This is a genomic window from Holtiella tumoricola, assembly GCF_027857615.1.
GTDB lineage: Bacteria > Bacillota > Clostridia > Lachnospirales > Cellulosilyticaceae > Holtiella > Holtiella tumoricola.
Map to the genome: position 1 here is coordinate 57,672 of NZ_JAQIFT010000062.1, position 113,951 is coordinate 171,622.

At 34.2% G+C, this 113,951-nt stretch carries 108 protein-coding genes (1 of these 108 only partly in view); 27 read left to right on the top strand and 81 right to left on the bottom strand.

Annotated elements, in window-relative coordinates; translation table 11 throughout:
• The 5 genes from PBV87_RS18115 to PBV87_RS18135 form a co-directional block, all read left to right on the top strand.
• On the top strand, positions 1-976 hold the 3' portion of the coding sequence (locus PBV87_RS18115; protein ID WP_271013235.1) for an L-threonylcarbamoyladenylate synthase. 56 nt of this gene lie to the left of the window's left edge; 976 of the gene's 1,032 nt are visible here — the last part of the coding sequence; the start codon falls outside the window, past its left edge; its stop codon occupies positions 974-976.
• 84 nt (positions 977-1,060) lie between these two features.
• The gene (rpiB, locus tag PBV87_RS18120) at positions 1,061-1,489 is read left to right on the top strand and encodes a ribose 5-phosphate isomerase B (protein ID WP_053983146.1); all 429 of its coding nucleotides are present in this window, start codon (positions 1,061-1,063) and stop codon (positions 1,487-1,489) included.
• Positions 1,490-1,512: 23 nt separating this feature from the next.
• Positions 1,513-2,142, top strand: coding sequence for a uracil phosphoribosyltransferase (gene upp, locus PBV87_RS18125; RefSeq protein ID WP_053983145.1), 630 nt, complete (start codon positions 1,513-1,515; stop codon positions 2,140-2,142).
• Positions 2,143-2,205: 63 nt separating this feature from the next.
• A complete protein-coding gene (locus PBV87_RS18130; RefSeq protein WP_053983144.1) occupies positions 2,206-3,258 on the top strand; it encodes a glycosyltransferase family 4 protein in 1,053 nt (350 codons plus the stop codon).
• Between the two features lie 111 nt (positions 3,259-3,369).
• A complete protein-coding gene (locus PBV87_RS18135; protein ID WP_271013236.1) occupies positions 3,370-4,350 on the top strand; it encodes a zinc dependent phospholipase C family protein in 981 nt (326 codons plus the stop codon).
• Positions 4,351-4,446: 96 nt separating this feature from the next.
• Here the strand turns inward: PBV87_RS18135 and PBV87_RS18140 are convergent, their stop codons facing one another.
• From PBV87_RS18140 to PBV87_RS18150, 3 genes are all read right to left on the bottom strand, one after another.
• Positions 4,447-6,558 (bottom strand): sensor domain-containing diguanylate cyclase, encoded by a 2,112-nt coding sequence (locus PBV87_RS18140; protein WP_271013237.1) that lies wholly within the window; start codon positions 6,556-6,558, stop codon positions 4,447-4,449.
• Positions 6,559-6,697: 139 nt separating this feature from the next.
• Positions 6,698-8,182, bottom strand: coding sequence for a GTP pyrophosphokinase (locus PBV87_RS18145; RefSeq protein ID WP_271013238.1), 1,485 nt, complete (start codon positions 8,180-8,182; stop codon positions 6,698-6,700).
• 70 nt (positions 8,183-8,252) lie between these two features.
• Positions 8,253-9,104 (bottom strand): DegV family protein, encoded by an 852-nt coding sequence (locus PBV87_RS18150; RefSeq protein ID WP_271013239.1) that lies wholly within the window; start codon positions 9,102-9,104, stop codon positions 8,253-8,255.
• Between the two features lie 177 nt (positions 9,105-9,281).
• On the opposite strand from PBV87_RS18150, the gene PBV87_RS18155 reads away from it, so the two are divergent.
• Positions 9,282-11,312 (top strand): sensor histidine kinase, encoded by a 2,031-nt coding sequence (locus tag PBV87_RS18155; RefSeq protein ID WP_271013240.1) that lies wholly within the window; start codon positions 9,282-9,284, stop codon positions 11,310-11,312.
• Between the two features lie 40 nt (positions 11,313-11,352).
• On the opposite strand, the gene PBV87_RS18160 is transcribed toward PBV87_RS18155, so the two are convergent.
• Positions 11,353-11,616, bottom strand: coding sequence for an AbrB/MazE/SpoVT family DNA-binding domain-containing protein (locus PBV87_RS18160; protein ID WP_053983137.1), 264 nt, complete (start codon positions 11,614-11,616; stop codon positions 11,353-11,355).
• Positions 11,617-11,983: 367 nt separating this feature from the next.
• On the opposite strand from PBV87_RS18160, the gene PBV87_RS18165 reads away from it, so the two are divergent.
• The 4 genes from PBV87_RS18165 to PBV87_RS18180 all read left to right on the top strand — a co-directional run bounded on the left by PBV87_RS18165 (position 11,984) and on the right by PBV87_RS18180 (position 14,530).
• Positions 11,984-12,565 carry a nucleoside recognition domain-containing protein gene (locus tag PBV87_RS18165; protein ID WP_053983136.1) on the top strand — a complete coding sequence of 194 codons (582 nt, stop codon included), beginning with the start codon at positions 11,984-11,986 and terminating at the stop codon, positions 12,563-12,565.
• On the top strand, positions 12,565-13,095 hold the full coding sequence (locus PBV87_RS18170) for a spore maturation protein (protein WP_271013241.1): 531 nt from the start codon (positions 12,565-12,567) through the stop codon (positions 13,093-13,095). Before PBV87_RS18165 ends, PBV87_RS18170 begins: the two co-directional genes overlap by 1 nt.
• A gap of 68 nt (positions 13,096-13,163) precedes the next feature.
• The gene (locus PBV87_RS18175; protein WP_271013242.1) at positions 13,164-14,204 is read left to right on the top strand and encodes an MORN repeat-containing protein; all 1,041 of its coding nucleotides are present in this window, start codon (positions 13,164-13,166) and stop codon (positions 14,202-14,204) included.
• Between the two features lie 80 nt (positions 14,205-14,284).
• Positions 14,285-14,530: a phage holin family protein gene (locus PBV87_RS18180; protein WP_271013243.1), complete on the top strand. Its 246-nt coding sequence runs from the start codon at positions 14,285-14,287 to the stop codon at positions 14,528-14,530.
• A 52-nt stretch (positions 14,531-14,582) separates the two neighbouring features.
• Here the strand turns inward: PBV87_RS18180 and PBV87_RS18185 are convergent, their stop codons facing one another.
• The 6 genes from PBV87_RS18185 to PBV87_RS18210 form a co-directional block, all read right to left on the bottom strand.
• On the bottom strand, positions 14,583-15,629 hold the full coding sequence (locus PBV87_RS18185; RefSeq protein WP_053983132.1) for an LCP family protein: 1,047 nt from the start codon (positions 15,627-15,629) through the stop codon (positions 14,583-14,585).
• 154 nt (positions 15,630-15,783) lie between these two features.
• Positions 15,784-17,274 carry a CehA/McbA family metallohydrolase gene (locus PBV87_RS18190; protein ID WP_271013244.1) on the bottom strand — a complete coding sequence of 497 codons (1,491 nt, stop codon included), beginning with the start codon at positions 17,272-17,274 and terminating at the stop codon, positions 15,784-15,786.
• Positions 17,275-17,455: 181 nt separating this feature from the next.
• Complete coding sequence (locus tag PBV87_RS18195) at positions 17,456-18,799, bottom strand: rhamnulokinase (protein WP_271013245.1); 1,344 nt, start codon at positions 18,797-18,799, stop codon at positions 17,456-17,458.
• A gap of 9 nt (positions 18,800-18,808) precedes the next feature.
• Positions 18,809-20,605, bottom strand: a complete 1,797-nt coding sequence (locus tag PBV87_RS18200) for an L-fucose isomerase (RefSeq protein WP_271013246.1) — start codon at positions 20,603-20,605, stop codon at positions 18,809-18,811.
• Positions 20,606-20,690: 85 nt separating this feature from the next.
• The gene (locus PBV87_RS18205) at positions 20,691-21,365 is read right to left on the bottom strand and encodes a class II aldolase/adducin family protein (RefSeq protein ID WP_053983128.1); all 675 of its coding nucleotides are present in this window, start codon (positions 21,363-21,365) and stop codon (positions 20,691-20,693) included.
• Positions 21,366-21,721: 356 nt separating this feature from the next.
• The gene (locus PBV87_RS18210; RefSeq protein ID WP_271013247.1) at positions 21,722-22,339 is read right to left on the bottom strand and encodes an alpha/beta fold hydrolase; all 618 of its coding nucleotides are present in this window, start codon (positions 22,337-22,339) and stop codon (positions 21,722-21,724) included.
• 178 nt (positions 22,340-22,517) lie between these two features.
• Between PBV87_RS18210 and PBV87_RS18215 the strand changes: the two genes are divergently transcribed.
• On the top strand, positions 22,518-23,042 hold the full coding sequence (locus PBV87_RS18215; RefSeq protein WP_271013248.1) for a hypothetical protein: 525 nt from the start codon (positions 22,518-22,520) through the stop codon (positions 23,040-23,042).
• A 137-nt stretch (positions 23,043-23,179) separates the two neighbouring features.
• Here PBV87_RS18215 and PBV87_RS18220 read toward each other — a convergent pair whose 3' ends face one another.
• Positions 23,180-23,953: a DeoR/GlpR family DNA-binding transcription regulator gene (locus PBV87_RS18220; RefSeq protein ID WP_053983125.1), complete on the bottom strand. Its 774-nt coding sequence runs from the start codon at positions 23,951-23,953 to the stop codon at positions 23,180-23,182.
• Between the two features lie 334 nt (positions 23,954-24,287).
• Here PBV87_RS18220 and PBV87_RS18225 point away from each other — a divergent pair, with 334 nt between their 5' ends.
• Together PBV87_RS18225 and PBV87_RS18230 are read left to right on the top strand one after the other, a co-directional pair.
• A complete protein-coding gene (locus tag PBV87_RS18225) occupies positions 24,288-24,629 on the top strand; it encodes a hypothetical protein (protein ID WP_271013249.1) in 342 nt (113 codons plus the stop codon).
• 96 nt (positions 24,630-24,725) lie between these two features.
• A complete protein-coding gene (locus PBV87_RS18230; RefSeq protein ID WP_271013250.1) occupies positions 24,726-25,244 on the top strand; it encodes a GNAT family N-acetyltransferase in 519 nt (172 codons plus the stop codon).
• A 927-nt stretch (positions 25,245-26,171) separates the two neighbouring features.
• Here the strand turns inward: PBV87_RS18230 and PBV87_RS18235 are convergent.
• The 17 genes from PBV87_RS18235 to PBV87_RS18315 form a co-directional block, all read right to left on the bottom strand.
• Positions 26,172-26,687 carry a ferritin gene (locus tag PBV87_RS18235; RefSeq protein ID WP_271013251.1) on the bottom strand — a complete coding sequence of 172 codons (516 nt, stop codon included), beginning with the start codon at positions 26,685-26,687 and terminating at the stop codon, positions 26,172-26,174.
• Positions 26,688-26,826: 139 nt separating this feature from the next.
• Positions 26,827-27,618, bottom strand: coding sequence for a helix-turn-helix domain-containing protein (locus PBV87_RS18240; RefSeq protein WP_271013252.1), 792 nt, complete (start codon positions 27,616-27,618; stop codon positions 26,827-26,829).
• A 337-nt stretch (positions 27,619-27,955) separates the two neighbouring features.
• The gene (locus PBV87_RS18245; protein WP_271013253.1) at positions 27,956-28,399 is read right to left on the bottom strand and encodes a hypothetical protein; all 444 of its coding nucleotides are present in this window, start codon (positions 28,397-28,399) and stop codon (positions 27,956-27,958) included.
• Between the two features lie 154 nt (positions 28,400-28,553).
• Positions 28,554-28,922: a hypothetical protein gene (locus PBV87_RS18250; protein ID WP_271013254.1), complete on the bottom strand. Its 369-nt coding sequence runs from the start codon at positions 28,920-28,922 to the stop codon at positions 28,554-28,556.
• A 128-nt stretch (positions 28,923-29,050) separates the two neighbouring features.
• Entirely contained in the window at positions 29,051-32,173 is a 3,123-nt protein-coding gene (locus tag PBV87_RS18255; protein ID WP_271013255.1) for an alpha-mannosidase, read from the bottom strand.
• A gap of 21 nt (positions 32,174-32,194) precedes the next feature.
• Positions 32,195-33,184 (bottom strand): glycoside hydrolase family 130 protein, encoded by a 990-nt coding sequence (locus tag PBV87_RS18260; RefSeq protein WP_053983119.1) that lies wholly within the window; start codon positions 33,182-33,184, stop codon positions 32,195-32,197.
• Positions 33,185-33,212: 28 nt separating this feature from the next.
• Positions 33,213-34,229, bottom strand: coding sequence for a LacI family DNA-binding transcriptional regulator (locus tag PBV87_RS18265; RefSeq protein WP_271013256.1), 1,017 nt, complete (start codon positions 34,227-34,229; stop codon positions 33,213-33,215).
• Between the two features lie 93 nt (positions 34,230-34,322).
• Positions 34,323-36,875, bottom strand: coding sequence for a transglutaminase domain-containing protein (locus PBV87_RS18270; RefSeq protein ID WP_271013257.1), 2,553 nt, complete (start codon positions 36,873-36,875; stop codon positions 34,323-34,325).
• 10 nt (positions 36,876-36,885) lie between these two features.
• Positions 36,886-37,917 carry a carbohydrate-binding family 9-like protein gene (locus PBV87_RS18275; RefSeq protein ID WP_053983116.1) on the bottom strand — a complete coding sequence of 344 codons (1,032 nt, stop codon included), beginning with the start codon at positions 37,915-37,917 and terminating at the stop codon, positions 36,886-36,888.
• Positions 37,918-38,400: 483 nt separating this feature from the next.
• Positions 38,401-39,687 carry an alpha-L-fucosidase gene (locus tag PBV87_RS18280; protein WP_271013258.1) on the bottom strand — a complete coding sequence of 429 codons (1,287 nt, stop codon included), beginning with the start codon at positions 39,685-39,687 and terminating at the stop codon, positions 38,401-38,403.
• Positions 39,688-39,701: 14 nt separating this feature from the next.
• Positions 39,702-41,120: a leucyl aminopeptidase gene (locus PBV87_RS18285; protein ID WP_271013259.1), complete on the bottom strand. Its 1,419-nt coding sequence runs from the start codon at positions 41,118-41,120 to the stop codon at positions 39,702-39,704.
• A gap of 30 nt (positions 41,121-41,150) precedes the next feature.
• Positions 41,151-42,170, bottom strand: a complete 1,020-nt coding sequence (locus PBV87_RS18290; protein WP_271013260.1) for a glycoside hydrolase family 18 protein — start codon at positions 42,168-42,170, stop codon at positions 41,151-41,153.
• Positions 42,171-42,305: 135 nt separating this feature from the next.
• Positions 42,306-43,154: a YitT family protein gene (locus PBV87_RS18295; RefSeq protein WP_053983112.1), complete on the bottom strand. Its 849-nt coding sequence runs from the start codon at positions 43,152-43,154 to the stop codon at positions 42,306-42,308.
• Positions 43,155-43,236: 82 nt separating this feature from the next.
• A complete protein-coding gene (locus PBV87_RS18300) occupies positions 43,237-44,805 on the bottom strand; it encodes an extracellular solute-binding protein (RefSeq protein ID WP_198524849.1) in 1,569 nt (522 codons plus the stop codon).
• A 94-nt stretch (positions 44,806-44,899) separates the two neighbouring features.
• Positions 44,900-45,814, bottom strand: a complete 915-nt coding sequence (locus PBV87_RS18305) for a carbohydrate ABC transporter permease (RefSeq protein WP_053983110.1) — start codon at positions 45,812-45,814, stop codon at positions 44,900-44,902.
• A gap of 17 nt (positions 45,815-45,831) precedes the next feature.
• Entirely contained in the window at positions 45,832-46,782 is a 951-nt protein-coding gene (locus PBV87_RS18310; RefSeq protein WP_053983109.1) for an ABC transporter permease, read from the bottom strand.
• 561 nt (positions 46,783-47,343) lie between these two features.
• On the bottom strand, positions 47,344-48,444 hold the full coding sequence (locus PBV87_RS18315; RefSeq protein WP_271013261.1) for a YkvI family membrane protein: 1,101 nt from the start codon (positions 48,442-48,444) through the stop codon (positions 47,344-47,346).
• 150 nt (positions 48,445-48,594) lie between these two features.
• On the opposite strand from PBV87_RS18315, the gene PBV87_RS18320 reads away from it, so the two are divergent.
• The 4 genes from PBV87_RS18320 (at position 48,595) to PBV87_RS18335 (ending at position 51,123) form a co-directional block, all read left to right on the top strand.
• Positions 48,595-49,182: a hypothetical protein gene (locus PBV87_RS18320; protein WP_271013262.1), complete on the top strand. Its 588-nt coding sequence runs from the start codon at positions 48,595-48,597 to the stop codon at positions 49,180-49,182.
• A 156-nt stretch (positions 49,183-49,338) separates the two neighbouring features.
• Positions 49,339-49,668: a hypothetical protein gene (locus PBV87_RS18325; RefSeq protein ID WP_271013263.1), complete on the top strand. Its 330-nt coding sequence runs from the start codon at positions 49,339-49,341 to the stop codon at positions 49,666-49,668.
• 144 nt (positions 49,669-49,812) lie between these two features.
• Positions 49,813-50,244, top strand: coding sequence for a universal stress protein (locus PBV87_RS18330; RefSeq protein ID WP_053983105.1), 432 nt, complete (start codon positions 49,813-49,815; stop codon positions 50,242-50,244).
• 45 nt (positions 50,245-50,289) lie between these two features.
• Positions 50,290-51,123: a tRNA 2-thiocytidine biosynthesis TtcA family protein gene (locus PBV87_RS18335; protein WP_271013264.1), complete on the top strand. Its 834-nt coding sequence runs from the start codon at positions 50,290-50,292 to the stop codon at positions 51,121-51,123.
• Here PBV87_RS18335 and PBV87_RS18340 read toward each other — a convergent pair.
• The 7 genes from PBV87_RS18340 to PBV87_RS18370 all read right to left on the bottom strand — a co-directional run bounded on the left by PBV87_RS18340 (position 51,096) and on the right by PBV87_RS18370 (position 57,160).
• A complete protein-coding gene (locus tag PBV87_RS18340) occupies positions 51,096-51,659 on the bottom strand; it encodes a DUF5317 family protein (protein WP_271013265.1) in 564 nt (187 codons plus the stop codon). The genes PBV87_RS18335 and PBV87_RS18340 overlap by 28 nt on opposite strands.
• A 3-nt stretch (positions 51,660-51,662) precedes the next feature.
• Positions 51,663-52,961: an HD-GYP domain-containing protein gene (locus tag PBV87_RS18345; protein ID WP_271013266.1), complete on the bottom strand. Its 1,299-nt coding sequence runs from the start codon at positions 52,959-52,961 to the stop codon at positions 51,663-51,665.
• A 244-nt stretch (positions 52,962-53,205) separates the two neighbouring features.
• On the bottom strand, positions 53,206-53,817 hold the full coding sequence (locus PBV87_RS18350; protein ID WP_271013267.1) for a hypothetical protein: 612 nt from the start codon (positions 53,815-53,817) through the stop codon (positions 53,206-53,208).
• 196 nt (positions 53,818-54,013) lie between these two features.
• Entirely contained in the window at positions 54,014-55,045 is a 1,032-nt protein-coding gene (locus PBV87_RS18355) for a GNAT family N-acetyltransferase (protein WP_271013268.1), read from the bottom strand.
• Positions 55,046-55,379: 334 nt separating this feature from the next.
• Positions 55,380-56,477: an iron-containing alcohol dehydrogenase family protein gene (locus PBV87_RS18360; RefSeq protein ID WP_271013269.1), complete on the bottom strand. Its 1,098-nt coding sequence runs from the start codon at positions 56,475-56,477 to the stop codon at positions 55,380-55,382.
• A 20-nt stretch (positions 56,478-56,497) separates the two neighbouring features.
• Positions 56,498-56,866: a CoA-binding protein gene (locus tag PBV87_RS18365; RefSeq protein ID WP_053983098.1), complete on the bottom strand. Its 369-nt coding sequence runs from the start codon at positions 56,864-56,866 to the stop codon at positions 56,498-56,500.
• Between the two features lie 27 nt (positions 56,867-56,893).
• The gene (locus PBV87_RS18370; RefSeq protein WP_082238574.1) at positions 56,894-57,160 is read right to left on the bottom strand and encodes a DUF1294 domain-containing protein; all 267 of its coding nucleotides are present in this window, start codon (positions 57,158-57,160) and stop codon (positions 56,894-56,896) included.
• A gap of 170 nt (positions 57,161-57,330) precedes the next feature.
• On the opposite strand from PBV87_RS18370, the gene PBV87_RS18375 reads away from it, so the two are divergent.
• Positions 57,331-58,308: a DHH family phosphoesterase gene (locus tag PBV87_RS18375; protein WP_271013270.1), complete on the top strand. Its 978-nt coding sequence runs from the start codon at positions 57,331-57,333 to the stop codon at positions 58,306-58,308.
• 29 nt (positions 58,309-58,337) lie between these two features.
• On the opposite strand, the gene PBV87_RS18380 is transcribed toward PBV87_RS18375, so the two are convergent.
• From PBV87_RS18380 to PBV87_RS18390, 3 genes are read right to left on the bottom strand one after another with little or no spacing between them, the layout of a single operon-like run.
• Complete coding sequence (locus PBV87_RS18380; protein WP_271013271.1) at positions 58,338-59,324, bottom strand: aromatic acid exporter family protein; 987 nt, start codon at positions 59,322-59,324, stop codon at positions 58,338-58,340.
• Positions 59,325-59,345: 21 nt separating this feature from the next.
• Positions 59,346-59,867, bottom strand: a complete 522-nt coding sequence (locus tag PBV87_RS18385) for a chromate transporter (RefSeq protein WP_053983095.1) — start codon at positions 59,865-59,867, stop codon at positions 59,346-59,348.
• Position 59,868: 1 nt separating this feature from the next.
• Positions 59,869-60,408: a chromate transporter gene (locus PBV87_RS18390; protein WP_271013272.1), complete on the bottom strand. Its 540-nt coding sequence runs from the start codon at positions 60,406-60,408 to the stop codon at positions 59,869-59,871.
• Positions 60,409-60,641: 233 nt separating this feature from the next.
• Between PBV87_RS18390 and PBV87_RS18395 the strand changes: the two genes are divergently transcribed.
• The 3 genes from PBV87_RS18395 (at position 60,642) to PBV87_RS18405 (ending at position 62,950) form a co-directional block, all read left to right on the top strand.
• The gene (locus PBV87_RS18395; RefSeq protein ID WP_271013273.1) at positions 60,642-61,364 is read left to right on the top strand and encodes a TraX family protein; all 723 of its coding nucleotides are present in this window, start codon (positions 60,642-60,644) and stop codon (positions 61,362-61,364) included.
• Between the two features lie 81 nt (positions 61,365-61,445).
• On the top strand, positions 61,446-61,982 hold the full coding sequence (locus PBV87_RS18400; protein ID WP_271013274.1) for a 50S ribosomal protein L25: 537 nt from the start codon (positions 61,446-61,448) through the stop codon (positions 61,980-61,982).
• 200 nt (positions 61,983-62,182) lie between these two features.
• Positions 62,183-62,950, top strand: a complete 768-nt coding sequence (locus PBV87_RS18405) for a hypothetical protein (RefSeq protein ID WP_271013275.1) — start codon at positions 62,183-62,185, stop codon at positions 62,948-62,950.
• 67 nt (positions 62,951-63,017) lie between these two features.
• Here PBV87_RS18405 and PBV87_RS18410 read toward each other — a convergent pair whose 3' ends face one another.
• A complete protein-coding gene (locus PBV87_RS18410) occupies positions 63,018-64,262 on the bottom strand; it encodes an aminopeptidase P family protein (RefSeq protein WP_271013276.1) in 1,245 nt (414 codons plus the stop codon).
• A 1-nt stretch (position 64,263) separates the two neighbouring features.
• The gene (locus PBV87_RS18415; protein WP_271013277.1) at positions 64,264-64,896 is read right to left on the bottom strand and encodes a pentapeptide repeat-containing protein; all 633 of its coding nucleotides are present in this window, start codon (positions 64,894-64,896) and stop codon (positions 64,264-64,266) included.
• 142 nt (positions 64,897-65,038) lie between these two features.
• Between PBV87_RS18415 and PBV87_RS18420 the strand changes: the two genes are divergently transcribed.
• Positions 65,039-66,454: a DUF389 domain-containing protein gene (locus PBV87_RS18420; protein WP_271013278.1), complete on the top strand. Its 1,416-nt coding sequence runs from the start codon at positions 65,039-65,041 to the stop codon at positions 66,452-66,454.
• Between the two features lie 79 nt (positions 66,455-66,533).
• Here the strand turns inward: PBV87_RS18420 and PBV87_RS18425 are convergent, their stop codons facing one another.
• Positions 66,534-67,040 carry a hypothetical protein gene (locus PBV87_RS18425; protein WP_271013279.1) on the bottom strand — a complete coding sequence of 169 codons (507 nt, stop codon included), beginning with the start codon at positions 67,038-67,040 and terminating at the stop codon, positions 66,534-66,536.
• Between the two features lie 177 nt (positions 67,041-67,217).
• Here PBV87_RS18425 and PBV87_RS18430 point away from each other — a divergent pair, with 177 nt between their 5' ends.
• Genes PBV87_RS18430 through PBV87_RS18440 form a run of 3 tightly spaced genes read left to right on the top strand, consistent with a single transcriptional unit; the run spans position 67,218 to position 70,520 of the window.
• Positions 67,218-68,762, top strand: a complete 1,545-nt coding sequence (locus PBV87_RS18430; protein WP_271013280.1) for an ABC transporter substrate-binding protein — start codon at positions 67,218-67,220, stop codon at positions 68,760-68,762.
• A gap of 11 nt (positions 68,763-68,773) precedes the next feature.
• A complete protein-coding gene (locus PBV87_RS18435; RefSeq protein WP_271013281.1) occupies positions 68,774-69,721 on the top strand; it encodes an ABC transporter permease in 948 nt (315 codons plus the stop codon).
• Position 69,722: 1 nt separating this feature from the next.
• The gene (locus PBV87_RS18440; RefSeq protein ID WP_271013282.1) at positions 69,723-70,520 is read left to right on the top strand and encodes an ABC transporter permease; all 798 of its coding nucleotides are present in this window, start codon (positions 69,723-69,725) and stop codon (positions 70,518-70,520) included.
• A gap of 122 nt (positions 70,521-70,642) precedes the next feature.
• On the opposite strand, the gene PBV87_RS18445 is transcribed toward PBV87_RS18440, so the two are convergent.
• The 4 genes from PBV87_RS18445 to PBV87_RS18460 all read right to left on the bottom strand — a co-directional run bounded on the left by PBV87_RS18445 (position 70,643) and on the right by PBV87_RS18460 (position 74,984).
• Positions 70,643-71,368, bottom strand: coding sequence for an MBL fold metallo-hydrolase (locus tag PBV87_RS18445; RefSeq protein WP_271013283.1), 726 nt, complete (start codon positions 71,366-71,368; stop codon positions 70,643-70,645).
• 27 nt (positions 71,369-71,395) lie between these two features.
• The gene (locus tag PBV87_RS18450; RefSeq protein WP_271013284.1) at positions 71,396-73,801 is read right to left on the bottom strand and encodes an ATP-binding protein; all 2,406 of its coding nucleotides are present in this window, start codon (positions 73,799-73,801) and stop codon (positions 71,396-71,398) included.
• A 105-nt stretch (positions 73,802-73,906) separates the two neighbouring features.
• Positions 73,907-74,230, bottom strand: a complete 324-nt coding sequence (locus PBV87_RS18455; RefSeq protein ID WP_271013285.1) for a DUF1540 domain-containing protein — start codon at positions 74,228-74,230, stop codon at positions 73,907-73,909.
• A 100-nt stretch (positions 74,231-74,330) separates the two neighbouring features.
• Positions 74,331-74,984 (bottom strand): site-2 protease family protein, encoded by a 654-nt coding sequence (locus PBV87_RS18460; RefSeq protein ID WP_271013286.1) that lies wholly within the window; start codon positions 74,982-74,984, stop codon positions 74,331-74,333.
• A gap of 97 nt (positions 74,985-75,081) precedes the next feature.
• On the opposite strand from PBV87_RS18460, the gene PBV87_RS18465 reads away from it, so the two are divergent.
• Positions 75,082-75,591, top strand: a complete 510-nt coding sequence (locus tag PBV87_RS18465) for a flavin reductase family protein (RefSeq protein WP_053983080.1) — start codon at positions 75,082-75,084, stop codon at positions 75,589-75,591.
• A gap of 64 nt (positions 75,592-75,655) precedes the next feature.
• Here PBV87_RS18465 and PBV87_RS18470 read toward each other — a convergent pair whose 3' ends face one another.
• The 36 genes from PBV87_RS18470 to PBV87_RS18645 form a co-directional block, all read right to left on the bottom strand.
• Complete coding sequence (locus tag PBV87_RS18470; RefSeq protein WP_271013287.1) at positions 75,656-76,570, bottom strand: hypothetical protein; 915 nt, start codon at positions 76,568-76,570, stop codon at positions 75,656-75,658.
• Positions 76,563-77,054 carry an RNA polymerase sigma factor gene (locus tag PBV87_RS18475; RefSeq protein ID WP_271013288.1) on the bottom strand — a complete coding sequence of 164 codons (492 nt, stop codon included), beginning with the start codon at positions 77,052-77,054 and terminating at the stop codon, positions 76,563-76,565. The genes PBV87_RS18470 and PBV87_RS18475 overlap by 8 nt, the downstream gene beginning before the upstream one ends.
• A 131-nt stretch (positions 77,055-77,185) precedes the next feature.
• The gene (locus tag PBV87_RS18480) at positions 77,186-77,500 is read right to left on the bottom strand and encodes a hypothetical protein (protein WP_271013289.1); all 315 of its coding nucleotides are present in this window, start codon (positions 77,498-77,500) and stop codon (positions 77,186-77,188) included.
• Positions 77,493-79,043 (bottom strand): DUF4153 domain-containing protein, encoded by a 1,551-nt coding sequence (locus tag PBV87_RS18485; protein ID WP_271013290.1) that lies wholly within the window; start codon positions 79,041-79,043, stop codon positions 77,493-77,495. The genes PBV87_RS18480 and PBV87_RS18485 overlap by 8 nt, the downstream gene beginning before the upstream one ends.
• A gap of 19 nt (positions 79,044-79,062) precedes the next feature.
• Positions 79,063-79,287 (bottom strand): DUF3955 domain-containing protein, encoded by a 225-nt coding sequence (locus PBV87_RS18490; RefSeq protein WP_271013291.1) that lies wholly within the window; start codon positions 79,285-79,287, stop codon positions 79,063-79,065.
• A 5-nt stretch (positions 79,288-79,292) separates the two neighbouring features.
• Complete coding sequence (locus PBV87_RS18495; protein ID WP_053983075.1) at positions 79,293-79,505, bottom strand: helix-turn-helix domain-containing protein; 213 nt, start codon at positions 79,503-79,505, stop codon at positions 79,293-79,295.
• Positions 79,506-79,519: 14 nt separating this feature from the next.
• Positions 79,520-79,975, bottom strand: a complete 456-nt coding sequence (locus tag PBV87_RS18500; protein ID WP_271013292.1) for a DUF2975 domain-containing protein — start codon at positions 79,973-79,975, stop codon at positions 79,520-79,522.
• A gap of 154 nt (positions 79,976-80,129) precedes the next feature.
• Positions 80,130-81,818, bottom strand: coding sequence for a S8 family peptidase (locus PBV87_RS18505; protein ID WP_271013293.1), 1,689 nt, complete (start codon positions 81,816-81,818; stop codon positions 80,130-80,132).
• A 54-nt stretch (positions 81,819-81,872) separates the two neighbouring features.
• Complete coding sequence (locus tag PBV87_RS18510) at positions 81,873-83,561, bottom strand: S8 family peptidase (RefSeq protein WP_271013294.1); 1,689 nt, start codon at positions 83,559-83,561, stop codon at positions 81,873-81,875.
• A gap of 60 nt (positions 83,562-83,621) precedes the next feature.
• Positions 83,622-85,310, bottom strand: coding sequence for a S8 family peptidase (locus PBV87_RS18515; RefSeq protein WP_271013295.1), 1,689 nt, complete (start codon positions 85,308-85,310; stop codon positions 83,622-83,624).
• A gap of 121 nt (positions 85,311-85,431) precedes the next feature.
• Complete coding sequence (locus tag PBV87_RS18520; RefSeq protein ID WP_271013296.1) at positions 85,432-85,905, bottom strand: methylated-DNA--[protein]-cysteine S-methyltransferase; 474 nt, start codon at positions 85,903-85,905, stop codon at positions 85,432-85,434.
• Between the two features lie 23 nt (positions 85,906-85,928).
• Entirely contained in the window at positions 85,929-86,315 is a 387-nt protein-coding gene (locus tag PBV87_RS18525) for a hypothetical protein (protein ID WP_053983069.1), read from the bottom strand.
• 80 nt (positions 86,316-86,395) lie between these two features.
• Positions 86,396-86,905 carry a deoxycytidylate deaminase gene (locus PBV87_RS18530; protein ID WP_271013297.1) on the bottom strand — a complete coding sequence of 170 codons (510 nt, stop codon included), beginning with the start codon at positions 86,903-86,905 and terminating at the stop codon, positions 86,396-86,398.
• Positions 86,906-87,060: 155 nt separating this feature from the next.
• On the bottom strand, positions 87,061-88,686 hold the full coding sequence (locus PBV87_RS18535) for a M3 family oligoendopeptidase (RefSeq protein ID WP_271013298.1): 1,626 nt from the start codon (positions 88,684-88,686) through the stop codon (positions 87,061-87,063).
• A gap of 189 nt (positions 88,687-88,875) precedes the next feature.
• Positions 88,876-89,667, bottom strand: a complete 792-nt coding sequence (locus tag PBV87_RS18540; RefSeq protein WP_271013299.1) for a hypothetical protein — start codon at positions 89,665-89,667, stop codon at positions 88,876-88,878.
• Complete coding sequence (locus PBV87_RS18545; protein WP_271013300.1) at positions 89,664-90,233, bottom strand: RNA polymerase sigma factor; 570 nt, start codon at positions 90,231-90,233, stop codon at positions 89,664-89,666. Before PBV87_RS18545 ends, PBV87_RS18540 begins: the two co-directional genes overlap by 4 nt.
• Before the next feature lie 146 nt (positions 90,234-90,379).
• Positions 90,380-91,087, bottom strand: coding sequence for a sulfite exporter TauE/SafE family protein (locus tag PBV87_RS18550; protein WP_271013301.1), 708 nt, complete (start codon positions 91,085-91,087; stop codon positions 90,380-90,382).
• 138 nt (positions 91,088-91,225) lie between these two features.
• Positions 91,226-93,037, bottom strand: a complete 1,812-nt coding sequence (locus tag PBV87_RS18555) for a glycerophosphodiester phosphodiesterase (RefSeq protein WP_271013302.1) — start codon at positions 93,035-93,037, stop codon at positions 91,226-91,228.
• 184 nt (positions 93,038-93,221) lie between these two features.
• Positions 93,222-94,169, bottom strand: coding sequence for an LCP family protein (locus tag PBV87_RS18560; RefSeq protein ID WP_271013303.1), 948 nt, complete (start codon positions 94,167-94,169; stop codon positions 93,222-93,224).
• Positions 94,170-94,264: 95 nt separating this feature from the next.
• The gene (locus tag PBV87_RS18565; RefSeq protein ID WP_271013304.1) at positions 94,265-94,966 is read right to left on the bottom strand and encodes a response regulator transcription factor; all 702 of its coding nucleotides are present in this window, start codon (positions 94,964-94,966) and stop codon (positions 94,265-94,267) included.
• 1 nt (position 94,967) lies between these two features.
• On the bottom strand, positions 94,968-97,091 hold the full coding sequence (locus tag PBV87_RS18570) for a sensor histidine kinase (RefSeq protein ID WP_271013305.1): 2,124 nt from the start codon (positions 97,089-97,091) through the stop codon (positions 94,968-94,970).
• A 38-nt stretch (positions 97,092-97,129) separates the two neighbouring features.
• The gene (locus tag PBV87_RS18575; RefSeq protein WP_271013306.1) at positions 97,130-98,398 is read right to left on the bottom strand and encodes a glycosyltransferase; all 1,269 of its coding nucleotides are present in this window, start codon (positions 98,396-98,398) and stop codon (positions 97,130-97,132) included.
• 297 nt (positions 98,399-98,695) lie between these two features.
• Positions 98,696-99,448, bottom strand: a complete 753-nt coding sequence (gene nadE, locus PBV87_RS18580) for an NAD(+) synthase (RefSeq protein WP_271013307.1) — start codon at positions 99,446-99,448, stop codon at positions 98,696-98,698.
• 111 nt (positions 99,449-99,559) lie between these two features.
• Positions 99,560-100,111, bottom strand: coding sequence for a cysteine hydrolase family protein (locus tag PBV87_RS18585; RefSeq protein WP_271013308.1), 552 nt, complete (start codon positions 100,109-100,111; stop codon positions 99,560-99,562).
• A 100-nt stretch (positions 100,112-100,211) separates the two neighbouring features.
• The gene (locus tag PBV87_RS18590) at positions 100,212-100,865 is read right to left on the bottom strand and encodes a zf-HC2 domain-containing protein (RefSeq protein WP_271013309.1); all 654 of its coding nucleotides are present in this window, start codon (positions 100,863-100,865) and stop codon (positions 100,212-100,214) included.
• Positions 100,855-101,364 (bottom strand): RNA polymerase sigma factor, encoded by a 510-nt coding sequence (locus PBV87_RS18595; protein WP_053983059.1) that lies wholly within the window; start codon positions 101,362-101,364, stop codon positions 100,855-100,857. Before PBV87_RS18595 ends, PBV87_RS18590 begins: the two co-directional genes overlap by 11 nt.
• Positions 101,365-101,655: 291 nt before the next feature.
• A complete protein-coding gene (locus PBV87_RS18600) occupies positions 101,656-102,435 on the bottom strand; it encodes an ATP-binding protein (protein WP_271013310.1) in 780 nt (259 codons plus the stop codon).
• 577 nt (positions 102,436-103,012) lie between these two features.
• Positions 103,013-103,738 (bottom strand): LytR/AlgR family response regulator transcription factor, encoded by a 726-nt coding sequence (locus tag PBV87_RS18605; protein WP_271013311.1) that lies wholly within the window; start codon positions 103,736-103,738, stop codon positions 103,013-103,015.
• A gap of 237 nt (positions 103,739-103,975) precedes the next feature.
• Positions 103,976-104,326, bottom strand: coding sequence for a YjgN family protein (locus PBV87_RS18610; RefSeq protein WP_271013312.1), 351 nt, complete (start codon positions 104,324-104,326; stop codon positions 103,976-103,978).
• 151 nt (positions 104,327-104,477) lie between these two features.
• Positions 104,478-105,731 carry a UDP-N-acetylglucosamine 1-carboxyvinyltransferase gene (locus PBV87_RS18615; RefSeq protein ID WP_271013313.1) on the bottom strand — a complete coding sequence of 418 codons (1,254 nt, stop codon included), beginning with the start codon at positions 105,729-105,731 and terminating at the stop codon, positions 104,478-104,480.
• Positions 105,732-105,838: 107 nt separating this feature from the next.
• A complete protein-coding gene (locus tag PBV87_RS18620; protein WP_271013314.1) occupies positions 105,839-106,744 on the bottom strand; it encodes a two-component system regulatory protein YycI in 906 nt (301 codons plus the stop codon).
• Between the two features lie 135 nt (positions 106,745-106,879).
• Positions 106,880-108,262: a hypothetical protein gene (locus PBV87_RS18625; protein ID WP_271013315.1), complete on the bottom strand. Its 1,383-nt coding sequence runs from the start codon at positions 108,260-108,262 to the stop codon at positions 106,880-106,882.
• Between the two features lie 10 nt (positions 108,263-108,272).
• Positions 108,273-108,890: a hypothetical protein gene (locus tag PBV87_RS18630; RefSeq protein WP_271013316.1), complete on the bottom strand. Its 618-nt coding sequence runs from the start codon at positions 108,888-108,890 to the stop codon at positions 108,273-108,275.
• A 112-nt stretch (positions 108,891-109,002) separates the two neighbouring features.
• Positions 109,003-110,802, bottom strand: a complete 1,800-nt coding sequence (locus tag PBV87_RS18635; RefSeq protein ID WP_271013317.1) for an ATP-binding protein — start codon at positions 110,800-110,802, stop codon at positions 109,003-109,005.
• A 3-nt stretch (positions 110,803-110,805) separates the two neighbouring features.
• Complete coding sequence (locus PBV87_RS18640; RefSeq protein ID WP_053983050.1) at positions 110,806-111,498, bottom strand: response regulator; 693 nt, start codon at positions 111,496-111,498, stop codon at positions 110,806-110,808.
• Positions 111,499-111,595: 97 nt separating this feature from the next.
• Positions 111,596-112,405 carry a LysM peptidoglycan-binding domain-containing protein gene (locus PBV87_RS18645; RefSeq protein WP_271013318.1) on the bottom strand — a complete coding sequence of 270 codons (810 nt, stop codon included), beginning with the start codon at positions 112,403-112,405 and terminating at the stop codon, positions 111,596-111,598.
• A 744-nt stretch (positions 112,406-113,149) separates the two neighbouring features.
• Here PBV87_RS18645 and PBV87_RS18650 point away from each other — a divergent pair.
• On the top strand, positions 113,150-113,833 hold the full coding sequence (locus PBV87_RS18650; protein WP_271013319.1) for a transposase: 684 nt from the start codon (positions 113,150-113,152) through the stop codon (positions 113,831-113,833).
• Positions 113,834-113,951: the final 118 nt, after the last annotated feature.

Here is a 113,951-nt window from a genome sequence, read left to right on the forward strand (position 1 = left end):
AAAAAATGGAGGCCTTGTTGCAGTACCTACTGAGACCGTTTACGGTTTGGCTGCAAATGCTTTAGACGAGCATGCTGTATCTAATATTTATAAAGCTAAAGGACGTCCAAGTGATAATCCTCTTATCTTACATATTGCTGATTTAGAGATGCTTAAACCACTCGTCGCGCATATCCCTGACTCAGCTACACTTCTTATGAAGCATTTTTGGCCTGGTCCATTAACGCTTATTTTTGAGTCTTCTTCTTTAGTACCACTTAGTGTACGTGGCGGGTTATCTACTGTTGCTATTCGTTTTCCTTCTCATCCTACTATACAATCTTTAATCAAAATGACTGGTCTACCACTTGCTGCACCTAGTGCAAATCTTTCTGGTAAACCTAGTCCAACAAATGCAAAGCGTGTATTTGAAGATTTAAATGGTAAAATAGATGCGATTGTAGATGGAGGCTTATCAACTGTAGGGGTTGAATCTACTATTGTAGACTTAACAAGTGAAGTGCCTACTATCTTAAGACCTGGCGGCATTACAGAGGCTATGCTACATGAAGTTCTAGGAGATATTATTATGGATCCTGCTCTTCTAAGCGTTGAAAGTAATGTAAAACCTAAAGCTCCAGGTATGAAGTATACGCATTATTCACCTAATGCAGATGTTATCATCTATAAAGGTGAAGATGATAACGTTGTCCTTGCTATCAATGAACAATTAAGCGAAGACAACCTTCATAATATTTGTTCTGGTGTACTTTGTGATGATGAGACAAAGGCACTTTTTAATGCAGAGTATATCATTAGTTTAGGTAGTCGTAATCATCCTGATGATATTGCTATGAACCTCTTTGAAGCATTAAGAAGCTTTGATGACTTACATGTTCAAAAAGTTTATTCTTTAAGTTTCTCTACTGAAGGGGTAGGCAGTGCTATTATGAACAGACTTGAAAAATCTGCAGGACATCATATTAATTACGTATAATGCCCATATATATACATAAATGAATTCTTTCATTTATGTATATACTATAAAATAAAACACTTTTAAATTAGCGGAGGACTTTTTATGCTAGCAATTGCTTGTGACCATGGTGGTTATGGATTAAAACAAGAAATCTTAGGTTATTTAGACGCTCATAATATCGCTTACAAAGATTTTGGTTGCGATTCTACTGAGGCAGTTGATTATCCTGAGTATGGAAGACGTGCAGCTATGGCTGTAGCAAATGGAGAATGTGATAAAGGTATTATCATTTGTGGAACAGGTATTGGTATTTCTATTACTGCTAATAAAGTACCAGGTATTCGTTGTGCACTTTGTCATGATTGTTTCTCTGCTGCTGCAACACGCGAACACAATGATGCTAATATGCTTGCATTAGGTGCACGTGTTATTGGTGCAGGACATGCCCTTAAAGTAGTTGAGACTTTCTTAAATACACCATTTTCAAATGATGAGCGTCACATTAGACGTATTGAGCTAATCGAAAAATAATATAATCTTAGGAGGACTTATTTATGAGTAAAGTATTTATTATGGATCACCCATTAATTCAACACAAGGTATCACGTCTTAGATGCACAGATACAGGTTCAAAAGAATTCCGTGAACTTGTTCGTGAAATCTCACAACTTATGTGCTATGAAGCAACAAGAGAACTTCCTCTTGAAGATTATGAACTTGAAACACCAATCGGTACAGCAGTTGGTAAACGTATTGCTGGTAAAAACTTAAGTATTGTACCTATCCTTCGTGCTGGTCTTGGTATGGTTGATGGTATGCTTGATCTTGTTCCAACAGCAAAAGTTGGTCACATTGGTCTTTACCGTGACCCTGAAACATTACAACCTGTAGAATACTACTGCAAACTTCCACAAGATATTCAAGAAAGAGATCTTTTCGTACTTGATCCAATGCTTGCTACAGGTGGTTCTGCTGTTGCTGCTGTACAATTTATTAAAGACAAAGGTGCAAAAAATATCAACTTCCTTTGCCTAATCGCTGCTCCAGAAGGTCTTAAAACACTTCAAGATGCACATCCAGATGTAAATATCTATGTAGCTTGTCTTGATGAAAAACTTAATGACCATGGTTATATTGTTCCAGGGCTTGGCGATGCAGGAGACCGTTTATTTGGCACAAAATAAATAATGGAAGTTTTCTTGATAAGTGAGCTCAAGAGACTTACATAATTTAAGGAGATGAACAGCATGAATTTTGCTAGTCTATACATTATGGCTTTTGTGCTCTCTTTTCTCATCGCTTTTGCAACAACACCTATTGCGAAGAAGATTGCTTTCAAAGTAGGTGCTATTGCAAAACCGAGAAAACGTGATATGCATAGTAAGCCAATTCCTAGAATGGGTGGTATTGCTATTGTAGCTGGCTTTATGATTACATTATTAATATGTATTCAATTCATTACCGTATTAGATTGGAAACAACTTTTTGGTATTACTACCGGAGCACTTATTATATTCTTATTAGGTTTCTTTGATGATATTTATGAATTAGGTGCTAAGCTAAAATTCCTGATTCAAATTTTAGCAGCTACAATTGTTGCCTTATGTGGCGTTACAATACCATTTATATCTATACCATTTATCGAAGGATCTACCATGTTCCTAGATATGCTCTCTATTCCTATTACTGTTGTATGGATTGTTGGTATTACCAACGCCGTTAACTTCATTGATGGTTTAGACGGACTTGCTGCTGGTGTATCCTCTATTGCATCACTCTGCTTAATGGTTCTTTCTATCTATAGCGGTTATCCTATTGCTATTTTACTTACAACTATTTTAGCTGGGTCTTGTTTAGGATTTTTACCTTATAACTTTAATCCTGCTTCCATCTTTATGGGAGATACAGGTTCAACATTTTTAGGCTTTATTTTATCTGTTACTTCTATTCTTGGTCTACTTAAAAGTTATACCATCGTAACAATTGTTGTCGCTATTTTAGTATTAGGCTTACCTGTATTTGATACAGCCTTTGCAATCATTAGAAGACTACTTGCTGGTAAACCTATTACTGCACCAGATAGAGGTCATTTACATCATCGTTTAGTTGATAAAGGCTATAGTCAAAAACAAGCTGTTATTACACTCTATGCTATTAGTGGTGTATTCGGGCTTTCTGCAATAGCCTTAGCAAGTCATGATTATAAAATTATTATTGCAATATTTGTTCTCATGGGATTAATGCTTTATTTAAACATGAAAGTTATGGCTACCCATACAGATGAAGATAAGAAAGATTGACAAAAAGCACCACTAATTGTGGTGTTTTTTTTATATTAAAAAGGCTATCTCCCCGGTCCTTAAGGTGCTATAATTACCTTAATATTGCAATATTGAAGGAGTTTAAAAAGTATGCCAGATACGATTACCCATTACCTTTTTGGTTTAGATCAAGCTAAAAATTTATCAGATTCTCCTGTTTATAAAATTATAAAAGATAATAGAAACCTTTATTTCATAGGACTCCAAGGACCGGACCCTATGTATTATCATGCACCCCATAAAAAACAAAACTTTTTTAGCGTAGCTTCTCTTATGCATCAAAGTCATACAGGATACTTCTTATCTTCTTCTCTTTGCTTTGCAAAAAAACACGTTAATAGTCCTGAACTTTTTGAACCTTGTATGGCTTATATTTGTGGTCTACTCTGCCACTATGCTTTAGATGTGACTTGTCATCCTTACATTTTTTACTTAGGTGGCCGTTATAATAGTGAAGACCCTAATACGCTTAAATATCAAGGTATGCATAAACGTATAGAAGTCGCAATTGATTCCCTTCTCCTCCAAGAGAAATTCAATCGTAATGCAAAAAGCTTTAAGGTCCATAAGCATATTTTAAAAGACATCGAACTGCCTCCTATTATCTTAGATATGTACGAAGAACTTCTTTTCTCAATCTATGCTATCCCTAATGGCAGTCGTGTGATTAAAGATTCCTATCATGATTTTAGAAACTATTTTGCTTGGACTTATGACCGTCTTGGCCTCAAAAAAAATCTAGCTACAGCTGCTACACCTTTGCTTCCAAAGAGTATAGCTAGTTTAGCTAATACATTTTCTTATCATGATTGTGTAGATGAATTTACAGATTATTTGAATACTAAAAAAGCTGTATGGTTACATCCTGTGACTGGAAATGTTTATACTTTCAGTTTCTACGATTTACTTAGAAATGCACATAAGCTTGCTACTCATTTAATCGATGGTGCCTATGCTTTTATTCAATCTGAAATTACTTTAGAAGAACTAGAAGCATTACTTCCAAACGTCTCATACCTTACTGGATTACGTACTAGCGATAATCGTCCTATGCAATACTATAAATATTAATGAGGCTTATTAGCGCCAACGAATAAAGCCCCTATATAGCTAGAGATTTTAATCTAGTTATATAGGGGTCTTTTATATAAAAAGACTTGTATTATATTAAGCTTTTAAAGTTTCCTGATAACAAACTACTTGGTTTTTCCCTTGTTGTTTAGCTTGATATAATGCTTCATCTGCCCTTTTAATACCTTCATCTAAATTCATTTCACTTCCATCAAATTCATATACACCTAAGCTGGCACTAATTCTAAATGGTGGCTTGTTAGGTACTTTCTTCTTATAGTTATGAATCCCTTCACATATTTTATTAGCTCTTATAAGTGCCTCTTCTAATGTGGTCTGAGGTAAAAAGATAATGAACTCTTCTCCACCATAACGTCCTATCAAGTCTGTCTTTTTAATCTGCTCCTTGCTAATTGCTGCTACTCTGACTAATACCTTATCCCCTACAAGATGTCCGTATTCATCATTAATATGTTTGAAATAGTCAATATCTAGCATAATCACACAAAGCTTATCTTTTAAGTTTTTGACTTTCTTAAAAGCCCTTTCTGCTAGTTTAAATACTTCCCTTCTATTCCACACATCAGTAAGCCCATCAAAATTTGCTAAGTAGTTTACTTGCTTAAATAATTGCCCATTATAAATAGCTATTGCCGCATACGTTGCAAATAACTTTAAGGTGCTAATATCTCTTTCGTTATAAGCATTTTTATTACGGCTTTGTGCTGTCACAACACCAATTTTTTTATTTTCTACAGTTAGTGGGCAATATATAATCGATTGTGCTTTATATCCTATTCTTTCACCTATCAATCTATGATGCTTTACATACTTTGCACTTTCTTTATCAGTATCATTAATATGTACAATAACATCATGGGTAAGCGCATAGCCCCCTAAGCTTGTCTCATCATACATATAGACAGCCCCTAAATTATAATTATTGTTTTCTACCCTAAAGAACTCATAGTTTAAATTATTCTCTTCATCATCAATTAAAGCTAATCCAAAGGCATCTGCATCTACCAAGGTAGTTAATTCTCTATAAATACTTTCAAATGTTTCTTTAATATCTAAGTTAGATGTTAAGCGCTGACCTACCCTAAATACCCCTTCAATCTTATTATAGAGCTGTTCATATAGTGTTGCTTTAACTTGTAATGTTCTTATATTAAGTTGATTAAATGCTAAAGAACTATTTAAGTTAAAGAATTCCTTTTCATAATTTCTGCAAACGTTACTCGCTTCATAAGCTTCTTTATAATCTTCTTGTTCTGCATAGCACTTGCTTAATAGCTTATACCCCTTTATAAGTGCATAAGGTAATCCTAATGTCTTACCTATTTCAATGGCTCCTATTATGTATTCTTTAGCCTGCTCATATTTCTTGCGTTCATACAAAAACTCTGCATAGGAATAGTAGGTAGTAAATATCACATTATTATAGGCTTCTCCCTTACCATATACTAAAGCTTTTTTAAAATGTTCTTCACTGACATCATACTTCTGCATTCTCCAAGTGACAAGCCCTCTTAAATTTTCTGCTTCAATGTAATAATTACTAAATCCCCTTATATGTGCTATTTCTATAATCTTATCAGTATATTCATAGGCTTCTGCAAGTTCATTCTCATGTAGCTTAATTTGGCTCATGATACAATATAAACTTACTTTACTGTCTAAACTTAAATGATCTTCATATATACGTACACGCTTAACTAACTGAGCCGCTTCTTCATACTTTTCACAGCTTACGTAGGCGAAACCTGTATTCAGTAATATGGTATTGGTAAAAGTCTCCTCATCTAGTTCTTCTGCTATATCTAGTGACTTGATTCCGTTTTCTATGGCTAAATCAAACATGCTTAGCTCTACATAATTGGGTACAAGGGCATTATAGCTTTTGCTCATTCCCCTCTTATGTCCCATTTCAATAAATAAGTTATTAGCTTCTAGAAGCAAACGTACTGATTTTCTATAATCACTTTTGTCACAGTAATACCATCCTAAATAGTAAAGACATTCTGCCATTGGTATTTTATAATTTTGTCCCCTACATACCTCTAATGCTTGCTCTAAAATAGACCTTACATATTCCGGATCTTGCCTTAAGTTCTGGTATGCCAATTCAATAAAAAAATCTATGATTTTCGGATCATTTTTTAACCTTTGAAGTTGTAATTCTACTTCCTTTAGGCTCTTATTCATTTTCTCACCTTCTTCCTTTGTACAAAGTTATCCTACTATTTAGTATACTATTTCATTTCATAAAAATCTATAAAGGGGCTGTAACAAAACTACTAATTCTATAAATTAGTTATTCTATCACACCCCCTCTATTATTAAATTATAATTTATCAATGTACTTAACAATACTCTTATGAATATCAATATTAGAATCACTTTTTCTTACATCTTCAAGAAAATCTAATACCTTTGTAGCTTCCACATCAATATCTAATATAGATGATAAACGTAGTTCCAATAATTGCATGTAAATTTCTTTCTCATTAGTCCAATCATCGTATGTAAAGATATTACGGCTAATGGTATCTACAATATTACTAAGTAGACTAATAACTTGTTCAATCACATTATCATACAATAACTCAACTGTATTTACGCGTATGAATAAATCTGCAAAATGCTCTAGTAATTCATCCATAATCCATAGGGCTTCTTCTTTGCTAACCTTTTTTTCTAAACTTCTAAGATTGACACCACTATAGAATCTTGATTTATAAAATGCTACAAAGTTTTCTAAATCTCCTGCATTACATTCGGGCTCGACCTCAAATAAAATCCTAAAGAAAATATTCCATTGGAATTCATCATTAATAATGGTTCTTATAAAGTTCACCAATTTATAACTAAACGCATCTTCAACCTGACACTCTCGCTTAAATAAGATTTGAGATGTAAAATCTACTTCTTTGTTCTCTATCTCATTTAATCTAGAAAATACGCTAGTCATTGTTGTATTATAAAGAACTTCATCATCACTTAGTGCATCTCTAAATACATATTTTACAATAGTATCACAAGACTTTCTAAAGTCTACTAAAATCCCTATGCTTTCTTTAATCTTATGGGCAAATAAATCATATAATGCCTTAGATAAAAGTTGCTCAATTTGTATTTTTCTTCCTGATTTACTTTTTGATTGTCTTCTATCAAATTGATTAGAAATAAGTAGAAGTTGCTGATCGATCGTTGTTAAACTATTTTTAATAGAACTCATAATATCCTTATAGAAACGATCTGCAATAATATAGTTATAATTTTTATAAATAACTTTATGTTCAATTTCACTCCAGAATATATTTACTAATGATTTAATCTGTACCTCAAAGTTATAACATTTATCATCAAATATATATTTACCATCTATACGATACATTTTCATACCATTTTTTTGGCTTTTAGGCTGTTTGCTTGCCAGTTCTAAAAAGATATGCTTATTACTTTCTGGACTATAGAAGCCATGATATTCTTCTGAAGGAATTGTAAATTGCTTACGTAAAAGTTTATATATAACTGCTTCATCTCCAACGAAACGACACTCTAGACGAATACCTATTAAATCAGAAAGACGGTTAAACATTACCTCTGGTGTTTTATACTCTGTATAATAATCATAACGTAGCATTTTTTCTTTTAAGCTTTGTTTCGATTTTACACGTGAATTAATGTTAAGATACCCTTCATTATTATTCTCTAGCATTTCTTCAAAAAAATGTTCTAATTCACGACTTGCTATATCTAAATTTATTTTCATACCATCTAATTGGTTTAAGACTTCTTCAATGAAGCTAAACATTTCAAGTTCCATAAGTTCATTCCCTCCGCCTTTTGTTAGTATTAGTCTACTAGCTAAAATCTAATGGCTTATGACTAAGTTGTTAAATTTCATTAAAGAAACATATTCCTACACCGCTTAATCCTAGATGAGCGCTTAATACACTCCCAATACCTGTTTCTATAAACTCAACATCGCCAAGTCTTTCTCTTAATAATACTTTGATCTTTTCTAAGAGTTCCTTATCTTCTGCATGTACAAGACCTATTTTTTGATTAGTGTACTTGCCAATACGTTGCTCTACTACATCAACTAATTTATTTAGAAGTTTCTTCTCACCTCTAACTTTATCAAATACTTCTATAAATCCATCATTTACTTCTATGAGTGGCATAATATGAAGCATATTCCCAAGGACACCTTCAAATTTATTAATACGTCCACCTTTTACAATCCACTTTAAGTCTGACAGAGTAAAGATATGTTCTGCATGTTCACTCAAGAATTTTAAACGTTCTACAATTTCTTCGTATGTCTTACCCTCTTCTATCATTTTATTTGCTTCTATTACCATGAATCCTATACAGATAGAGCCTGATTTTGAATCAATAGCGGTAAACTTGCTCTTAGGATATCTTTGTTTTATCTCTTCCATTGCTAAATACACGGTTTGGTAGGTACCTGACATTTTAGATGAAAAACTTAAATAAATGACATCATCTTCATTTTGGCCATATTGCTCTAGTTGAGTAAAAATTTCTATAGGTGTAGGCTGAGAAGTTTGTGGCATAATGCCTTCTTTCATTGCTTTGTAAACTTCTTCAACTGCAATTTCTTTTTTGTCTAAGTACTCTTTATCTTGGATACGAATACGAAGAGGCAAGAAGTCCACATCTTGTCCCATCTTAAATTCTTTAGGCATGTCACATGTACTATCAACAAGTAACTTAATCATTACTGCACCTCTCTAATTCTTTTTAAACACTATATCACTATGATATAAAGATTCTATTAACCCTATACATGTACTTATATATGTAATATTGTAGAATATTTCACATTTTTATATTATAATAAGGACGGGCGTTCAATATAAAAATTTAATTATAACTTTTTAATAATAGGGGAGCTTATGAAAAAAATATTGTCTTTTAGTATGTCTAAAATTATTTATGCTTTTTGTATTTTTAATATTACATATCTATTTTTCTTCGTTGATTTAAAACAAGCCTATACTATGTATCTCGCTTGTGTTTTACTTTTAAGTTGTTTAATCGTTGCTACTAGCTTGTTTAGTTTAGATGCTCATAATTCAGCATTACTATGTACTATTGGTTGCATGAATGGAGGAAGCTTCTTATTCTTAACCCTTAATTTACTCTTATTAAACTTTCGATTCAGCTGGCCACTTACTGATGAAGTTTACACCGAATTCTTTAATTGCTTTATAATATTTATTATGCTCTTTTGCATAGCTACTATATTAGTGTTTAAATACTTTAATCATCCTCACAAACGCAAATTTATTTGCAATATTTATTTACTAGGAACACTTATAGTTTTTACAATACATCAAACAATTACACCTTTTAATATTACAAATAACTTATTTGCTTTACCTATTTTGTACTATATTATCTTATGTATTATCCTATGTTTTCTTATGCTTTGCATGGCATATCATATAGGAGATACTAAAAACCTCTTTGTACAAAAAGCAAATAGAAAGATATTCTTTTATCTTCTTACTTTAAGTATGCTTATTATCATTGGTTTTGTATTAAGTTTATATACAGGAATTAAATATGCCTACTTATACATGATTTATCAGCTTACATTAATGGTTGCGTTCTTTAAGTTGGTCTCTCAAGACTCTATTATTCAGTATTCAAAAGATCTTACACAAAAACTAGAGCTCTACAACGAAAGTACAACTTTAATGAATCATTATCTCCAGCATATGTCTGAGGAAAATGAATCTATTCAAAAACAGTTTCAATATGTAGATACTTTGTACTCACAAATGATGTTCTTCTACCCCAATGCTCTTTTTGTTATTGTAGATCATAATATTTATCACTCAAATGAACACGGACGCATACTCTTAAAGGCTTCTGATACGCAAGACATACTGTATACACCTTTCATGAACTATATAGCCATTGAAGACAGAGATTTGGTTGAACAAATCATACAAAGCCTTTATAAACATGCTCAAGAACATGCAACAATAGAAGTTAAGATGAATACTTCAACATCTGAGCAAGTAGATGTTGAACTTTATCTAACACTTTCTCATGCTAATGAACCACGTGCAATTATTGCTTCTGCTAAGGATATTTCCTACAAGAAACACCAAGATAAACTTCAACAAGATATTGCATTAGAAAAACTAAAACTAGAATTCTTCTGCACCATCTCTCATGAGCTAAAAACGCCAGTCAACATTATTTACAGTGCTACACAACTTCAAAATAATCTCATTACACAGGGTGAATATGATAAAATTTCTACCTACAATACAATGATTAATCAAAACTGTATGCGTCTATTACGTCTACTCAATAATTTCTTAGATATTAATCGTATTGAAAGTCATTTCTTCAACGTATCTAAACGCACCATTAACATTGTAGACCTAACAGAAAATATATTAGGTTCAACTTTATCCTATATGGAGCGTAAAAATATCTCTGCATTATTTGATACAGAGGAGGAAGAAATCTTTTGCACCATTGATACAGACCTTCTTGAACGTTCACTTTTAAATCTCTTATCAAATGCTATTAAGTATACACCTGAAGGTGGGCACATTGATGTCTTTATCACTGCAGAGAATAACCAGGCTTGTATTCATATTAAAGATACGGGAGTAGGTATTCCACCTGAGAGTCAAAAAGTCATATTTGAACGTTTTACCCGCATCGAAAATGGATTAATTCGAAAAGCCGAAGGGGCCGGCATCGGGCTCTCTCTAGTTAAGTCCTTTGTTGAATTAAATAATGGGATTATTGAAGTAAGTAGCGTAGTTAATGAAGGAACTGAATTTATCATACGCCTACCTATTGAAATAAACTTTGCACATCTTATGGATTCTAATTATATCCATACTTTACATAGTGAAAAAGTTGATATCGAATTCTCTGATGTCTATCTAAATTAATAACACAAAAAAGGAGGTTGTTTTCACAACCTCCTTTTATTTATTCTACTACTTGGATCCCCGCCATTTTTGCTAATTCATATATTGTGCTTTTTGCAACCTTTTTACCCTTGTAATCAATAAGGTCTTCCATTGACCCGTTGAAGATATCTGCTGGTTCATATTTTTTGAGGATAATTCTTTCATCATCTACAAAAATTTCTAATGAATCTTTTTCTTGGATATTAAGATTTCTTCTTAATTCGATTGGTAACACAACTCGTCCTAGCTCATCAACTTTTCTTACAATTCCTGTTGATTTCACTTAAATCCTCTCCCTTTATAACATATTTTCCTTAACCTAAGTACATTTTTCTAATTTATGTACTATTAAAGTACCATAATTAGCAATAAAAGTCAATTCCCGTTTTGTAAATTTTTATCGTTTTTTTTGATTTTTTTATCAATTTAATAATATAATATTTGTCGAATCCAATATTTGTACCTGTTTTGATGAATTTTTTTTATTTTTTTGTCGAATAATCTGTTTCACCTGCTTTTATGACCTTTTTTCATTTACCAATAATACATTTTTCTGCCAATAGCTTTTCTCTCTCTTGATGGCAAGTTTCTCTACTTACGTGCATATATATTAGGACAAGATATTTTATTAGAAGTTAGGAGAGAATGAAATGCTTAATTACTTATGGGGATTTATGGTTATCTTTTCTTTGCTTATGGCCCTCTTTGGCGGCAATATGCAAGCCCTTACAACTTCCATGTTAGAGTCTAGTCAATCTGCAGTAGAACTTTGCTTTAAAACCTGTGGTGCACTTGCTATGTGGATGGGTATTATGCGTATTGCAGAAAACGCTCATCTTATTGACGCTCTAGCCAAAAAGATGACACCTATATTGAATTTCCTTTTTCCTGATGTCCCTAAGGATCATCCCGCAAGGAAATACATTGCCACAAATATTATTGCTAATTTTTTAGGTCTAGGTTGGGCTGCTACACCTCCTGGTCTTAAGGCTATGGTAGAATTACAAAAGCTTAATAAAACACATCCTAAAACGGCTACACATGCTATGTGTATGTTCCTAATTGTAAACATCTCTACAATTCAACTTGTATCTATTAATATGGTTGCCTATAGAAGTGCATATGGCTCTGCCAATCCGACAGAAGTTATTGGACCTTCTATACTTGCTACTGCTGTTGCTTCTATTGTTGCAATTACTTTTGCAAAACTTATGTATAGGAGGAACGATTAATGAAAGCGTTTATGTACATATCTGATTTACTTATTCCTCTTGTTATGTGCTCTATTGTTATTTATGGTTTATTACATAAGGTAGATATCTTTCAATCTTTTATTGATGGTGCCAAAGAAGGCCTTTGTGTTGTTGTTTCTATTTTACCTACACTCGTTGCCTTAATGTTAGGTGTAGGCATGCTCAAAAGCTCTGGCGGTCTAGATGGTCTAGTACGCCTATTAAGTCCTTTAGTTGCTTCAACTAATTTCCCAAAAGAAGTCCTACCTATCGCGCTCATGCGTACCGTATCTTCTTCTGCTTCTACTGGCCTTATTCTGGATATTTTCCAAACTTACGGCCCCGATTCTTTCATTGGTCGTCTTGTTTCTATTATGTTTGGCTGTACTGAAACCATCTTTTATACCATGTCTGTATACTTTATGACTATCAAAGTTAAAAACACACGTTATACCGTTGTAGGTGGCTTGATTGCATCATTTGTTGGTATACTCTGTGCTTACTTTTTAACTTGTTATCTTTTCGGCTGATAAGCTGTTTTTTTCCTTTAAAAACTGATATAATAAAGCTATAAAATATACAAAGGAAGGATCCAAAAATGTTTGAAAAACTTAAATCATTATTTTCAAAACACGATGATGTATACGAAGACGAAGTCTTATACCATAAAAACGGAAATGTAATGTATGAAGGTGCGATGAAGGGTCCTATGTTTCATGGGATGGGTAAGCTTTATAACGAAGATGGAAAGCTAATCTACGAAGGGGAATTTAAAAATGGAGAACCTCATGGCCGTGGGAAAGCCTATTTAGATGACGAAGAAACCTATGAAGGAGACTTCTACAAAGGTGAACAAACTGGACAAGGGGTTTATCATTGGAGCGATGGTTCCTTCCATGAAGGTGCTTTTCTTAATGGTGTACGTGAAGGTAAAGGGACTTTCCATACTGCAGAAGGCCTAGTCTTCGAAGGTACTTTTATGAATAACAAAATCCAAGCTCATGGAATTTGCCGCTTTGCTAATGGTGATTGCTATGAAGGTGAATTTAGAGATGGTATTGCTACAGGTCGTGGCAAATTAACACTTAGTGAAATTGGTACATATGAAGGGGATGTAGAGGAAGGTATTCCTCATGGTAAAGGTACTTATACCTATTTAGATGGTTCGTCTTATCGCGGTGATGTTGTCCATGGCAAACTTACTGGTAAAGGGATGAGAACTTTCAATAATGGCCACAAGTATATTGGTCAATTCTTAGATGGTTATATGCATGGTGAAGGCACTTATGAAGATGAAACAGGTGCTAAATATCAAGGTATCTTTGAAGATGACTATATGGTTACATCAACACATGGTCAATTATATCTACCTAACATCGGTACTTATGAAGGGGACTTAGTAGATGGTGTAGCTACAGGTAAAGGTAAGGTCTCATTATTAAATGGAAGTATCTATATTGGTGATGTAGTAGATGGTCATATTACTGGTAAAGGTACTATGCGTTTTCCTAATGGACATAGCTATACCGGTGACTTTGTAGATGGTAGAATGCATGGCAAAGGCACTTATGAAGATGAAGAAGGTAGTAGATATGTAGGTCTTTTTGAAGACGATTATATGGTGGAACGTTTGGCCTAAATATCTATCACCATTTAGACAAATAGCACGTATACTATTATTGAATCATCGCTCTCATTGTTAGAGTAGGAGGTAAGTTTATGAACAATAATAGTAGATGGCGCAACTATGGTCTCTGGGTTTCTATTGCTGCAGTTATTCCTCTTCTTCTTTCTGCTTTTGGGATTAAAGTTGTCCCAAGCGAATATCAAGAAATTGTAAATGCTGTCTTAGCAATCTTAGTTACTGCTGGTATTATTAGCAACCCAACAACAACCAGTCGCTGGTTTACTGATGATCCTAACCAAACCTCTGATAAAACTACAGACAAGACTGATGAAAAATAGCAAATTATAAAAAGGGTAAGGCGACCACTTGGTATCACCTTACCCTTTTGCTTTATTCTTCGGTAGCAACAACCCCACTTTGTGCTATTGCTACATTATCATTAAAATGTGCTGCTACAAATTCATCTACTTCATCATAGTCTACCATGTAGTACCACTTTTCTTCTCTAATAAATTCACCAGGAAGTGTTTCAAAGTTCAACTTAGCTGTATTAAACTTATTAATATATCCTAAGTATGTAGGTATATCTTTTAAAGCAACATCTGTTTGCACATCTGAGTATAAGATATTAACCATTTGTGGTACTGCTTTTAAAATTTGTGGACTCATGACCTTTTTAGCAAAGGCTGTTAAGAAAATTTGTTGTGTTTCTATACGCCCTGTATCCCCTTCTGCATATTGCTCACTGTAGTCATTATTATGTCTCCATCTCACTAAACCCTCTGCTTGTTCTCCGTTTAGAGTTTGTAAGCCTGGTTCAAGATCTATATAAAGGCCTTGGCTATTATCTGTGTACTCCATACGTCTTGGTACATCAACAGTTACGCCACCTATACCATCTACAATCTTTCTAAATGCATCAATATTTACAACAACATAATGGTCTATTTTAATCCCTAAAATATCTTCTAGTGCATTTACAGTGAAATATCTAATATTCTCTATACCACCAAAAGAACTCATTTCTGTAATTTTACATGGATTTTGTATATATCTATCAAGTTCTTTTGCTTTCTCAATCTGATAATCCGTCCAAGTTACTTTTGTATCTCTTGGTACTGAAATCACTTCTGTCTTCCCTGTTTCACTATTAAAGTGTACGACAAAGATAACATCTGTCCTTGATTCATCTTTATCTACCCCAAATACTGCTACATTTAAATGTAATGCTTCCTGATCTGTATCTTCATTACGATTATATTGTGGGAGGTTTGGATCTAATTCATCTCTACTTGCAACTTTTATCTTACTAAAAGTATTTCCTACAGTGCAAGCTACAACGCCTCCTATAAGTACTACTGCGATAAAGCTTAGCAGCATCATTCTTAAAAAGAACTTGGTAAGCTGCTTCCTCTGAGTCTCACTTATCTTCTTCATTTCTGGCTATGCTCCTTTTGGCTTAGATACCTTTATTATTACCTAGCCTATTATATCATACTCTAAAAATTTTACAATTTAGTATTTTTGGTATATAAATAGGTCTCTAATTTCAGATAGCATTTTAACGCTTCCATATAAATTTATTATAAATTCATTGAGTATAAATAAAGATATTCCCTATCGCAACTGTAGCATTTTCCTCTATACTTTTAGCTTTAATATAAATATATCTACCTTTGACTGACTCAAAGTGAGTATAATGCTCTTTTCCATAATTTAAGATACGGCCTTTTTCCTTATGAATAGCTTCTCCATCCTGTTCTAATCTTATCTCATACTCATAACAATCCAGTAGCTTTGCAAGTGCCTCTTTATCTTCATAATGAATATAATTTTTACGATAGCCTATCCCTACTATATTTTTGATCTCTCCCAAATCCAATAGAAGCTCTCCCATTGGGCCTTCAGCTTCCCACCAAGTTTTAGTATCTAGATTAAGTACTTCCTTTGCTTGATGTGCTACTTTCTCTGAAGAGACTTCACATATACTCATTTTATCCATTGGTATACGAATACCCTTTTGCACCGGTTCCCATATCTTAGCCTTTCTTCCTGTCCATATAGGTGCTGTCCATATTTTCTCTCCTAGTTGGTTGACTACTCTTACAAAATAGTAATGTGCTGTTGTACTCGCCACTCCAAATTGCCATAGGTCATAGAAACTGTCTAATAACTTTTCAGCTACTACCTCTCCATTATCTGATATTAATTGTATACATTTAAAGGCTTCTCCTTCCTTTGGAGATCTATTTTCTACCTCTATCTTTATCTCATAATCTATGCATGACGGTTCTAACACACTCCCCATGACCTGACCATTCACTTCAAACTCTATTTGAAAACTCGGATTCTGTACAGCATAGAAACGTCGTTGTCTAAATGCTTCTAATAAATCCTTGGCTGTAAGTGCTTCTGCCAGCACAACTGTACGGTCATCAAATCCACTTAACCACTTACCACTGTGTGTATCTGAGTTGGCAAAAGGTGCAAATCGCCATCCTTTATCTAAAGCTATACTATATACTAACTCATGCAAATCATTATAAGCACTTGTTTCATTAGATACCTCTACACCTACAATTTGTAAATTTTCTTCTGGATTTAACACTTCAAAATCTTTATAGGCATTCCATATTTTATCTGTTGGCCAACTGGCTTCTTGAGGATGATTAAAAAAGGCTATGGCTTCTTCTTGTTTTTTGAGAAGCTCTCCAAAGTGCTCACCATTTGTTGGATAGCCACTTTCTACTATAAGCTCACTTACACCTAATAGATTAAGTTCTCCTCCATTAACTACAGCCACACCGTCTTCATCTATATACTCCTCACTATAACCCGATTCAACAGAAGCCAATGCTACAAACGTCTCATCCGTTGCTTCCTGCGCTGCCTTCAAAGTTGCTTCCCACTTTCTTTGGTCAATACGATCCGCATGGTCTGACACAGCTAAAAAATCTCCTCTTCTACTTTCCTTTGCCCATTTAAAAGCTTCTTTAGGTGTACCTTGCCCATCTGAAAAACCTGTGTGTGTATGTAAATCTCCATAGAAATGTTTATATTTCTTGCTTGTATGTGAACTCATATGCTCCTCCTAAATTAATCAATCTATAACAAAATGCATCTGTTCTCCTATAGTAGGATCTCAGATGCATTGTTTCTTTATCTCTATCGTTATATAAGGATATAATATCCACAATACACTTACCTTAAAACATAGCGCATATTACGAATCCTATTTATCCTTTTAATATCATGTAGACTCCCTAGCAGCTTCCTTGTTGTAAAAGTACATTTCCCATAGCTGACGCTTCTGTTGTACCTTTAATCACAGTTTTCCCTGTCATTTCACTTACAACTTGGCATAGGTGCTGATCTTTTGTCCCACCACCTACCATATGAATAGTGGTAATAGGTTCACCAATGAGTGCTTCGAACTGGATAACTGTCTCTTTATACAGCTTTCCTAATCCGTTATATACTGCTGTAGCAATATCACCGATTCTAGTAAGTTTTACACCATATACCTCTTCACATGCCTTAATAATTTCTTGTTCCATATTTATAGGTGCCATAAATCTTTCATCTGCAATATCAATAGCATAAGTATGGTTAGATTCTTTAGCCTCTGCAATAATATCAGGGAAATCTACAGGAAGTCCTCTATCATTTAAACACTTTTTAAGTTGTTGTAAAATCCAAAGACCATTAATATTTTTAAGTAATCTTATCTTGCCCTTTGCACTACCTTCATTGGTAAAACCAGCTTCTTGTGCTTCTTTTGTTAAATAAGGTGTACCTACTTCTAATCCCATTAGGCACCAAGTACCACATACTAAGTAAAGCTCATTTTCCTTCTCTATTTTCGCTCCTGCTACTGCAGAAGCTGTATCATGACTTGCTACTGCTATAACTGGAAGGCCCCCCAGCCCTGTTTCCTCTTGTATAGCTTGTGAAAGTGTACCAATCTTAGTACCTGGCATAACAAGTTCGTTCATCCATTCACGCTTAAAACCTAATTTATTAAAAATTTCTTCACTATAGGTTCTTGTGTGTGCATCTAGTAATCCACTTGTTGAAGCAACTGTTGCTTCATTATAAAGATTCCCTGTAAAGAAATAACCTAATAAATCTGGCATAAAAAGCCACTTATAGCCATGCTCTTTGATGACTTTGTTATACTTCTTGTCATAATACATTTGATAAATCGTATTGAAGTTCGCTTTTTGTATACCTGTTAAAGTATAAAGCATTTCCTCATCAATGAGGCCTTCTACTTCCTCAATGACTTTTCCCGTTCTACCATCTCTATAATGAATAGGCAAATTAATCATTTGTCCATCCTCATCAATCCATGCGCCATCTACCCCCCAGGTGTCAATTCCCATAGATTGAATATCTACATCAGTTCTTCTTGCTACCTTCTTAAGACCTTGTTTCATCTCATGGAAAAGCCTTGGAATGTCCCAGTACATCGTTCCACCTATAGTTACTGGATCATTAGGGAAACGGTGAACTTCTTCTAGTTCTACCGTCTCGCCCTTCTCAATTCCTAACATTAATCTTCCACTTGATGCACCTAAGTCAAAGGCAATATATGCTTTATTCATAAGGACCTCCTATGCGTTTTTGTAAAGTGGTCCGTAGTTGTTACAAGCTCTGAAGTCAGCACCTTCTTGATCTTTTGTACCAAATGCGCTCCATACTTTAGGTCTAAAGATTCTTTCTTCTGGTACATTGTGCATTGCTACTGGAATACGAAGCATAGAAGCAAGAGTAATAAGATCTCCCCCAATATGCCCATAGCTGATTGCGCCATGGTTAGCAGCCCATTCATTCATAACACTATATACATCTTTGAATGCACCTTCACCTGTTAAGTTTGGTACAAACCATGTAGTAGGCCATGTTTGATCTGTACGTTTATTAAGTGTATCATGTACATCACTTGGAAGCTCTACTGTGTAACCTTCTGCAATTTGAAGGATTGGTCCAAGACCTTTCACCATAGAGATACGACTCATTGTTACAGGCATACCACCTTCTGTAAGGAAGCATGATGAGTAACCGCCCCCTCTGAAGTATTCACGGTTTGCTGATGGCCATGTTGTGGCATCAAGGCAAGCTTTAACTTCTTCTTCTGTAATATCCCAGAATGGTTTCATAGCTGGTTCGCCAGCTGCATTTCTTTGTTTACCCGTTCCATCAAGTGTTGTAGAACCTGAGTTAATAAGATGGATAATACCATTTGCTGCAAGACCTTCTAACTTATGTCCTGTTACACGTTCTACAGCTTCAGGACTCCAGTATGTACGTACATCTGAGAAAATTTGAGATGTACCTGTAAGAAGATGACCAAATAACATTGGCACACCATTAAGTGCATCATTTTCTGTAGCTACAACAAAAGCTTCACGTGTACCATTCCAGTCAAATGATGAATTAAGGATAGCTTCTGTAAAGTCACCATTTGGTTTGTAATCTGTCCAATGACGTTGACCTTGGAAACCTGCTGCAATGGCATTGTGTCCATTTGCTTCTTCAACAAAACCTTTTTCTGCTAACTTCTCATTACCTACCATAAGGTCACGACAAATAAGTGTCATCTTCACAATGAATTCCCAATCTGCTTCTTTAGCTGCTTGGTCTTTGATAAGATGTGGTTTGTTAAGTTCTGCACCTTCTTTGCAATTAGCTTTTACCCAAGCAAGTGCTTTTTCATATTCATCTTTATCGTAGATTTCATTTTCAATACGTCTCATGATTTCAATCATATCTACGTATTCTGTTCTCATACCTAAGTAGTCACTAAAGAAGTGTGGATCTACAATAGAACCTGAGATACCCATTGATACACTACCAATTGATAAATAAGATTTGTTTCTCATTTGTGCTACAGCAAGACCTGCTTTTGCAAAAGTAATAAGTTTAGTTTCTACATCTGCTGGAATTGTTTGATCTCCTGAATCTTGAACATCTTTGCCATAGATTGAGAACACTGGAAGCCCTGCTTGTGCATGAGCTGCAGCTGCTGATGCAAGATATACAGCACCTGGTCTTTCTGTACCGTTGAATCCCCAGATTGCTTTCACACGGTGTGGGTTAAGATCAAGTGTTTCTGCACCATAGCACCAACATGGTGTAACTGTAATAGAAACTTCTACATTTTCTTTTTCAAATTTTGCTTCACATGCACTTGCTTCTGCTACACCGCCGATTGTAGTATCTGCAATGACACATTCAACTTTATCACCATTTGGATGACGAAGTGTGCCTTCAATAAGTGTAGCTACTGCTTTAGCCATGCTCATTGTTTGTTCTTCTAATGATTCTCTAACGCCTTCTCTTCTGCCATCAATAGTTGGTCTAATTCCGACTTTAGGAAGTGCACCTTTTAAACGATATGTATTTTCCATTTTCTTTCCCCCTTAATGTGTTTAATTAATCCTTCTCTCATTATGCGCTTGTTCTTTATACTCAATATTATTTCATTTCTATGTATTAAAGTTTTGGATGTCTACCTGGTAAATTCATCCCTCTTCTAAGTTCAACTAAACGATCTACCTCATTTTGTGGAAGTTCTTTAGCGCCTCCCATGCTTTCTGTTAAATAAAGAAGTTGTGCGTAGAACTCTAAACCTTCCATCTTGTGGTAAGCTGCTTCAATATCTACTCCCCATGCAAGTGCACCGTGATTTGCAAGAAGTACTGCATCATGTGTATCTAAGAATGGTTCAATAGCATCTGGTACTTCTACTGTAGAAGGCATACCATAACCTGCTAATGGTACATCACCAAGGAAGATTGTAGACTCTGGCATAATTTGCTTATCAAGTGGCTTACCACAAATTGCAAATGCAGTCGCATACATTGGATGCGCATGAACAACAGCATTAACATCTTTTCTAAGTTGGTAAATTCTAAGATGCATTTTCACTTCTGAAGATGGCTTATAAGGTGCTGTTGCTTCTAATACATTACCTTCTAAATCTACTTTACAAATCATCTCTGGTGTCATAAATCCTTTGCTTGTGCCTGTTGGTGTACAAAGAATTTCTGTATCACTAATCTTTACAGAGAAGTTACCATCATTAGATGCAACCATTCCTCTTCCGTAAACACGTTTTCCGATTTCACACATTTTCACTTTGATTTCATACTCTTGTAAGTTGTTCATCCCTTTGCTCCTTTATTAAATGTTTGATTTTTTATCTCATACACAAACATATTCTTTGTTTATGTGGTTTTATGTGGTTTTATCTATGATGTTATACTATCACCTAATTCTAAAACACGCAATATATTTTTCAGTATTTTTAACTTTTATTCATATTATTAATTAATTTATTTAGTCATTTTTAATCATTAAACCTAGTATTTACTTAGGTTTTCGTTAGTTATTTGTATATTTTACCACACAAACTCTATTTTACTGATATTTACTAATTTATTTACCAAGATGCTTTTTACTGATTTTATCTATAAACTAATAAAAGGAGTGGCTTCATCATCTAAGTGAAGTCACTCCTTTTATTAGTTATAAAAATGATTAAGTATTTCTGCTAATACTTGCGGCGTATCAGTATTCACTTCATGTTTTGCATCTTTTATAAATTGGAGCTGTGCCCCATTTATATACTCAGCTAATTCTCTTGCAGCCTTTTTATTAGCCGGATCTTTTTCTCCACATACTATAAGTACTGGACAAGCTATCCCTTGTAGATGACTGCCAAAATCAAGCTCTACCATTGAACCAGTTAATTCAATAAAATCCTTCTTCCCCATGCCTATATCCCCAAAAGCCCTCTCTGGAATCAAGCGGAAAATCATACTTTGTAGCTTCAGTAATGTTTTAGGCATTTTATATTGTCCTGCAATTAATGTTAATGACTGCACTTTAGTAGGGTAATCTATAGCATAGTTTAATGCCATCACTGCTCCTAATGAAAGCCCACATAAATTAATCGGCTCATGAAGACTATTTAAATATCTGGCGAAATTTTGATACAAATTCTTATAGGTAACCTCTTCACCTTCTATAAACGAAGATACCTCTGGGCAAATAACATGTTCACGTTCTGTTAAATAGCCAATAGTATCATCCCAACTTGATGCACTTTGTCCCAATCCATGAATGAAAATATATTGCATTATCTCTTTTCCTTCCTAACAAAATTTTATCTGACAAAAGTCTAATAGTTCATCTTAGTATATCATGCAAAATTGTATCCTCATACTTATACAAAACTTCTACATAGAATACCATCATTCTAGACAATACTAGTTCTTAAATGGTATAACTTTAGATGACATCAATGGAGGATACTAAATGAATATTATACTTACAGAAGCATTAAAAAGTCATATGATTTGTCATGATAAAGAATTTTTACACGGTTGGGAGAAAACTTTAGACCTTCTCCAAGAAAAGGGCACCTTCAAGCAACTAACAGAAGATGTAGAGCGCATTGTTACCACCTTCGAAGAACCTATAGGCTATAGCATGCTACTTGAGACAACTGACCAAGATGAAATTGTCTACGCTAAACGACTTGAAAGAGAACTCTATACACGCTTTGTCAAAGGCAAAGCACCTGGATATAGTTATCAAGTCATGTGCATTCTTAGAAAATCTAAAGAAGTTGAAGATGCTTATGAGCTCATCACCATGTATCCAGGAGGTAACTCTGAAAAGGAACCTGAAGATACTAACATTCAAACTAAAGAAGAGATGATTCGCAGTTTGCTCTTTTGGAAAGATAGAGCACTTATCTACACTTCAAGCAATATTGAACCTGGAAGTGAGAAAAACTACTGTCCATACAAAAATTTATTTTTCTTACTAGAAGACTAATTGCAATGTTTAAACTATAAATATCTAAGGGGCTGCCGCACTAAGAATAAACACTACAACCTATTGTATGTATATTTTTAGTACGACAGCCCCTTTTCAACAAATACGTTCTGCTATCATTAACTTTATTTATTCCCCTATTTAGCTATAATAAGTTTGATATTATATTTACGGCATACCTCTAACCATTCTTCATCTAGTGGCTCATCTGTTACGATATAATGAATTTTCTCTAGCCCTATCAAGCGATGTATTGCACTTTTATCTATCTTTTGATGATCTACTGCTAAAATAGTTTCTTTTGCAGATTCTATAAAACTTTGTTTAATCTCCGCTTCAAACTCACTAGACTCCATAACACCACGCTCTTTGGTTATCCCTTTACAGGATATAATGGCCTTATCTGCATAATAACTCTTAATATTATTCTTTGCAGTTGGACCTACAAAAGAGATAGATTTCTCTCTATAAGTTCCCCCAGTGCCTATTAAAGTCAAATGGCTCAGCTTACTTGCTAGTGTCATAGTACTTAGTCCATTTGTAATAACTGTAACTTTCTTTTGTTCTTCTATATGACTTAAGACTTCTAAACATGTTGTACTACAATCTACCATTAGGATTTCTCCATCTTGGATGAGATCAGCAATAGCCCTACCTATCTTGTCCTTACTCTCCGAATTTTGCTTGATACGATATTCAAAAGGATGCTCTTCTACTTCTTTCTCATCATTTTCTAAAGAAACCGCTCCCCCATATGTCTTCTTAAGCAAATTTTGTTTCTCTAGTTTATCCAAATCACGTCTTACCGTTTCTTCTGTCACATCAAATAGCTTACTCAAATCAACTACACGTACTGCGCCATCTTCACGTAACTTATCTAGTATGATCCTTTGTCTCTCTATTGCTAGCATATTCGTTTTCAGCCCCTCTCTCAAATTGTGGTTTCATGTGGTTTTTTGTGTACTATTATATCAAACATTAATTATTATCTCTATAACTAATTTATTTTTTCTCTGCTCTTCTTCTCTATTTCATACTATATGCACTAATTCTAATCCCTTCAACTAGCTATAATTCACTACTGTAATGTGAAATATTTTATGTTTTATATTAATTTATAAAATATATTTTATCTATTTCACACCCATTTTTACACTTTTAATAAAAATACTTTATTTTATTTGATTTTATTGTATAATGTATATACATTAACTGAAGTTTAAGTTTTTTCTAGGGGGAATCAACATGAACAACACTACAGATTATACACTTGGTATAGGACTTGCTTTTTTACCTCTTTTAGGGTACTTCTTCTACCAAACACAAACACCTTTATATACACTGCTTGCACTAGGCTGTTTAGCTGTAAGTACCGTAGGTTATACTTTTTACCTGCGCAAAACCAAATCTATTCATATGGTTAGCTTGCTTATTATGCCTTTTATACTTTGGCTTGTAACACTTAAGCATTATTTCATTACACTTGCATCCACTCTTTCTATTATCACTGGCATCATAGCACTTATTCTAATGGCTATAGCAATGGCACGTGGGATGTATACCTATCATAAACTTAATCTACAATAAAATATGATAAAGGTAGATTTAATAATTAGATATTTGCTTAATTGATTTAAAATGATAAATTAGTTATAGCATTTTAACTATAGAAAGGGAATACATATGATTTATTATAATGAAGATAAGCTTTTGATTCGTTCACTAAAAGAAAAAGATGCTATAGAATTATCCAAGGGCTTCGAAGAGCAAGGCTGGGATAAGCCAGTATCTCAATTTGAAAAATACTTTAGAGAGCAAAATAATCAAGAAAGACAAGTATTTATCGCAGAATTAGAAGGAAGTATAGCAGGGTATGTAACTTTATTACCAAAAGCTATATCAGGGCCCTTTAAAAATTTACCAGAAGTATGTGACTTTAATGTACTAATTAAATATCAAGGACGTGGAATAGGCAATAAATTATTGGATACATTAGAACATGAAGTCCAAAAATCTAGTGATATTATAACTTTAGGTGTAGGAATGCATTATGGGTATGGTCCAGCTCAAAGAATGTATGTAAAAAGAGGCTATATTCCAGATGGCTCAGGCTTATGGTATAAGAATAAAAGATTAGAACTTCATTCAGCATGTAGTAACATCGATGATTTAGTTTTATATTTAAGCAAGAAATTAAAATAATATCTTAATAAAACAAATAGTTAATCATTTAATCGAGATAACACCTTTTAGTGTTATCTCTTTCTTTTTTCCAAACAATTCACTGAATGAGATAACTTCATCTTATGAATAGAACAGGGCGGTGATGCACGGGTCCTCTCTTTATAAAATATTTAATCATTAGCCTCTAACTATGCTAATTAAACCTCTTAAATTGCCCTTTGTGCATATTGCTAGCCCAATATTTTTCAACTATACATTTTGTACAATCCCCTCTATTTTATACCCTCTCCCTTCGAAATTCACTTTCATGATTTCTAGGAAAAAAATCACCAAAGAGAAGTTTATTTTGCTCTCTTAATTATTTTAAATTTTATGAATTTTTAACTCTATACAGAGGTGCACATTTCCTGTATAACTATAGTATCAATAAACACTCAACTTACACATCATTTCAATTACAAGCTTTCTAATATAAAAGTATAGAAAGAAAGTTATCCTAGGCCCCTTTCCTTCTATACCACTAAAAATAATTTGTGAAGTTCTAGTCTCCCTCTGCTGGTATGGATCCATTTATTTTTAGGCACTTATCTAAGAGATGGTGGCAATCTCCTAGATAAGTTACTATAAGAAGTCTACATATTCCTTAAACCACATTCAATAGGCTATCAACTTTAATCATGTAGTCTGCTACGAAGCTCCTTAATGCGGCCAGCCGACTTGGCAACCGACAGTGATAACTTATCAGAAGCTCTTTCACCTACGGAACCCCAACACAGGCGCACCTACTTAAGCCTAGTCAACGCATCCTACTACATTAAATTCTATACCTTAAGAATGTGCATTCCTTATATGGAGTCTTCATACTTTGCCACAATACACAAGCCACTCTAAATCTACCTATGTTTTTTCAGAGGGAAGGTAGATTTAGAGTGGCTTGTTGTGCATTTAAGCATTTTGTGTATTTAGCGGTGTGTAGATTCTCTTTGCAAGTTCATCATCTAATAAATATAAAGCTGCTGGATTACTTTCACATCTTTTTACTTTTTTTAGAAGTGTATTGAAGTTATTTTCTTCCTCTACTTGCTCATCAATAAACCATTTAAGTAAACTGATTGTAGCATGTTCTTTTGTCTCATAAGCAACATCTGTTAATTCATAAATTTTCTTTGTTACTAATTGCTCATGCTCGTATCCTTTTTGGAAGACATCACTTGCTCCATTATACGTAACTTGTGGTTTATCTATTTGTTCTAATTCTACTGATCCATTTTTTTGATAAACAAACTCATAAAATTTCATAGCATGATCTAATTCTTCTTTTGCTTGAACCCTAAAAAAGTTAGCAAATCCCACTAAATCTATAGATTCACAATATCCCGCCATAGCAAGATAAGTATATGAAGAGTAAAACTCAAAATTCACTTGATCATTTAATGCTTTTAATAAGGTTTCATTTAACATACCTTTCATTCCTCCTAAGTATTTAAATATATCTTTCTAGCTTAATATTACTTCTTTATATATTTTCTCATATTTTTTTCTTTTTATCAAACTCTCTAGATCTTCTCTTTACATATTTACTGTAATTAATTTTTTAGTTTTAAAGTTCATCCACTTTTTTACGTACTCTTCTAAGTAATTTAAAACCTAATCGATTGGTATACTCTTCATTCCTTATTAATATTTCATAAGCTTCTTGTACTGAAATAATGCGAATTAATATATAAGCTCCCACAGCAATAAAGAATACACAACCTGGATAATAATTTGATATAACTGTTGCCTCTATAAGTTGTTTTTTGCTCAACAAGAACGGTAACCCTCCTGCTACAAGCGAACATGCACCTACTATAGCAAGCACCATGTATTTCTTACGTAAGTTATTATATCCTTCTTGTATCCCTTTAAGATAATGTTGGTCAAAGATTAACTGCTCATTTTTAAGTACTTTATACTTTTTATCCTCCATCATACCACCTGTGACAATCGCACCAATTCCTAACATTGCAATAATAATTGTAAATAAAATATATATTGTAGGTGATTCCTTAAAAATTAAATAAGGTATTGTTGATAAAATCAATAGACCAATCCCTGCTGAAATATATTTAGCCTGCTTATGTTCATGAGCTAAATAACCTTCCACCATTTCTTGACTAACATAATACCCTTTCTCCTCTTGATACGTTGCTTCTGTAGTATGCTTAAGTAAATAATCAATAGATACTTCAAAGATATTTCCTATCATTAATAATTTTTCTGTTTCTGGAAAGCCCTGATTATTTTCCCACTTACTAACAGCTTGTCTTGATGTATTTAGTTTCTCTGCTAAAGCTTCTTGAGATAACCCTTTTTCTTTTCTTAACTTAAATAATTTTTCTCCAAATGTCATATGTTGATCTCCTATTTATTTTTGTCCTCTATATTTTAGCAAGCCAACATAGCATTCTCTATCATCTGATCCATGCACTTTGTCAACTTAAGGTTGCACTCTGTCAAACCCTTGTAATTCCTTATGTTATTAGACTTTTAATAACATCTATAAATATAATATAATCTTATTCTAGGAGCAATTCAAATCTTACTTGTACCGTTCTTTCTAGATCTTTAATCCTATTTCATTAATTGTTTCAATCTTGATAACTCCATATTAAAATACTAATAGACTTCAATATAAAAAGGACTCACCAAATGGTAGTCCTTTTTATCAACCTATGATTTATCTTTTATTATACTCCTGGATTGGTTCTTTCCTTACTTGCACCATCTATATTTTCACAGCTATATACATTACCTGAAAGGCTACTTAAAGGTATAGGTGTGACAGCTACAAGTATATCTTCTAAGTAGCCTGGACAATCTACTTCATGCATACGTCTATGATCATCAAAAAATGTTTTGGCTTCTAAAATAAGTTCTGTTTCTACAGCTTCCTCTGCCATTGCTTTTATAACTTCTTTTGTTTCATATACTCTACAACCTGCATGCTCTGCTCCTATTGTTGTATAGGCATAACCAATCTCAACAGGTGTCATATTTTGATACTCTAATTGTTGATCCTTACAGTAACGATCTAGGTAATCATTGTCTTTTTCCATACAATACTCTGCAACTTGCTCTGCATACTCATAACACATACATTTATTTTTTGGGGAAATTACTATATACTTCATCTAAAATCTCCTTTGTGCTTTTTCCCCTTTATTATTCTTCATATGTATGTTCTTTATGCGTTTTGAAAATTCTATAGTTCATTTAAAAGCATTTGTTTAAGGCATGTACTTACTTGTGATATAGTTCATTGTATTAATACCTAGCATCGTCTAATTACTCTACTTCATCAAGCTCTTCTTCTACTTCTTCCATTTTAGATACTAGCTCGTCCATATTCTCTTCCAATTCCTCTAAGCGCTCTTCTAACTCTTCAATACAATCTTCTGCTTCATCAACATCACAGTTAATGGCTGTTCCGATTGAGCACTCTTTTACATCTATGTCGCAATTTCTTCCTATTTGGATATCACCAATTGAACAATTCCCTAACTTTATATCACACTCGTGTCTCGTATCTAGATTATGAATAGAACATTGGGTCATAGTAATATTCCCATTAACTCCAACCCCAATATTATTAAGCTTCTCCTCTAAAGCAGTGATTCTCTCTTCTAATTGTTTGATATATTCCTTCTCATCCATCTCTTATTTCCCCCTAAAACCTTAGTCTTTAGTATTAACAACAGTATATTCTATTTCAAATATACTGTAAATATCTTCTTTTAACATAAAAAGGACCCACCATTTGGTGAGCCCTTCTTTATAAAATCCTATAATTCAATTAATACAGTCTTAACTTCGTATGGTCCAAATTCAAGTGTGATGGCTTCATTTGTATGAAGTTCACCTTCTGGACGTTCCATTAAGTCTGATTCTTGCCATGACTTAACTGGCATACCTAGTGTGAATGTTGCACGTTGTTTACCACCTGTGTATTCATGTGCACGCACTACTAAGTGTTTACCATCTTCTGAACGTTTGATTGCATCGACTTCGATGAAGTTGTTGTCTACATTTAAGAAGCTATAGCTATCTGTCTTAGCAGCACCTTCAACAACTTGAAGTGGATTGTTTAAGAAGTAAGCACGTTTTTCTGTATCTGCATCTACCCAGCTATTTGCATGTGGAAGAAGTGAGTATGTGAATTCGTGTTCACCTTGATCTTGTTCAGTATCTGGATGTGTTGCTGACTTAAGAAGTGTAAGTCTAATCACATTGTCTTTAATGTCATGGCCGTATTTACAGTCATTCATTAAGCTGACACCGTAGTTACGTTCTGATAAGTCAACCCATTTATGTGCAACTGTTTCGAATCTTGCCCAATCCCAGCTTGTATTCCAGTGTGTTGGGCGTTGTACGTTACCGTATTGTACATCGTAAGTTGCGTATGTTGCACGGATATCTACAGGGAATGCAACTTTCATAAGTTGTTTACGTTCTCTAAAGTCTACCCATGTTTTAAAGTCGATACGTTTGTCTTCTTTGTAGAAGATCATATCTTGTTTGATTGTTGTGTTCATGTATTTCCATTCAAGACGGATAACCATTTGAAGTGGACCTACTTCTGTTACTTCCATACGTGTAAGATCTGTTACTTCACGCATTTTTTCTTGGTAGAAGATATCTACATCCCATGCTTCATGAGCAAGTGGTTTATCTTCAAACATTTGGATCACGTTAGCACGTGCGCCAGCAGCAAGTACTTCACGATTTACTTCTTTATCTACTAAAGATGTAATGTGACCTGCTTCATTCATTACTACTGTATAGAATGGTGTTTCTACACATTTATCATTAAAGCTAAATGCTTCTACGTTTGCATTTACTGCTTCTTTTTCCACAAGTGTGATTGTTTTCCAACCTAAAGCAGGTACTTTATCCACATAAACCACAGAACCGTTGTGTGTTTTTTGAGATGTAAGTACATTACCCTCAGCATCTACAAAGTGGCCTTCACCTTCGTGTGCAATGAAAGCTTCATCACTACGTTCCCAGTTTGTGCTGTTAACGATAGTCCATTTCTTAGCTTCTTTTGCTACGATGTGGTTAAGTGCTTTTGTTTCTACTTCTTTAGCAATGTTTTCTGCTTTTTCGTAATTTACATGGCTATCTTCGTATACTTCACGAATTGAAGAACCTGGAATAATATCATGGAATTGGTGTGTTAAGATAATTTTCCATCCTTCTGTTAATGTATCTTGAGCCGCATCAGCAATATTGCCTTTTTCAAGTGCTTCAAGTACTGTTAACCATTCTACTTTACGGTAGTAGTTTTCTAAGAATCTGTTCATTTTTTTGTTGTAAGCTTGGCTTGTGTAAGTACCACGGTGGTATTCTAAGTAAAGCTCACCATCCCATGTATGAACGTATTCATCAGTATTTGCTACTTTTTCTTGTAAACCTTCGAAGTAATCGCTAGCTTTACCTGTTTCAAGTGTTGGAAGCCCAGGCATTTTATCGATACGTCTACGAAGTTCTAACATATCACGGTTAACACCACCACCGCCATCGCCATAACCATATGAAATAAGCATTTCATCTGTAAGCTCTTTGTTGCGGTATGCATCGTATACACCTTTTACGATTTTTGGAGTTAAGTGACCGTTGTATGTGTAGAACCATGAACCTTTTTGACTCCAAGGTTCTGGAGCTGTGATGAAGTGAGTAAGTACTTCACTACCATCAATACCACGCCATTTGAATGTATCATGTGGCATACGGTTGTACTGGTTCCAACTGATCTTAGTTGTCATGAACATTGGAATACCAGATTTTTTGAGAATTTGAGGAAGTGCCCAAGAGTATCCAAATACGTCTGGAAGCCATAAGTATTTGATTTCTTGACCTAATTCTTCTCTGAAGAATTTACCACCTACTAAAATTTGACGAGTGAGAGATTCACCAGATGTTAAGTTACAGTCTGCTTCTACCCACATACCGCCATCTGCTTCCCATTTGCCTTCTTGTACTTTTGCTTTAATCTTTTCAAACATCTCTGGGTAATCTTCTTTGATGTATTCATAAAGCTGTGGTTGTGTTTGAAGGAATGTATACTCTGGATATTGTTCCATAAGTCTAAGTACTGTTGAGAATGAACGTGCACATTTCTCTTTAGTATTTTTAAGTCTCCAAAGCCATGCAACGTCAATATGTGTATGTCCGATACATTTAACTTTTACAAGACTGTTTTTATCCATTCCATCAATAAGCTCGTTTAATAAATCATCGGCTGCATGTACTGATGCATAGAATTCTTCACTTCCTGGATATGACCAATCAATTAACTTATAAGCACGGTCGAGAGCAGATCTTAAGTGAGGAATCATTGGATCAAATTCATTAAGTTCTTTAAGTGTTTCTAAAATAACTCGGCTCATATAGAAAAGGTCATCTACTTTTTCATCTAACCATGCAAGGTCTGCACGATTAATACGATGTTCTTGAGGTCTTGGTGTACCTCCACCTTCTAAGCCTGACCATAATCTAAATGTAAAGTCTACATCTGTACCAGCAACACCTTCTGGTAAGAATGCTTCTTTATGGTTAGAGTCTACACCTTGGTATGGTTTCCCATCCATATATAAAAGTGACTCAAATCCTGAGTTACTTCCAGCACCAGTTTCACCAAAGTCAAAAATACCTAATACTTTCTTGCCTTCCCATTCCTTTGGAACACTGATTGTTTTGTGTAGCCATAAGTATAAATCACGACCACTCCATCTTTCTCCAACTGCCATTAAATCCCAACAAGCAAAGCTTGTTGGGACTTCTGGATTAGTGATACCTGAGGTATCCTCTTTTGACAGTAAGGATTCAAATGGAATAATGTCTCTGTAACGATAACCTGCGAGTTCATATAGTCTTGCTTCTAGTTTTCTGTCTGTAAGAAACATTATTTCTTCCCCCTGTTAGTCTTATAGTGAGTTGTTTTTGATGTATTCTACTAATTCGTCAACTTGTGCGAATGCAAGACCTGTTACAGTATCTGCACATCCGTAGTAAATTGCGATTCTTCCTGTTTCAGCATCTGTAAGAGCTGCACATGGGAATGCTACGTTTGGAACGTCACCAACACATTCGTATAACTCTTGTGGTGAAAGAAGGTATGGTTTAGTTCTGTATTTAACGATCCATGGTTGATCAATATCAAGGATAGCAGCACCGAAGCTGTATACGAAACCATTACAGCTGTTAAGAACACCGTGGTAGATCATTAACCAGCCTTCTGAAGTTTCGATAGGGATTGGGCCTGCACCGATTTTTGTTGATTGCCATGCAGAATCGTCACCTTTTACTGTTGACATTACATGTCTATGTTTGCCCCAGAATTCCATATCTGGTGTTTGGCTGTAGAAGATATCTCCGAATGGAGTATGTCCTGTATCTGATGGTCTACTTACCATACCGTAAAGACCATTGATTTTTCTTGGGAACATAACACCATTTCTGTTGTATGGTAAGAAAGCATTTTCTAATTGGTGGAATGTTTTGAAGTCGAATGTATAAGCAACACCGATTGTTGGTCCGTGGTATCCATTACACCATGTGATGTAGTATCTATCTTCGATGAAGCATACACGTGGGTCATAACGGTATTCTCTGTTAAGGATTTCTGCATCATCACCTTCGAATGTAATTGGTTCGTGGTTGATGTTCCAGTTGATACCATCTTCACTGAAACCAGCAAAGATATCCATGCTTCTTGATTTGCTATCACATCTGAATACACCAGCAAATTTACCTTCGAATGGTACTACTGCACTGTTGAAGATACTGTTTGATGATGGAATTGCATTTCTTTTAATAACAGGGTTGTTTGAGTATCTCCAAACAACATCTGTACAACCTTCTGGTTTATCTTGCCATGGAATATTTGGTAATGCTTGTCCAATAATTTTAGTCATGATCTTTCTCCTTCATAATGTTTATATGTTAATTGATATTGCTCACTGAGTCACGGTAAACGGTATCACCTGTTACGAAGATACGACTTAATTTATCTCGTTCACCATTTTGTATTTTGTCTATAATAAGATTAGTTGCTTTTTCTGTCATTACTTCAACATTTACTGCTACTGTAGTGAGTTTAGGATGTGAAATCTCTGCATAAATGTCATTATCAAATCCTACAACAGATACATCTTCAGGCACTCTATAACCATGTTCGTTAAGGTGCTTTACAAATTTATACGCTGTATCATCACAGTTACATACAAATGCTGTTGGCATTTCTCGTGGTAGAACAAATTCAATTTCTTCATTCGAATCATCTCTATCTGGGATAATACTTTCAAACTTAATAGGTAATCCTGATCCCATAAGAGATCTGCAATACCCTAAAAAGCGATCCTGAATACTACTTGTTGCATTGACATTACCTACAAAGCCTATGCGTGAATGTCCGCATTTCTTTAAGTAGTTTGTAATTTCAAATGTACTATAGTAGTTATCTGTAACAATACAATCTACACTCACATCTGCATTGTAGCAATCTAAAAAGAGCATTGAAATCTGTAAATCTTTAATAATCTCAATATGTTTTTTCTTAACATCCCCAAGAACAATAACGCCTCCCACATTACTGTCATTAAACCATTTGTTTAACTCTAGTGCACTCGGTGTGTTATCACCTAGAGGAAATAGGTTACACATAAATCCTCTTTGAGTTAAGCTAGATGCTAACTTTTGATAGAATCTAAGATAAAATGTAGTATACTCTTTGGCATCTACATATTTTTCTTGTACCATAATGACAATGTTTTTAGCTGTTATTGTAGCTTGGTCTGAACCTGGAAGTTTATATCCCAGTTCACGTGCCACATCTTTAATCTTTTGTCTTAATTCATCACTTACTCCGTCTTGATCCTTCAAGGCTTTTGAAACTGTAACTTTGCTAATCTGAAGTTGATCAGCAATATATTGCATTGTAACTTCTTTTTTTCTTCTCATCAGTATTACCCCCACTTAACACGAGTCTCTCTTCTATTATCTAATTCTCAACCCTACTTAGTCAAGCATTTGTTAGGTATTTTTTCTAATTTTTTAACCTAAATATTTAAGTAACAATTCCCCAATACCTACATTGTAGCCTGCCCAAGCATATTGTGCCTTCATTGGCGCATTCATATCGTATGCTAATGGGTATTTTTTATCATGAATTTCAAATGCTTCGTATAAAGCATCTAATACAACTTCATCTTTTTTCACATAAAGTTCAATGTGAGGAAGTACTTTAAGTACTTTTTGAAGTGTTGGATCATTGATGTCTTTTGCATCTTTTAAGATAAATAGAATATGAGGCATAGCCTGTCTATATTTCTCTACACCTTCAAGCATTTCATTTAATAAATGCTCTGTAGGCTCTCCGCTTACTTCTAAATAAGCAACGATTGCTGGTACATTATCTGCTACAAGTTCTGAGACTCTTCTTGTTTCACCTTCTAATGTCATAACCTCTTCATCGCTTATCTCTACTACTTTTTTCGTATCTTCTTCGTGACGAACTTCAATTGTAAGTGACACTTCTTCCCCTAATGTCACGTCTGTATAATACATACGTGCATGAAGTGTACCATCTGCTTGTCTATTTGTTGTTAAGATACGATAATGTCCACATTCTAGACTTAATGTAACACTCTCACCTTCTATACTTACATTATCTAATTCAAGTGTTGTATAAACACCATCTGTAAGTTTAGCAATAGTGAAGTTTCTATAGTAATCGAAAGCTTGATCTACATCACCTTTAACAAGTTTAAGTGTGCCTGTTTGTACTTCGGCTGCTACTTCGCCTGTTAAGTTGATCCATCTGCCTTCTTTGTAATACGCTACTGTATTATTTTCTCTTACGTATTTTGCTGGAACACCAAGTGTTCTACAAATTGCTACGAAAAGAACTTTGCGTGATGCATCGTTACCAATACCAAGGTCAAGTAATCCTACTGGACGTGTATAAACTAATGAGTAGTTTGTTTCTTCACCATGTTTGACATTTGCCATCACATAATTGTAAGCCGCTTCTGGGTTTTGTTTAAATGCTACTTTTTGTGTTTCATCTAAACGAGCTAAAAGTTCCGGTCTATAACTTTCAATCATCTCAGATGCAATTCTTGGTGCAAGAATATAGTTTACAAAAGTTACATTATCAAAATCTTCTTTATACTCTACTGCAGCTTGAAGGTGTGCTTTGAGGATTTCACATGTAATATCTGTAAAATCTTTCTTATTAAGTGTACCAAGTAAACTTACTTTTTCTTCCAATAACTCTTTAGTTTCTGAATCTTGGAAGAAGTTAATGATTTCTTGGTAGTTACCTAAAGCTTTTTCTATAATCTCTGCTACTTCTTTTTCAAATGGTGCATAGTGACTTGCAAACTCTGCTGCTTTTTCACCTGCATAGAAAGTAGCTTTGAAACCACCACGAATTTCTAAAGCACGTGCATGTTTTTGTTCATGCATTGCTTTAACTTCTTCTGGAAGTTCTGTTTCAGTTGGCACTTTGCCTTCTGCTGGAATCATTGTTAAATCTGCTTCATCGCCTTCTACTACAAATGTATCTGGCACAGCGATTTCTAATGTATCCATTGTTCTTACATCCATCTTAGCGTAAGCATGTGCACCGTCTTTGTAAGCACAGATCATGAGATCACCAAGACCTGTAATAAAGCTTACTTCACCTTGTGCATTTGTCTTAAGGTCCGCTAATGGATAAAGTTCTGAGTAGTTAATCAGTTCAAAACGTACTTTAGCATCTGTTAAAGGATTGCCTTTAGCATCTGTTACTTTAACTGTGATTGTTTTCACTTGCGCATAGTGATCAAGTACATTCACTTCTGCAATTCTTTCTGTTTGGTAAACACATGGTTCGTCACCTGGGAATGTAGAGAATGCTCTTGTATGGATAAGCATCCCTTTAGATGCAGGAAGTAAGAACCAACCTGTATCTAATTGCATTTCTGGTTCACATGCCCCTAAGAAGTGCCATTCACCATCAATCCAAGCTTCTGTCCATGCATGGTTATCATCACAGTGAGCCCATCTTGGTGCATAGACTTGTCTTGCAGGAATCCCTACTGAACGAAGTGCTGCTGTACAAAGTGTAGACTCTTCACCACATCTACCGTATGTGTTGCGTAATACTGTAAATGGAGATGCTGTACGAATATCTGTTGATTGGTAAGTTGCCTTTTCAAAACACCAGTAGTTTGTTTCAATGACTGCGTCATGCATATTAAGGTCTTTTACACGTGGTAAAAGTTCATCTGCAAAGGCATCTTTATAAAACTCAACATTTTCGTTATTGATACGGTATTGAAGGACATAGTTAAGGAAAAGTTCTCCCGTAAGCTTGTCACCCCAAGGTACCATTTTTCTTACTGCTAAAGCTTGTTTTACAAATTGAAGGAATAAAGCTCCATCATAGTTTGCAAGGTCATGCTCTGGCATGTAAGCATATAAATATTTTAAGCAAATTGCTTCTTCTTCTGTACAAGTATCGAGCACGCTAAAAAGTGCTTCACTTCTACCTTTAGCAATTTCACGTACTTCTTCAAAGCGCGCTTCTATAGCTTTTTGGTGTTCTAAGGATACTAACATAGCTACCTCCTTATTTCACTTCTTGAATCATTGTACGGCTATCAGAGAAGATTGTAATTTCTTTCTTACCATCTGTTGATAACGCACGCATTTCAAAAGCGTTTTTTGTAACTTCGATTTCTGGTGTAATTGTGAAATTCCAATCACCTTTAAGTGCTTCAAAGTCCGTTGTAAAATGACCATGTAAGTCATAATGTTCGTGTTGTTTGTAGTAAAGTCTTCTAAGTTCCCATTTTGTATATTCATCTGCTGGGATTTCGTATGTTTCATCCCCTTCAGCAAAGAATACAAAGCCCCAAAGCTCTGGGTAGTGAATATTAATAAGACCTGTTGGTGCCCATACCCAGTTATCTTCTGGATAGCTTCTACCTGTTTCAGGATTAATTTGTTTTGTGAAACCAGCTTCTGTTTCATCTACTCTCCAGTGTACACGAGAGAAGTTAACTCTGTAGTATTCACCTGCTTTAGGATTACGGTTGTAATCATCTTGACCTTGGCGTAATACTGCAAATGGCATAACAACCTCTACCATCCAACGTTTGTTGTCTGCTTTTGGATTGTTAAGTTCCCCGTCAATGTGAACTGCAGTTTGAAGTCCTTGAATGTCAAATGCATTGATTGGTTTACCACCATCACGGTAAGGTTTTGTTAACATTAAATCCCATACAGTGTTTAGTGCATTCATTTCGAATTCAAAGTAAGCATGTGTATCTGAGTTTGAATCTACGAAGATTTCAAAGTCATTATCTTGGAAAATAACACAGTCACGCTCTGTAAGTGTCGCCCAGATTTCTGGCCCTTCAAGCACTGCCCCAAAGTAAAGGTTTTCATTATCCCAAGTCATTTTTGCACGTGTTTTAAAACGTGGCTCTGGTCTAACATCACCTTCAATGTCTACAAAGTAATCTGTAAACGGAATATCTTCCCAGAAAGGTTTATCAATGTTTCCATCTAGTGTAAAAGGTTTTGTTGCTTTCTTACACATATACACTGGAGGATTAAATTCAATATTAGTTTTTGGAACTCTAAAGTTTACGCTCATTTCCTTCTCCTCATATTCCATATAAATTTATATTGCACATCAATAAAATTTTATATCACAAATTAATTCGTTTCACAATCACACCTTCCCAAATGTAATTGCCTCATCCGTTATTCTTCCCACTCTTTTAATCCCTAAATTATTTTCCCTGTTTTCTCGCAGTTAACTCATAAATCAAGAATTTTCATAGAAGTTCCCCTTCCCACAAGGGTAACTTCTACAAAACTTTTACTATAAATCGGGCCGGGCCGTCCCACCCTGAATGTTTAGCTAGGGCTGGGCGTGGAAGGTTTCTCTGAAAACTTCCTTGAGAGGTTGTTTAGAATGTGTTAGTGAAGATGCAAGTAGAGAGAGCTCTTAGCGAAATGTTTGAGCAACGCGAGTTTTGAGCGTTCCTACTAATATCGAATTTACACATTCTTAGCGTTCCTGAGAAGAAGTTGGAAGAGCAAACTCACATTGCCACTCCGCCCCTAAACATTCTTAGTTATGAGTTACTACAGCTCCAGATCCACCGTACATATCGATTTCGTCTTCAAGTTCTACTTTAACTACTGTGATATGTTCATGTGCATCTTCTGGAGAAATGTTGATCCATGTTGTACCTGGAATGTTGAACCAAGGCACACCACCGTGTACAACGTGTGTTAATTCTTTACCTGAGTGAAGGACACTAATACGTTTAATTGGTGTTGATAAACCTTTTAAGCATAAGCTTTCTTGTGGTGTATCATGTACAAATAAGTAAAGTGTTTTCTTATCTTTTGAAAGTGTGCTACCACCAGCCCAGTAACGTTGCATAATACCGTCTTCTGTTCCGAAGATTGCTTCTTCATGTTCACCGATCCATTTACCAAGACCAAGAAGTGTATCCACTTGTTGTTGTGGAATTGTTCCATCTTCCATTGGTCCGATATCTAGAAGCATGTTACCGCCCATGCTGATACAGTCAACAAACATTCTAAGAATTTGTTTTAATGATTTGTAATCATTATCTTTATGTTGGTAACCCCAAGATGAGTTAATTGTTGTACAGAATTCCCAAGCGCCTTCTGGACGAGTAATTGGAATACCTTGTTCTGGCGTTTTATAATCACCATGTCCTGCTAAACGAGAGTTGATGATAATATCTTCATTAAAGCTTTGAAGGTATTCTTTGAATTTAGGAAGACCCCATTGGTCTGCACTTCTTTCCCAGTCACCATCAAACCAAAGAAGGTCTACTTTACCATAGTTAGTAAGAAGTTCACCTAATTGGTTGTTGTTGAACTCTAAGAATCTGTTCCATTTCTCTAAATCTTGAACACCATCTGTTGGGTTAGAGAATTTGTTCACTGTACTTAAATCTTCTGGCACTCTGCCACCTTCATATACACTTGCATAATCTGGGTGTGACCAGTCAATAAGTGAGTAGTATACACCTTTTCTGATACCACGTTTTTCTATTGCTTCGTAAAACTCTTTTACGATATCTCTTTTTGCTGGTGTTTTCTTTACAACGTTTAAATCGCTGTATTTTGTATCAAATAGTGCTACACCATCATGATGTTTTGTTGTAAGTACTGCATATTTTGCACCTGATTTTTGAATTAAATCAGCCCAGTACTCTGCATCGAAGTTAGCCGCTGTGAATCCATCTAATTGTTTCATATAGTCTTCATGAGAAATTCTACCATTGTAGAATGACCATGACTCTGCAATACCATTTACTGCATAAATTCCATAGTGAATGAAAATACCAAGTTTGGCATCTGTAAACCATTGTTGCATAATAAACCCCTCCGCTACTTTGTTATAAGTTCATATAGTGTTCTAATTGCTACACCTGTACCGCCTCTATATTCATAGTCGCGTACAGCTGGATCAACGCAAGCAGTTGCTGCAATATCAAGGTGAATCCAAGGAAGTTCTTCAACAAATTCTTGTAAGAACATAGCTGCTGTAATGGTACCACCACCTGCAGCCCCTGTATTTTTAATATCTGCTACATCACTGTTAATCCATTCTCTATAACGTGCATCTGTTGGAAGTCTCCAGAATTTTTCTTCTGCTACTTTCGCTGCATCTAAGAATGTATTATAGAAATGATCATGATTTGAGATAGCTGCTGTATAGACATTACCAAAAGTAACCCCTGCAACACCTGTTAATGTAGCTAAATCAATCACTTTATTTACTTTTTCTTGTTGTATAATATATGTTAACGCATCTGCTAAGGCTAAGCGACCTTCAGCATCTGTATTTAATACCTGTACAGTTTTACCTGCCATTGTTGTTACTACGTCACCTACTTTGTAGCTGCAACCTGAAACAACGTTTTCACAAGCTGGAATAACTCCAATAACATTTTTCTTAACATCATTTTGACTAAGTGCAATCATAGTACCAAGAACACTTGCTGCACCACTCATATCTGTTTTTTGGTAGTACATAGAATCACTTGATTTTAAAGAGTACCCACCTGTATCACAAGTAAGCCCTTTACCAACTAAGCCTAATGTTTCCATGTCTCCACCATTTTTATGACGCATTACGATAAGACGTGGTTTATGTACTGAGCCGTTCCCTACAGTAAGCATAGCATGCATACCTAATGTTTCAAGCTGCGTACCTTCTAGTACTTCTACTTCAAATCCATACTGCTTACCACAGTTTTGTACAATCTCAGCAAGTGTTTCTGGATATAATACATTAGAAGGTTCATTTATGATATCACGTGCTGTGTTGATCCCGGCTGCAATGTGCTTTCTTTCTTCTACACATCTGTTAGCTGCTTCTACATCAGTTACTTCTTCAAAGGAAAACTCTAAGTTCTTATCTTCTTTTTTGTCTGTTTTATACTTATCAAAAGCATATAGACCTAATTCTATAGCATCTGTCATCGCTTCGATGATACTCATTTCACTTAATACCGAAGACTTACAAACTTTAATGCTTGCACCTTCTAAGTTAAGTTCTTTTACTTTTCTTGCTACTTTTGCCACTGCATTTCTTACAACTTCTTGTGTTAAATCTTTTTCTTTTCCAAGACCTACAAGAAGTTTATATTCTACAGTTTCTCCATTTGTAACAAGTACATAAAGTTCTTTCGCTTTTGCTTCAAACATGCCTTTTAAATACTTTAGGTTTTCTGGCAAGAAGTCTTCGTAGAACATCTCAACTGCTACATTAGTAACTTTTGCCCCATTGATTGTAATATTCATAAACTCACCTTCTCTTATGTGTCTATAATCTTATAATTTTTCGATTTCTTGTCTCATATGTCCTGTTAAAGTACGTGTTTCATCTGTACCGTACTCCCAGTACATTGCTCCAAGTAAACCTTTTTCGTTCATAAACTTGATTTTGTGTGAAATAGATTCTTCATCATCGTAGCTAATGAATGTATCACCATTGAATAAGTATGGTGCTTTACATACATCATCCCAATGTCTTGTGAAGCCATTTTTGTTGATGTAATCTGCTACAAGCTCATGGTAGCTTGGACCATATGTCCCAACTGTTTCAGCCATTTGAAGGTATCCATTATCTACATTTGGTACACCTTTCCACATTCTGCTGTAGAATGCAATACCAATAACAAGTTTTTCTGCTGGTACACCAGCTGCCATGAAGTCACGAACAGCTTCTTCTGTACTTGCTGCAAATAAATCTAAGTGTGGTGCATAAAGGTTAGTGTGGTGACCTGTAAGTGTTTGGAATCCACCACGAAGGTCGTATGTCATAAGCTGAACATAGTCTAAGTACTCTGCTGCTTTATCCATTTCTACACCTTTTAAGTAGTAAGCGCCGCCACCTGCTGCGATTGTTAATAAGTAATTTTTGTTAACTTCATTTAAATCTTCACGAATTTGTTTAAGTAATAATGTGAAGTTTTGTTTATCTTCGATACAACCGCCAATGCCAGCAACTGTATAACTTGGATATTCCCAGTCGAGGTCTAAACCGTCTAAGCCGTACTCTAATACGATATCAATACCTGTTTTTGAGAATCTTTTTCTTCCTTCTTCTGTGTAAGCTGCTTCTGAGAAACCACCTGCACCCCATCCACCAACAGATAAAACAAATTTAATCTCTGGGTTAATTGCTTTAATTCTTGCTAAGTCTTCTTTAGCTGTTTCGTTTTTCCATACTACGTCGCCATCAATTACGTGACCGAATGCAATGTTGATAATATCAAGATTTTTTGCATCTGCTTCTGTAACATTAGCTAGATCTCTTGTACCAACATAACCAATAAGTTTGTGTGTCATCTCGCTGAACTCCTTTTGGTATAATTAACTAAAAACTTTACTTTAATTTACTTTTAATATTTGTTAAGTTACTTTATCTGTATTTTATCATCTAAATGACTTTTATTCAACAAATTTTTGTGCATAAAATACAATCTAAATCATACTTTTGAATCCATTTCCTATAACTTCACTAGCATCCGTAATGATTACAAACGCATTAGGGTCTACTGTATGAATCATTTTTTTCACTGTCGCATATTCATTTTTTCCAATAGCACAGAAAATGACTTGCTTCTCATTTTCAGAGTATCCACCTACACCATTTAAAATTGTAAATCCCTTACGTGTTGTATCACTAATGTAAGCTTTAACTTCTTCATTATGATCTGAAATAATAACAACAAATTTGTTGTTGTTAAGCCCACAAATAATACCATCCATACACATACTAGAAATATAGATAGCTATAATTCCATAAAGTGCTGATTCAATATTTCCAAATACTACAGCTGATACTGCTACTACTGTAAAGTTAAGGAGAAAGATTAGCTTACCTACTTCAAATTGAGGATATCTTTTTTGTAAAATAACGCCTAATATTGTTAATCCACCTGTTGTAGATTCTGCCATATGTACAAGGGCTAGACCTACCCCCATAAATGCACCACCAAAAATACATGCAAGCAATGAATCACCAGCATAAACAGGGAATAGTACAACTACATAGTCTGTTATAAAAGAAAACAATGTAATTGAAAAAAGAGCATGATAGAAAAACTTCTTTGTTACACATCTATAGGCCAAAATTAACAATGGAATATTGAACAAGAAAGTAAAAAGTCCTATCGGAAAACCTGATACGTAATTCACCAGGATCCCTATACCACTTGCGCCCCCAGGTGCAATTTGTTGTGGTGCTGTAAAACTATGTATTCCTACCCCATAAAGAATGGATCCTATAACATTTAAAAACAAAAACTTTGTCATTTTTTTTGAGTCCATCATAATATCTTCCTTTTCTTAGCCGAAAAGCTCCCTTCATAGTCGAAGAGAGCTTTTCTTTTGTAAAGTTATTAATTTATAATTATTGATTTAAACTTCTTTCATAAGCTGTTCTGTAGATTTCCATGTATCTCTCTAAGCCCATTTTGTTAAGTGTATCAACGTAGCTATTCCATTCAGCATCGATATCTGCTTGGTTTGTTGTCCATTTAGCTTTTTTCTCAGCAGCAAAGTTTCTGATGTCTGTTGCCATAGCTGAAAGTTCTTTTGATTCTTCTGGAGTTAAGTTGAAGAGTGGAAGAGCATCTGCTAAGAATGGTTCGTACATAGCATATCTTTCTTGTTGAGCTAATTGGCTTTCTGTTTGAACTAAGAATTCGTTAATTCTTTCTGGTGTTTCAAGAGTTGGTACGTATGCACCTGGAGCTTCTGATTGTACACCTGGTTCTAATGAAATAACTTCGTATTTACCGCCATCTCTTGTTTCAAGAGATTTACCGTATCTTAAGTTAAGTGAGTTTTCTACTTCGAAGAATGAGTCAATAAGTCTCATAGTTGCTTCTGGGTATTTGTTTGTAGCTGAGATGATTGCACGGTTTTTATCAATACCATGTTCAAAGTTTGACCATAATTTATCACCATTTGGTCCTTCAAGTGGTTCAATACAGATCCACTCTACATCTGTTCCTTCAGCTGGACCATGTGTTAAGTAAGCACCAAGGTAATCAGAGTTTCTTTTCGCCATATATTGGTTATGGTCTTGTGTAAAGATCTCTGCATCAATTAATTTGTTTACATATAAATCTCTTGTCCATTTGATGTAATCTTTGTAGCCATCTGATGTTGGTACGAAAAGAAGTTCGCCATCTTTAAGCATTAAGTTTGAACCACTATCTGTTACACCGAAAGCACCACTTAAACCTGTATCACCATTCCAGATATTGTATGGTGGTGTTGGTTCGTATGATAAACCAATTTCGTCCGCTTTACCATTTCCGTTTGGATCTTGTGAAACGAATGCTGCAAGTACAGCTTGGAATTCTTCTGTTGTTTTTGGTACTTCTAAACCAAGTTTATCTAACCAAGTTTTGTTGATAAATAATTTAGTTGGTACATTACCATCTAAGTTTCCGTTGATTGAAGGAATAGCGTAGATGTGACCATCTGGCATTGTAATCGCTTGTCTTACTTCTGGTCTTTCTTCAAGTAAAGCTTGAATGTTTGGTGCATATTCTGCAATTAAATCTTCAAGAGGCATGAAAAGGCCCATTTTAGCATACTTGTTAATCATAGTATCGCTAAGACCTGAGAAGAATACATCTGGTAAGTTATTTGATGCTAATGTAAGGTTTAACTTTTCTTCAGCACCATCACCACTTACTGTTTGGAAATCAACAGTAATACCTGTTTTTTCTTCTAAAGCTTTAAATACTGGGTAATCTTCCCAATCTCCACCACCTGGCTCACCGAAAGCAAACGCTGCAAGTGTAATTGGTTGGTCTACTAATGGATAACCTGTAAGGTTAATGTTGATGTCAGCTGCTGCTGTATCATTACCAGCCGCTGTTTTATTTGATGAACATCCTACGAAGCTTGTTACTGCGATTGCAGTAGCTGTAGCTAAAGTAAGTACTCTTTTAAATTTTGTCATACTAACTACCTCTTTTCTCTGCTTAAATATTCTAGCTAAGTTTAAAACTAACATTGTATTTTGTTAAAGGAACTCCCCCTAAGAGGAGCTCATATCAACCTTTAACAGAACCGATCATCATACCTTTAACAAAGTGTTTTTGTACGAATGGATAGATACAAAGTACTGGTAATGATGAAACGATGATAACACCGTATTTAATCATTTCAGAAAGTTTTCTTTGCATTTCTACTGCTTCAGCATTTGCTAAGCTACCACCAGCAACAGATTGTTGTTGGATAAGGATTTCTCTTAAGATAACTTGAAGAGGATACATATCTCTATCTGTTAAGTAGATTAATGCGCTGAAGTATGAGTTCCAGTGACCTACTGCGTAGATAAGGAACATAACTGCGATAATTGGTTTTGAAACTGGTAATACAACTTTAAAGAAGTATTGCATATAAGTACAACCATCAACGATTGATGCTTCATATAATTCTTCTGGAATACTTTGAGCGAAGAATGATCTTGCAACGATAAGGTTGTATACACTTACCGCACCTGGAAGAACAAGTGCCCAAATTGTATTCATCATACCTAAGTTGTTGATAAGTAAGTAAGTTGGTACAAGACCACCACCAAAGAACATAGTGAATGTGAAAAGTGCCATGATTACATTTTTACCAACTAATTCTTTTCTTGATACTGCGAATGCCGCTGGAATAGTAAGAAGTAAGTTAACACCTGTACCTACTATTGTGTATTTAAGAGAGTTACCGTATCCTGTCCAAATTTCTTTGTATTCAAAGATACGTTTGTACCCTTCTGTACTAAATTCTACTGGCCATAGCCAAACTTCACCTCTTGATACAGCATCAGGTGAACTAAATGATGCGATTACGATAAAGTAAAGTGGATAAAGTACAAGTAACAGAATCAGTGCTAAACCGATGTAATTAATAACGTCAAATACCTTATCTGATTTTGCTTGTTTATGGAAGCCTTCTCCAAATATTTTTTCTAACATTTACTTTTCCTCCTTTCTTACCACAATCCGTCTTGTCCGATTTTTTTAGAAATCTTATTAACTGAAATAAGTAAAATACAGTTAATTACTGAGTTAAATAAACCAACTGCTGTTGAGAATCCATACTCAGCATTGATAAGACCCATTTTGTAAACATATGTTGCAATGATTTCTGAATGCTCTGTATTTAATGGGTTTTGCATTAAGAATGCTTTTTCAAATCCCATACTCATTACAGAACCACAGTTAAGAATAAGTAATGTAACGATTGTTGGAAGAATTGTTGGAAGGTCAATGTGCCAAATTCTTTTAAGCTTTGTAGCACCATCTACTGTTGCTGCTTCATGAAGCTCTGGACTAACACCTGATAATGCTGCTAAATAAATAACCGCACTCCATCCCATGCTTTGCCAGATTCCTGACCAAACATACATATGTCTGAAGTATTTAACTTCACCCATGAATAATTTTGGTTCTCCACCAAATAATTGTACTACTTGGTTTACTAAACCACCGTTTACTGAGAAGAAAATCCCAAGCATACCTACAAGTACTACGACTGAGATAAAGTGTGGTGCATAAGTAACTGTTTGTACAAATTTCTTGAACTTACTGTTTTTAACTTGGTTTAATGCTAAAGCTAAGATAATAGGGATAGGGAATCCTACTATTAAAGAGTATAAGCTTAAGATTAATGTGTTACTAATAAGTTGTTTAAATTGGTATGAGTTAAAGAAACGAATAAAGTGTTCGAATCCAACCCATGGGCTACCTGTAATCCCCATAATTGGGTTGTAGTCTCTAAATGCTAATTGTACTCCGTACATTGGCACATAAGAGAAAAGTAAAAGACAAATTATCGCTGGTAATACGAATAAGTATAACTGCCAGCAGTCAAAGATACGCTTTGACAGGTTCTTAGATTTTGGCTTAGCTATTGCTGCCGCATCTGTAGAAGTTTTTTTCATAGGTCTGCCTCCTCATGTAGTGTTGTGCTGTGTTTCGATTGGCTACTAGTTGTATCCTATAAGATACTCTAAGTACTTAACAAAGCTTTAAAGTTTGTTTAATAAAAATATTTTAAGTAAGTTTTTGTTAACTAAATTATAAATTATTAACTTACTATTGTCAATCCGCTTTTATACTAATTATACATTTTTATTTTTTAATTTACATTCATTTATCATCACTTTGCCTATAACCCTATTTTTGTTTTAGTGAATAAGTGCCTTACCTATCACTTTCTATTGTAAAGTATTACTTCACAGCTTTTTAAATTTAGCTTACAGTATTATTACCAGGAATATTTTTACAATATATATAGTCCTTTATCCAATTACAAAAAGTAACTCTTCCTTTACTTTTTATAATTTTCTTTTTCTTTATTTATTTCACATCCATTATCTTCTCTTGTTAACAAATACTTTATACTTCTATTTAATACACAAATTAATACACAAAAAAAGAAGGCACATCTTCCCTTTCGAAAAGAGTACCTTCTTTGAAACGCATTTTATAACACACCTATGTTATATCTTATGCCTACTAATCACTTTTTGCTTACTTTTTTTTAATGAATTAATACTTATGTGTTCTTTCACATAAAAAATAATACAGCACATTACAAATGCCAAGCTTAATACCCCATATAAAGGATAAAGAATATCTACTAATTTGCTAAAACCAATAAAAGAAAATGGTGTTGCAATAGCCAGAACAATAATAACGCCTTTTTTATACGGAATCTTTGCTTTACTTTCTAAGCTTCTTGTTAAACTATATATATTAGAAATTTGGGATGAAAACATCTCCATCCATATAACAACAAGTAAGCCTACTCGTAGAATTCTTCCCCCTTGCATTGCTACTGCTAAAATAGGAATTTCATAAAGTTGTGGGTAAGTGTAATTAACCATCATCAAAAACACAATAAAAAAACTTACCAACGTAAGTACCCAAGAACCTATTTGTATTCCTTTATTAAGTGCTTTAGGATCTCTTAATTCATAAGTAAGTGGTACCAGTATACCTACTATAGAAATAATATTAAAACCTGAATACACTAAACTTGATGTAACCCAATTCTGCTTTGTATAAGGAAGTGCTTGAATATACTCTACAGAAAATGTCTCTGGTCTTCTTATTATAAAGCTAATAAAAATAGCACTCATAATAATAACTAATAAAGGTACTGTAGCAATATTAACTTCAAAAAGACCTTCTGTGTTTCTAAGTAAAATAATCAAACTCAAAATCACCATAAGTAAAAATCCTATCCATCTAGGTACACCAAAGTATTGATGAATAACTGCGGAGCTTCCTGCAAGGATAATGACTGTACTACTTAAAAGAAACAGTGTAAGGATAATGTTTGTAAAGGCCCCTACCCCCTTAGGACAAACAAGATCAATAAATTCATTATATGATTTCACATTATGTTTCATCGTAATATCTACAATCATACGCCCCACTAATATGTAAGAAATTGCACAGATAAAAAGTCCTATAAAACTTTTATATCCATATGTAGAAAAAAATTGGCTCAACTCTCTGCCTGATGATAACCCTGCCCCCACTATGCTGCCCACAAATATTGTTGCTAATTGAATGCTGAGAAAATTCTTTTTCATAACCTCCTCCTTGTATAGCTTGTCAATATATATATATTCAAGAATTTCAAAAATATGTTTTTTAAATTTATATATATAATGTCAATTTATGTCGTTGCTGCATAATATATCTAGTGAAGTAACCCTTTAAAGTTCTTAAGGAGGAATATTATGTCTTGTAATTGTAATTGTTGTAAATGCTGTTGTTGTAATTCTAATGTAAATTCAAATTGTAAATCATGTGAGCCTAATAATGACATTCGTATAGAAACATGTGCTGGATATGGTTATACTGTAAATCGTTGCAACTGTGCATGCCCTCCAAAACCTGTAAAAAGACCATCTTATGATTGTGGATCTAACTGCGGATGTTGCTGTGGATGCGGTTGTGGCTGTGGTTGTGGCGAACATGATCACGCTCCTGGTATCCAACCTCGTCGTCGTCCTGGTTCTGAAGACGGATGCGGTTGTGGATGTACTAAACCTGATCGTGACTGTGATTGCGGATGTGGCTGTGGCGAACATGATCATAATCCTGGTATCCAACCTCGTCGTCGTCCTGGTTCTGAAGACGGATGCGGCTGCGGATGCAACTGTGGTTGTGGATGCGATTGTGGCTGTGGTTGTGGCGAACATGATCATAACCCTGGTATCCAACCTCGCCGTCGTCATCATCATCATCATGAATGCTGCAATTGCCCTTGCAGTAACTTTGGATCACCATGTAAAAATACTACAACATGGGGTCGTTGTGAATAATACAACATCCAAACAAAAAGAGGTTGCTTCTAGCAACCTCTTTTTGTGCTTTTAATAACTTCTAAGCAATTACTGGGCACAAAAATCATATAATATATTATATAATCAAATGGATTATACTATAAAAGCTACTATGCTCGAGAAAGGAGTTTTCCTATGGCTAATAATCATATCAAAATCACCAATATTTCAGATACAATGCTCAACAACGTCACGTTATATTTACCTGATTTCAAAACACAATTAGATAGTTTAATGATCGTACGTGAACGTGGTTCTTTAAATGTTACACCTAACACAGAAAAAATATGTTTAGGTAATCTTTATCCCGAAGAAACCGCCTATTTATACTATACAGTAAATACACCTACTACTTCTTCTAACTTGTTCAAAAAGCCTCCTAAGATTGTTTTCTTACCTGAAGGAACAGAACAATCTTCTGACAATATAAGCACTTTTCTACATCTTGAACAAATTGACGAGTAATTCTTAGATATTTTATATTATTCTTTTTAAAAATGGTATATTTTTTATATAAAAATATCAAAATCTATTTATATTATAGTTATATTTAATAAGCTATTGTTTTGTGGTATAATCATTTTATACAATAGCAAAGGAGGTATTTTTATGACAACTACTATACTCTTACCTATTACACACACACTGGATACAGACCTTATTTGCTTTACTAAAGCTCTCGCAAAAGAGCATGGGGCTAAACTTATCTGCCTCTATATTACAAGTCCACTTTCACTTACAAATTGCTATACCTATCCAAGCTTACTTTATTCTATAGCAAACTTAAATGTGGATTTAGTCCAAATGGCACAAGAGGATATGGCAAAGAAAATCAACGCACTCCTTAGTGATTGTGAACATGAAACCATTTGCCTTATCGGACCAACTACAGACACAATTATTAGTGTAGCAAAACAAAAAAATGTAGACCTCATTGTTATTCCAAAGCAAAAAGAACACTCTAATAGTAAATTTGTTATCTCTCCAAAAGATAAATTAGAGAAGAAATGTCAAATTCATGTTCTTGAGTACACTAAGTAAACTTGTTATAATAAGGCTTAAATGATTATTTATCGAGGTGAAATAGTGGAAATCAAGCCTTTATCTGAAATTGAACGTAGTATTCAAAAAAACTATAGAAAATATATATGGTCTCCTTTTATCAAAGCAATTAAGGACTATAAACTTATTGAAGAAGGAGATGTGATTGCAGTAGCTATTTCAGGTGGTAAAGATAGTCTCTTATTGGCGAAGCTTTTTCAAATGCTCAGTCGTCATACAGATACTCCCTTTACCCCTGTTTTTATTTCTATGGATCCAGGTTTTAACGAAGAGAACAAAACAAATCTTATTGCTAACTGCAAACATTTAGATATTCCTGTACATTTCTATGACTCAGATATCTTTGAAGTAGTTGAACGTATCTCTTCTGAATACCCTTGCTATATGTGTGCACGCATGCGTCGTGGCTTCTTATATGCAAGAGCTAAAGAATTAGGTTGTAATAAGTTAGCATTAGGCCATCACTTTGATGACGTTATAGAAACAACTCTTCTGAATGTACTCTATGCTGGTAACTTTAAAACTATGCTTCCTAAATTACACTCAACCAACTCCCCAGAATTAGAGCTTATACGACCTCTCTACTACGTCCATGAAGAGTCTATCAAAAGCTTTATCCGCGCCAATGGTATCAAAGCTATGAATTGTGGATGTGCTGTTGCTGCCGGCGAAACTTCTAGCAAACGTGCAGAGATTAAAGACCTTATTGCTACATTAAAAAAGACTCATCCACAAGTGGACAAGTCTATTTTTAAATCTGCTGAAAACGTTAATATGAATGCCATCCTCGGATATCAAAAAGATGGCATTGATTATGACTTTATGGACTTTTATGACGGGAAACCTGTAGAAGAGTAATTTCTACAGGTTTCTTTTTTCATTCCATAAATAATAATGATCATAAGCCCCGCTATAAGGAATAAGTCTCCTATACTTAAGATAAATCCTCTATTCATAATTCGAATAGGCAAAATATCTGCTAGTATTTTAAAATGCATCTGGTCATGCATCACAAGATACATGCCTTGTAAAGTTGCCCCTTCTGGAATACCTAATCGTTCCATTGCCCATGTCCCTACTGGCATAATGCCATTATTAGAGAAAATAACTAGAGCATTTAACAATGTCCCTATCCCAATAAGTTTAATAGAGCCTTTTTCCCAGTTTTTAGCAATCATTACTCCTAGTAAAATATAAGTGAAAAGGTGCAAGCTCCACGAAACATTCCCTAACTCAATCATATTTTGATTTAAAAGTATCTTTGCTATCCATTCTACAATGAAACTAGCAAAGATAAAGGCAATCCCTTTTATTTGTACAAATCTCAAGTTACTCAGTTGTCCTTTACATAAATAGCCTATAATTATTGCACCAACTATTGATAGAACAAACATATTTTACTCCCAAATTTTCTGTATTTCCGCATTGGATTGTAATAAATCAAGGTAAGCATCCACAACATGTGGATGGAACTGTGTACCTCTCCCTTTTCTTATTTCACTTTCTATAACATCAGCTGGTAAGCCTTTACGATAAGGTCTGTCACTCGCCATAGCATCTATAGCATCTGCAAGTTGGATGATATAAACATCTACACTTAATTCATCACCCTTTTTACCGTCTGGATAACCTTTACCATCATAACGTTCATGATGATTTCTAATAATACTTCTTGTATATTTTAGATTGGATACATCTTTAATAATTCCTTCTCCAATCTCTGGATGACTTTTTATAGTAGCAAACTCTTCATCAGTTAGCTTACCTGGTTTATGTAGAATATTATCACTAATTCCTATCTTTCCTATATCATGCAACATAGCAGCAATACGAAGCTTTTCTATTTGTCCATTCCTATAACCTAGCTTCTTCGCAATAAGAGAAGCCACTTCAGCTACTCTTTTTGAATGTCCATTAGTATAGCAATCTCTTGCCTCTACAGCATTCATCAATGTTTCTACCGTTTGAACATATTGCTCTTTTGCCTCTGCATAGTATGTAAATGTATACTTAATTAACAACACAGGGAACAACGGAATAATAATCCCCCAATAACTATAGTGCTCATAAAGAACTGCAAACATCCAGCCAAAAGGAATCATAATTAAGTAACTAATCATTCCCAAGAAAAATTCATTCTTAAAGTATTTAAAAATAGTTTCTTTTGAATAAACACCTTGAAGTATTGCAAGTAGCATTGCAAGTAGTCCTTTATTAACTAAAAAGTAACTCATTGAAAATATAAGAATTCCTATGAATTGATTTTCTATCCCTATATTTATAATAGCACTTCTATATAATATATGGCTTATTATAAAGCTAATAGTAAACATGCTACAATTAAAGGCAGTTCCATATAACGGAGTATTACAAACATGTTTATATGTATTTTCATCTACCTTCAGTACACGTATAAGAAATCCACCTAGTAAACAGATTAGGCTTGGTAACGCTCCTAATGTTAAATATGTTGCCAATGTTAATGCAAATGTTGTACTAAATGACATCTTTCTAAAGCATAAAGTTATACTTTCACTTAAACCAATTGCAAATATAAAAAATATAATTTCTCTTACTTGTTGACTTTTCATTTCAAAATGTCCATACATACTGCTATATATGATTAAGCCAATTGCAATTGCATAAATACTTAAAAAGAAGGTTTTTTGTTTTAATGTCAAACGATTTATTTCCATCTCCCCCTAATCTATATATAAAAGCCAATTATAAATAAAATTAATACAATCTTAGAATATGTAACTAATTTCTGCACCAGCTGCGATTGCAAGTGCTAATAAAGCAAATGCTACTGGTAATAATTTTACGAATGTATTTTTCATTGTTTCATTCTCCTCTCACGTGAATTAACAGACGCCCGCTATTGGTCTGTCATAATTCCGCTCCGCTTAGAGGTTATGTATTTATAATTGGCTCCTATACCTAAGTTAAAATTCTACGGTTAATCGCATCTAATGTTGCTTTTACAACCGCTTCATAGCTATCATCTTTAATAATAGCCGTTCCAATCAATGTATCATCTTGCTTATTACCAATCATCTGAATAACGATACAGACAAACTCTATCCCTTTACTCTGATGTAATTGAACATCAATGATGTCCAAAAAGTATTTGCCTTGAACCGCTTTCTCTATACATCCAACGGCTCCTTTAGCAATGGTAATATATCTATTTAATGGTGTCCTTATACCCCTTTCGGTATGTGTAAAGACTTGTCCGTTATGGCTAAGTTGCACGTCGCATTCTATATAAGGGTCATCCATCTTCACATTAATCCCCTCATATTTAATACGCATGATCGTCTGAACTTCTTCTAATTCAAGCTGTGCCACGCTTATTATTCTGTGATCTACCTGGTAGTCAAACATGGCTAACAAAACTGCCTCCACATCTCTAACAATTTGTTTAGGAGACTTTATTCCATTTATTACGATGTGTATTGCTTCAATATGTTCAATGTCACCCTTAATCTTGACATATTTTACACCACTTATCTTTTTTATACTGTCACTCCATAACTCTATGGTATCCATCCAAATCTCCCCCTATATGTTAGCATAAGTCTATAATATAACATTTTTATCACTTTTAAAATATTTTTGTTTCTTTTATATTTTTATTTAACACCATTTATTTCATTTTGTGTCTCTCTATAAAAAAACTAAAAAGAACCTATTTAAAATGCTACAGATACATGCTCTTTAAATAGGTTCAAAATCTTAATAACTACTATGAAAACATTAATAACAAAATAGATAGCACCGTTAATACACCATACCATCCTTTATTCCAAAGATAAACGCGTCTTCCTCCAAAGGATTCAAATGGATAGAAAATAAGTATACGAAAAATCAGAAATACACCACCTATTTGAGCCATATACCTAAAGTACAAAGGTTCTAACAAAAGAGCTATAAATGTTACTCCTAATACAAATAACCATTCCCATAGTGCACTTATTCCCATATCTTTTTTGAAGGCCTGGGTATTCTCATATTTTTCGGGATACCAACTACCTATCATAGGAAAAGCACCACTGAGATTAATAAACGCAGCAAGGGCTGCACCTCCACTATTCATCCTAAAATACCATTGTCTTTTAGAGAACAAAGTACCTATATAGCTAAACAATACGCCTCCTATTAGAAGAACCATATAGGCACTTATAAATAATCCAAAGTTTGATCTTCCCATAAATAAGGTGGGTAGTATTAATAAAAAATTCACAAGAAGATATAAGCCAATTTGACTACCTGTCTTACACACTTTAGATTGTACACTTTGCTCTTTGACTGCAAGATAAAACTCCATTCCATTAGCTATAAAAAATGGCGTTGTAAAATAAGTTTTTAACATGGTTCCAAGACCTAACTGATGTATGCCTTCTTTTATACTTGTTTGACTAAAACCATTATTCAAAAACAATTTCCAAGATCCAACATTATCATCTTTTACAAGAGCACAAAGCGCATCACACCCTTGCTCCCATAAATATTTCGTTGTCTCTGCATACAACTTATTACCTATCCCCAGACCTTGGTAATCCGAGTCAATAAAAGCCCCATCGTAGTATCCTATCTTTTTTCTATCACTTACTATGTATTTAATAATAATGCCCCCAACAATCTTATCATCCAATAAAGCGATCATCGCTTCCTTTGGTTTAGTCACAAATAAACTTTCAACTATACCAAAAGCCCTCTGCCCTACCTTCTTGACAGCAGAAGCCTCACTAGGCTCCATCTTCCTTACAACGATCATATTATCTCCCCTAACAATACTTTTATTTTCATCCTCATTAGTATATTTTATGAAGTAAAAACTTTTAGTATATGATGTAGTCTAGCTAGCCCTCTACCGGTGGGGCTATGATGTGATAGGCTGTAAGGCAAGTTATTGTATGGAAACTTTCTACGCAAACTTTTTAGAGAGGCTTAGTAAATGCAATCAAACTGGTTTTAGGGAAATGTTTGAAGAAAAGTGAACTTCTTTTCTGAGTTTTGACCGCTAGTTTGATGAAATGAGCTTAGTCTGTCTTAAAAGTTGAGGACTAGAAGTTGGAATACAATAAGCTTACCTACATGCCCTCACTCCATCAAATATTTAAACTTGCTTTATAAATATGATAAATCTCCTCATACCCTATTTCTTCAGGGTGATTTTGAAGTTTTGCTTGATTTGCACTCATTTCTTGTGCGTATTGTTGTAGTTCTTCATCTGTTACTTTGATATCTGTCAGACAAAGGGCTGTTAAAATCTTTTCCAGTTCATCATGATTTTTTACACCAATGAGCTTATGAAGTCTTTGAACTTTTGCTTGGTCTTTAAAGCATCTTAAATAATGTACATAAAGTACACCATTTGCTAAGCCATGTGGCACACCTTTGTGATAAGTAAGTGCATAACCCATACCATGTGGTAAACTTGTGCCTGTTTGAGCTATAGCCATACCACCTAGCATAGAAGCTAACATCAAGTCTTTGCGACACTCGTAAGTAAAGAATCCACCTAAGAGGTTATCAACACAGTTCCCCCAGTACTCTAAACCTCTTTCAACTAAAGCTTCACTAATCTCATTGCTTTTTACATTCAAGTAGCTCTCTACTAAGTGGCTTAATGCATCAACTGCAGTATGCACAGTAATATTCTTTGGCATATCTAACATATATTTTGCATCTAAGTACGCAATCCTTGGAAATACAGTATGTCCAATGTTTTTCTTTGTTTGTGCCTTATGATCTGTAAGGATAGAGTATTGTGTCACTTCTGTTCCTGTACCTGCTGTTGTTGGCACAGCTACTACTGGTGATGCCTCTAAGCTTTTACCACCAATAAGTGTATCACCTGTTAAATCAGTATTTTTAAGTAGTACAGCTATCGCTTTTGCTGCATCAATAGGGGATCCTCCACCTATTCCAATAACAAAGTCTGCACCTTCTTTTAATCCAAAATTTCTTGCTTTTTCTACTGTTTCTAAAGAAGGATTTTCTTCTATTTGATCAAAAAGAACAAAGGGAATATTCTCTTTTCTTAACGCATCTTCAACATCTTTTCCTGATCCGTTTAATTTAGCTGAACGTTTCCCTGTTACAATAAGTGCTTTACTTCCTAAACCTTTTAATAAGTGGCTATTAGCATCTATACAATTTTCACCTATTATTACTTTCGTTGGCATAAAAAAAGAACTCATCATCTTCCATTCCCTCTTTTCTTTTAATATAATCTGATCCCTACTAGTGCACAGCCTTCTAGGACAATCACTCCATTTTCTTTTAAATAGGAAATAATCTTTTCACTCCCTGCACCTGGTTGAATCAGCACGTGCTTAATTCCTAATGTTACAATTTCCTTAATATAATCTAGACCATCTATAGGATTAATACATAAATCTACGATGTCTATATCACCTTTTATATCTTTTAAGCTTTTATAAGTGAAACCTGTTCCTGTAGGATGTACACCATATACTTTATATCCTTTTTCTTTCAATTCATTTCTGATTTGATTAGCATATTTAAGTGGATTATCTACATCCCCTACTACAGCCCAGCTTTTTAGCTTCATAAAGTCTCTTAAATGCATGGCCTACTCCTTCTGTCTGCTTTTTACTTATTTGTATTTCATAACAAGACCTAATATGATGATTTGCAAAACAAAAATGGCTGGCATTCCCCATTTAAAATACCAATGCTTTGTCTTGTGTCTGAAAGTCTCCATGCCTAATGTTGTCCCCAAACTTCCACCAACTAATGCAACAAGGAAAAGTGTTTTCTCTGGAATGCGGTATTTTTTCTTAATTGCACGTTTTTTATCGCTATACATCATTCCAAATCCTATAAGATTAATGACTAAAAAATAAATGAATAAGTATTCCACGTTTTCCTCCTAAAATTAATAGTGTTATTGTTATTGTAGTGAATTTTTCAACTTTAATCAATACTACTGGAAGATATATCCGTTTATATGCCTCAATCTTTATATTTTATGTTGTATAAGTATTAAAAAAATTGATATAATTATACTATAAATACAGGGGAGATTGAGCCATGATCTTAGATACTATTATTCAATATAAAAACATTGTTATTCAATGCCATAACAACCCAGATGCTGATACCATTGCTTCAGGTTTTGCACTTTATTCTTATTTAAGAAGTATTGGCAAAACTGCTCGTCTCATCTATAGTGGAATCCAGATACAAAAGCCTAACCTCAAAATCATGATTAAGCAACTTGCTATTCCACTAGAATTTGTTACTAAGCTAGAGCCCCCCGACTTATTAGTGACCGTAGATTGTCATTACAATAATAATAACCTTACACGTTTCAGCGCCCATGCTGTATGCATTATTGATCATCACATTATTCAAGGCACTGAATTTGAGCTTCAAGATATTAGGCCTTACCTTGGTAGCTGTGCAACTTTACTTTGGGATTTACTTACTCAAGCTAACTTTGATTTCAATGCTCACCCAAATGTTGCAACTGCTCTATACTACGGGCTTCTAACTGATACAAATTATTTATCTGAAACTCGTCATCCCCTTGACCGAGATATGGCAGATTCTATTTCATATGACTCAGCGCTTATTCACAACCTTAAACACTCTAATCTATCCTTTAATGACCTTGAAACTGCTGGTAACGCTCTAATCAATTGTTCATTAGATACTATAGGGAAAGTTGCTATATTTGAATCAAGACCTTGTGATCCAAACATCTTAGGATTTATTAGTGACTTAGCCATTCAAGTAGAAAATATCTCCCTATGCATTGTTTACTTTCAAAACGAAGAAGGTATTAAATTCTCTTTACGTAGTTGTACTAAAGAAGTCAAAGCCAATGAATTCGCCAATTACCTTACTAGTCATGTAGGTTCTGGTGGTGGTCACCTAGATAAAGCTGGTGGCTTCATTGACCAAGAAGCTTTTGTAAAAACTTATAGTACACTATCTCCTAATGCTTATTTTCATAATGTCATCAAAACTTACTTTCATAGTTTTGATATTATTCATACTGGATAACACATAATTCAACTAAAAAAGGTATGCCTTTAAATGGCATACCCCTTTTTATATTCCTCAAATTCCTCTTGCGTTAAACTTTCTCTGAAGCTCTGTTTAATCTCTAAGAAATGTTCAATATCATTTAGAAACTGATAAAGCATTGCTCGGTTCTCAAATTCTTCACGGGTCTTTGGCAAATCAGATTTTCTAAAGTCTTCTCTTAATTTTTCTAGTTGTACTAAAAGGTCTTTCGCTGACTTTTCACCATGAACACTTTCTGCAACTTCCGCCGTAAAACGTGCAACAACATCAGCTTGAGCTGTTGTCATAAAGAACTTAGTAAAATGTTCTTTCATATAAGCCATCACTTGAAACTGTTGCTTACGCATATCAAAGTACTGGATAAAAGGTGGATGCTTACTAAATAAATAATTATTTGTATAACGATAAGCATTTGATTTGCCTTCCTCTATTTGTTGTCCTAGTAGCGCATAGAATCGATCATCTACCTGTGCACATTCTGACTTTAATGCACAAGCCATATTTTCAAAAATACTATACATCGTTTTCTCTAACTCGTGTCTACATTTCATAATCTCATTTTCTACACTTGGCATATATAAGTTGATAATCAGCGCAACAATAACTCCAACTACAACCAGTGCCAGTTCATTCAAAAATAAGTTGAGCGTAATACCGCCTTCTCCTAAAAAATGAGTTACTAATACAGATGCTGGTACAATCCCTTCAACCATATTACCTTTTGAAGCTATAGGGATAAAAATAATTAAGAAAACTCCAAAACTTAAAGCATAAAATCCCAGTCCATTAAAAACGAGTGTTGCAAGTAAAAGAGCAATCACCGTTGCAACTAACCTTTTGATTGCCATTTCTACCGATTGTTTCTTTGTACTTTGAATACTTAATATAGTAATAACAGAAGCTGCCGTTGCATACTTAAGTCCAAGTGCAGTGGCAATAAGAAGTGTAATGGTCGCTCCTATTCCTGTCTTCAAAGTACGTATTCCTATCATCCTTTTTATATTCGTTCCTCCTTACAAGCCTAAAATAATGCCCACTCCTGCGCCTAGTGCAATATAAAGAATGGGATGTTTTTTCCATTTACTCATAATAACTAAGAAAGCACCACAGACTAAAATTGTTTTCAAATCCACAATCGCCATCTTCGCTACATTAAATCCCGCCGCACCTATAAGTCCTGCTACAACGGGACGAATACCGTAAAAACAATCTTGTACCATTTTTTGCTTTTTAAATTTTTCAAAGAAATGAGCCACAATAATAATGATAATAATAGAAGGTGTGACAAGCCCTAGTACCGTTGTAATACTTCCAGGGATTCCTGCTACATTAAATCCTACATAAGTTGCTGCATTCACCCCTATTGGTCCTGGTGTAGATTCAGCAATGGCAATTAAATCTAATAAATCCGCTGATGTAATCCACCCATACTTATCAATCAATTGCTCTAAAAAAGGTACTGTCGCCAACCCACCACCTAGTGCAAACAATCCTATTCTAAAGAACTCGCAAAAAAGTTGAATATAAATCAGCATTTTATTCTACCCCCTTTTTGCGACTTGCTACTAATCCAATAAAAGCTGAGCAAACAATAATCCATACAGGTGAAATAGGTGTCACAATAAGCAATATAAATCCTACTACAAAAAGGGCAATTGTAAGCTTATCATGAATGGTCTTTTTTGCCATTGTATAAACCGTTTGTATAATGAGTGCTATAACCACTAAACGAATACCTCCAAAGGCATGCTGTACAACAGGATAATGAGCAAAGTTCTTAAAGAATGCTGCAATAATTGTAATGATTACAAGTGAAGGTGTAACCATACCCAGTGTTGCCACAATCCCTCCTATAATTCCTTTTAACTTATATCCAATGAAAGTTGCTGTATTCACCGCAATAATCCCTGGTGTCATTTGTCCAATAGCATAATAATCCATGATCTCTTCATTGGTAGCCCAGTTCCTCTTTTCTACAATCTCCTTTTGAATAATCGGAAGCATGGCATACCCTCCTCCAAAAGTAAAGGCGCCCATTCTCATAAACACAACAAACAGCTCCCATAATTCCTTCATATTATATGCCTCACATTCTCTTTAGTCTGTTTAAATCTATCTTATTTATCTTTAGTATCTTTCACAAATCATATTTTACACCAAATCCTTCAAAAAACGCCACCCATAAATAAAGCATAACGAAGAAGCTTAATAAGTGCTATAAAATTTAAAGTTAATTAATTTCTTCTACTTTGTCCCTCTACTAAATATGCTATAATATAAGCCAATATTTAATTAAGGAGTTCTCATCTATGTTAAAAATAATTGCCATGATTTTGATGCTTATAGACCACATAGCACTTGCATTTTTACCTTCATACTCTACACCCTATCTAATCTGCAGGTTACTCGGTAGACTTTCTATGCCTATTTTTGCTTATAAGATTGCTTGTGGCTTTTCTTATACTAGCAACCTGAAACAGTATACAAAAAATATTGCACTTATGACATTAGCTGCTCAGATTCCATTTATGTTTCTTAGCTATGGTAGTGCTTTTAAGGACGTCCTATATAGTACCTCTGGCCTCATTCTACTCTCTCACTGGAATATTGGCTTTACCTTTTTATGTGCACTTGCTCTTTTATATTTTATCAACTCAACCCATCATCTACCTTTAATATTACGCATCCTACCTTCAATAGTTATCTTAATACTAAGTACCGTTGCAGACTATGGTATATACGGCGTCTTAACAGTATTACTTATGTACTACTTCCTTCACTCTACTAAACGTTATAAAACGAGAGGCTTAATGAAATATACATTAATCTTTACACTCCTTACTATATTTTATTATTTAACCTTCTTTACTGATGTGGCACTCTTTATGATTAGTATGCAATTACCTGCTATTTTGGCATTACCTGTAATCTATTTCGTACCTGATAAATCTATTCCCTTACATAAATCTTTCTTTTACATCTTCTATCCTTTACATATGCTCATTATTGCTCTTGTTGCCTACTTTATATAAACAAAATCTTTTTAGCATATTTTCCTCCTATAGCTCGTACATATAAGATATAGGTATTTTTACAAAGGGGGAAAATTTGTCATGTCACAAAAAGTTTTTAAAATTATGCCACGTGATTCAAAACACAGTTTAGTTAGTTTAAGAGGAAAAGGGTTTATTCCTGGTATTATGTATGGGCAATCCTTAAAAGAATCTATTGCCATTCAAATACCTCTTACCTCTCTTCAAGCTATTATCAACGACTCTACAAATATGATGTTTCCATTAGAACTTGAAGGACAAGTTTATAACTGTGTCTTAAGAGAATTTCAACCAGACCATCTACACTCTCAAATTCTTCATGTAGATTTTCAGTTTGTTAAACCTGGTGAATATATTAAAATGAATGTCCCTATGAATTATGAAGGTGTAGAACTCTTAAGTAGCAAAAAATACATATTGGAAAAAGCTTTATCACGTATTCTAGTTAAAGGATCTGTAGATGTACTTCCTGAATCCTTTATGCTTAATGTAGGTAGCTTAGATCGTGGTGCTAAAATCTTTGTACGCGACATTGAATTACCTCAAGGTGTTGAACTCTTAACAAATCCAGAGACAATTATTGCTACAGTTCAGTAGCTTTAAATCAATAAACCACGAAGAGGCACTCCCTTAAATTCCTAGGGAAGTGCCTCTTTTATTTATACTTATTATGAAATCTAAAATTTTTTCAAAATAACTCAACAAAATCCTATCTTCAGTTGTATTACTAGTGAAACCACTTAAATGGGAATAAAAAATTAAAAATAGATTACAACTTCGGAAGGTAGGAATTAAAAATGAAAAATCAATTAACAAAACGTTTAGCAACTTTAGGAATTGCTTCAATCTGTGCAGTAGGTGCATTAACAGGATGTGCAACAACCAAAGCTTCTGTACCAACTCCACCACAAGTATCAACTAACTCAGAAGCCATAACTGCTCCACAGCAAACTTCTCCTATGGGCATGAGACCTATGATGACAATTGATGGTAATCGTTATGTATTCCTCAACAATGGAGAAGCCTTCAAGTTAGAAGAAAGTCAATTAGGAAAAGAAATTAGCAAGCAAAATGATGGTACACTCTTTGAGCTTACAAACTACGATCCTGCATTTAGAATGGCTTTTGAATCTAACGGCGAATTCTATATTTGTGAAAATGTAGGTAAAGCAGATGATACACCTATTGATATAAAAGAGTATCTTCAAGCTGCTAACTTACAACAACATATTATGTTTACAGATATCTTTGACCACATGGGTGGCTCTATCTTAAACATGTTAGAAAAAGAAGATAGTATAAAACTCTTAGATGCACTCACTCATGCCAAAGTTGCTACATTAGAAACAAGTGACTATGAGGCTATTGCAAAAGCACAGACTGAAGGCCTCTCATACCGCGTTGAATTCTCTCTAGATGACCATACAACATTTACAAGCTATATTATTCCAAGCATGAACTACATAACTATTGGAGATTACACTTGTGTCCTCGAAGATTTAGATGACCAAATTGGTAGCTACTTTGAAGGTCTTGAAGCCTCTGAAAGTATTACTTACAACTAACAATAAAAAGTTCTGCCACCCATTCCTATAAATTAGGCATTGGGTGGCAGAACTTTTTAGTTCTAACTTAGCGTTTTGCCATAAACGCTTCAATATCTTCCGCTGTTTTAATAATATCTTTAGAAAGATTTTCACATCCTGTTGCTGTAACAAGAATATCATCTTCAATACGAATACCAATGGCTTCTTCTTCAATGTAAAGACCTGGTTCTACAGTGAGTACCATTCCTTCTTGAAGTTCTACTTTACGGCTACCTACATCATGTGTATCAAGACCTAAGAAGTGGCTTACACCATGGTAGTAGTATTTGCTCACATCTTCCATAGTTTCTACTAACCCAAGTGGCTCAAGTTCTTCAAAGTAAATTTCTTTAACACGTTCATTAAGTGCTGTAAATGGTATACCTGGTTTAATCATTTTGATTACTTCTTCGTTTGCACGTAGTACGATATTATAGAAGAGTTTTTGTCTTTGGGTAAACTTACCTTCTACAGGGAATGTTCTTGTAATATCTGCATTGTAATATTCATATTGAGCACCTAAGTCAAAGAGTATTAAGCTATCTTGTGGAATCACACTATTATTGCTTGAGTAGTGAAGCACTGTAGCATTTACCCCTGATGCTGCAATTGTTTTAAATGCGTAGTCTTCTATTCCATGCGTCTTAAGTACAAAGTCAAAATGAGCTTCAAGTGCATACTCCATAATGCCACTCTTTGCATTTTGCATAAGGGCTCTAATTCCTTCATCTGTTACTTGAATAGCTTCTCTTAACTTGTCAATTTCATGTTCGGATTTAATCATACGTAACGCTGAAATATGATTATGTACATTGCCAAACTGTACAAAAGGATAACGTTCTTTGCAGTCATTTGCAAAGCGTTGCTCCTTAGTTAAATCATTTTTAAAGCCATCTACTTCAAAGTCTAAATAAATCTTATGAACATCACCAGACATAATAGCATGGTGAAGTGTACTTTCAAAGGCATCTAAATAATGAATTTCACTAATGCCTGAAATTGCTTCTGCCTCTTCTTTAGAAATAGTCTTACCTACCCATTTTTCCATTACAGGATCTGCCTTTTTGATAAATAAAATAGATTTAACTTCATCTTTAACCTTCATAAGTCCAAGAATAATACCCTCTTCTTTAATACCACATAAGTAGTAAAAATGACGATTGGTTGTAAAAGGATAACATTCATCTGCACTTTTTTTAGGTGCGTTTCCTGAAAATAGTAATGTTAAGCTCCCTTCTTCAAGTTGCTCAGCTAAACGTTTTCTTGTTTCTGTATAAAATAGTCTACTCATCTTACTCCATCCCCTCTATTTTTAATCCAAGCATTTTTGCAAAATTCAATGCTTGAGTTGGTGTAACCTTAAGGCCTACTAATTCTTGTAGCTTTACTTTTAATCCTTCAATTTGACAGGTTGTGAAATCTAGTCCTTTAAGCTTTGTACCTGCCATTTCAGCTCCAGTTAAATCACATAACTTAAATTGTACTTTTTGAAACTTGCATTCTCCAAGATAGCTCATTTTCAAGCTACATTCTTCAAAATCTACTTCTTTAAGTGTTGAAAATCCTAATCCTAAGTAATCTCCAATACATGTTTTAAAAGTTGTATACTGCACACAGCTTTCTGGAATATTAAGACCCGTTAATTTGCAATCTTCAAATTGGCATATATGAAAAATAGCATCTTCTAAGCTCATATTAGATAAGTCACAGCGCTTAAAAATAACATTATTAAACTCTATTTTCTTAAAGCAATTATCACTAAAAGTAACATTTTCTAAAATACATCCTTTAAAAAGTACATTCTTACAGCTTTGCTCTTCTATATAAATACTTTTAAGATGTTTTTCTTCTATAACCATCTCATCTTCTAAGTTGGTTAAATCCTCATCTATTAATTCAAGTTGTGGTACAATATATGGCTTCATCTGTTGACTCCTTTGTCCTATTTCTAATGTCTATCTTAACATTTTCCTATCAATAAGACATCATTTTTCATAAAACTTTAGTTTTTATTATCAACTTATACTATAATATCTTTAAATATATGCTTTAAAGGAGATATTACTCATGACAAAAATTCTACGGACAATCAGAAATGCTTTTAGCTTAGAATCCGATCGTGCTTCTAACGATGAAATTCGTACTACTATTATAAAAGCCTCCAATGTGAAAGGTACAAACCTATTTATTTTAATGCTAGCAATCTTCATTGCTTCCATTGGTCTTAATATGAACTCAACAGCTGTTATTATAGGTGCTATGCTTATTTCTCCATTGATGGGCGGTATTATGGCTATTGGCTACGGTATGGCTACAAACGATTTAAAATTAGTACGAAAAGCTTTTATTGGACTTCTATTCCAAATCATTATTTGCATGACAACCTCTGCAATTTACTTTACTATTTCCCCCATTTCTGCTGCTCGCTCAGAACTTTTAGCCCGAACTACACCTACTATCTGGGATGTTATGATTGCTCTATTCGGTGGATTAGCAGGTATTATAGGCGTAACACGCAAAGAAAAAAGTAATGTTATCCCTGGTGTAGCCATCGCTACAGCGTTGATGCCTCCTTTATGTACAGCTGGTTATGGCCTTGCTGTTGGCAATCTAACTTATTTCTTTGGTGCTTTATATCTATTTTTTATTAATAGCTTTTTTATATGTATTAGTACATACATCATTATCCGCCTTATGCGTATTCCAACGAAAAGTTTTCTAGACCCTATTGCAGAAAAACGTGTTAAAACACTTGTCTATCTTATTGGTTTTATTACTGTACTCCCAAGTATCTATTTAGGTTACCAAATCGTTAAAGATAGTGTAGAAGATAGTAATATTGAAGCTTTCATCCAAACAGAATTTGTTGCAAATACAAGTATCTCTAATGATACACAAGTTATTAGTAAATACGTAGATAAGAGTACTAATGAAATACGTTTAGCCCTTCTAGGCAAACGTGTCTCTGATGATGTACTTAATCTTCTTGCAAATAAACTCCCTCAATATAACTTGTCCTATATGAATCTAAAAGTAACTCAGAACGAAACTGTTGAATCCCTTAAGTTTGAAGATGTAGAAGCCTTAATTCAAAGAGAAATAGATGAATCTACTACACAAATTGCCATGGGAGACCGAGATAAAGAAATTGAAATGCTTAAATCTGAACTTATTAAATATAAAGCTCAAGTCTTAGACTACCAAGCTCAGGATATCGATGTGACAACACTTGCCAATGAACTCTATGCCCTATTCCCTTCTATCAAAAACTTTTCAATTGGTAGGCTAAAGAGTGTGGACCCTGCCTCTCAAGAAATCCATTATACTATTGTCGCTACACTTGATAGTAATCAGCTCATTTCTACTACAGATAAGGCACGCATTATAGACTGGCTCCATGTTAAAACCAATACAGAGGATATTGAGCTGTATATCAATATTCATACACCACCAACTGATACTTTCTTAGTCCCTCAAAACTAAATCAATCCCCTTAACCCCAAAGCACTCTATAACTAGTCTAGCCTTGCCTAGTTATAGAGTGCTTTTATTGTGTAAACTACTATAGAAATTTAAAGGAGTTAAGTATATTTTCAAGATTTGCTTTATCGGTCCATATAATTGTGTAGTCATACCTCTCTTGACCTTCAACAACAGGCTTTTTATTTTTGACAATGATTGCTACTTCTCTATCAAAAACTTTATTTTGATCTGCTGATGGTATAATTACTCTAGCTGGTTGACCATCTAAATCTACATCCATAACTTTTGGATTCATCCCAAAAGGTTTAATAGGTGTATTAATTTCTTGCTGTACAACCACATTTATTGGCCTATTATAAGCTTCAATTTCTGCAACTTCTACAAAGCCCCCTGGGCCATCATAACGTTCTTCATAGTTAGGGTTTTTAGTCCAGTCTGCAGGATACTTAAAACTAATGTCATAGAGTTCGCTCTTGAATTGTTTATAGCCTTCTCCACTTTCTCCTCGATAGTCAAATCCGTGTTCTTGGCTTAGAAGCAAATAGCTTATTCCTAAAATAGCAATTAAACCTAATTGATTATTCATCCCTCATCGCCTCTTTCCACATTCTAATTACTACCATATTATTCCAGTTTTATAAAATGGTTACACTTAATTTTTCTTGTATCTAAGTTCAGACTTTTTTATAATAGAAGCGTATTGAATACTATAACAAGCGCAACTTATACATTTATAAGTGTGCATTGTACAAGGAGGCAATTTATGAAAAAATTTTTAAGCTTAGTACTTTCTTGCTCTATGCTATTAGCAGTAGGATGTACAAACAACACTGGAGGAGACCTTAAGGCATCTACTAATGTCACGGCTCTAACTAGTGAAATACAAGTAGGTGGAATTGTACGCACAACTATGCCATCAGAACCTGATCACCTAGATCCTCACCTAAGCGCTGCTGCTGACACAAAAGCTGTCATGAACAATGTCTTTGAGGGACTTATTCGCTTTGATGAAAAAGGTGCATTCTTACCTCAACTTGCAACAGACTATACCGTAAGTGCTGATGGCCTACAGTATACTTTTGACATCAGAACTGATGTAACCTTCCATAACGGAGAGCCTATGACAATGGATGATGTATTATACTCTTATAAACGTTTATCCGGTCTTAATGGTGAAACTCCTCTTTCATCAAAATTCCAATCTGTAACTTCTATTGAAGCAATAGATGAAGATACTTTAACCTTTACTTTAAGTAACCAAGATGCTTCTTTCTTAAGCACCTTGATTGAACCCGTTATTCCTAAAAATTATACAGAGCAATCCAGCAAACCTATAGGCACAGGTCCTTTTAGTTTTGTAAGCTATTCACCAGCTAAAAGTATTGTTCTTAAACGCAATGATGCCTATTACGATACAACACGTATGGCATCTATAGATGAAATTGAATTCCGTATTATGACAGATGAAAGTAGTATTTTAATGGCGCTTAAATCAGGTGACTTAGATATGGCTCAAGTGCTTTCTATGAGTGTGCCTGCTTTAGAAAAAGACTTTACTATGACTTCTTTCCCACAAAATATGGTTCAGATCTTTGCACTCAATCATGATATCGAGCCTTTTAACGACTTAAGAGTCCGTCAAGCAATCAACTATGCTATCGATAAAGATCTAATTATCAATGGTGTTGTAGGTGGTTATGGTAGCAAACTTTATACCAATGCCAGCCCTGTAATGGGCTTCTGGTTCAATGATCTTAGTGAAAAGGAACCTTATCCTTATAACCTTGAAAAAGCAAAAACCCTTTTAGAAGAAGCCGGATTCCCTAATGGTTTTACTACAACAATCAAAGTACCTTCTAACTACCAAACCCATATTGATACAGCCCAAGTACTTGCTGATATGTTAAAACAAGTTGGCATTACCCTTAATATTGAACTTATTGAATGGGGTACATGGCTAGATACAGTCTATAGTGGTGGTAACTATGAAACAACTATTATCGGCTTAGCAGGTAAGCTTGACCCACACGAAACCTTTGTACGCTATCAAAGTGAATACGCTAAAAATTTCTACCACTTAAAGAATGATACATATGACCAGCTTATAGCTGATGGTATCCATGAAACAGATCTTGATAAACGTGCAATGATCTATCAGCAAGCTCAACAGTTACTTGCTGATGAGGCTGTTGCAGTCTATATTATGGACCCACACTTAATCATGGCATCTAAGCCAAACCTTAAAGGTTATACCCCTTATCCTGCCCCTTATTTTGATGCAACAAAGCTTTACTACGTAGGAGAATAAAAGGTGATCTTATGGGATTCTATATTAAAAAATTCACTTCATTAATCACTACTTTACTTCTGATATCTATTGTGACATTTGGGGTATTTCAAATACTGCCAGGGGATCCAGCTTCTATTATACTGGGTCCCGATGCAGACCCCTTACAACTTGAGGCGATGAGACAATCCTTGAATTTAGATGCACCAGTTCTCACACGTTATATAGATTGGATAGGTAATGCATTTAGAGGAAACTTAGGTGACTCTATTCGCTTCCGTATACCCGTTAGTGAACTCCTTCTTGCACGTATTCCTGTCACAGCATCTCTAGCACTTGTTTCACTTACCTTAACAGTGCTCATTGGACTGCCTATAGGACTGTTCATTGTACGTCATGACCATGCTAGCGGCAAGTTTGTCTGTATCCTTTCACAACTGAGTATCGCCATTCCTTCTTTTTGGATGGGTATTGTATTGGTACTACTTTTTTCTGTCACGCTCAACATTTTTCCAAGTGGTGGCTATATACCTTTTGTTACTCATCCTTTGAAGTGGCTTCAAAGTCTTTTTCTCCCTGGTCTTTCCATAGCACTCGGAGCTGCTGCTGTACTCATTCGTTACTTAAGCACAACTATGCTCGAAGAACTTCCCAAGCACTATGTCCAAACAGCTAGAAGCAAAGGATTATCCGAAGGCAAAGTCCTCACCAAACACGTCTTCAAAAATGCACTTATTCCTACTATTACTATTTTAGGTATGCTTGTTATTGATATATTAGGTGGGAGTATTATTACAGAAAATGTCTTTAACCTTCCAGGACTCGGGAATCTTATTGTTACAGCAATTAATAGTCGTGACCTTCCCCTTATCCAAGGGCTCGTCCTCTACTTAGGGGGGATTGTTGTTATAATCAACTTTATTGTAGATATCCTCTACAGCATAATAGACCCACGTATCCGTGTAATAGGAGGGCGCTAATATGAAGGCATTCAAATGGAATACTGAACTTATTATTGGAACATTTTTAATTGGATTTATTAGTTTATTAGCGCTTACTAGCTTTTTCTATACCCCTTATGACCCAGAGGCTATGGATATTGTAAACAAACTTCAATCCCCATCTTTCATACATTTGATGGGTACAGATCAATTTGGCCGAGATGTACTAAGCCGGATTATGGTAGGCGCTAGATTAATCTTTTTCATTGGAATAAGTACAGTATGCTTTTCTCTCTTAGTAGGAGGCTTACTAGGGATTGCTTCAGGGTACTTGGGAGGTTTTGTTGACACGCTCATTATGAAGCTTATTGAAGTAAAGATGGCATTTCCAGGCACACTACTTGCACTTATGCTTATCTCCCTTTGGGGATCTAATATGCCAATGATTATTATGGCACTAAGCATTATGAACATCCCACGCTTTACCAGGATTGTACGCAGTGGTTACTTACAATATAGGAATACTACCTTTGTAGAAGCTGCCATAACTGGAGGCATCAATCCTTTTCGCATTATGTTTGTACACATTTTGCCCAACTTAGCCTCTAGTATTTATATAACCGCTACACTCTCCTTCGCTTCAGCTATACTCTCAGAAGCAGGGCTAAGCTACTTAGGGCTAGGCCTACAACCTCCACTTGCAAGTTGGGGTAAGATGCTTGGCGAAGCACAACCCTATATGCTACAGGCACCTTACCTTGCAATCTTCCCTGGTATCATGATTACCCTAGTCGTACTAGGTTTTAACCTCCTAGCCGACGGCGTACGCCGCCTATAAAGTCTTTTTTAAAGACCAAATCTAAAAGGGATAGTGCACACGTAGTCCTAACCCTTCCTCCATAAAAATACCCCCTTATAGAAAGTCAATTCACAAGACTTCCTATAAGGGGGTATTTTATTCTATTCTATTCTATTAGGTACAGACTCTCGTTCTACAACATTGAATCCTAACCCTTTAATTTCATCCACTTTTATATGCTGATCGAGGTGCATACAGTAAACCTGACTTCTATATTTCTCTTTAACTTGGTCTGCTAATTTATACAAATACAGATGGGCATTCCCTTCATAATCTAATCCACAACTATCTTGATAGATATAATCAAGTTCACCACTTTCTAGTTTTTCAATGATTTCATCGGAAAGCTGACTTGAATCTCCACTATAATATAGCTTTTGTTTTTCTGTATTTAAAATAAATCCATATGCCAGCATAGTGTCTACATGGACTTGTTGTAACCACTGTACATTCACTAATCCCAGTCTATTAGCTTCAAACTTTACTTCCTTACTTCCATTTAACTTATACATTGCCTGTGTTACGCCAATAATATGTAAGTACGACTTTATAACCTCTTCATTAGGATAAAAAAGTTCTACTTCCACATTTAAAATATAATAACAATAAAATATAACTTCTCCTAAGCTCCCTATGTGATCTGGATGAGTATGAGTAATTATAATTTTTAATTTGCTTATTCCCTGCAGTAAATCTAGTTGTTGCAAGCCTTGAAATACTGTCCCTCCACAGTCTATAAGAAGCATCTCTTGCCCCTCTTTTATAAAAGCGCTATTATTACCTAATCTTGTATTAAATGCACTCCCTATACCAATAAACTTTAACATCTTATTCTCCTTCTAGTTAATAATTGACTAATGAATGCTATATACATCTGAAAACTCGATTACACATTTTTCAATTTTATTGCTAATAGTTGGATCAACAGTATCATTAACTTCTACTACTCGCTTGATAGGTAAGCTTAAACAAAAGCTCGTTCCTATGCCTTCTTCACTTTCTACATCAATTTGTCCACCATGCATTTCTACAAGTGATTTGACAAGTGCTAAGCCAATTCCACTACCTTCTGTCTTTCTTGTAATATTATCTTCAACTTGTACAAATCTTGTAAATATATCTTGTAGTTTTTCTTGAGGAATCCCAATGCCATTATCTTTTACAGATACATAAACATTCTCATTCTTTACTGCAATATAAACTTCTATTTCTAACTCTCTTTCTAAATGTTTATTACTTGTCATGGCTTTGACTGCATTTGAAAGTAAGTTCAACATAATACGCTCAATTTTATCAGGATCACAAGCAAGAATAATCTCCTCCTCCTCTGTATCAAAAATGAGACTAATACCCTTCTCTTCTATATAATCTGCTACAGACATCGTAATTTCTTCTATTACACTAATAATATTATGATTTTCAAAATTCATTTTGTAATATCCTGCATCTATACGTGTCATATCAATCAAGTTATTGACAAGCCTTAATAGTCTATATGCATTTTGTTTCACAATTTTTATGTGTTTATCCAAATTGGTGTCTTTATTATATTGAATACTTCCATCTTCTATATTTTTCCCCATCAGTTGCATCATAGAAAGTACAATATTAATGGGTGTTTTAAATTCATGTGACAAATTTGCAAAAAATTCATTTTTAAGCGTTTCCATCTGTAAGGCTTTCTCATACTCTAACTTTGCCTCTTCTAGTTGGCGCTCATGGGTTACATCTCGTCCCATAGCTATTATCAAATCATTTTCTTCTAATATTTTAGCTTTCCATTGTATCCATTTATATGCTCCATCTCCACACTGTATCCTACATGTAAAAGGTTCTGTCATATATTGATGTGCATGACATCTTGCTACCCATTTATAAAATAACACCATATCTTCTGGATGTACTAGTTTATCATAATAAGCACCTATGATTTCATTTTCTTTCCATCCAAGTACTTCGCTATAACCCTTATTTACTTTTTTCACTTGTCCATTTAAGTTAATAATACCTATTATGTCTACTGCATTATTAAGAATACAATCCATTTCTTCCTTTGTTAAATTATTCTCTCTAAGCACATTTTGAATTGTCTCTGCTAAGCTTGCATTTTTAAGTAGTATACTAATGTGTCTTATAAGCACCTCTATAAAATTACCTAAATCTTTTGGTATATGCATTGCATCTTTATATCCAAAGGAAAGAACACCTAATATTTCATCTTGATAAACCAAAGGGTAAACAGCTTCATAAGCTAGCCCTGACTCTCTTAAATCCACTCGTTCTTCTCTTACTTTATACTTATTATTATACTCAACATCATCTATATGCTTAATTCCCCAAAATCTTTTTTCTAGAATATCATTCCATGTAATCTTTACCCCTTTAAAAATATCTTCATTTCTCCACTTTTTCAAACCACATTTTATGCGTGAACCTATTATTCCTTGCTTTTGGTCATAGGTTAGAATACTTATATACTCTGCATTTAATTGCTGCATCATCTCTTCTTTTACATTATCTAGTACAACTAAGGCATTATTCGCATCGTTTAAAATACTCTTTAAAGTAGACATTTGCTCATAACTTTTTTTTAATTGCTTTTCCATTTTATACTCATAACTTCTATCTACCTTAGTCCCAATCAAATACTTTACGTTATCTTCCACATCAGGAATATAATTTTTGTTTACATGAAAATGAACCCTTTCTCTGCCTATAATAGCTTCCTCATCATACGTTATAGGTTGCTTGTTGTGTATCACTCTCTCGTCTTTCTCTTTTAGCTGGAGCCCATATTGAGTATTCCATAGTTCTAAATCTGTCTTGCCTAATATTTTCTCTCTAGTATCTACATCTGATAATGATTTAGATACTTCTATACATTGATCATTGATAAAAAGATATCTACCTTCTATATCTTTAATGCCCCCCAAGAAAGGTAGGCGATTAAAATAGGCCTCGAATAGATCTCTTTCTTGCTTATACCCACATTCTTCAATGATCATATATTTTGCTTGTTCACCCTCAAAGAACTCATCTATATATTTAATACTTAGATGTTCCACACATCCATATTTATCTTTTATAACCAAGCACTTCCCATCATCTGCAAACTTAAAAGTTTCGTCTATTTTTCTCTGTCTAATATTCTCTTGTGCTAAGTGTACTTGTTTACTAAATGCCTCATTTATAAATTTAATTCTATTACTTTTATCTAATATGCAGATTCCTTGATGTAAATTTTCTAATACTTTTCTCATATTTTCCCCACAAAATAATTGTATTTTTATTTTTTCTAATAATTATATACTATATTTTAAAAAACCATTAGTCAATTAAAAAGAGGTGTCCTAAGACACCTCCTTTTAGCTATTTCTTTCAAAACTTAAACAGTCTGTATGAGCATAGTTACTTACATTACACAAGCTACTTATTTCAATTTCATTTAAAGAACATTTCCATCCTGAATTATACATACAAGTATTCACGTCACAACATATGGTTTCTGTCTGTCCAGGATAACCTACCTGTTCTATGGCATTACGGGCATTTTGCTTGCTGGTATAGGATTCACAATAGGTAGCCTCTGTAATAGATGCACCTTCTCCTCCAACCTGGAGTTTTTCTGCTTGGCAAACGCTTGAATTATTGTAATAACACGATTCTACTGAACAACTTACTTTGGGCATTGGCGTAATCCTCCTTAACTAAATTTTACGAAACTATCTATACGTACAAATTTAGTATGGTTACAATGCCCAGTATTTATTCTACAAAATATTTATGCTCCTATACACCTAAGATGAAACTTACTATAAACCAAACACCTTCATACATCCCACTCATAATCATATTAAGCGGTGTACGTAATACGTCAAAAGACAAAATGAGTAGCAATGCTAAATAACCAAAACGTTCATATCTCATATATTTAAAATACTTATCTTGTGGCAAAATTGCACCTAATATTTTGGATCCATCTAATGGTGGTATTGGAATCAAGTTGAAAATCCCTAAACTTAAATTAATGATTGCTAACATCTGTAAAAGTCCATATACAAAGATAATAATATCTCCCATATAACCTACTGTTACTTGGCCACCTGTTACCTTTAATATCACACCCATAAAGAATACACTAAAAAGAGCAATAAAAAAGTTCATCACTGGTCCACCTAGAGCTACTAACACCATACCCTTTTTAGGGTTCTTATAGTAATTAGGATTAACTTGTACTGGTTTTGCCCAACCAAAATGAACAACCATCAAGCAAATGGTCCCTAAAAAATCTAAATGTCTAAAGGGATTAAGAGATAATCTTCCTGTTTGCTTTGGTGTTGGATCTCCTAATTTATATGAAACATAACCATGTGCAAACTCATGAAATGTAATGGCTACAAGTACAGCTATAAGCGTTTGTACTACTTCAAAAACACTGTCCATCTTTATCCCCCTTTAATATTTTTATACATAAGTACATCCATAATGTATTATAATTAGTTATACCATACCTATATGTATATTAAAAGGAGATGTTAACATGAATCAATTTGTATCTATCCAACCAGAAGCCTTAGATAAAAATCCATTTCAACTTATCGGTAAAGACTGGATGCTTGTAACAGCCCAGGCTAATGGAAAAGCGAATACAATGACAGCATCTTGGGGAGGCCTTGGAGTTATGTGGGGCAAAAATGTTGCTTATGTTGTTATCCGCCCACAACGTTATACTAAGACATTCATAGATGCCTCAGATAGATTCTCTCTTACCTTCTATGATGAATCCTTTAAAAAAGAATTAGGCTACCTTGGTAAAGTATCTGGTAGAGATGAAGATAAAATTGCTAAAGCTGGCTTAACACTTACTCACGAAGGTGAGACCCCTTACTTCGAAGAAGCTAACCTGGCTCTTGTATGCAAAAAGCTATATGCTCAAGAGTTTAAACCTGAATGCTTTATTGAAACAGAGCTCGATGGCAAATGGTATCCAAATAAAGATTATCATGTACTCTATGTAGTAGAAGTAGAGAAAGTCCTTGTAAAAGCTTAATCTCTTTTCTCTATACAAAAGTAGCATCTCTAGGCTATAAATTCCTGGGGATGCTACCTTTGTATTATTGATTACTCATTATACCCTTTAAGCTTTCCTGTACTGCTTCTGATATCTGGTAATAGTTATCACCTATACTTAATATCCTTAACGACGGTGTTGCAAAAATTTCTAAAGAAGTCTCATCACTTAAAAGTACCTTTAATGTTATGCTTTTCTCTCTTGCCTCATCACTTGCCAGCTCCTCATAAGGAATCTGAGCTGGTTCCAAAAACCTACTTTTGCTAATGCCTTCTAGCAATGCTTTACTTGTTTGTTGATCCAATTCTGTAACAAATATTCCATCTACTCTTGTACTTACTTCTATCCCTAGAACACGCTCATCAAAATTGGCTGCTTCAAAGAAGTGAGCAAGATCAAAATAAGTATCATCTGAACGCCCTACATTTTCACATAAATAGTATTGCCCTTCATACTCTACGATTACACGATAGTCTGGATTATAATCTTTACTTTCCCAAATGGTTCCCCCTTGTGCAAAAGTTGTGGCATACTCCTTGGCAGTATCTGTCGTTTCTCCAAATATAAGTAAACTTTCTAATTGACCTAACTGATTGGTTAAACTACTAAAATCTATATTTTGTGGGATCTCTTCTAAAAATACATAACGATATCCCTTATAATTCATAAACCTTCTCACGCCTACTTGCTGACCATAGGATGGATTCTCTTGTTCCATATAGCTTGGTGGTGTCATTAAACTTTGTTTGCCTACATAACTTCCAACCCCTACAACAACTAAAAGGCTTGCTGCTACATACATCCATTGTCTCGGTCTAAAACTTACTACATTTGAAGTTTTTTGAGGTTCTACCTTTTTCTGCTTTGCTTGTGCTAATATATTGTTTAACATTCTATCTTTTTGTTCTTGTGTAGGCTTAATACAGTCTAAGTTTTTATAAATTTCTTTTTCATTCATCACCTTCTCCTCCTATTCCGAGTTTAAGTAGTTCCCGTCCTTTTTTTAATCTAGACCGTAAAGTGGAAGCATTTACGTCTAGCATCTGAGCTATTTCATCTGTACTATATCCTTCATAGTAATGAAGATAAATGGGTAGCTTAAATTTATCAGGTAGCTTTAATACCAATTCAAGCACTCCACTTTCCTCATCATGGTGTACTGAATCGTGGGCGACACTATCAAATTCTATCCGCTTTTGCCACCAATGCTTAAGTTGATTTTTACAGTGGTTCTGAGCTGTAACAATTAACCAAGCCTTTTCATGTTCTATGCTTGCAAACGTTGGTTCTTTTTCAATAACCTTCATAAAAATAGCTTGTACAGCATCCTCAGTATCTATCTCATTCTTAAAAAACATAAAACATATACGATAGACCATATCTACATACTTATTATATAAATCCGTTATTCTTTCCGGTGTATACTCCATATTCTTCGTCACCCTACCTCCTTATATTTTTTCCCTTTAATAACAATACAATCGATACAGCTATTTTGTTGAAAGTAGGATAAAAAAATACACATTATTTTTCTCCTACTATGAGTAGTAAAAAGATAATGTGTTTTAAGTGCTTATTCTTTTCTCAAATACAAGACCAATGCAATGAAATTAATTACAACTGTCACCACTAAAAGAATAGATGAAGCACCTATGACAGCTCCATAGGTATCTAGGAGTGCTGTCCAATCACTTATTTGTACCAGATGACCCGTATAAAGTATTTGCATATATAATGAGGTCACACATGCACTAAAGCTTATGACAGCATACAAGCTATATCTTCCTATAGAAGCTTTCTTGTACTCAATCAAACTTAGAATAGGCACCCCCCAAGCAATTAATCCAAGTATTAAACTCCCTACATTTAACCACCCAGTATTAATCATCATATCCCCTCCTAAGTTTAGCTACGTCTATGCCTAGCATATCCATACTTATATCATCTTTTATCACTGCATGTCCTTCTTGTTGAATCAACTGACTTGCATGATATTTAGCCAAATTCCAGCTCTCCCACTGATTCTTATATTCTATTTCCCATGTGTAGCTTTCTATATAATCATTATAATGTTTACTTTTCATTTCTATAAAAGGACCTACACTAGATAAGCTTAAATCATCAAAACTTCTTTCCACTTCTACTTGTTGTGTCTCATATAAATACCCATTATACTTCGCTATCAAATAATCTACATTACAATAATTTAATCCAATATAAAGTACCATAAAGGTAATCATTAACTTCTTAATGATTCTAAAGTGGGATTTAAATAGACTTATTCCAATCAATACAATACTTAGTAAACTTAATATTAAGAACCAAGTGACGTAAACACGTTTAATGGTTAATCCATATTCACTCATATACATAATCATCTTTGCAAATGCTGTTAAAATGATAAACATGGTAAAACCAATAAAGCATACACTATAACCTTTAAGCCATTTTGCTTTTTTCTTCTCCCCTTTACCTTGTACAGCTAAATTAAGCCCTGCAACAATACCAATATTAAGAAGTGCTATAGGTAACATTTCAAAGAAACCTCTTCTCGCATATTCGGAATAGGTAAAATCACTTGGCAAAATCCCTCCAAAAGCAGATACAAAGTAGCTTAGTTGTGCCATACAATAAACAAGATATAGTCCTATAAGCAACGTACACACGGTCATGCCTATTGTAAAATCTACTTTCTTAGTGCTTAATTTCCATTGTATCTTTACTTCATCGTCTTCGTACGCATCAGCACATGTATCTTTCTGTCCTTCTACTTGCTCAATAGGTTGTTCTAAGTTTTTAAAGAAACCTATACAAGGAATAAATAGAAGACTTATACATGTTGCACGTGTCACAATGTAAAATAAATCTATTTCTATTTTATCTAAAAACAAGTTCATTACCCCTTGAAAAGCTGCATCTGCACTTATAAGCAAAAATCCTGCCATCAAGAGTATAGGAATACTGATTATAACCCCTATAATAATCTTTTTGATGAATTGCCCCTTACCCTCTGGTATTTGTTCATTTTCTACCTTTACATCCTGGATAGCCTTACCAAAGCATTCAAAAGGCTTAATGATACCTAAACTACAATGATTCAATAACCAATGAATAGTATATGGTTCATATGTATTCAAGTTATATAGTTCACTTATATGAATAATCAGTAACATAAAAAGTAATAAGAGATTAAAAAACTTCAACGTGTCGTTATCAAATAACGGAAAACATAATGTAATAAGTAAAACAGGTATACACCATTTGGTTAATGTCTTACCCTTTAGCTTATCTTTATCAAGTATTAAAACTAAAGTATAAAAAATACCTACTACAAGTGGTACCGCTATCCCAAGTCCCCCAAATATAATAAACTCACTAAGTGCAAAGCTTAATATAAGCGCTGCTCCTAAGCGCATCCTTTCTTGATACATCTTACTCCCCTCTTTTCTCTTAATGATTATATTTTATCTTCTTAATTACTAATCTTACTGTTGTCACTGCTGCCGTCACTAAAACGAGCACTGTAAGAAGCCAGATAATAGGTACAAGAAAGAAAGGTTCTTCTAACATACCATTTTCTAAAACTCTAGAATTCATATTGAAAGTTATAATACAAATGATATCTATGATCCCTAATATAAAGGTTGGTTGATATTGCTTTAAATAGTGTTTCATCTCTATTACTCCTCATCTTCCTTATACTCAAGTATATCTCCTGGTTGACACTCTAACACTTTGCAGATTGCATCTAATGTTGAAAATCGAATAGCCTTGCCTTTGTTATTCTTAAGAACTGATAAATTGGCAAGGGTTATACCTACTCGCTCCGAAAGCTCATTCATACTCATCTTTCTTTTGGCAAGCATAACATCTAAGTTTACGATAATAGCCATGTAAATCACCTCTTCTATATTGTAAGTTCATTTTCTTCTTGTATTTCTATGGCCACATCTACTAGTTTGTACAAGATAGCACCAATTAAAGCTACCATAAAAGCCCCGCCAACAATAACAATCATACTAATAGTTACTGGAATAAATAAAAGAGCTGTACCATACGCCAAGCAAATCACCACAGCACATAGGCTAATTATTTTTAAGTTTTTCTTACTAGCCATTGAAAAAGGATTACGCTCAATAATATTATGGGCTAAGTTTTTGGTTTGCCATAGTATGATCCAAGCTGGTATGCCTGTTGTATACAATAAAATCATTAGCCTTATAGTATGTGTCTCACTATAAAAATTAACCCGACTTACTAACCATCTCACAAGCCATGGTAAGCCTACAATCATACCTGTTAGTACAATTAATCCTGCTATACATAATCCATACAAAAATTTACTTAAATTATCATTCTTCATAATATCACCTCAAACTGATTATAGACCTATCTAATTCTATTTTCAATATATTTTTATCGAAAAACGATATATTTTTATTTTATAACAATCAAAAAAGCAGAGAATAGGCTCAAATTTCCTCCTGTTTCTCTGCTTTTACACGCTCTATTTTCTATTAAATATTTTGTATACTATTCTTCAAGTCTAATACCCCGTATCCTTCTGCTGGATTTGGATAACTTGCATTAGGTCTCCTTCTAGCACCTCTTATTAAAATAGTTCTTGCTATATTTGTATTAATAATATTAAAATTTTGCTCTACGACTGCCCATTGGAGTAGCAATGCACATGCTGCTGCAGTTATAGCTGTTGAAGCTCCTGTTCCCGTCTTAGTTGTATATCCACCAAATAAATCTGGACCTGGCACATTTATCCCTGGTGCCACAATATCAGGTTTGATCACTGCATTGGTTGTAGGCCCCCTTCCTGATGAAGGATAAGCACTTTGGCTCATAGGATTATAATTACCTACTACTATTACTTTTTCAGCTGTAGATGGAATACATACTGTTATTTGAGGATTAGGCCTTAAAAATCTTGTTTCTTCCTTTATAAACCCCTCTCTTGGCAACCATATATTATAATCACCGAATAGAACGTTTTCGCCATATATATAGATCTTCCATATTCCTGGGGTAGGGTTCTTAAACTTCATTTCTACACTTTGACTTCCTGTAATCAAATTAGGAATTTCATAATCTACTGTGATTATACTCCTCTCTAGTGCAAAAGAAAAAGTTTGTACATCAAGAAAATTAATCGGTACTTTATTAATAGTATTTCCTAGAGGCGTTTTAACACCCACTGCAATTTTATCTGCTCCCGTAGTCCATATATTTAAATAAAATCCATTTTCTCCTTCTGGTACATTTATCTCTACTTCTTGCATCTCTCCTTGCTTAATAGTATTAGAATAATGGCTAGATAAATTCCCTTCATTACCTGCAGAGGAAATAAGAATCACATCATATACATCTGCTTTATTACTTAAAAATCTTTCAATAATCGTAAGGCCATTATGTGCACCCCAATTGCTTCCTAATGCTAGACATACTGCAATTTGCTTATCTCTATCAAGTGCATATTTTATTACATAGTTAATCCCCTCCATAATATCATTGGCCTGATAAGCTGGTACCTCTTCTGGCAACAGTTTTTCTTCTCTAAGATATTGCTGCGCACCTCTTAATTTTACTACTACAAGTTCTGCATCAGGTGCTCCCCCAGTATAGGTTGTTTCTCCTCCTCTATCTTTCCCTGCTGCTATACCAGCTAAATACGTTCCATGCCCATTGGTATCTCGAGAAGGTACAATACTATAAGGATCATCTGATGCTAGTGCTCTATTAATCTCTTCTTCAGTATATACGGATCCAAAATCATAATCATAAAATCCATAATTCACTGGTGGGTTTCCATCAACTGTCTGATCCCATATAGCTTTTATTCTTGTTGTACCATCCTCATATCGAAAAAGATTATTGGTATATTGAATCCCTGTATCAATGAAACCTATCATAATATCTTTCCCTGTAAGTTCTAACAACCCAGGTTGCTGAAAAGGTAATATATTCACTTCCCCTAATACTTCACTTATATTTAGTCCAAATAGTATAGGCGTAAATGCTGCTACTGCTCCTTTTTTCAACCTTTCAAAATCTTCCCTAGCACTATCTGGGACTTGTATATGGGAAATGCGAGAATCAATTTCGTAAAATTTGATATTAGGATATAATTTTTGTAAGTCATCTTTAGACATAATATGTTCTATTACATAGTCTCTAATTTGCTGTCTACTTTCCATTCACCTCAACTCCCCCTATTTATTAATCTATACTAATGCTTAAACCAAATTTTTCTAAACATTCTCAATACTACTCTCTAAATCTAATTTTCCATACCCCTCTACTGGATTGGGATAACTTATTCCCGGACTTCTTTTTGCTCCTCTTATTAAGATAGTCTTTGCAATACTTGTATTAATAATATTAAAATTCTGCTCTACTACCGCCCATTGCAATAATAATGAACAGGCTGCTGTAGTAATCGCTGCCGCTGCTCCCGTTCCTGTCTTCGTTGTATATCCCCCTATCAAATCTGGTCCTGGTACATTGACCCCTGGAGCTATAATATCTGGTTTAATTACCTCACTAGTTGTAGGTCCTCTTCCTGATGATGGACATATCCCTTGAGTTACTATATCATATCCTCCAACTACGATTACCTTGTCTGCAGTAGAAGGTATGCAAACCGTTGTTTCTGGATCTGGTCTTAGAAATCTTGTACTTTCTTTTATAAATCCTTCTCTTGGAAGCCATATATTATAATCCCCTGACAATATATATTTTCCATGTACATAAAGCCGCCATATTCCTGGCACCGGATTTACAAGTCTCACCTCTATACTCTGACTGCCTGTAGTGAGATTTGGAAATTCATAATCTATGGTAACCTGACTTTTTTCTAAATTAAATTTAAACTCTTGTCTTTCTTCGAAATTAATAGGAACTACATCTACATTATTTCCTAATGGTGTTCTAAAACCTACTTCAAGCTTATCTACACTAGAAGCCCATATAGCAAATGCAACTCCCTTTTCACCTTCACCAACATTAATCTCTATCTCTTGCGTTTCACCTTGCTTAACCCTATTAGAATAATGATGAGAAGTGTTACCTTCATTGCCTGCTGAAGACACAAGAATAACATCATAAACATTGGATTTATCATTCAGAAACCTCTCTATTAATGTCAATCCATTATGGGCACCATAATTACTTCCTAGGGCTATACATATAGCAATGGTTTTATCTAAATCATGAGCAAACTTTATAAGACAATTAATCCCCTCCATAATATCATTTACTTCATACGCCACAGCATTTTCTTGTAACAAATTTTCTCTTTTTAGATATTCTTTAGCTTCTCTTAATTTGACAACAACAATATCTGCATCTGGTGCACCTCCTGTATAGCCTGCCGCACCTGTTCTATCCTTACCTGCTGCAACACCTGCTAAGTAGGTTCCATGACCATTGGTATCTTTAGAAGGTACAATACTATAAGGATCTTCAGAAGCTAGTGCCCTGTTAATGTCTTCTTCCATGTATACTGAACCAAAATCATAGTTGTCTACTCCATAATTCATTGGTGGATTGCCTTCTATAGTTTGATCCCATATGGCCTTTATACGTGTTGTATTATCTTCATATTTAAAGAGATTATTAGTATACTGAATACCCGTATCAATAAATCCTATCATCGTACCCTTACCTGTTAACTCGATAAAAGAACCTTGTTGAAAGGGCTGTATATTTGTCTCTTCCAATACCCCACTTATATTTAATCCCATTAATATAGGAGTAAATACTGCGACAGCCCCTTGTTTAATCTTATTGAGTTCTGCTTCTTGTCCTTCAGAAATTGCTATATGCGAAATCCCAGGGGCTAGTTCATAAAATTTAACTGTAGGATATATTGTTCTTAGAGCTTCTACTGACATAATGTGCTGTATAATATAATCCCTAGTTGTTTGTCTACTCTCCATCTCATTCAGCTCCCTCATTCATTTATATTTAAGTATATGTCTAAGCTTCTATTATTTATCTTAAATATTTTGTATGCTTTCTCTTAGATCTAGCTTTCCATATCCCTCTATAGGATTTGGATAAGTTACATTAGCATCCCTTTTTGCTCCTCTAATGAGAATTGTCCGAGCTATATTTGTATTAATAATAGGAAACCTACCTTCTATGATTGCCCACTGTAATAAAAGGGCACAAGCTGAAACAGTTATCGCCGTAGATGCTCCTGTTCCTGTCATAGGTATATATCCCCCATCCAGATTAGGTCCTAATATATTTACGCCAGGAGCTATAATATCTGGTTTGATTATTGCATTAGTCGTCGGTCCTCTCCCTGATGACGGATAGATGCCATTACTTAATACATCATAATTCCCCACAACTATTAACTTTTCTGCAGTTGACGGAATACTTACTGTTGTAAGAGGATCTGGTCTTAGAAACCTTGTCCCTTGCTTAATAAATTCCTCTCTTGGAAGCCAAAGATCATATTCTTCAAACAGTATCTTGCTTCCGTAGATATATAACTTCCATATTCCAGCTATAGGATTTATAAATTTGAGTTCAGCACTTTGACTTCCTGTAATTAAATTAGGAAATTCATAATCTAAAGTCACTCTACTCTTTTCTAGATTAAAGGAAAAGCTTTGTACTTCAGTAAATATCGTAGGAACTTCTTGTATTGTATTGCCTAGCGGTGTTCTAAATCCTACAGAAATTTTATCTGAACCTGTAGCCCATAAATGAACTGTAAATCCTTTTTCTCCTTCTTCAACATTAATCTCTATTTCTTGCCTTTCCCCTTGTTTAATAGTACCAGCATAATGATGTGCCTTATTTCCTTCATTTCCTGATGATGATACCAAGATAACATTATAGATATCTGCAAAGCTATTTAGAAAGCGCTCTATTATTGTTAAACCATTATGAGCACCTTGATTACTCCCTAAAGCTAGGCAAATGACAATTGGCTTATTTAGATTAATGGCCACACTTACTAAATAGTTAATCCCCTCCATGATGTCATTTGCTTGATAGGCCGCTACTTCATCTGGTAATAAATTTTCTTCTCTCAGATATGTTTTTGCCTCCCTTAGCTTGACTACAACAATATCTGCATCTGGTGCACCTCCCGTATATCTTGTATCTCCTATTCTATCTTTACCTGCCGCAACACCTGCAAGATATGTTCCATGCCCATCGGTATCTTGTGACGGAACGACCTCATAAGGGTTCTCAGCTAATAAGGCTTTATTAATATCCTCTTCTGTATATACAGAACCAAAATCATAGTTCTCCATTCCATAATTAATTGGTGGATTACCCTCTATGGTCTGATCCCATATGGATTTAATTCTTGTTGTACGATCTTCGTATTGAAAAATAGGATTGGTATATTGAATTCCAGTGTCCACAAAACCTATTAATGTACCTTTTCCTGTTAATTCTCCTAGAGGTGATTCATGAAAAGATGATATATTTACCTCTTCTAGCGCCTCTTCTATATCAAGACCAAATAATATAGGTGTAAATATACCTATACCAGCCTTTCTTAATTCATCTAATTCCTTATTTGCATATTCCGGTACTACGATATGAGAGATTCTTGGTGTTAAAGTATAAAATTGAATATTAGGGTATAGACCACTTAAGATTTCTCGTGATAACAGATGTTCAATAATATAATCCTTACTCCCTTCTACTCTATTCATCAGTTTTCAACTCCTTTATTTTCCTTATACTTAAATATATGTTTCTTTAAATAACTATACTTATTTAAACCGTTTTATATTTTAAAATAAAAAACTCTATACAAAAAAAGTGTTAGAGAATTTAATCTCTAACACTTTTTTGTTCTAATTCTATTAAATATTCTTTGATTTCAAGTCCTCCGCCATAGCCAACTAGCTTTCCATTTGCTCCAACAACTCTATGGCATGGAATGATAATAGGAATAGGGTTACGATTATTAGCAAGGCCTACTGCACGGTATGCTTTGTCTCTTCCTACTGCCTCGGCAATATCTTTATAAGATCTAAGTTCTCCATAAGGAATGTCTAAAAGGGCTTTCCATACCTCTTGCATAAAAGGTGTACCTACTGGTCTTAAAGGCAAATCAAATTGTTGAAGCTGGTTTGCAAAATACGCTTTCATTTGTTTCTTGGCTTCTTTTAGCAAGCTTGTTTCTTCTTCCTTCAACACTTCTTCTAGTATTTCACCTGGATAAAGAATACGCGCAATCGCTTGCTCTTCTTCAATAATGCCTATTAGTCCAATAGGGGAATGATAGTATTGTATTGCCTTCATCTTTTGTACACCACCTTCTATGCTTATTTGAATGCATCATCCTTCATTTGACGTCTTAGTTTTTCTTCTATTGTTTCAGCCTTTTTGACACGGTATTTCTTCTCGATACTTACATAGGTTCCCATCAGTACAAACATCCCAGGCATGGCACTTACCCCCAGTATGACACCACCATAGGCCATTTTATAAAAGGCTACTATTCCTGCTAAAATATAGCATGCACCATAGATTACCCACATCCATCCGTTAGCTCTATTATAGGCTTTAATATCTGTTATCTCTTCACTTTTTATAACTGTTCCCGACCAAAAGTGAATGGGATGATCTAGCTTAAATGCTGTCACTCCTATTGCTTCAAAAATGCCACCACATATACATGCAATAATAGAAAAAACTAGGGCGTCTCCCATATGCATCTCTCCTTATATGATTTTATACTCTATCATATTCAACGACTCATCCATCAATGCTACTTCCATAGCCCCAAATCTTACTCTACATCAAAATTTAATTCGATACTCTCAGTAGCTGTTTCTAACCTTGTTAGTTTCACACCTGCTGCTTCAAACATTTTCTTAGATGCTCTTACTGCATCCGTTTGTGCATACTTGTCTGAAAGATAAATGACTTCTCTAATGCCAGATTGAATAATGGCTTTACAACATTCATTACAAGGAAAGAGTGCTACATATAATTTAGATCCTACTAATGATTTCCCTTGTGCATTCAAAATAGCATTAAGCTCTGCATGTACTACAAATGGATACTTTGTATCTAAGAAATCACCCTCTCTTCCCCATGGAAACTGGTCATCTTCACATCCAATTGGAAGCCCATTATATCCTACACTTAAAATCGTATTTGGTCGTGTATGGTCTGAGTTATCACCACTTACAATACACGCCCCCACTTGAGTACTTGGGTCCTTACTACGTCTAGCAGCAAGAAGGGCAATACCCATAAAATAGTCATCCCATGAAATGTAATCTTGTCTTTTCATCTTTTTTCCTCCGTATCTGTTATAAGTTGCCTTTATTCTACCACGTTCATGTTCTATTTCCAATGGATTCTGGACTATCAAAAATACAAAAAGAGGTCATTTCGGCGACCTCTCCTCTATTCTTAGCCTTTCATCTTTTTCCTTCATATCAATTTCTAGCTAATCATCTCAAGCTCATCGAGACAAGCTTCAAACTGAGCTGCTACATTTTCATAGTACTGTGGCTTTTTCAGGTCAATGCCTAGTACTTCCTTAGTGAGCTCATAGCCTGCTTTTTCTCCTCCACTTTGTAAGAACTTGATCCACTTCTTCTGCATTTCTTCATTTCCATTCATAAGTTCTGATACTACAGCTTCTGCTGCTACAAAGTCCGTTGCATATTGGAATGTATAAAAGTTCTCAAAGATGTGTGAAATGCCTGCCCAATCCCCATCTTGTGAATAATTAACTTCATAGTATTCCTTATTTGCTTCTTCCCATATTCTATTAAGTGTCTCAGCAGTAAGTGTTTCTCCACTTTCTACAAGTTTATAAGCCTTCTCCTCAAACTCTGCAATAGTCATCTGATAAAAAAGTGTATTAAACAAACTCTCAGCCTTTAAGACTAAAGCTGTTTGCTTTTCTTCATTAGTCTTTGCATTCTGATAAATAGTTTCATACACACTTTGTTCTGCTGCTATAGATGCAATCTCTGCAGCCAAGATATCTGCTTCCCAAGTTTCATAAGGTTGATTGTTCCTTGATAGCTCATAATGTATACCATGACCTAGCTCATGAGCTACTGTAGCTAGTCCATCTGGAGTTTCTTCATAGTTTAAGACAATATAAGGATGGGTTGTATAAGTCCCTATTGCAAAAGCGCCCTCACTTTTATGAGGTGCTCTAAAGGGATCAATCCAATTCTCTTCAAAAGCTCGCTTTGCAATATCTGTATACGTCGGACCAAATATTTGATAGGCTTCTTGGACTAACTGTGGTACATGAGCATAAGTATACTCTTCTGGTGAAATATGTATATTCATATTACTACTTAGCTCTATATAACGTTCTAGTAAAGGTTTCATTTTCTTTACTTCTTTTTTGGCTACTTCATAAACCTCTTCATCAACCCCTTGCTTATCTGTAAGATATGCAATGATATTGTCATAGCCTAGAGTCTGGCCAAATATTACTTCTTTAGAAACTTCCATATTATAAAGAGCAGCTAAACTATATTGTCTATTTTGAAGTTTTTGGCTATAGTCTTCTTCATTCATGCCATCATTATCAGCATATAAGATTTGCTCATAGACCGTATCTATTTGGTCGAGCATAGCTGCTATCCTCATATAAAAGCTATCCCCTTCACCCTCCATCTCTTCATCTTCAAGTCCTTGCATAAGGAGTTCTTCCTTTTGAAGATAATCCGTTTGCAATTGCTGTATCTTTCCCTTTTGTGCTATGGATTCTTGATTAGATTGATCTATGCTAGTTGTTAATATAGTATAGACATGTAATTTTTCAATTTCCTTATTAATTTCCTCATTCAGTTTAAGATATTCTGATAATTTATTTTCATCACCAAGCTGACCTTCATATTCTGTTAATGCATTAATCTGCTTAGTTACTTCTTTATAGCTTTGTTCCCATGCCTCATTAGATGAATAGAGTCCTGTTAAATCAATTACTGGTTTAGTTTCCTCAACTACTTGCGGTAGACGCTGCCCCAAAGGAAATATTAACGGAAAAATGATTGTACTACATATAATCCCAACAGCAGTTTTATTTATTATCTTATTCATTATTACTCCTCCTTCTATTTTCGCACTTAATTATAACATTTTATTTTTTCAATTTTTACTTACGATTTCTTAAGGTTCGGTCATAATGAAATAATAAAAGGGGTATAAAACTAGCTGTAGCCTCTAGTCTTATACCCCTTTTATTTATGGATATTTATAAATATTACTTATGTGACTCTCCTATATCTATTAATTTGCATCAATAACAACCTGAGCCATCTCTACCATTTCATCTGCTGTAAAGCCAAAGTCACTACCCATAATATAGTAACGAATATCTCCGTCGTTCCACCAGATACTTTGAATTTGTTCTATTGTTACTTCATCAGAACCATAGCTAATTTCTAATGTACCAGCTGCTTGTGCATCTTTATCTTCTTCTGTTAATACATAATCTACTGGAACAAATTTGTACATTTGCTCATCAAAGTAGAAAGTATAACCTTTATAAGTATCCTCTAATACTTGCATATGATCATATGTCATATATTGTTGTGGTATTTGCTCTGCACCTAATGTGAGCATATCTTTGCTACCTGGTTGTGCATAGGATAAGCTCATTCCTTTAGTATCTACAATAGACTTGCCTTGTTCATCTACTAGAGAGGATTCATCTTTCCCACCGAATACAAACTCAAAGCCACCTGGTAAGCTTTCTACATAGTTAGGTAGAAAACCTAAATCCTTCTGAACCTTTTGTGCTGTTGGGAATGTTTGATACCTATGGTCTCCATGACCTATCCAGCTTTTAGCAATAGTTCCTGCAATTAAACTTCCTGAAAGTAATGCTATACAGCAAAAACTTGCTATCATTGCTTTTTTCTTATTTTTAAAAGAGAACTTTCCTTGTTTCATCTCATTTTGCTCCTTTTCATATATAGCTGCTTGTATCTTTCTAAAAGACACTCCATTTTCATTTATTCCATTTGCTTTATCCGTAAGCACTTGCTTAATTCTTGAGTCTTGCTCTTGTTTATTCATATCCCATACGCCTCCTTTGATTTATGTTGTTTGCCTTCTTCTATCAAATGAAGCTTAAGTTGCTTTCTTGCTGTATAAAGTCTAGATTTAACTGTTCCTTCTAAACATCCCATCACCTTTGCTATTTCTTTGACAGTGAGTTCATTATAGTAATACAAAATAATTGTTGTTTGTAATTTGTAATCTAACTTAAGGATTTGGCTATAGATCATGTTTCTATCTTGTACCTCCTCCATAGTATCTACTTTGGCTTTGGCATCTGCCAGCTCCATAATCTCATTGATTGTATCAGTAGGTACAAGTCCTTTTTCCTTTTTCATTGTTCTCCATGTAAGGCGTGTTAGAAGTTTAAAAAACCAAGTCTTAAAATACTCTGGCTGCTTCAAGGTATGAAGAGACAAATAGCACGTTGTAAAGGCTTCTTGGACAATATCTTCTGTTGTATGTGGGTTACCCGTCATCAAATATACGGTTCGCATAGCCTTTGCCTTATATCCTTCAAAAAGCAATTCAAAGGCATGCATATCGCCTTGCTTTGCCTTTTGTACAATTTCTATTTCATCCACTTCATTTCCTCCATCTTCTCACGCTTATTAGGTGCACCTATTACTATAGAGACAAGTATACGCCCTTTGGTTCATTTTTTCTTAAAGTTTTTATAAAAAAAATAATTGCCCCATTATTGATACCTTCAATAATGGGGCAATTATTTTTAAATGAGTAAGCTTATACCTGAAATTAGAAGTAGGATATAAGAGAGCATAAGAAAGGCCTTTTGGCTCATCTTATAGTAAAGTTTCTTACCTATAATAATAGCTACAATCAAAACTGGGAGAGCGAATAAAGATAACGTCATAATATTAGGCGTTATAAGTCCACCTATAAATTGTTTAATGAGTAGATAAGTGTTGAGCACAATCCATACCGGTGCTAATGTGGCTCTAAACTCTCCTTTATTAGGTAATTTCTTAACCGCATAAATGATAAGAAGTGGCCCACCGGAAAGAAACATACCATGTACAATACCTGATAGTATAATAATACCTATTAGTATAGCATCACTTACTTCATATTCTTTCTTCACAAAAATACCTTTTAAAGCAATAGCTATAATAAAGACTGCATAAATTGTAAGCAAAATATCTACCGGGAAAAGAGTGTAGATATACTCTCCTACAAAGACTCCAACTAGCATAATTAATGTCATCTTAAAAAATTCTTGCCATACAATATCCTTATAGGACTCAAAGACAATCAGTATACAAGCTACCAAAGTTACAATGTTTAAAAGTGGCTTTGCTACATCTATGCCCAATAACAAAATAGAAAATGGCATCGCTAGCACTGTACCTGCAAAACCTGTAATACCTTGAATTATGTTTGTTAATAGTACAATAACTAAAAAGATAAATGTCTTCACAATCTATACTCCTTTATTCAATATCTAGAGTTAGATTGTGCTAATTCTTAAAAGATTACTCATTATTTGAATACACATATGTACTTTTATATAAATAAAAGTACAGCTGATAATGCAGTTACATGTTTAGTTGTCTTATCATATACCGAATTGTCCTACTTGAAAAGAAAAAAGAGGCCAACGCTCTTCTTTAATGCTGAGTGCATAATGAGCTAGGTCTGGATTATCTGTAATAATTCCATCTACTCCTAAACCAATCATATCTAACATTGCATTTTCTTTGTTAAGTGTCCACACAAATACCTCTTTACCTCTTGCCTTAAGTGTCCTTATTAAAAACTCAGTTGCAAAAGATGCTTCTATACTATAGGCATCTACACCATCTAACTCTTCAAAATCCCCATATGCTACCGCTGTAATATAGCCTGTCTTAATTTTAGGGTTAATTGCTTTAACTTTAGTGAGTACATCATAGTTCATAGATACAATCATACATTGGTCTGTTAACTCGTACTTTTCTATAAGCTCTACAACTTTCTCTTCAAGTCCCTTTTCATATCCTGTAAGCTTTAGTTCTATCATCAACTCAATCTTATCTTTTGCATAAACAATAGCTTGTTCTAATGTTGGGATTTGCTCCCCAACATAATATTCATCAAAAAGGCTCCCTGCATCATAAGTTTTGACCTCTTCATAAGTTGATTCCCAGACATTTTTGTCTTTACCTGTTGTACGCTTAAAGTTGGTATCATGCATCAAAATAAGTTCACCATCTTGAAGTTGCTGCACATCTATCTCTGCATAATTTGCTCCTAATCTTACTGCTTCTCCTAATGCTGATAGTGTATTTTCAGGTGCAAATGAAGATGCTCCTCTATGAGCAATAACCTTTGTATTGGCATGCATACTTCTTATTCCCATAAGCCAATCTCGATTTACATTATAATCAATATAAAATCCTAATAAGATCAATAAACTCATCCCTTTAACCACACACTTGGCTATGGCTTTGATTCCTTTTGAACATTTGCTTCTTTGCTTTATCAATACATCCTCCTCATTTAAGCCATAATAAAGAGCTGATATAAAGCTAAATCCTAACACAAATTGAATAAGTGCATCAAAGAACAAGCGTCCTTGAATGAGCAACTTATAATTAAATAAAAGTTCATTTTCAATATGATTTCCACCATAGAACACTTTAACAGTGATTAACATCATTCCAACAATCATAAGGTAAAGTATCCATTTTAGAATAATCACAACCACTGTCCATATAATAAAATAAACTGTTATTTTAATAATCTTCCCTTTTATCATCTCATTACTTATTTTTCGTGCTTCTTTAAAACTTTTATTATGAAGTGTTACTTCATAAATACTAAAAATCCATCTCATAACCAAGAACTCTAATAAAATCAGTATACTTATATAGGAAATCTTAAGTAGAGGAGTCTTGTGAATAAAATCTAAAATGAACTCTGGAATTTGAAAACTACTTAAAAATTCTGTTGTCAAAAGGAAACCTGTTAAAGGAATAATGACAATAACAAATAAAATAAGTACACCATTTTGAGGTTTTAAGATATAGCTTGCCTTCTTTATCGCTTGCACAAAAAGATTCATTACGCTAATCTTTTCACCCTTCATTCCTTGATTGCAATATATAATAATGGCCGTTATTTCAATATAAATATAAAACGCCAGTAACATCACCAATACTACTAAAATAATAATTGCCATTGGACTTTTTAAAATCAAGAACACATTTTGATTACTTAAGTACTTTAATCCAGCTCTTTGCATCGCAAATTTAAAAAGTTCCTCAAGTAATGGAAAAGCTACAATCATCGCACCAAATTTATAAATTAACTCAAATAAAATCAAGGTTGTCCAATCCCATATCATAAGTTTAATCGCACGTCTAAAGATCTGTATAATAATAATCACCCCTTATTCACCTTAAATCAGCATTATTTATTGTCTATAGTCTATTTTAAAGAAAAAACTTAAAAACTTTAGTGCGATAACTCTTAAACTTTCTTTAGAACTTCCTTAAGATTCTCTTAAGAATTTAAAATAAGATAAAAAATAGGATGTCATCAAACCCATCTTGATTTGATGACACCCTTTACTATTCGTTTAAAAATTCATGAAGTTGTTCTCTACCTGATTCTTCATCCCACTGTAAGACCCAACCTTTGCCTGGCAATATACCGCCTTGCCCTTGGTCTGGATCTGGGAATTCCATTTGTCTTACATCATTTGTTCCGATTTGAAGGGCTGTAAAGCCTAGCTTCACAAGTTCAAATGGGTTCATATTGGTTGTAATATAAGGTAGTACTTGTTTGAAGAGTTTAGAGTACATATTAAATGGCATACGAATGACCTTATTAAAGACTTCTTCTACCACTAAACGTTGTCTTTCTTCTCTTGCATAGATAGAATCACTTTTTCTCATTCTCACATAAGCAAGTGTCTGATAACCATTGAGCATATAAGTCCCCGCTTCATCAATACTTTCAAAATCTTCCCCATCTGCATTATAGAACTTACGATAGTTTTCATTAGATACTCGGTTAAATTCACTAAGCTCCCAATCTTCTAAGGTCGCCTCTACACCACCTAGCATATCTACAAGTTCAATAAAGGATGCAAAGTCAATAACCACATAGCGACTTACATCTACTTGGAAGTTCTTCCTAACTGTTTCTATGAGAAGTTCTGGACCTCCGTAGGCATAGGCATGAGTTAGCTTTTCATAGCCATACTCTGGTATATTTACGTAAGTATCTCTTGCAAAAGAAGTTAACTTCACATTATCATGCTCGCTATCTAATGTTAATAACATCATCGCATCTGATCTAGTAGCAGCTTCTGTGTTGGTACTATCTACTCCCACTAATAAAATATGATTAATACCTGGTAGCGTTGGATAAGAAACAGGTGTCTGCGGAGTAATTACGCCACCATTATCCACTTGTAAATCATTTAATAAATTATAAAAATACACGCCAACGATAATGATTAAAGCCAATAAGATGACTACAATCGTCCAAATTATTTTTGTAGACTTGCGCATACTTCACCTCAATTAGTACATTTTGAAGTTAGTATGTCCTTTATACACTTTCTCTATTAAAATTTTTATATGATATGATAAATTAAATATACTATCTATTTATCTATTTTATAGCCTACTCCCCACACCACCTTTAGATATCTAGGCTCCTTAGGGTTTGTTTCAATCTTTCTTCTAATATTTCTAACATGTACCATAATGGTTTCTGTATTCACTGCAAGCTCATTCCATACATTTTCATAAATTTCTTCAGCAGAGAAAACGCGCCCTGGTTGACTCATAAGTAAAGCGAGGATATTAAATTCTCTTGGGGTTAATTTAATTATTTTGCCATCTAAAGTAGCTTCTTTCGTATCTTGGTTAAGCTCTAACCCTCCGCAACTTAGTATATTTCCACTTACTTCTTCTTTATTGACCATCTGGAGATACCTCTCATATCGTCTCACATGAGAATTGACACGAGCGAGTAACTCTAGTATTTGGAACGGTTTGGTCATATAATCATCTGCACCAATATTAAGTCCCATAATCTTATCCATGTCCTCACTTTTGGCTGATAACATAATGACAGGGAAGTGATACCTCTCTCTTAACTTCATCACAAAAGTAATACCATCCATTATAGGCATCATTACATCTACAATGGCAACATGTATCTCTTCTTTTTCCAATACTTTTAGACCTTCTACACCATTTTCCGCAAGCAATACCCTATAGTTTTGATTGATTAAAAAAGTTTGTATAGCAAGTGCAATCTCCTTCTCATCCTCTACAACTAAGATATTTTTTGAACTCATATTAGCATGTCCCTCCTATATCTTTTTTAAATCGTATAATAACCTTAAACAAATCTCCATCTAACTCAATCTTCAAACTACCATTTTGAAGTTCTACAAAGCTTTTAGCAATAGCCAGCCCTAAACCAGACCCTTCAGTATGTCTAGAACGATCACCTCTTACAAAGCGCTCAGTAATCTCGTCTTGATCAAAATCTAATTCTTCTTTAGCTGTATTCTTTAAGACAATCACAACTTCATCACCTTCACTTGTTACTTCAATATAAGCTCTAGAATTTGGCATGGCGTATTTAGTAATATTATTAATAAGGTTATCAAATACTCTAAAGGTTCTTGTACTATCTAGTACGAGATATACTTTATCTTCTTCAAACCTTGTCCTAAATTGGACTCTCGCTGCTTGTATATTGTCATCTAACTCAAATAAGGTTTGCTTAATTAATGCAATAAGATCTACACGTTCTGGTGTCAGTATGATATTGCCACTATTAGCCTTACTCATTTCAAATAAATCTTCAATAAGTGTCTGTAAGCGTATAGACTTTCTCTCTAAAATATCTATATACTGCTCTCTTACCTCTTTTGAAAGATCCTCTTGTTTCAATAAACTTACATAGGAAACAATAGATGTTAAAGGCGTTTTAAGATCATGCGATACGTTGGTAATTAACTCTGTTTTCAGCTTCTGACTACGTATTTCTTCTTCTACAGATTGCTTAAAACCTATTTGTATTTGCTCTACACGTTGCTTAATCGGTTCAAAAATACCTAGTTCTTCTTCTAATATCTTTGTATCTAGATCACCTTGTGCTAAATCTGTAGTGGTATTGAGTAACTTTTGATAATAATATTTAATCTGTTGTAAAGCCTTTTCAATAACCCAATAAACACCCAGAACATAAATCAAAATACCAATGATTCCAAATAACCATAGACAACATAATCCACTTAAAACAAAAAGGCTTATAAGCATAAATCTTTTCAAAGATTTTTCTTCTAAATCTTCAAAATGAGTATGACTTAATTGTTCTACCCTATCCATTAGCTTTCTTATTAATACGATATAGCCTCTTCCTACTAATGTATGTTGTACCAAATAATTCTTTACTCCTTCTTGGTGCATGCTCTTAATTCCCCAAACAAATACAACAATTGTCCCAAAGTAAATAAGCCAAGATATTAGATTTATTAACTTCACTATAATAGGAGAAAAAGCAATATTACCAATAAAAATGCCGTAAAAATATACGATATGATCTGCTTTATAGCTTCTAATCATCTCTCCAGCATAGCTAAATTGGACAGAAATAATAAAGCCTCCTAAAAAAATTAATAGCTCCAACGGTACTCTATAAATCCATTGGAACACTGTAACTTCTTTAATCACTCTATAAGGAATTAAAAGAGCAACAATAATTAAGCATAATGTAAGAGCATACATTATTTGTACAGCCATATCCATATATTCTGTTCTTAGTGCTGAATCTATCTCCCATACCAAACTATCCCCATTGCCATTAATCTTAGATATCCCATAAAAGTAGGTCATATTTTTAACTTGATGTAGACCCTTTTGGCTCAGCGAATCTTTAACTCCTTGTTCTAAATTTAAGATATTAAATTTTAATCCACTCTCTGCCCCTGTGGAGTCTAATAGAATATTTATTTCTCCATTTTCATTGTACTGGAACGCTATAAAAAATTCATATTGGTTATCTAGCTGAGCAGGTGTTGGTGGAACTTGTTCAAGTTTACTTTCAATATAAGGTATATTACTTCTTATATTTTGTGTCTCATTATCTATAGCCACATATTCTATACTTAAATACCCTTTCATTAAGTTCTCTGACCATATAGTAGACAAAGAACGATCTTCTGAGGTATTACCTAATACTTCTGTATCATATTTATCAATAAGTTCTTCTTTCTGCATCTTACTATATAAACTATAATTAGACTGTATCAATAGCTGTGGCAAGTCTCCTCCGGCCAAGATTCTATCTTTATATGCCTCTGCATTTTCTGTAATACTCGGATAAGATAGCATCATAAAAAAAGAGAGTAGTAAAATACCCATAAGCGTTATAACGCTAAATCTCCATTTATATTTTGTTAGGTGTTTCAAGACTTTACATCTCCTTTTCTATGCCATTACTATTTGATTTATATTTGATAAAGCTTATAACCTTCTCCTTCTTTAAATCTCATGTACAAGCTTCCATGATCATAGATTGCCTGCTGATAATATCCTACTGCACGTTCTGCCACTTTTGCTGTGGAATATGCTTGAGCCGTATCATATGCCCCTATTTTTAATGCTTCAAATTGATCTGAATCACTAATAATAGTAAGGATTCTATCTACCCATTCTTCTATATTGTCTCCTGTCATATATCCATTCATACCATTTACTACAACCTCGACTACACCACTGGCTTGAATCGCTACTACAGGATTTTTAGCTGCCATAGCTTCTAATAATACAATACCCTGTGTCTCCGACTTCGATGCAAATAAAAACAAGTCACATGCACTATAATAATTTTTGATTACTTCATTTGGAATACTATTTAGAAAGACTACATTTGTTTCTAGACCTAAAGCTTTCACCATTTGCTGAAGTCTTTCTTTTAGAGCCCCTTCTCCTATAATAAGTAGTCTAAAAACATCCCCTATTTTTTGTTTCAGCTTTTCTAGGCCTTCTATAATAAATTCAATATTTTTTTCCTTATCAAGTCTAGATACTGTACAAAAAAGATATTTTTTCTCACCTATATAGTGCTGTCTAATCTCATGAGACTTTTGCACATCTTCCTCAAAAAATTGCTCGTTTAGTCCTGTTGGTAAAATTTCTACGCTTGCTTTAATGCCTTCTTTTAATAATAAATCTTTCATCAAAGCAGTAGGTGCAAAAACCATATCACATTGATTAGTATATTGGTTAATAACCTTTGGAACGACCTTCTCTCTCATCACCTTTAAGATGCCACTCGCAATATGCTTAGCGAATAATGTATCCTCTTGTTTACTCATCTCATCTAGTTTATCAAATCCTTTAATATGATGAATATATTGCTCATATCTCGTATGGTATGTATAAACCACTGGCACATTATATTTCTTACCAAGATATCGCCCCATCCATCCTATAAAATTAGGATGATGTACATGAATCACATCAATATCTAATGCTTTAAACTTTCGCTCTACTTCTAGATCGAATATATAAGGTACAACCGCCCCACTATCTAATGTCTTTTTACAAGAACGATATCTGATGACGCCTTCTTCTTCTACTTGATTTTTATACGTGGGTGCAAATACATATACTTCATGTCCCTGCTCTCTTAGGCTATTACTTAACCTTTCAACTGAAATAGGTACTCCTGCTATAAATGGTTTATAGTTATTGGTTAACATTGCTATTCTCATCTTCTCTTCCCCTCCCTAAATAAATATATTTTAAAAACTTCTTCTCCTAGAAAATATCCAACAGAAATCAGTACCCCATTCCATACCCCTTATCTCCTCATTTGATTTCAATTTGTATCTGTTACTCTTTTTATTCTAATAAATAAAAATTAAAATCAAGCATACCTCTGTCTTAAACTTTCATTAGAACTTTCTTAAGATTTTCTTAAGAGATAGGTTTTTCTAGTTTTAAAATATAAAAAGGGTCCTATATAACTAGATTAAAATCTCTAGTTATATAGGACCCTTTTCATAGAGTTAATTCGTATCAAAATGAGGCATTGGTTGTAGCTTGTGTAGATTCTTTGCATGCATCTCATCAATTTTTGCTTTAATAGATGTATCTTCGCATCTACCTTCTCTGATGTACTCATCTAAAGTTTCATAGCTAAAACCTAGATTTTCCTCATCTGTCTTACCACATAAACCATCAATAGGTGTCTTCTCTACAAATTTACTTGGTAAACCTAATACTCTCCCAACTGCTCTTACTTCTGTTACTGTAAGTTGTGACAAAGGAGAGAAGTCACCTGCTCCATCACCAAACTTAGTTGCATAACCTACCCAGTCTTCTGATAAGTTACAAGTATTGGCTACACGCCCATTACACATACCTGCTACACCATATAAAGTCGTCATACGAAGTCTAGCTGGTGTATTGATACGTGTTACATCTGAAATACTCTCACGACCTAACGCCTTTGCAGCTTCTCCTAGTACATCAAACATAGCTGTTGCAGTAGTGCCTATATTAATGACAACATGAGGAATATCAAGAGTTTTACAAAGGTCATAGCTATAGTCAATATCTGCTTGCTCTCCACTTGGCATCAATACACCAAGCACTCTATCTTTACCTAAGGCCTTTGCACAAGCTGCTGCTACAACAGAACTATCTTTACCACCACTAATACCAACAACTGCTGTACATCCTGCACCATTTTTTTCAAAGTAATCTTTAATCCATTCTACTAATTCTTCTGTTACTTTTTCTGCATCAAATTTATACATATCTCTTTCCTCCTCTTCGTACTCTTCATTATTATAGCCTTAATTATAACTTTTATTATTGTAAATTTCTTACCTAAGTATATCTTTCCTCTTGAGAAGTCTATTCCTCTTTTAAACAATCTGGATTTGACACATTTTCATGGCTTCTAAGGCATTTTCATGTGTGGCAGGCGTTACCCCTGCGCATCCTGCTGAATCTACTTTGATTACTGCTTCTGGCATATAAGTCTTTAGCAAGATTGCATTGGAAAGCACACAGATATCTGTGCATAAACCAACAAGCTCTATTTCTACCTTGCTCTGGTCTTCTATACTCTCTCTTAAGGTTTTAGCCAATTCTTCTCCTCCAAAAATGCCCTTCTCAAAAATACAGGTACCTTCTTGTTTACTTACTATAGTCTGAGCTAATCGCTCTACATCAGGTTGTAGCGCCCAGCCTTTAGTACCTTTTATACAATGGGCTACAGGTAAGTTCTTACCTTCTTGGGTACTAAGATAATCTTCTGTATGCGTATCTTTAGTAAAGTAAATAGGATTGCCATGTGTCTGATATTCTTTAATTTTTTTTACTACATGAGGCACAATCTGCACTGCTTCCTCCGTGCCTAATGTACCGTCAATAAAATCATTTTGCATATCTACAACAACCAGTATTTTTTTCACCCTTACACCTCTTCTATTATCATTTTAATACTCTCATTATATAAATACATTTTGAGCCTGTAAATGCAAACCAAATGCTTTACACATTTATGTTTTTTTATTATTTGGCAAAGTAAAATACTATGCCATCTTCTTTAACTGCAAGAATATAAGTATCATCTTGTAAAAAAATAACTTTCTCTGGAGAACTAATAAGCTCCTCTTTTGCTTTTTTAAATTCCTTATTTAGGGGCTTATCTGTTTTACTTAAGTCTTTTACAGTTGCCACCCGACATTGATTGATGAGTGATTCTACTCCACCTTGAGATGTATGGAATACTCCATTTACATTATTGCTATCAATATTATAAATAATCGAAATATCCTTTGAATCCTGTGGGATTTCTTCTGGTACCCATCCTCTTTCTATATGCCCTTTTGCTTCCTCATAGCTTCCCATTTTCACTACAAAAGTATCATATTTACCACCAAGGATTGATACTGCCATCCAGGTCATTCCTATAAACATAATAGCTATAAATGATATGATGGTCTTTCTTATTTTCTTTATTCTCTTTGCATAAGCTAACGTTTTATCTTGAATTATTAAGTCAGTACTTTTCATATCTGGCTCATTCCTAATACTCTTATAAAAATGGCTACACTCTGTACACTCATCTAAATGCTGCTCCACTATTTTCCTGCTCTTATCACTCAATGCATCATCTATATAGATTGGCATAATGTCTTTTATAAGTTCACAATCATATTTCATAGTTATAACTCTCCCTTAATTGTTTTTGTAATTGTTGTTTGGCTCTAAAGAATAATACCTTTGCAGAACTCTCTGAAATTCCTAAGCTTCTAGATATCTGTGAATACGAAGAGTCTGAATAAATTCTTGCAAGAAATACATCCCGCATATTGCCCTTCATATCAAATACTATATTGAGAGCATTGGTTAATAGCTGCCTATTGATTAATGTATCTTGTATTGAAACAGTATCTTCTATAACGTCATTTAATATTTCATCAATAGATACGGTAATGTTCTTATTTTTGCGTAGATACATAAAAAATCTATTTTTTGCTATTCCCATAAGCCAAGTTTTTATATGTCCTTCTCCTTTAAACTTGCTCATTTCAAGATATGCATAATAAAAGGTTTCTTGTGTTAATTCCTCAGCTAAATCAACATTGTTATTAGATAATTTATATAAAAAGCGAAATATATCTTTATGATACGCTTTATATAAACCTTCAAAATATTTCAAGATACACCTCCTTTCTCTTGCTTCTATAATATTAGTTGCAGAAAGGTCATAAAAGTTACATTCTTATTTTAATAAATATTTAAAGACTATAAATGAATTTAGCATTACGTATATAAATAAATTGATAATTTTATTTGTCAGATCTATACCTTAAAATGTAAATTAACTTCTATAAAAATTAAAAAAACTAGCTTCTATAGAATACAGAAACTAGTTTATAGGTGCCTAACTTTCCAAAACATTTTTAACACAGGCTTAACTTCAAATATAAACTTATATACACGCTTATCTTTAATTACTTATATACATGATGAGTTTAATCTCAAAGATATGATCCACTACTTGATAGCTCATATCTCCATTATATTTTTCTACGCTATTCTTGATACTTAAAAGACCTATTCCATGATTAAATACATCTTTTTTGATTGTCTTAAGCATTCCTTTACTATTTAAGCGAACTGTATTCGTTGTTGTATTTTTCACCTTTATCACTAAGTTGTTATTAATTATATGTGCAATAATAGTAATGTGCTTATCAATAGAATCATCTGTCATATTCTCACATGATTCAACTGCATTATTAAGTAGGTTCCCAAATACAATGGATAAATCAAAGTTATCAATAGAAATATGCTCTGGAATCTCTACATCATAATCTAATTGAATATTTTTCTTTGCACATTCTCCTATATTAAATTGTAAGATGGCATCAATTAATTTATGCTGACATATTGTGTTCTTCTCTAAGAGGAATAAATCACTTTTCATATTCTCTAAATACTTTTTAGCTTCTTCTACATTTTCATTTGCAAGTAAGGTATCTAATGCCAATATATGATGCTTAGTATCATGGACAATAGTCCTAGACTTTTTCATGGCATACTCTAAATTATTGTAATGATTAAATTGTATTTTGAGCTGCCCCTCTAGAACCTTTAATAGAAAATGAATATATGATTTCTCAGATATCATTCTAAATAAAGTAACAATATAAAATAAGAAAATCACCGAAATAATAGAAACATTAATAATGCCTCTTACTAATCTATCTGTTGTCACTAACTCCATTGACTTTATAAAAATCGATAATAAAACATTATAATTTATTATCCCGAATATTAAGCATATGTTTAATACCTTTTTATTTTCATATAGATAATCAAAATTTAAATACTTAGAATTAAGTTTTATATATAACCAGCTTGCTAAAATGATAAATATAAAGTTTCTAGAGAAAAATGGCATTGCATCAATAACATGTATTACATAGTTAAGCCAACTTGTTTTAATAGCTAAACCTTCTAACGCCTCATAAATAATAAACATCCATATTCGAGACAGCAAAAAGAGCTGTAATAAAATGATACACTTTAAAGAAATCTGAAATAATTTCCCTTTAAAAAATAAGTTATATAACACCAAAACTAAAAAGGCTAATATATATAATTCACTTAGTAGACTTATCTCTGTAAGATGTAATTGATAATATGTAAAAATGGTAATACCCCATATGGCTAAAAAAGAAATGTATTTATTACATATACATTCAAACTTCTTAAGCATCACCAAATGTAAAAATACAATGAGAATGGTCCAGCTATCTATAATTTGTATTAGTATTTCAAAATTCATATTAACTCCTATTTTATAGTAATGAAGATGTATATTCTAAAAATCTATTTTTAACATCTTTATATAAGCTTCTACTGATAGGGGCTGTTTGATTATTTACAAAAACAATCTCTTTCGCTGATATGGACATAATATTTTTTAGATTAACTAAGTAACTGCGATGACTCTTTATAAAATGATGTTGCTCTAATTCTTTAGCTAGATCATCAATTTTTTTATAAAATCCCTTATCTTCTATATGCTTATTTTTTATTGCATTAACATATATAACCCTTTTATCCACTTCGAAATAATTGATATCTATAAAGGGAATGGAATATAAGGCATGATTAATGCTAAAAGTAAAAACATTATTGGCATCATATTGCGTTTCATAAACTTCTAAAGCAATCTTTTGTAACTTTTCATATGTAATAGGTTTGACCATATAACTTAAGGCCTTCACCTCATAACCATCTAAAGCAAACTCTACTGTACTTGTTAAAAAGGCAATAAGTACTTTCATATCCATCTTTCTAATTTCTTTTGCTGTTTCAATCCCATTTTGCCCTTCCATCAAGATATCTAAAAAAATTAAATCATAATTCTTAGATGAATGATTAAGTGCCCATATAAGTTCTTCCCCAGAAGAATACATATGTATAAATATATCTATATTATACTCAAAAGAGAATCTATAGAGTAACTTCTCTAGTTCATCTCTAAATAGTTTCTCATCATCACATATAGCTACCTTCATCCCTAGCCCTCCTTAAATGTCCAAATTAATTATATCTTACCTTCTCTCATTAATAAATTATTTTTTATTTCCAATATATTTCTAAACAAACTTAGCATTATATAATTAACAGAAGATAATTATACTCTATTGATTATCTTTTTTATACATATACTTTAAATTTATTTATATATAAATAAGTAAATCCCCCTTAGCAGCACAGTTAAGCGCCCTAAGGGGGATTTATAATATCAAATTCTATTCCATCTGCGTATCTTCAAAAATTGTATTTGCTGTAATCCATTGCTCCATTCTTATATCTACAACAATTACAAATATCCCAAATGTAACTATACTTAAGAACCACCACCATAACCAGTGACAAATAAGTTCTCTAGGGTCTCCAATAAATTTCAATCTCTTACCACAAATCACTGTATGGTGATATTGTGCTTTATACTTCATACATAGTGCCCAAGGATAAGCTAGTCCTAATGTTAGAATACATATAGCATAAAATTTAATATTAAGAATGATATAATCTTTTACCTTCTTATCAAAGTAGGAATCATACTTTTTCTTATGTTCAATGATTGTTGACTGTTTCATATTAAATATTCTCCTGTAATGTTGTGCCAGATTTTATTTGTCTCTATCTTAGCAAACAATCATCTATAAATATTACAGTTGTTACCAATAGCTTATATTCTGTTATAAAATACAAAAAGCAATTCAGGGAGTCTGCCTGAATTGCTTTTTGTTACACTCTTGATACGTCTGCACCAAGTGCTCTTAATTTATCTTCTACTGATTCGTATCCTCTATCAATGTATTTGATATCATCGATATAAGTTTCACCATCTGCTTTTAGCCCCGCTAAAATCATACAAGCACCTGCACGTAAGTCTGTTGCAATAAGATTGCTACCTGTTAGATGACTTACGCCTTCGATTTCAGCTTTGTTTCCGTTTACTACGTTAATCTTAGTTCCCATATGATTGAGTTGTTCAATATATTGGAATCTGTTTTCAAACACACTTTCAAGCATAGTACTCTTACCCATTGCTGTACTTAATAGTACTGTCATCTGTGGTTGAAGGTCTGTTGGGAAACCTGGATGAGGTAAAGTTTTAACATTTGTTGCAATAAGATCTTTACCTGCAGCTACATGAATGTAGTCGTCTCCTTCTTCAATTTCAACACCCATCTCACGCATTTTGAGAGATACTGATTCCATATGCTCTGGGATAATGTTACGTACATATACATCCCCACCAGTAATAGCTGCTGCCATCATATAAGTGCCTGCTTCTATTTGGTCTGGGATAATAGAGTATTTTCCACCTTGTAACTTAGGTACACCTTTGACACGGATAACATCTGTACCTGCACCTTTGATGCTTGCTCCCATCATATTGAGGAAGTTGGCCACATCTACGATGTGAGGCTCTTTAGCTGCATTCTCAATAGTAGTTGTCCCTTCTGCTAAGACTGCTGCTAACATGATGTTAATCGTAGCACCTACGCTTACTACATCAAGGTAAATATGTGTTCCTACTAATTTATCTGCTACTGCATAAATTGTATCTTCTTGTATGGTTACTGTTGCACCAAGTGCTTCAAAACCTTTAATATGCTGATCAATTGGTCTTTTACCAAAATTACATCCGCCTGGCATTGCAACTTTTGCTTTACCAAAACGTCCAAGGAGTGCTCCAATTAAATAATAAGAAGCTCTCATTTTACCAATACACTCATCTGTAGCACAATAACTGTATACGGTTGTTGCATCTACATTAACAGTATGCTTATCTTCAAATTCAGCAATTGCTCCTAAAGATTTCATTGCATCTGTTAATAAAATAACATCATTAATATATGGTAAGTTTTCAATTTCACATGTTCCATCCACTAAAAGCGCAGCTGGTAGTATGGCCACTGCTGCATTTTTAGCTCCACTAATTACTACATCTCCGGTTAGGCGTTTACCACCTCGTATACATAGCTTGCTCAACCTAAACACCTCTTAATTTGTATTTATTCTTTACTATTTTACTTTTGTTGTATCTATTGCAACATGGCCTTATAACGCCTCAAAATCAGTCAATTTCCATTATACCATCAATACTGGGAAATAAAAAGTATTTCTTCATAGGTATTTGTATAAGCATTGACAAATATCGGTGTTGTTAAACCCCGCATTTGAATTTTGTACATTGGAACTGCTTCTTCGGCTAAAATATGCATTCCTTCAATATTATCTAGCCTATAGCCAAGTTCAACAGATTCAACTATTCTTTCCGTTTGATCCAGATTAAGTTCTTGAAGTCCAAAAAGGACTTCGTCAATAGGATATAAAGGTTTAAGCTGGCCTACTTTATCTGTAATGACCAGGCATCTGACCTCAGCATCAAACACGCCACCCTCAGATACCCTTAATTTGATATAACTGTCAAAAACAGGTAAACCTTTATATACTTCATAATATGTTATATCCCATCCATATGACTCACTTCTAGACTCAATTTTTACATCTTGGAAATAATTCTCCATTTCTAAGTTCTCTACAAACCTCTTAGCTAGCTTCAAAGCTTCCTTCTCGCTCAAGGCATTGCCCTCATTTTCAATCCCTTTATGATGGTAACTAATACGTTCTTTAGAAAACTTAAGTTCTTCTTCTTGCTTACTGTAGACAAGTGCATTTCTCCCATATTTCACATCATAAGCATCTTTTGTAATGGTAATCAAAGAACGGTCTTCTCCAAATACATTACTTACCACGCCATCACGTATGGTAGAAGTAATCTGCACAGGCTCTAACCAGATGGACGATTTTGGCGAAAATACTCGAGGTAACTTAGCATCAACTTTTATATTATTCTTTTTTAAAATAGAGGTAATCGTATCTAGACGATCATCAGATACTTGATACGTTACAACTAGCTTTTCATAATTAATCCATGCTAAGACAATATTGAGGCATAAAAAAATAGCAATTAATAAATTTAACGCCTTATCCCATCTCATATTTCCGTGCCACTCCTCACTTTATATACTATAAAAAGTTAGGGAATACTTCCCTTGCACCCTTTATAGGATAGGTAACAACTTCCCTATCCTATCATAAATATAAGGCAAAGTGAAGCATTACACTTTGCCTTATTATGGATAATACCACCTTTGTTTATAAATAACGCCCCAAGCGAGCTTAATCGGATGCTTAAAATCTTTCACTAAATAGACAAGTTCTAAGCGATCTAATGCAAAGTCTTCTATGCCTTGTTCCATTAATAAGCTATACATATTATCCATTGGTTCTAAGTAATGAGATTTGAATGTTTCAGTCTGCCAATCAGAATAAATCTCTAATGTACATACCTTCATACTCACAAAATCATTGCCTTTAATGGATACTTCTAAATAAGAAGTAATCCCTAATTGCTTCTTCAAACTGTCTTCCATCTGAATCCGGTATCCATCATGGCTTAAATCAAAGTAATACGTAATTTTTTGTCCTTCTTGAACAATATTAGATAAATAAAGATTTTCTGCTGTCTGCTTAGAAACACATTCAGCTTGCTCTATAAAATCTAAGACCTTGTTATAACCTTGAAGGAGATTGGTTACATTTTGAGTTTGCTTAGGATCTAAGTTTAAATACTCAATAGTACCTAAAGGATTATACGTTACAATAGTCTTTTTAGGCTCAGTATAAACAACCGATCCATCTTCATAGATATCCTTTTCTTTAACCAGAGGGCTTATAAAGAAATCATTAATCCTAGTTTCTAAAACTTGATCCCCTTCTTCTTTTGTTAAATCAATAGGGTTATAAATATTTAATATAGGATAAGTGACTAATGTCTCCTGACTACTGGTAGGTAGGAAGACATTTCCTTTTATTTGCAAGTTTTCTATTGTGGCACTTGGTTGGTAAGTTGTAATGTTCTTAGTTAAATCATCTTCTGTAACTGCTCCATATACCTTTTCAATATCTTGAAAATTCCCTACTACGCTTAGTTCATAATAATAGTCTTCCTTAGAATTGACTAGGCATAAACTTGCTTCTTTTTGGAACTTATTCTTAGAATACATAAAGACATAATCGATCTTATCTACCAATGAACTTATACCACTTATTCCACTAATACTATCTAGTCCTAAAGGAATCTCATACTCAAGTACAATGCTTGGCATACTTAAGAGCTTACCCCATGGTATCCCCTCTAACTTTGTAAGAGATTTCTCTTCTTCATATTCATAGACTACCTTTTTGAACTCACTTATAAGCCTTTTGTAATCCTTTTTCTCATTTCCTGTTGTATCACCTAGATAAAATGCTAAAGAATTTGAAAGACCTGTATCGTTGTTCCCAGCTTCAACAACCCAGATATTCATAGGCATAATAGGTTCATAGTCCATATTTTTCTTTAAAAAATTATGGCTTGACATACTGCCAAGCCATAATAGCGCTGTCTGTATAACTGTTGCAACAATAAGGCAACTTAGTAAAATCAGTTTGATATGCTCTTTGCCTTTATCCATTGTCTCACCATCATTCTTTAGTTACAACTGCTGGTGTTGTTTTAGCCGCAGGCTCATTAATTTTCCCTAGAATACCACTTGCATCATCTGCAATAAAAGTTTTAATCTTTTCTTTTTCCACTTCTGTTTTTCTCTCAATGATTATAGACTGACTGCCTTTTTTATCATCTAGTTCATAAGTGTATTTGATGATGACATGATTTGTTCCTTCAGAAAGGTCAATAAGCTGACTAAACATCTTAGTTGCACCGACTTCTTTCACTTTGTACACTTTATAACTATTTGTCTCGGTTGGAGCTGGAGTATCCATCTTTTCACCTGTATAGACAATAATCTCAATTTTTGTACCTGTGCGCGCTTCACCCATGATGTTAATCTGACTATCAAAAGTCTGGATCTTCTCTTTGTTAAGGGACTGGGTGATTCTCACATATTCATCTTTTTTAAAGGTAATAGCGGATGACGTACTTGTTTGTGAACCCTCTTTAACAATAGCTACTTCATTTGTTGCAGTTGTGTTCACATTTTTAGTTGTATCAGCTTTTACTTCTGATGCCATCAATGCTGTTGGCGCCATAAGTGTTGCTCCTAAAACTAGTATACTTGTAATATATTTCATCTTATTCATGTGGAACCCCCTTTCTTGAATTTATTGTACTTATAGTTTTCCTTCCTATATTATACAATATTTATTTTACAATTATGTTACAATTTAATAACGTTTGCCTTACAAGTAATTTTTAACTTGTGTATGGTTTAAATTGCACGGTAACTGTTGTCCCTTTTCCTACTTTACTCGTAATATGAATGGTTCCATCATGAAGCTCTACCATCTCTTTTACGATTGATAGTCCTAAACCTGTACCGCCTTGACTTCTAGATCTTGCCTTATCTACACGGAAGAAACGTTCAAAAATACGCGCTAAATCCGGTTTAGCGATTCCAATACCTGTATCTTGCACTTGCAAAGTAATCCAATCTTTATTTTTATAGAGTTTAACCGTAATGGTACCAGTATCTATACTATATTTTATTGCATTGGATAGTATATTGTGAAGGATCTGTCTGATTCTAGCACTATCTCCCATCATTATATAATCTAGTTCTGGGTTTGCTTCATAGATTAAGCGATGCCCTTTCTTTTCTATATGAATCTTTTGTGCTTCTAAAGTATCTTCAACAATAGATCTAAAATCAATGGCTCTTAAATCCAGTTGCATTTGTTTGTTATCAATACGTGAAAGTTCTAGAAGGTCTTTGACTAAGTTGGTCATACGATCTGCTTCTTTTTCCATAACTCTTAAGAATTGTACAGCAATTTCACGGTCATCAATAGCACCATCTAAGAGGGTCTCCGTATAACTCTTAACTGTAGTAAGAGGTGTACGTAACTCATGAGACACATTTGCTACGAACTCTTTACGCATTTGGTCTAACTTTTGCTGATTTGTTACATCTTGCATAACTACAACAAGCCCTTCGCTTTCACCTAAACTATTGGAATACGGTGCGAAGTGGAGATTATAATAGCGCTCTTCTATCTCCATCATAATGCCTTCGTCTGCTTTGATGTTTTCTCGTTCTTCATTTTTCATTAACTGATCAAAAGATACATCTACACCAAACTTAGGGAAAATAAAATCAAAACGATGATCAATACGATTCTCTCCTAAGATTTCTGAACAAACAGGATTGGCATGAATAAGCACGCCTTGTCTATTAAAAGCCATAACACCATCTGCCATATTTTGAAGAATCTTTTCTAACTTACTTTTTTCACTAGAGATTGCTCCCATCGTACGACTAAGCTCTGTTGCCATATAGTTGAAACTTTGTGTCAACTGGCCTATCTCATCTGTTGAATAAATCGGAATACGGCTAAATGAACCTTCCGCAAGTTGCTTAGAACTCTTGGTAAGTTGCTTGATAGGTACTGTTATCATCCTTGCAAATATAGCACTAAATAAGGCAGCAATGGCCATCGCTACCATCGATGCCAAACTAATAGTCTTCATGGCATTAAATACATTGTTATAAATATCTGATGCATCTGCCATTACATAAATAATAGCTAAAAGATCTCCTGTATTTTTATCCATAATAGGCCTAGCATGCTCTACATATTCTGGCCCCCCATCTTGGCTTGCAAAGTTGGGCCAATCCAAAGTGACAGCTTGTTTCTTATCAATTACTTTGGGAATAACCTGCTTAGATGGAACTAATTGCCCTATAGCATACTTAGACGTAGAACCTAATAAAAGGTGTCCCGTAGCATCTAAGATATAAATATCATGCTTATTAAGGGCCACCAACATTGAAAGGGTCTTTTCTACTTCGTCAATACTTTCTTCTAGCTGCTCGTCCGTCTCTACAGCCAGACGTGTTTCTATCATCTCTGCTGCATCTACTAACTCATTCTTTAACTTTTCATAATAAGTGTTCTCGATATCATAGATAATGAGTGTTCCACTCACTACCATGATAACGAGAACAAGACTTAAATAGATCGTTACGATCTTCCACTGTATACTCGTCTTCATAAACTAACCTCTGAAGTAATAACCTACTCCACGCTTTGTAAGTACAAAAGCTGCTTTAGATGGGTCATCTTCTATCTTCTCTCTTAGCCTTCTCACCGTTACATCTACCGTACGTACATCTCCATAATATTCGTATCCCCATACTTTTTCAAGGAGTGCCTCACGAGAAAAGACTTTACCTTTTTGAGTTGCTAAGAATCTAAGAAGTTCATATTCTCTAAGTGTTAAGTCTACTACTGTGCCATTTTTGGTTACTTCGTATTTACTAAGGTCTATCGCTAAGCTGTCTTCTTGCACAAGATTAGACTCTACTGCTACCTCATCACTTACAAAGCCACCTCTTCTTAAGTTAGCTTTAACTCTTGCTACAAGTTCACGCATACCAAAAGGCTTAGTCATGTAATCATCTGCCCCTAACTCTAAGCCTAATACCTTATCTAATTCTTCTGCGCGTGCTGTAAGCATAATAATTGGTGTTTCCTTTGTCATTCTTACTCTTCTACATACTTCTAGGCCATCCATTTTAGGCATCATAATGTCTAGTATAATAAGGTCTGGGTCAATAGATTCAATAAGCTTTATACCAGCTTCTCCATCATAAGCTACACATACTTTGTAGCCTTCCTTCTCTAAATTATATTTAATAATGTCGGAAATAGCTTGTTCATCTTCTATAACTGCAATCGTTTGTACCACTTTATTCCCCTGCCTTTCTATATCTTTCCGATGACTACCATCTGTAATACTTTATTTATATGATATCAAATAGCCCATATGAAGTAAAAAGGAAAAATTAAGGAGTTTCTTTCACTTCTTCTTTTGATTCTTCTTTAGGTTCTTCCTTTACAATCTCCATCCCAAGTACAGGCACACGTACATTAGCTTTGATTTCTTGCCCTATTTTAAGATTTGTTGTTAAACCTTCATTAGAACCTATTAAGTCATCAACTGTTAAGTTAAACTTGCTAGCAATACCCCAAAGGCTATCACCTTGCTGAACTGTATAAGTTACTTCTTTTCTTTGACGTTTCTTACATAAATCCACTAACGTTTCCATATCTACAAGTTTGTCTTCTGTTGTGTACACTTCTTCTAGTTTAACATCATTTGTAAATTTGGCATTTACTTCTTTATCTTTAAAATAAACTTCTTTAAGTTCATCTTCTAATTCCTTTAATGTTGCTGGTGACTCAATAACCGCCACTTCTTCGCCATCTACAATCAACTTTTGGAACTTGATTGTCACATCCATATTTTCTCTTAAATATGTTGGTAAGTTATTTGGATCAATCATGTCTTTCTTCTTGGCATGTACACGTTTAAGATCATCTAAGCCTTCTATTTCAACATCTGTCTTATACTTAGTTTCTAATTGCTTTTCTACTGTTTGAAGTGCTGTATCTATGTATTCTTTCTTGCTTACAACGCCAATAACCTCCCCGCCTACGCTTACTTGATAAGCATTTGGAAGGAATCCAAAGGCTACTCCTAATATAATACCGGCTCCCACAATACCTAGTCCTAGTCCTTTCGGCGTTACTTTCGAACGTCGTCTCTTGGCACTAGATAAATAAATTGTTTTTGATTTTTTGCTGAGTTTCATATGATATACCTCCTGTGATTAGCATGTTACAAAAATCCCCCTTTATCTACAATGATAACAGTTTGTTTGGGGTAAATCAAAGAATTTTGGAGGGAAATTTAAGGGAGTAGGCGGTAAAGGGAAAGTGAACTCTAATATTTCAACTTCTACTTCATGCTAGCTAAGAACTTCTAAACTTGATGCTTTCATGAACGTTCGAAACTCGCTCTGCTCAAACAGTCTCACTAATTGCCATGAAATCATCTTCATTAAGAAGTTCTAAGCTAACCTTCAAGGAAATTTCCATATTAGATTCACTTTCCTTCATGACTTTACTACCTTAAATTGCCATGTGCTGCGGAGGTAGAAAAGAATAAAAATTCTATTCAAAAATAGCTCTATGAGCCATTACACACAGCTCCTTCAATACTTTCTAAGCCTTATCCCTAAAATTTTCCGCTTTTACCACAGAAGTAACAAATAAGAGATGGTAAGCTAACTTTCAAGGAAGTTTCCATATTAGATTCACTTTCCTTCATGACTTTACTACCTTAAATTGCCATGTGCTACGGAGGTAAGGAAAATAGAAGATCTAAGATTAACTCGGGGCTATCCTATAGATTTAGACGTATAGAAGACAAGTTTTGTTCCCTGTATTCAAAAATCTGGATATACACAAAAGCACAGAATACTTGTTGATATGCTCCCCTTAAGGTAGACAGTTTAAATAATAAAACTGCTGCCTTAAGGAGGGGCATATTTTTTATGGGAAGAAAAGCAAAATTTTCATCTAAGCAAAAATTATGGGCAATTGACAGGATTTTAAGCGGGGAAGATTCTATACTTCATACTGCTACATTGTTAGGGTGTAGTGATGTAACTATCCATGATTGGCTAAGAAATTACCAAATTAGTGGTATTAATGGGATTACTGTAACGTCTAAGAATAACATCTATACCACCAACATTAAGTTGAAAGCTGTTAAGGATTATCTAAAAGGAGTAGGTTCACTACGTGAAATTTGTCAAAAATACAGCATTCGTTCAACAACTCAACTCCGTAGATGGATTATAAAGTATAATAGTCATGAAGAATTAAAAGCTTCTGGAACAGGAGGAGTACCTATCATGACTAAAGGTCGAAAAACAACTTATGATGAGCGAGTAGAAATCATTCAATACTGTATAGAACACCAAAATAATTATGCTGAAACAGCAGATAAGTATCAGGTATCTTATCAACAAGTTTATTCTTGGGTGAAGAAATATGAATCTAAAGGAATAGATGGGTTAGTTGATAAACGTGGGAAAAATAAAACAAAAGATGAAATGACTGAACTTGAGAGGCTCCGTGCTGAAAATAAACTTTTAAAAGCACAAAATCGTAGACAAGAATTAGAGATGGCATTCCTAAAAAAGCTAGACGAAATAGAAAGGAGGCGGTTTTAAGCCAAGTTCAAAATGAATCTATCTACGTAGCTATAAGAAAAATACATACTGAAAGGGAATGTAGTATTTCTGAATTGTGTGAGCTTGCAGGCATTCCAAGATCTTCGTATTACAAGTG

Coding starts and splice junctions, on each gene's coding strand:
- rpiB (WP_053983146.1), top strand. CDS start 1,061: ATGCTAGCAATTGCTTGTGACCATGGTGGTTATGGATTAAAACAAGAA.
- upp (WP_053983145.1), top strand. CDS start 1,513: ATGAGTAAAGTATTTATTATGGATCACCCATTAATTCAACACAAGGTA.
- PBV87_RS18130 (WP_053983144.1), top strand. CDS start 2,206: ATGAATTTTGCTAGTCTATACATTATGGCTTTTGTGCTCTCTTTTCTC.
- PBV87_RS18135 (WP_271013236.1), top strand. CDS start 3,370: ATGCCAGATACGATTACCCATTACCTTTTTGGTTTAGATCAAGCTAAA.
- PBV87_RS18140 (WP_271013237.1), bottom strand. CDS start 6,558: ATGAATAAGAGCCTAAAGGAAGTAGAATTACAACTTCAAAGGTTAAAA.
- PBV87_RS18145 (WP_271013238.1), bottom strand. CDS start 8,182: ATGGAACTTGAAATGTTTAGCTTCATTGAAGAAGTCTTAAACCAATTA.
- PBV87_RS18150 (WP_271013239.1), bottom strand. CDS start 9,104: ATGATTAAGTTACTTGTTGATAGTACATGTGACATGCCTAAAGAATTT.
- PBV87_RS18155 (WP_271013240.1), top strand. CDS start 9,282: ATGAAAAAAATATTGTCTTTTAGTATGTCTAAAATTATTTATGCTTTT.
- PBV87_RS18165 (WP_053983136.1), top strand. CDS start 11,984: ATGCTTAATTACTTATGGGGATTTATGGTTATCTTTTCTTTGCTTATG.
- PBV87_RS18170 (WP_271013241.1), top strand. CDS start 12,565: ATGAAAGCGTTTATGTACATATCTGATTTACTTATTCCTCTTGTTATG.
- PBV87_RS18175 (WP_271013242.1), top strand. CDS start 13,164: ATGTTTGAAAAACTTAAATCATTATTTTCAAAACACGATGATGTATAC.
- PBV87_RS18180 (WP_271013243.1), top strand. CDS start 14,285: ATGAACAATAATAGTAGATGGCGCAACTATGGTCTCTGGGTTTCTATT.
- PBV87_RS18185 (WP_053983132.1), bottom strand. CDS start 15,629: ATGAAGAAGATAAGTGAGACTCAGAGGAAGCAGCTTACCAAGTTCTTT.
- PBV87_RS18190 (WP_271013244.1), bottom strand. CDS start 17,274: ATGAGTTCACATACAAGCAAGAAATATAAACATTTCTATGGAGATTTA.
- PBV87_RS18195 (WP_271013245.1), bottom strand. CDS start 18,799: ATGAATAAAGCATATATTGCCTTTGACTTAGGTGCATCAAGTGGAAGA.
- PBV87_RS18200 (WP_271013246.1), bottom strand. CDS start 20,605: ATGGAAAATACATATCGTTTAAAAGGTGCACTTCCTAAAGTCGGAATT.
- PBV87_RS18205 (WP_053983128.1), bottom strand. CDS start 21,365: ATGAACAACTTACAAGAGTATGAAATCAAAGTGAAAATGTGTGAAATC.
- PBV87_RS18210 (WP_271013247.1), bottom strand. CDS start 22,339: ATGCAATATATTTTCATTCATGGATTGGGACAAAGTGCATCAAGTTGG.
- PBV87_RS18215 (WP_271013248.1), top strand. CDS start 22,518: ATGAATATTATACTTACAGAAGCATTAAAAAGTCATATGATTTGTCAT.
- PBV87_RS18220 (WP_053983125.1), bottom strand. CDS start 23,953: ATGCTAGCAATAGAGAGACAAAGGATCATACTAGATAAGTTACGTGAA.
- PBV87_RS18225 (WP_271013249.1), top strand. CDS start 24,288: ATGAACAACACTACAGATTATACACTTGGTATAGGACTTGCTTTTTTA.
- PBV87_RS18230 (WP_271013250.1), top strand. CDS start 24,726: ATGATTTATTATAATGAAGATAAGCTTTTGATTCGTTCACTAAAAGAA.
- PBV87_RS18235 (WP_271013251.1), bottom strand. CDS start 26,687: ATGTTAAATGAAACCTTATTAAAAGCATTAAATGATCAAGTGAATTTT.
- PBV87_RS18240 (WP_271013252.1), bottom strand. CDS start 27,618: ATGACATTTGGAGAAAAATTATTTAAGTTAAGAAAAGAAAAAGGGTTA.
- PBV87_RS18245 (WP_271013253.1), bottom strand. CDS start 28,399: ATGAAGTATATAGTAATTTCCCCAAAAAATAAATGTATGTGTTATGAG.
- PBV87_RS18250 (WP_271013254.1), bottom strand. CDS start 28,922: ATGGATGAGAAGGAATATATCAAACAATTAGAAGAGAGAATCACTGCT.
- PBV87_RS18255 (WP_271013255.1), bottom strand. CDS start 32,173: ATGTTTCTTACAGACAGAAAACTAGAAGCAAGACTATATGAACTCGCA.
- PBV87_RS18260 (WP_053983119.1), bottom strand. CDS start 33,184: ATGACTAAAATTATTGGACAAGCATTACCAAATATTCCATGGCAAGAT.
- PBV87_RS18265 (WP_271013256.1), bottom strand. CDS start 34,229: ATGAGAAGAAAAAAAGAAGTTACAATGCAATATATTGCTGATCAACTT.
- PBV87_RS18270 (WP_271013257.1), bottom strand. CDS start 36,875: ATGTTAGTATCCTTAGAACACCAAAAAGCTATAGAAGCGCGCTTTGAA.
- PBV87_RS18275 (WP_053983116.1), bottom strand. CDS start 37,917: ATGAGCGTAAACTTTAGAGTTCCAAAAACTAATATTGAATTTAATCCT.
- PBV87_RS18280 (WP_271013258.1), bottom strand. CDS start 39,687: ATGCAACAATGGTTTACAGATGCCAAACTTGGTATTTTCATTCACTAT.
- PBV87_RS18285 (WP_271013259.1), bottom strand. CDS start 41,120: ATGAATATTACAATCAATGGGGCAAAAGTTACTAATGTAGCAGTTGAG.
- PBV87_RS18290 (WP_271013260.1), bottom strand. CDS start 42,170: ATGACACACAAACTTATTGGTTATGTTGGTACAAGAGATCTAGCTAAT.
- PBV87_RS18295 (WP_053983112.1), bottom strand. CDS start 43,154: ATGGACTCAAAAAAAATGACAAAGTTTTTGTTTTTAAATGTTATAGGA.
- PBV87_RS18300 (WP_198524849.1), bottom strand. CDS start 44,805: ATGACAAAATTTAAAAGAGTACTTACTTTAGCTACAGCTACTGCAATC.
- PBV87_RS18305 (WP_053983110.1), bottom strand. CDS start 45,814: ATGTTAGAAAAAATATTTGGAGAAGGCTTCCATAAACAAGCAAAATCA.
- PBV87_RS18310 (WP_053983109.1), bottom strand. CDS start 46,782: ATGAAAAAAACTTCTACAGATGCGGCAGCAATAGCTAAGCCAAAATCT.
- PBV87_RS18315 (WP_271013261.1), bottom strand. CDS start 48,444: ATGAAAAAGAATTTTCTCAGCATTCAATTAGCAACAATATTTGTGGGC.
- PBV87_RS18320 (WP_271013262.1), top strand. CDS start 48,595: ATGTCTTGTAATTGTAATTGTTGTAAATGCTGTTGTTGTAATTCTAAT.
- PBV87_RS18325 (WP_271013263.1), top strand. CDS start 49,339: ATGGCTAATAATCATATCAAAATCACCAATATTTCAGATACAATGCTC.
- PBV87_RS18330 (WP_053983105.1), top strand. CDS start 49,813: ATGACAACTACTATACTCTTACCTATTACACACACACTGGATACAGAC.
- PBV87_RS18340 (WP_271013265.1), bottom strand. CDS start 51,659: ATGTTTGTTCTATCAATAGTTGGTGCAATAATTATAGGCTATTTATGT.
- PBV87_RS18345 (WP_271013266.1), bottom strand. CDS start 52,961: ATGGAAATAAATCGTTTGACATTAAAACAAAAAACCTTCTTTTTAAGT.
- PBV87_RS18350 (WP_271013267.1), bottom strand. CDS start 53,817: ATGGATACCATAGAGTTATGGAGTGACAGTATAAAAAAGATAAGTGGT.
- PBV87_RS18355 (WP_271013268.1), bottom strand. CDS start 55,045: ATGATCGTTGTAAGGAAGATGGAGCCTAGTGAGGCTTCTGCTGTCAAG.
- PBV87_RS18360 (WP_271013269.1), bottom strand. CDS start 56,477: ATGATGAGTTCTTTTTTTATGCCAACGAAAGTAATAATAGGTGAAAAT.
- PBV87_RS18365 (WP_053983098.1), bottom strand. CDS start 56,866: ATGCATTTAAGAGACTTTATGAAGCTAAAAAGCTGGGCTGTAGTAGGG.
- PBV87_RS18375 (WP_271013270.1), top strand. CDS start 57,331: ATGATCTTAGATACTATTATTCAATATAAAAACATTGTTATTCAATGC.
- PBV87_RS18380 (WP_271013271.1), bottom strand. CDS start 59,324: ATGATAGGAATACGTACTTTGAAGACAGGAATAGGAGCGACCATTACA.
- PBV87_RS18385 (WP_053983095.1), bottom strand. CDS start 59,867: ATGCTGATTTATATTCAACTTTTTTGCGAGTTCTTTAGAATAGGATTG.
- PBV87_RS18390 (WP_271013272.1), bottom strand. CDS start 60,408: ATGAAGGAATTATGGGAGCTGTTTGTTGTGTTTATGAGAATGGGCGCC.
- PBV87_RS18395 (WP_271013273.1), top strand. CDS start 60,642: ATGTTAAAAATAATTGCCATGATTTTGATGCTTATAGACCACATAGCA.
- PBV87_RS18400 (WP_271013274.1), top strand. CDS start 61,446: ATGTCACAAAAAGTTTTTAAAATTATGCCACGTGATTCAAAACACAGT.
- PBV87_RS18405 (WP_271013275.1), top strand. CDS start 62,183: ATGAAAAATCAATTAACAAAACGTTTAGCAACTTTAGGAATTGCTTCA.
- PBV87_RS18410 (WP_271013276.1), bottom strand. CDS start 64,262: ATGAGTAGACTATTTTATACAGAAACAAGAAAACGTTTAGCTGAGCAA.
- PBV87_RS18415 (WP_271013277.1), bottom strand. CDS start 64,896: ATGAAGCCATATATTGTACCACAACTTGAATTAATAGATGAGGATTTA.
- PBV87_RS18420 (WP_271013278.1), top strand. CDS start 65,039: ATGACAAAAATTCTACGGACAATCAGAAATGCTTTTAGCTTAGAATCC.
- PBV87_RS18425 (WP_271013279.1), bottom strand. CDS start 67,040: ATGAATAATCAATTAGGTTTAATTGCTATTTTAGGAATAAGCTATTTG.
- PBV87_RS18430 (WP_271013280.1), top strand. CDS start 67,218: ATGAAAAAATTTTTAAGCTTAGTACTTTCTTGCTCTATGCTATTAGCA.
- PBV87_RS18435 (WP_271013281.1), top strand. CDS start 68,774: ATGGGATTCTATATTAAAAAATTCACTTCATTAATCACTACTTTACTT.
- PBV87_RS18440 (WP_271013282.1), top strand. CDS start 69,723: ATGAAGGCATTCAAATGGAATACTGAACTTATTATTGGAACATTTTTA.
- PBV87_RS18445 (WP_271013283.1), bottom strand. CDS start 71,368: ATGTTAAAGTTTATTGGTATAGGGAGTGCATTTAATACAAGATTAGGT.
- PBV87_RS18450 (WP_271013284.1), bottom strand. CDS start 73,801: ATGAGAAAAGTATTAGAAAATTTACATCAAGGAATCTGCATATTAGAT.
- PBV87_RS18455 (WP_271013285.1), bottom strand. CDS start 74,230: ATGCCCAAAGTAAGTTGTTCAGTAGAATCGTGTTATTACAATAATTCA.
- PBV87_RS18460 (WP_271013286.1), bottom strand. CDS start 74,984: ATGGACAGTGTTTTTGAAGTAGTACAAACGCTTATAGCTGTACTTGTA.
- PBV87_RS18465 (WP_053983080.1), top strand. CDS start 75,082: ATGAATCAATTTGTATCTATCCAACCAGAAGCCTTAGATAAAAATCCA.
- PBV87_RS18470 (WP_271013287.1), bottom strand. CDS start 76,570: ATGAATGAAAAAGAAATTTATAAAAACTTAGACTGTATTAAGCCTACA.
- PBV87_RS18480 (WP_271013289.1), bottom strand. CDS start 77,500: ATGATTAATACTGGGTGGTTAAATGTAGGGAGTTTAATACTTGGATTA.
- PBV87_RS18485 (WP_271013290.1), bottom strand. CDS start 79,043: ATGTATCAAGAAAGGATGCGCTTAGGAGCAGCGCTTATATTAAGCTTT.
- PBV87_RS18490 (WP_271013291.1), bottom strand. CDS start 79,287: ATGAAACACTATTTAAAGCAATATCAACCAACCTTTATATTAGGGATC.
- PBV87_RS18495 (WP_053983075.1), bottom strand. CDS start 79,505: ATGGCTATTATCGTAAACTTAGATGTTATGCTTGCCAAAAGAAAGATG.
- PBV87_RS18500 (WP_271013292.1), bottom strand. CDS start 79,975: ATGAAGAATGATAATTTAAGTAAATTTTTGTATGGATTATGTATAGCA.
- PBV87_RS18505 (WP_271013293.1), bottom strand. CDS start 81,818: ATGGAAAGTAGACAGCAAATTAGAGACTATGTAATAGAACATATTATG.
- PBV87_RS18510 (WP_271013294.1), bottom strand. CDS start 83,561: ATGGAGAGTAGACAAACAACTAGGGATTATATTATACAGCACATTATG.
- PBV87_RS18515 (WP_271013295.1), bottom strand. CDS start 85,310: ATGAATAGAGTAGAAGGGAGTAAGGATTATATTATTGAACATCTGTTA.
- PBV87_RS18520 (WP_271013296.1), bottom strand. CDS start 85,905: ATGAAGGCAATACAATACTATCATTCCCCTATTGGACTAATAGGCATT.
- PBV87_RS18525 (WP_053983069.1), bottom strand. CDS start 86,315: ATGGGAGACGCCCTAGTTTTTTCTATTATTGCATGTATATGTGGTGGC.
- PBV87_RS18530 (WP_271013297.1), bottom strand. CDS start 86,905: ATGAAAAGACAAGATTACATTTCATGGGATGACTATTTTATGGGTATT.
- PBV87_RS18535 (WP_271013298.1), bottom strand. CDS start 88,686: ATGAATAAGATAATAAATAAAACTGCTGTTGGGATTATATGTAGTACA.
- PBV87_RS18540 (WP_271013299.1), bottom strand. CDS start 89,667: ATGAATAAACAAGAGCAAGACTCAAGAATTAAGCAAGTGCTTACGGAT.
- PBV87_RS18560 (WP_271013303.1), bottom strand. CDS start 94,169: ATGCGCAAGTCTACAAAAATAATTTGGACGATTGTAGTCATCTTATTG.
- PBV87_RS18565 (WP_271013304.1), bottom strand. CDS start 94,966: ATGAGTTCAAAAAATATCTTAGTTGTAGAGGATGAGAAGGAGATTGCA.
- PBV87_RS18575 (WP_271013306.1), bottom strand. CDS start 98,398: ATGAGAATAGCAATGTTAACCAATAACTATAAACCATTTATAGCAGGA.
- nadE (WP_271013307.1), bottom strand. CDS start 99,448: ATGTATAAATTTGATGCAGAAAAAGTAACAGAAGAATTAGTAGAATGG.
- PBV87_RS18590 (WP_271013309.1), bottom strand. CDS start 100,865: ATGAAATATGATTGTGAACTTATAAAAGACATTATGCCAATCTATATA.
- PBV87_RS18600 (WP_271013310.1), bottom strand. CDS start 102,435: ATGGAGTTAGTGACAACAGATAGATTAGTAAGAGGCATTATTAATGTT.
- PBV87_RS18605 (WP_271013311.1), bottom strand. CDS start 103,738: ATGAAGGTAGCTATATGTGATGATGAGAAACTATTTAGAGATGAACTA.
- PBV87_RS18610 (WP_271013312.1), bottom strand. CDS start 104,326: ATGAAACAGTCAACAATCATTGAACATAAGAAAAAGTATGATTCCTAC.
- PBV87_RS18620 (WP_271013314.1), bottom strand. CDS start 106,744: ATGAGATGGGATAAGGCGTTAAATTTATTAATTGCTATTTTTTTATGC.
- PBV87_RS18625 (WP_271013315.1), bottom strand. CDS start 108,262: ATGGATAAAGGCAAAGAGCATATCAAACTGATTTTACTAAGTTGCCTT.
- PBV87_RS18630 (WP_271013316.1), bottom strand. CDS start 108,890: ATGAATAAGATGAAATATATTACAAGTATACTAGTTTTAGGAGCAACA.
- PBV87_RS18635 (WP_271013317.1), bottom strand. CDS start 110,802: ATGAAGACGAGTATACAGTGGAAGATCGTAACGATCTATTTAAGTCTT.
- PBV87_RS18645 (WP_271013318.1), bottom strand. CDS start 112,405: ATGAAACTCAGCAAAAAATCAAAAACAATTTATTTATCTAGTGCCAAG.
- PBV87_RS18650 (WP_271013319.1), top strand. CDS start 113,150: ATGGGAAGAAAAGCAAAATTTTCATCTAAGCAAAAATTATGGGCAATT.